The 115,343-nt window shown below is 71.8% G+C and carries 96 protein-coding genes and 1 pseudogene (2 of these 97 running past the window's edge); 42 read left to right on the top strand and 55 right to left on the bottom strand.

From position 1 onward, the window contains the following. The 3 genes in view from OHT52_RS24935 to OHT52_RS24925 are tightly spaced (each overlapping or abutting the next) and all read left to right on the top strand, a layout consistent with a single transcriptional unit that may run on beyond the window. Window positions 1-1,521, top strand: partial view of a putative cobaltochelatase gene (locus tag OHT52_RS24935; RefSeq protein WP_328722424.1) — the 3' portion only. Its footprint begins 564 nt before the window's first position; 1,521 of the gene's 2,085 nt are visible here — the last part of the coding sequence; its start codon lies off the left edge, out of view; the stop codon is at window positions 1,519-1,521. Continuing rightward, window positions 1,521-2,135, top strand: a complete 615-nt coding sequence (gene cobO / locus OHT52_RS24930) for a cob(I)yrinic acid a,c-diamide adenosyltransferase (RefSeq protein ID WP_328722423.1) — start codon at window positions 1,521-1,523, stop codon at window positions 2,133-2,135. The genes OHT52_RS24935 and cobO overlap by 1 nt, the downstream gene beginning before the upstream one ends. After that, on the top strand, window positions 2,132-3,511 hold the full coding sequence (locus tag OHT52_RS24925) for a cobyrinate a,c-diamide synthase (protein ID WP_328722422.1): 1,380 nt from the start codon (window positions 2,132-2,134) through the stop codon (window positions 3,509-3,511). Before cobO ends, OHT52_RS24925 begins: the two co-directional genes overlap by 4 nt. A gap of 101 nt (window positions 3,512-3,612) precedes the next feature. On the opposite strand, the gene OHT52_RS24920 is transcribed toward OHT52_RS24925, so the two are convergent. After that, on the bottom strand, window positions 3,613-4,335 hold the full coding sequence (locus OHT52_RS24920; RefSeq protein WP_328722421.1) for a ZIP family metal transporter: 723 nt from the start codon (window positions 4,333-4,335) through the stop codon (window positions 3,613-3,615). A 111-nt stretch (window positions 4,336-4,446) separates the two neighbouring features. Between OHT52_RS24920 and cobC the strand changes: the two genes are divergently transcribed. Further along, entirely contained in the window at window positions 4,447-6,033 is a 1,587-nt protein-coding gene (gene cobC / locus OHT52_RS24915) for an Rv2231c family pyridoxal phosphate-dependent protein CobC (RefSeq protein ID WP_328722420.1), read from the top strand. A gap of 189 nt (window positions 6,034-6,222) precedes the next feature. Here cobC and OHT52_RS24910 read toward each other — a convergent pair whose 3' ends face one another. Beyond that, window positions 6,223-7,458, bottom strand: coding sequence for an SCO1860 family LAETG-anchored protein (locus tag OHT52_RS24910; RefSeq protein ID WP_328722419.1), 1,236 nt, complete (start codon window positions 7,456-7,458; stop codon window positions 6,223-6,225). 414 nt (window positions 7,459-7,872) lie between these two features. Here OHT52_RS24910 and OHT52_RS24905 point away from each other — a divergent pair, with 414 nt between their 5' ends. Together OHT52_RS24905 and OHT52_RS24900 are read left to right on the top strand one after the other, a co-directional pair. Then, window positions 7,873-9,162, top strand: coding sequence for a PH domain-containing protein (locus OHT52_RS24905; protein ID WP_328722417.1), 1,290 nt, complete (start codon window positions 7,873-7,875; stop codon window positions 9,160-9,162). 114 nt (window positions 9,163-9,276) lie between these two features. Then, window positions 9,277-10,737: a PH domain-containing protein gene (locus OHT52_RS24900; RefSeq protein WP_328722415.1), complete on the top strand. Its 1,461-nt coding sequence runs from the start codon at window positions 9,277-9,279 to the stop codon at window positions 10,735-10,737. A gap of 31 nt (window positions 10,738-10,768) precedes the next feature. On the opposite strand, the gene OHT52_RS24895 is transcribed toward OHT52_RS24900, so the two are convergent. After that, complete coding sequence (locus OHT52_RS24895; protein WP_328722413.1) at window positions 10,769-11,896, bottom strand: amidohydrolase family protein; 1,128 nt, start codon at window positions 11,894-11,896, stop codon at window positions 10,769-10,771. Window positions 11,897-11,991: 95 nt separating this feature from the next. Here OHT52_RS24895 and OHT52_RS24890 point away from each other — a divergent pair, with 95 nt between their 5' ends. The 6 genes from OHT52_RS24890 to OHT52_RS24865 all read left to right on the top strand — a co-directional run bounded on the left by OHT52_RS24890 (window position 11,992) and on the right by OHT52_RS24865 (window position 18,316). Next, window positions 11,992-13,098, top strand: a complete 1,107-nt coding sequence (locus OHT52_RS24890; RefSeq protein WP_328723888.1) for a pyridoxal-phosphate-dependent aminotransferase family protein — start codon at window positions 11,992-11,994, stop codon at window positions 13,096-13,098. 450 nt (window positions 13,099-13,548) lie between these two features. Further along, a complete protein-coding gene (gene ectA / locus OHT52_RS24885; RefSeq protein ID WP_328723887.1) occupies window positions 13,549-14,013 on the top strand; it encodes a diaminobutyrate acetyltransferase in 465 nt (154 codons plus the stop codon). A 76-nt stretch (window positions 14,014-14,089) separates the two neighbouring features. Further along, window positions 14,090-15,355: a diaminobutyrate--2-oxoglutarate transaminase gene (ectB, locus tag OHT52_RS24880; protein WP_328722412.1), complete on the top strand. Its 1,266-nt coding sequence runs from the start codon at window positions 14,090-14,092 to the stop codon at window positions 15,353-15,355. Between the two features lie 93 nt (window positions 15,356-15,448). Then, a complete protein-coding gene (locus tag OHT52_RS24875; RefSeq protein WP_328722411.1) occupies window positions 15,449-15,847 on the top strand; it encodes an ectoine synthase in 399 nt (132 codons plus the stop codon). Window positions 15,848-15,850: 3 nt separating this feature from the next. Then, the gene (thpD, locus tag OHT52_RS24870; protein ID WP_328722409.1) at window positions 15,851-16,765 is read left to right on the top strand and encodes an ectoine hydroxylase; all 915 of its coding nucleotides are present in this window, start codon (window positions 15,851-15,853) and stop codon (window positions 16,763-16,765) included. Between the two features lie 312 nt (window positions 16,766-17,077). Beyond that, window positions 17,078-18,316, top strand: coding sequence for an IS4 family transposase (locus OHT52_RS24865; RefSeq protein WP_328722407.1), 1,239 nt, complete (start codon window positions 17,078-17,080; stop codon window positions 18,314-18,316). A 214-nt stretch (window positions 18,317-18,530) separates the two neighbouring features. Here OHT52_RS24865 and OHT52_RS24860 read toward each other — a convergent pair whose 3' ends face one another. The 6 genes from OHT52_RS24860 to OHT52_RS24835 all read right to left on the bottom strand — a co-directional run bounded on the left by OHT52_RS24860 (window position 18,531) and on the right by OHT52_RS24835 (window position 25,446). Beyond that, window positions 18,531-19,385, bottom strand: a complete 855-nt coding sequence (locus OHT52_RS24860) for a sulfurtransferase (protein WP_328722404.1) — start codon at window positions 19,383-19,385, stop codon at window positions 18,531-18,533. 91 nt (window positions 19,386-19,476) lie between these two features. After that, a complete protein-coding gene (locus OHT52_RS24855) occupies window positions 19,477-19,662 on the bottom strand; it encodes a hypothetical protein (protein WP_328722402.1) in 186 nt (61 codons plus the stop codon). A gap of 56 nt (window positions 19,663-19,718) precedes the next feature. After that, the gene (locus tag OHT52_RS24850; protein ID WP_328722400.1) at window positions 19,719-20,933 is read right to left on the bottom strand and encodes an MFS transporter; all 1,215 of its coding nucleotides are present in this window, start codon (window positions 20,931-20,933) and stop codon (window positions 19,719-19,721) included. A 46-nt stretch (window positions 20,934-20,979) separates the two neighbouring features. Beyond that, window positions 20,980-21,459, bottom strand: a complete 480-nt coding sequence (locus tag OHT52_RS24845; protein ID WP_328722398.1) for an RrF2 family transcriptional regulator — start codon at window positions 21,457-21,459, stop codon at window positions 20,980-20,982. A 251-nt stretch (window positions 21,460-21,710) separates the two neighbouring features. Continuing rightward, window positions 21,711-23,207, bottom strand: a complete 1,497-nt coding sequence (locus OHT52_RS24840; RefSeq protein ID WP_328723886.1) for a glycoside hydrolase family 53 protein — start codon at window positions 23,205-23,207, stop codon at window positions 21,711-21,713. A 205-nt stretch (window positions 23,208-23,412) separates the two neighbouring features. Beyond that, entirely contained in the window at window positions 23,413-25,446 is a 2,034-nt protein-coding gene (locus OHT52_RS24835) for a beta-galactosidase (protein WP_328722397.1), read from the bottom strand. Window positions 25,447-25,769: 323 nt separating this feature from the next. Here OHT52_RS24835 and OHT52_RS24830 point away from each other — a divergent pair, with 323 nt between their 5' ends. The 4 genes from OHT52_RS24830 (at window position 25,770) to OHT52_RS24815 (ending at window position 30,022) form a co-directional block, all read left to right on the top strand. After that, complete coding sequence (locus OHT52_RS24830) at window positions 25,770-27,089, top strand: extracellular solute-binding protein (protein ID WP_328722396.1); 1,320 nt, start codon at window positions 25,770-25,772, stop codon at window positions 27,087-27,089. Continuing rightward, a complete protein-coding gene (locus tag OHT52_RS24825) occupies window positions 27,086-28,012 on the top strand; it encodes a carbohydrate ABC transporter permease (RefSeq protein ID WP_328722394.1) in 927 nt (308 codons plus the stop codon). Before OHT52_RS24830 ends, OHT52_RS24825 begins: the two co-directional genes overlap by 4 nt. Beyond that, window positions 28,009-28,902: a carbohydrate ABC transporter permease gene (locus OHT52_RS24820; RefSeq protein ID WP_328722392.1), complete on the top strand. Its 894-nt coding sequence runs from the start codon at window positions 28,009-28,011 to the stop codon at window positions 28,900-28,902. Before OHT52_RS24825 ends, OHT52_RS24820 begins: the two co-directional genes overlap by 4 nt. Before the next feature lie 67 nt (window positions 28,903-28,969). Continuing rightward, window positions 28,970-30,022, top strand: a complete 1,053-nt coding sequence (locus OHT52_RS24815) for a LacI family DNA-binding transcriptional regulator (protein WP_328722390.1) — start codon at window positions 28,970-28,972, stop codon at window positions 30,020-30,022. A gap of 29 nt (window positions 30,023-30,051) precedes the next feature. On the opposite strand, the gene OHT52_RS24810 is transcribed toward OHT52_RS24815, so the two are convergent. From OHT52_RS24810 to OHT52_RS24800, 3 genes are all read right to left on the bottom strand, one after another. Then, the gene (locus OHT52_RS24810; RefSeq protein WP_328722389.1) at window positions 30,052-31,146 is read right to left on the bottom strand and encodes an aminotransferase class V-fold PLP-dependent enzyme; all 1,095 of its coding nucleotides are present in this window, start codon (window positions 31,144-31,146) and stop codon (window positions 30,052-30,054) included. A gap of 137 nt (window positions 31,147-31,283) precedes the next feature. Then, window positions 31,284-31,442, bottom strand: coding sequence for a hypothetical protein (locus OHT52_RS24805; RefSeq protein WP_328722388.1), 159 nt, complete (start codon window positions 31,440-31,442; stop codon window positions 31,284-31,286). A gap of 140 nt (window positions 31,443-31,582) precedes the next feature. After that, window positions 31,583-32,314 (bottom strand): DsbA family oxidoreductase, encoded by a 732-nt coding sequence (locus tag OHT52_RS24800; protein WP_328722387.1) that lies wholly within the window; start codon window positions 32,312-32,314, stop codon window positions 31,583-31,585. Window positions 32,315-32,542: 228 nt separating this feature from the next. Between OHT52_RS24800 and OHT52_RS24795 the strand changes: the two genes are divergently transcribed. Then, complete coding sequence (locus OHT52_RS24795) at window positions 32,543-33,244, top strand: 2-phosphosulfolactate phosphatase (protein WP_328722386.1); 702 nt, start codon at window positions 32,543-32,545, stop codon at window positions 33,242-33,244. A gap of 89 nt (window positions 33,245-33,333) precedes the next feature. On the opposite strand, the gene OHT52_RS24790 is transcribed toward OHT52_RS24795, so the two are convergent. Continuing rightward, entirely contained in the window at window positions 33,334-33,810 is a 477-nt protein-coding gene (locus OHT52_RS24790) for a GNAT family N-acetyltransferase (RefSeq protein WP_328722385.1), read from the bottom strand. A gap of 124 nt (window positions 33,811-33,934) precedes the next feature. Here OHT52_RS24790 and OHT52_RS24785 point away from each other — a divergent pair, with 124 nt between their 5' ends. Next, window positions 33,935-34,471, top strand: coding sequence for a kinase (locus OHT52_RS24785; protein ID WP_328722384.1), 537 nt, complete (start codon window positions 33,935-33,937; stop codon window positions 34,469-34,471). 72 nt (window positions 34,472-34,543) lie between these two features. Here OHT52_RS24785 and OHT52_RS24780 read toward each other — a convergent pair whose 3' ends face one another. Then, the gene (locus OHT52_RS24780; protein ID WP_328722383.1) at window positions 34,544-35,104 is read right to left on the bottom strand and encodes a DinB family protein; all 561 of its coding nucleotides are present in this window, start codon (window positions 35,102-35,104) and stop codon (window positions 34,544-34,546) included. A gap of 650 nt (window positions 35,105-35,754) precedes the next feature. On the opposite strand from OHT52_RS24780, the gene OHT52_RS31545 reads away from it, so the two are divergent. Continuing rightward, window positions 35,755-36,669, top strand: a complete 915-nt coding sequence (locus tag OHT52_RS31545) for an eCIS core domain-containing protein (protein ID WP_443046660.1) — start codon at window positions 35,755-35,757, stop codon at window positions 36,667-36,669. Between the two features lie 59 nt (window positions 36,670-36,728). Here the strand turns inward: OHT52_RS31545 and OHT52_RS31540 are convergent. From OHT52_RS31540 to OHT52_RS24765, 3 genes and pseudogenes are all read right to left on the bottom strand, one after another. Further along, window positions 36,729-37,014, bottom strand: a pseudogene (locus tag OHT52_RS31540) (hypothetical protein); the annotation flags it as partial. Window positions 37,015-37,189: 175 nt separating this feature from the next. After that, a complete protein-coding gene (locus tag OHT52_RS24770; protein ID WP_328722382.1) occupies window positions 37,190-37,801 on the bottom strand; it encodes a DUF1349 domain-containing protein in 612 nt (203 codons plus the stop codon). Between the two features lie 5 nt (window positions 37,802-37,806). After that, window positions 37,807-39,318, bottom strand: a complete 1,512-nt coding sequence (locus OHT52_RS24765) for an aldehyde dehydrogenase (NADP(+)) (protein ID WP_328722380.1) — start codon at window positions 39,316-39,318, stop codon at window positions 37,807-37,809. A 180-nt stretch (window positions 39,319-39,498) separates the two neighbouring features. Between OHT52_RS24765 and OHT52_RS24760 the strand changes: the two genes are divergently transcribed. Together OHT52_RS24760 and OHT52_RS24755 are read left to right on the top strand one after the other, a co-directional pair. Next, window positions 39,499-40,269, top strand: coding sequence for an IclR family transcriptional regulator (locus tag OHT52_RS24760; protein WP_328722378.1), 771 nt, complete (start codon window positions 39,499-39,501; stop codon window positions 40,267-40,269). Between the two features lie 105 nt (window positions 40,270-40,374). Then, the gene (locus OHT52_RS24755; RefSeq protein WP_328722376.1) at window positions 40,375-41,826 is read left to right on the top strand and encodes a peptidoglycan D,D-transpeptidase FtsI family protein; all 1,452 of its coding nucleotides are present in this window, start codon (window positions 40,375-40,377) and stop codon (window positions 41,824-41,826) included. Window positions 41,827-41,897: 71 nt separating this feature from the next. Here OHT52_RS24755 and OHT52_RS24750 read toward each other — a convergent pair whose 3' ends face one another. Next, the gene (locus tag OHT52_RS24750; RefSeq protein WP_328722374.1) at window positions 41,898-42,728 is read right to left on the bottom strand and encodes a glycoside hydrolase domain-containing protein; all 831 of its coding nucleotides are present in this window, start codon (window positions 42,726-42,728) and stop codon (window positions 41,898-41,900) included. Window positions 42,729-42,939: 211 nt separating this feature from the next. Next, the gene (locus OHT52_RS24745; protein ID WP_328722372.1) at window positions 42,940-44,439 is read right to left on the bottom strand and encodes an NCS2 family permease; all 1,500 of its coding nucleotides are present in this window, start codon (window positions 44,437-44,439) and stop codon (window positions 42,940-42,942) included. 234 nt (window positions 44,440-44,673) lie between these two features. Here OHT52_RS24745 and OHT52_RS24740 point away from each other — a divergent pair, with 234 nt between their 5' ends. Together OHT52_RS24740 and OHT52_RS24735 are read left to right on the top strand one after the other, a co-directional pair. Then, window positions 44,674-45,249 (top strand): SigE family RNA polymerase sigma factor, encoded by a 576-nt coding sequence (locus OHT52_RS24740; protein ID WP_328722370.1) that lies wholly within the window; start codon window positions 44,674-44,676, stop codon window positions 45,247-45,249. Next, the gene (locus tag OHT52_RS24735; RefSeq protein ID WP_328722369.1) at window positions 45,249-45,956 is read left to right on the top strand and encodes a hypothetical protein; all 708 of its coding nucleotides are present in this window, start codon (window positions 45,249-45,251) and stop codon (window positions 45,954-45,956) included. The genes OHT52_RS24740 and OHT52_RS24735 overlap by 1 nt, the downstream gene beginning before the upstream one ends. A 154-nt stretch (window positions 45,957-46,110) precedes the next feature. On the opposite strand, the gene OHT52_RS24730 is transcribed toward OHT52_RS24735, so the two are convergent. The 14 genes from OHT52_RS24730 to OHT52_RS24665 form a co-directional block, all read right to left on the bottom strand. Continuing rightward, window positions 46,111-47,436 carry a pectate lyase family protein gene (locus OHT52_RS24730; protein WP_328722368.1) on the bottom strand — a complete coding sequence of 442 codons (1,326 nt, stop codon included), beginning with the start codon at window positions 47,434-47,436 and terminating at the stop codon, window positions 46,111-46,113. 174 nt (window positions 47,437-47,610) lie between these two features. Then, the gene (locus OHT52_RS24725; protein WP_328722366.1) at window positions 47,611-48,441 is read right to left on the bottom strand and encodes a rhamnogalacturonan acetylesterase; all 831 of its coding nucleotides are present in this window, start codon (window positions 48,439-48,441) and stop codon (window positions 47,611-47,613) included. 126 nt (window positions 48,442-48,567) lie between these two features. Further along, complete coding sequence (locus tag OHT52_RS24720; protein ID WP_328722365.1) at window positions 48,568-49,902, bottom strand: ABC transporter substrate-binding protein; 1,335 nt, start codon at window positions 49,900-49,902, stop codon at window positions 48,568-48,570. A 62-nt stretch (window positions 49,903-49,964) separates the two neighbouring features. Next, a complete protein-coding gene (locus OHT52_RS24715; RefSeq protein WP_328722364.1) occupies window positions 49,965-51,974 on the bottom strand; it encodes a pectinesterase family protein in 2,010 nt (669 codons plus the stop codon). Between the two features lie 311 nt (window positions 51,975-52,285). After that, window positions 52,286-53,833, bottom strand: a complete 1,548-nt coding sequence (locus OHT52_RS24710) for a glycoside hydrolase family 43 protein (protein ID WP_328722363.1) — start codon at window positions 53,831-53,833, stop codon at window positions 52,286-52,288. After that, window positions 53,830-54,657: a PmoA family protein gene (locus tag OHT52_RS24705; protein WP_328722362.1), complete on the bottom strand. Its 828-nt coding sequence runs from the start codon at window positions 54,655-54,657 to the stop codon at window positions 53,830-53,832. The genes OHT52_RS24710 and OHT52_RS24705 overlap by 4 nt, the downstream gene beginning before the upstream one ends. Continuing rightward, complete coding sequence (locus OHT52_RS24700; RefSeq protein WP_328722361.1) at window positions 54,654-55,814, bottom strand: Gfo/Idh/MocA family protein; 1,161 nt, start codon at window positions 55,812-55,814, stop codon at window positions 54,654-54,656. The genes OHT52_RS24705 and OHT52_RS24700 overlap by 4 nt, the downstream gene beginning before the upstream one ends. A gap of 6 nt (window positions 55,815-55,820) precedes the next feature. Further along, window positions 55,821-56,729 (bottom strand): carbohydrate ABC transporter permease, encoded by a 909-nt coding sequence (locus tag OHT52_RS24695; RefSeq protein WP_328722360.1) that lies wholly within the window; start codon window positions 56,727-56,729, stop codon window positions 55,821-55,823. Further along, window positions 56,726-57,655, bottom strand: a complete 930-nt coding sequence (locus OHT52_RS24690; RefSeq protein WP_328722359.1) for a carbohydrate ABC transporter permease — start codon at window positions 57,653-57,655, stop codon at window positions 56,726-56,728. The genes OHT52_RS24695 and OHT52_RS24690 overlap by 4 nt, the downstream gene beginning before the upstream one ends. 125 nt (window positions 57,656-57,780) lie before the next feature. Further along, window positions 57,781-59,508, bottom strand: a complete 1,728-nt coding sequence (gene araD, locus OHT52_RS24685) for an L-arabinonate dehydratase (RefSeq protein WP_328722358.1) — start codon at window positions 59,506-59,508, stop codon at window positions 57,781-57,783. Then, window positions 59,505-60,407, bottom strand: coding sequence for a dihydrodipicolinate synthase family protein (locus OHT52_RS24680; protein WP_328722357.1), 903 nt, complete (start codon window positions 60,405-60,407; stop codon window positions 59,505-59,507). Before OHT52_RS24680 ends, araD begins: the two co-directional genes overlap by 4 nt. 26 nt (window positions 60,408-60,433) lie before the next feature. Further along, window positions 60,434-61,117 carry a GntR family transcriptional regulator gene (locus OHT52_RS24675; RefSeq protein ID WP_328722356.1) on the bottom strand — a complete coding sequence of 228 codons (684 nt, stop codon included), beginning with the start codon at window positions 61,115-61,117 and terminating at the stop codon, window positions 60,434-60,436. A gap of 437 nt (window positions 61,118-61,554) precedes the next feature. Beyond that, window positions 61,555-62,751 (bottom strand): hypothetical protein, encoded by a 1,197-nt coding sequence (locus OHT52_RS24670; RefSeq protein ID WP_328722355.1) that lies wholly within the window; start codon window positions 62,749-62,751, stop codon window positions 61,555-61,557. Next, window positions 62,748-63,707, bottom strand: coding sequence for a 5-dehydro-4-deoxyglucarate dehydratase (locus OHT52_RS24665; protein WP_328722354.1), 960 nt, complete (start codon window positions 63,705-63,707; stop codon window positions 62,748-62,750). Before OHT52_RS24665 ends, OHT52_RS24670 begins: the two co-directional genes overlap by 4 nt. 254 nt (window positions 63,708-63,961) lie before the next feature. On the opposite strand from OHT52_RS24665, the gene OHT52_RS24660 reads away from it, so the two are divergent. Both OHT52_RS24660 and OHT52_RS24655 read left to right on the top strand, forming a co-directional pair. Continuing rightward, window positions 63,962-64,771 (top strand): NAD-dependent epimerase/dehydratase family protein, encoded by an 810-nt coding sequence (locus OHT52_RS24660; RefSeq protein WP_328723885.1) that lies wholly within the window; start codon window positions 63,962-63,964, stop codon window positions 64,769-64,771. Window positions 64,772-64,946: 175 nt separating this feature from the next. Next, window positions 64,947-66,167, top strand: a complete 1,221-nt coding sequence (locus tag OHT52_RS24655; RefSeq protein WP_328722353.1) for a TerD family protein — start codon at window positions 64,947-64,949, stop codon at window positions 66,165-66,167. Window positions 66,168-66,329: 162 nt separating this feature from the next. Here the strand turns inward: OHT52_RS24655 and OHT52_RS24650 are convergent, their stop codons facing one another. Further along, the gene (locus OHT52_RS24650) at window positions 66,330-66,560 is read right to left on the bottom strand and encodes a hypothetical protein (protein ID WP_266703095.1); all 231 of its coding nucleotides are present in this window, start codon (window positions 66,558-66,560) and stop codon (window positions 66,330-66,332) included. A 472-nt stretch (window positions 66,561-67,032) separates the two neighbouring features. Here OHT52_RS24650 and OHT52_RS24645 point away from each other — a divergent pair, with 472 nt between their 5' ends. The 3 genes from OHT52_RS24645 to OHT52_RS24635 all read left to right on the top strand — a co-directional run bounded on the left by OHT52_RS24645 (window position 67,033) and on the right by OHT52_RS24635 (window position 76,005). Further along, on the top strand, window positions 67,033-69,624 hold the full coding sequence (locus OHT52_RS24645) for a S8 family serine peptidase (RefSeq protein WP_328722352.1): 2,592 nt from the start codon (window positions 67,033-67,035) through the stop codon (window positions 69,622-69,624). Then, the gene (locus OHT52_RS24640; RefSeq protein ID WP_328722350.1) at window positions 69,624-72,578 is read left to right on the top strand and encodes an FG-GAP repeat domain-containing protein; all 2,955 of its coding nucleotides are present in this window, start codon (window positions 69,624-69,626) and stop codon (window positions 72,576-72,578) included. Before OHT52_RS24645 ends, OHT52_RS24640 begins: the two co-directional genes overlap by 1 nt. Before the next feature lie 85 nt (window positions 72,579-72,663). Continuing rightward, complete coding sequence (locus tag OHT52_RS24635; RefSeq protein WP_328722349.1) at window positions 72,664-76,005, top strand: ATP-binding protein; 3,342 nt, start codon at window positions 72,664-72,666, stop codon at window positions 76,003-76,005. A gap of 67 nt (window positions 76,006-76,072) precedes the next feature. Here the strand turns inward: OHT52_RS24635 and OHT52_RS24630 are convergent, their stop codons facing one another. The 3 genes from OHT52_RS24630 to OHT52_RS24620 form a co-directional block, all read right to left on the bottom strand. Further along, window positions 76,073-77,548 carry an alkaline phosphatase PhoX gene (locus OHT52_RS24630; RefSeq protein ID WP_328722348.1) on the bottom strand — a complete coding sequence of 492 codons (1,476 nt, stop codon included), beginning with the start codon at window positions 77,546-77,548 and terminating at the stop codon, window positions 76,073-76,075. Between the two features lie 259 nt (window positions 77,549-77,807). Further along, the gene (locus tag OHT52_RS24625; RefSeq protein WP_328722347.1) at window positions 77,808-79,319 is read right to left on the bottom strand and encodes a hypothetical protein; all 1,512 of its coding nucleotides are present in this window, start codon (window positions 79,317-79,319) and stop codon (window positions 77,808-77,810) included. Window positions 79,320-79,686: 367 nt separating this feature from the next. Further along, window positions 79,687-80,364, bottom strand: a complete 678-nt coding sequence (locus OHT52_RS24620) for a DUF4232 domain-containing protein (protein ID WP_328722346.1) — start codon at window positions 80,362-80,364, stop codon at window positions 79,687-79,689. A 229-nt stretch (window positions 80,365-80,593) separates the two neighbouring features. Here OHT52_RS24620 and dapA point away from each other — a divergent pair, with 229 nt between their 5' ends. The 3 genes from dapA (at window position 80,594) to OHT52_RS24605 (ending at window position 85,105) form a co-directional block, all read left to right on the top strand. Then, window positions 80,594-81,481, top strand: a complete 888-nt coding sequence (gene dapA / locus OHT52_RS24615) for a 4-hydroxy-tetrahydrodipicolinate synthase (protein ID WP_328722345.1) — start codon at window positions 80,594-80,596, stop codon at window positions 81,479-81,481. Window positions 81,482-81,684: 203 nt separating this feature from the next. Beyond that, window positions 81,685-83,628, top strand: coding sequence for a S53 family peptidase (locus OHT52_RS24610; RefSeq protein ID WP_328722344.1), 1,944 nt, complete (start codon window positions 81,685-81,687; stop codon window positions 83,626-83,628). 286 nt (window positions 83,629-83,914) lie between these two features. Next, the gene (locus OHT52_RS24605) at window positions 83,915-85,105 is read left to right on the top strand and encodes a PP2C family protein-serine/threonine phosphatase (protein WP_328722343.1); all 1,191 of its coding nucleotides are present in this window, start codon (window positions 83,915-83,917) and stop codon (window positions 85,103-85,105) included. Window positions 85,106-85,144: 39 nt separating this feature from the next. Here the strand turns inward: OHT52_RS24605 and OHT52_RS24600 are convergent, their stop codons facing one another. Then, window positions 85,145-86,329: a zinc-dependent alcohol dehydrogenase gene (locus OHT52_RS24600; protein ID WP_328722342.1), complete on the bottom strand. Its 1,185-nt coding sequence runs from the start codon at window positions 86,327-86,329 to the stop codon at window positions 85,145-85,147. Window positions 86,330-86,464: 135 nt separating this feature from the next. Next, window positions 86,465-87,463, bottom strand: coding sequence for a 2,3,4,5-tetrahydropyridine-2,6-dicarboxylate N-succinyltransferase (gene dapD / locus OHT52_RS24595; protein WP_328722341.1), 999 nt, complete (start codon window positions 87,461-87,463; stop codon window positions 86,465-86,467). A 256-nt stretch (window positions 87,464-87,719) separates the two neighbouring features. Here dapD and OHT52_RS24590 point away from each other — a divergent pair, with 256 nt between their 5' ends. Next, window positions 87,720-88,907, top strand: a complete 1,188-nt coding sequence (locus OHT52_RS24590) for a DUF7847 domain-containing protein (protein ID WP_328722340.1) — start codon at window positions 87,720-87,722, stop codon at window positions 88,905-88,907. 197 nt (window positions 88,908-89,104) lie between these two features. Here OHT52_RS24590 and OHT52_RS24585 read toward each other — a convergent pair whose 3' ends face one another. The 11 genes from OHT52_RS24585 to OHT52_RS24535 form a co-directional block, all read right to left on the bottom strand. Further along, the gene (locus tag OHT52_RS24585) at window positions 89,105-89,470 is read right to left on the bottom strand and encodes a VOC family protein (protein ID WP_328722339.1); all 366 of its coding nucleotides are present in this window, start codon (window positions 89,468-89,470) and stop codon (window positions 89,105-89,107) included. Between the two features lie 70 nt (window positions 89,471-89,540). Then, entirely contained in the window at window positions 89,541-91,574 is a 2,034-nt protein-coding gene (locus OHT52_RS24580; RefSeq protein WP_328722338.1) for a phosphocholine-specific phospholipase C, read from the bottom strand. 204 nt (window positions 91,575-91,778) lie between these two features. Continuing rightward, entirely contained in the window at window positions 91,779-93,173 is a 1,395-nt protein-coding gene (locus OHT52_RS24575) for a hypothetical protein (RefSeq protein WP_328722337.1), read from the bottom strand. 152 nt (window positions 93,174-93,325) lie between these two features. After that, entirely contained in the window at window positions 93,326-93,664 is a 339-nt protein-coding gene (locus OHT52_RS24570) for a metal-sulfur cluster assembly factor (RefSeq protein ID WP_266703120.1), read from the bottom strand. Further along, the gene (gene sufU / locus OHT52_RS24565) at window positions 93,661-94,119 is read right to left on the bottom strand and encodes a Fe-S cluster assembly sulfur transfer protein SufU (protein ID WP_328722336.1); all 459 of its coding nucleotides are present in this window, start codon (window positions 94,117-94,119) and stop codon (window positions 93,661-93,663) included. The genes OHT52_RS24570 and sufU overlap by 4 nt, the downstream gene beginning before the upstream one ends. A 41-nt stretch (window positions 94,120-94,160) precedes the next feature. Beyond that, complete coding sequence (locus tag OHT52_RS24560; RefSeq protein ID WP_328722335.1) at window positions 94,161-95,429, bottom strand: cysteine desulfurase; 1,269 nt, start codon at window positions 95,427-95,429, stop codon at window positions 94,161-94,163. Beyond that, on the bottom strand, window positions 95,426-96,190 hold the full coding sequence (gene sufC, locus OHT52_RS24555; RefSeq protein ID WP_266703126.1) for a Fe-S cluster assembly ATPase SufC: 765 nt from the start codon (window positions 96,188-96,190) through the stop codon (window positions 95,426-95,428). Before sufC ends, OHT52_RS24560 begins: the two co-directional genes overlap by 4 nt. Window positions 96,191-96,197: 7 nt before the next feature. Then, window positions 96,198-96,515: a bifunctional 3-phenylpropionate/cinnamic acid dioxygenase ferredoxin subunit gene (locus OHT52_RS24550; protein ID WP_328722334.1), complete on the bottom strand. Its 318-nt coding sequence runs from the start codon at window positions 96,513-96,515 to the stop codon at window positions 96,198-96,200. After that, window positions 96,515-97,696: a Fe-S cluster assembly protein SufD gene (sufD, locus tag OHT52_RS24545; RefSeq protein ID WP_328722333.1), complete on the bottom strand. Its 1,182-nt coding sequence runs from the start codon at window positions 97,694-97,696 to the stop codon at window positions 96,515-96,517. The genes OHT52_RS24550 and sufD overlap by 1 nt, the downstream gene beginning before the upstream one ends. 70 nt (window positions 97,697-97,766) lie before the next feature. Next, the gene (sufB, locus tag OHT52_RS24540; protein WP_328722332.1) at window positions 97,767-99,188 is read right to left on the bottom strand and encodes a Fe-S cluster assembly protein SufB; all 1,422 of its coding nucleotides are present in this window, start codon (window positions 99,186-99,188) and stop codon (window positions 97,767-97,769) included. Beyond that, the gene (locus OHT52_RS24535) at window positions 99,185-99,949 is read right to left on the bottom strand and encodes a helix-turn-helix transcriptional regulator (protein ID WP_328722331.1); all 765 of its coding nucleotides are present in this window, start codon (window positions 99,947-99,949) and stop codon (window positions 99,185-99,187) included. Before OHT52_RS24535 ends, sufB begins: the two co-directional genes overlap by 4 nt. Window positions 99,950-100,111: 162 nt before the next feature. Here OHT52_RS24535 and OHT52_RS24530 point away from each other — a divergent pair, with 162 nt between their 5' ends. The 4 genes from OHT52_RS24530 (at window position 100,112) to OHT52_RS24515 (ending at window position 103,844) form a co-directional block, all read left to right on the top strand. Beyond that, entirely contained in the window at window positions 100,112-101,038 is a 927-nt protein-coding gene (locus tag OHT52_RS24530; protein ID WP_328722330.1) for an ABC transporter ATP-binding protein, read from the top strand. Next, window positions 101,035-101,802: an ABC transporter permease gene (locus tag OHT52_RS24525; RefSeq protein ID WP_328722329.1), complete on the top strand. Its 768-nt coding sequence runs from the start codon at window positions 101,035-101,037 to the stop codon at window positions 101,800-101,802. The genes OHT52_RS24530 and OHT52_RS24525 overlap by 4 nt, the downstream gene beginning before the upstream one ends. A gap of 84 nt (window positions 101,803-101,886) precedes the next feature. Continuing rightward, a complete protein-coding gene (locus tag OHT52_RS24520) occupies window positions 101,887-102,894 on the top strand; it encodes a COX15/CtaA family protein (RefSeq protein ID WP_328722328.1) in 1,008 nt (335 codons plus the stop codon). A gap of 203 nt (window positions 102,895-103,097) precedes the next feature. After that, window positions 103,098-103,844, top strand: coding sequence for an SAM-dependent methyltransferase (locus OHT52_RS24515; protein WP_328722327.1), 747 nt, complete (start codon window positions 103,098-103,100; stop codon window positions 103,842-103,844). Between the two features lie 69 nt (window positions 103,845-103,913). Here OHT52_RS24515 and OHT52_RS24510 read toward each other — a convergent pair whose 3' ends face one another. Both OHT52_RS24510 and OHT52_RS24505 read right to left on the bottom strand, forming a co-directional pair. Beyond that, window positions 103,914-104,288, bottom strand: a complete 375-nt coding sequence (locus tag OHT52_RS24510) for a hypothetical protein (RefSeq protein ID WP_328722326.1) — start codon at window positions 104,286-104,288, stop codon at window positions 103,914-103,916. A gap of 101 nt (window positions 104,289-104,389) precedes the next feature. Further along, the gene (locus OHT52_RS24505; protein WP_328722325.1) at window positions 104,390-105,343 is read right to left on the bottom strand and encodes a heme o synthase; all 954 of its coding nucleotides are present in this window, start codon (window positions 105,341-105,343) and stop codon (window positions 104,390-104,392) included. Between the two features lie 403 nt (window positions 105,344-105,746). On the opposite strand from OHT52_RS24505, the gene tkt reads away from it, so the two are divergent. The 5 genes from tkt to pgl are packed head-to-tail and all read left to right on the top strand — an operon-like array spanning window position 105,747 to window position 112,359. Beyond that, the gene (gene tkt / locus OHT52_RS24500) at window positions 105,747-107,834 is read left to right on the top strand and encodes a transketolase (RefSeq protein ID WP_328722324.1); all 2,088 of its coding nucleotides are present in this window, start codon (window positions 105,747-105,749) and stop codon (window positions 107,832-107,834) included. Window positions 107,835-107,868: 34 nt separating this feature from the next. Beyond that, on the top strand, window positions 107,869-108,987 hold the full coding sequence (gene tal, locus OHT52_RS24495; protein WP_328722323.1) for a transaldolase: 1,119 nt from the start codon (window positions 107,869-107,871) through the stop codon (window positions 108,985-108,987). 5 nt (window positions 108,988-108,992) lie between these two features. Next, window positions 108,993-110,525, top strand: coding sequence for a glucose-6-phosphate dehydrogenase (gene zwf, locus OHT52_RS24490; protein ID WP_328722322.1), 1,533 nt, complete (start codon window positions 108,993-108,995; stop codon window positions 110,523-110,525). Continuing rightward, the gene (opcA, locus tag OHT52_RS24485) at window positions 110,522-111,580 is read left to right on the top strand and encodes a glucose-6-phosphate dehydrogenase assembly protein OpcA (RefSeq protein WP_328722321.1); all 1,059 of its coding nucleotides are present in this window, start codon (window positions 110,522-110,524) and stop codon (window positions 111,578-111,580) included. The genes zwf and opcA overlap by 4 nt, the downstream gene beginning before the upstream one ends. Continuing rightward, window positions 111,577-112,359, top strand: a complete 783-nt coding sequence (gene pgl / locus OHT52_RS24480) for a 6-phosphogluconolactonase (RefSeq protein WP_328722320.1) — start codon at window positions 111,577-111,579, stop codon at window positions 112,357-112,359. The genes opcA and pgl overlap by 4 nt, the downstream gene beginning before the upstream one ends. 196 nt (window positions 112,360-112,555) lie before the next feature. On the opposite strand, the gene OHT52_RS24475 is transcribed toward pgl, so the two are convergent. Beyond that, on the bottom strand, window positions 112,556-112,879 hold the full coding sequence (locus OHT52_RS24475) for a hypothetical protein (protein WP_328722319.1): 324 nt from the start codon (window positions 112,877-112,879) through the stop codon (window positions 112,556-112,558). Between the two features lie 23 nt (window positions 112,880-112,902). Here OHT52_RS24475 and OHT52_RS24470 point away from each other — a divergent pair, with 23 nt between their 5' ends. After that, the gene (locus OHT52_RS24470) at window positions 112,903-113,274 is read left to right on the top strand and encodes a VOC family protein (RefSeq protein WP_328722318.1); all 372 of its coding nucleotides are present in this window, start codon (window positions 112,903-112,905) and stop codon (window positions 113,272-113,274) included. A gap of 30 nt (window positions 113,275-113,304) precedes the next feature. Here the strand turns inward: OHT52_RS24470 and OHT52_RS24465 are convergent, their stop codons facing one another. Continuing rightward, window positions 113,305-113,637: a hypothetical protein gene (locus tag OHT52_RS24465; protein ID WP_328722317.1), complete on the bottom strand. Its 333-nt coding sequence runs from the start codon at window positions 113,635-113,637 to the stop codon at window positions 113,305-113,307. A gap of 159 nt (window positions 113,638-113,796) precedes the next feature. Further along, window positions 113,797-115,343, bottom strand: the 3' portion of a protein-coding gene (locus OHT52_RS24460; RefSeq protein ID WP_328722316.1) for a PH domain-containing protein. The gene runs 61 nt beyond the window's last position; only the last 1,547 of its 1,608 coding nucleotides appear in the window; its start codon lies beyond the right edge, outside the window; its stop codon occupies window positions 113,797-113,799.

Here is a 115,343-nt window from a genome sequence, read left to right as displayed (position 1 = left end):
CCGCAGTTGCTGGACCGGTTCGGGCTGACCGTGGAGGTGGCCGCGTCCCGGGACACCGATCTGCGGGTGGAGGTCGTGCGGCGGCGCCTCGCGTACGACGACGATCCGGCGGCCTTCGCGGCGGCGTGGGCCGACGAGGAGAACGCGCTGCGCGGGCGGATCGCCGCGGCGCGCGCCCTGCTCCCCCGGGTCGTGCTCGGGGACGGGGCGCTGCGGCGGATCGCCGCGACCTGCGCGGCGTTCGAGGTCGACGGGATGCGCGCGGACATCGTGATGGCCCGGACGGCGACCGCGCTGGCCGCTTGGGCGGGCCGCGACGAGGTGACGGCCGACGACGTGCGGCAGGCCGCCCTGCTGGCGCTGCCGCACCGCCGGCGGCGCAATCCCTTCGACGCCCCGGGGATCGACGAGGAGAAGCTCGACGACACCCTCCGGGAGGCCGCCGAGGAGGAAAGCCGGCGGGACGAGCGGGACAACACCCCCGACGGTGACCCCGACCCCGATCACGACCCCGATCCGGACGGGCCGGGCGGCGGGGGCGGCCCCGGCGGCGGGGTGCCTCCGCAGGGGGGCGGCCCCGAGGAAGCGCCTTCGGGCGCGGACGCCCCGGCGGGCGGGCAGGGTGAACCGGGTGAATCTGGCGGGCCGGGTGAACCGGGCGGGCAGGGCTCTCCGGCGGGCGGCGAGCAGCGGCCGGTCGCGGCGGCCGAGCCGTTCCGTACGAAGACGCTGAGCGTCCCGGGCCTCGGCGAGGGCGCGGCGGGACGCCGGTCACGGGCCCGCACCGAGCACGGCCGGACGACCGGCGCGCGGCGGCCGGAGGGTGCGCTGACCAAGCTGCACCTGGCCGCGACCGTCCAGGCGGCCGCCCCGCACCAGCGGGCGCGCGGCCGGTCGGGGCGGGGGCTCGTGGTGCGCCGGGACGATCTGCGGCAGGCGACGCGGGAGGGGCGTGAGGGGAACCTCGTGCTCTTCGTGGTGGACGCCTCCGGGTCGATGGCGGCCCGCCGGAGGATGAGCGCGGTGAAGGGCGCGGTGCTCTCGCTGCTGCTCGACGCGTACCAGCGGCGGGACAAGGTGGGCCTGGTGACGTTCCGTGGGCGGGACGCCGAGCTGGTGCTGCCGCCGACCTCGTCGGTGGACGCGGCGGCGGTCCGGCTGGAGACCCTGCCGACCGGCGGGCGTACCCCGCTCGCGGCGGGTCTGCTGAAGGCGCACGACGTGCTGCGGGTGGAGCGGATGCGCGACCCCTCGCGGCGTCCGCTGCTCGTGGTGGTGACGGACGGTCGGGCGACCGGCGGTCCGGAGCCGTTGGCGCTGGCCGCGCGGGCGGGGCGGCTGCACGCCGCCGAGGGCACCGCGTCCGTGGTGGTGGACTGCGAGTCGGGGTTCGTACGCCTCGGGCTCGCCGCACGGCTCGCCCGCGATCTGGGAGGCACCGCCGTCACGCTCGACGAGCTGCGCGCCGACTCGATCGCCGGGCTGGTCAAGGATGTTCGAGCAGCCGGGAGGGCCGCGTAATGCCGCAGGGACAGCCGACTTCGGTACCGGACGACGGGCTCACCACCCGTCAGCGCCGCAACCGTCCGCTCCTCCTGGTCCACACCGGGATCGGCAAGGGGAAGTCGACCGCCGCCTTCGGGCTGGCGCTCCGCGCCTGGAACCAGGGGTGGCCGATCGGGGTGTTCCAGTTCGTCAAGTCGGCGAAGTGGAAGGTCGGCGAGGAGAACGCGCTGAAGGTCCTCGGGGCCAGCGGCGAGGGCGGCACGGTCGCCTGGCACAAGATGGGCGAGGGCTGGTCGTGGGTCCAGCGCGGGCCCTCGGGCGAGAACGACAACACGGCGAACGAGGAGAAGGCCCGCGAGGGCTGGGCGCAGGTCAAGCGCGACCTCGCCGCCGAGACGTACAAGCTGTACGTGCTGGACGAGTTCGCGTATCCGCTGCACTGGGGGTGGATCGACACCGAGGACGTGGTCGAGACGCTGGCGAACCGTCCGGGCACCCAGCACGTGGTGATCACCGGCCGCAACGCCCCGCAGGCGCTGCTGGACGCAGCGGACCTGGTGACCGACATGTCGAAGGTGAAGCACCCGATGGACGCGGGTCAAAAGGGCCAGCGAGGCATCGAGTGGTGAGTGTCTCCAGCGGCTCTTCCGGCGGCGTCCCCCGTCTGGTGATCGCCGCCCCGGCCTCCGGCAGCGGCAAGACCACCGTCGCCACCGGGCTGATGGCCGCCTTCGCCGCGCGCGGGCTCGGCGTCTCCCCGCACAAGGTGGGCCCCGACTACATCGACCCCGGCTACCACGCGCTGGCGACCGGGCGGCCGGGCCGCAATCTCGACGCCTACATGTGCGGGACCGGTCTGATCGGGCCGCTCTTCGCGCACGGGGCGGCGGGGTGCGACCTGGCGGTCGTCGAGGGCGTGATGGGGCTCTTCGACGGGGCCTCGGGGCAGGGCGAGCTGGCGTCGACGGCGCAGGTGGCGAAGTTGCTGCGGGCGCCGGTGGTGCTGGTGGTCGACGCCTCCTCGCAGTCGCGTTCGGTGGCGGCCCTGGTACACGGCTTCGCGGCCTGGGACCCCGGGGTGCGGATCGGCGGGGTGATCCTCAACAAGGTGGCCTCCGACCGTCACGAGGCGCTGCTGCGCGACGCCCTGGAGGAGTCCGGGCTGCCCGTCCTCGGGGTGCTGCGGCGGGCCCCGCAGGTGGAGACCCCGTCCCGCCATCTGGGGCTGGTGCCCGTGGCCGAGCGGCGCACGGACGCCGTGGACGCGGTGGCGGCGATGGGCGAACGCGTCCGGGCCGGCTGCGACCTGGAAGCGCTGCTGGCGCTGGCCCGTACCGCTCCCCCGCTGGCCGTGAACGCCTGGGAGCCGGAGCGGTACGAGCTCTCCGGGAAGCGGCCGGTGGTCGCCGTGGCGGGCGGCGCGGCGTTCACGTTCGCGTACGCCGAACACGCCGAACTGCTCACGGCGGCGGGCGCGGAGGTCGTCCCCTTCGACCCGCTGCACGACGAGAGGCTCCCCGACGGCACGGCCGGACTGGTCATAGGGGGCGGCTTCCCGGAGGTGTACGCCCCCGAACTGTCGGCCAACGAACCGCTGCGCCGCGCGGTCACCGCGCTCGCGGAGAGCGGGGCGCCGGTGGCGGCGGAGTGCGCGGGGCTGCTCTACCTGGCGCGCGAGCTGGACGGCAGGCCGATGTGCGGAGTGCTCGACGCGAGCGCCCGGATGTCGGGGCGCCTGACGCTCGGTTACCGGGAGGCGGTGGCGGTCGCGGACAGCTCGCTCGCGGCGGCCGGGACCCGGGTGCGCGGTCACGAGTTCCACCGCACGGTGCTGGAGCCGGGCTCCGGACCCGTGCCGGCCTGGGGGATGCACCTGCCGGAACGCCGGGTGGAGGGCTTCGTCGCGGGCGGGGTGCACGCGAGCTATCTGCACACCCACTGGGCGGCGGCGCCGCGGATGGCCCGGCGGTTCGTGGAGCGGTGCGGCGGGGTCACGGACGGCTGAGGGCACGGACGGCTGAACGTCACGGACGGCTGAACGTCACGGGCGGCTGAACGTCACGGACGGTTGAGCTTCACGGGCGGGGGCGTACGGGTGGGGGCGGCTCAGTCCGCGATGCCGACGACCAGCCAGATGAAGCCGACCCCGCCGATCGTGCAGAGCACGGTGGAACGCGCCGGGTGGTCGTGGTGGGCCTCGGGCAGGATCTCGGCGGCGGCGAGGTAGAGCAGCGCGCCGCTGAAGAATCCGAGATATCCCCCGAGCAGTTCCTCCGGAAGAGTGAACACCAGGGTGGTCGCCGCGCCCACGATCGGGGCGATCGCGTCCGCGAAGAGCATGAAGAACGCCTTGCGGCGATTGTTCCCGTAGAGACTGGTAAGGGTGTAGGTGTTGAATCCGTCGGCGAAGTCGTGGGTGATGACGGCCAGCGCGACGGCGGCCCCCATGCCGGCGCCGACTTGGAAGGCGGCACCGAGCGCCACCCCGTCCATCAGGCTGTGGCCCACCATCGCGGCCGCCGCCGTCAGCCCCACCTGGGGAACCCGTTCCTCGCCCGCGCCGTGTGCCGCCTGGCGTACCGCGAGCAGACGCTCCACCAGATGGGCCACCAGAAAACCCCCCACGAACAACAGCAGGGCGGCGGGCACCCCCGCCACGGGCCGCCCCGCCGCATCGATCGCCTCCGGCAGGAGATCGAGACCGACCACGCCGAGCATCAGCCCCCCGGCGAAGCCGAGCACCAGGTGGCGGCGGTCCGTGACGCGTTGCGCGACCCAGCCGCCGGCCAGAGTCATCAGGAACGCGCCGAGCGCGACGAACACCGCCATGGGCCCTTGCTAGCCGATCGCCCCCCTTGCCCGCATCTCCGCAAGAAGGCCGTACGCCCCGCCGTCGTCCCCAGGGACCCGGCGCGGGCGGCCCGTACGAAAGGACTTCCCGTGACCGTTGGCGCAGGGTCCGCAGACCACTCCCCCGTACCCGCCGCGGGGACCGCACTCGTCGTCGGCGTCGGCGCCCGCCGGGGCGTCCCGGAGGAAGAGGTGTCCGCGCTGATCGATCAGGTGCTGCGGACGGCGGGGCTGGCCGTCTCCGACGTGGTCGAACTGGCCACCGTCGAGGCGAAGACCGCGGAGCCGGGCATCGTGGCGGCGGCGGCCCGTCTGGGGGTTCCGCTGCGCGGCCGGTCGGCGGCGGAGCTGACCCGGGTGCCGGTGCCCGGGGCGTCCGAGGAGGTCGGCGCGCTGGTCGGTACGCCTTCGGTCGCGGAGGCCGCGGCGCTCTGTGATGCGGCCGAACTGGTGGTGCCGAAGACGAAGTCGGCGCGGGCGACCTGTGCGGTGGCCCGCCGCGGCGGACCGCGCGCGGTTCCCCCGGAAGCGGAATCTTCCGTCGCCCCGGTGACGGAAGGCGCCGCGCCCCTCACCATGGCTGCCATGACTCCCCCCACGCGGTACATCGAGAGCGGCGGCCCCGACCTGCGTCACCACGGCGACGCGGAGGTACGCGGCCGGCAGCTGACCGATCTCGCCGTGAACGTCCGGACGAACACCCCGCCGCACTGGCTGCGGGAACGCATAGCGGCCTCCCTCGGCGGACTCGCCGCCTACCCCGACGGCCGGGCGGCGCGGGCCGCCGTCGCCGCCCGGCACGGGCTCCCGGTGAACCGGGTGCTGCTCACCGCCGGGGCGGCCGAGGCGTTCGTCCTGATCGCCCGGGCGCTGCCTGCCAGGCGGCCGGTGGTGGTGCACCCGCAGTTCACGGAGCCGGAGGCGGCGCTGCGCGCGGCCGGGCACGAGGTGGGGCGGGTGATCCTGCGGGCGGAGGACGGTTTCCGGCTGGACCCGGCAGCGGTGCCGGAGGACGCCGATCTGGTGGTCGTCGGCAATCCGACCAACCCGACGTCGGTGCTGCACCCCGCCGGTGTGCTGGAGGCGCTGGCGAGACCGGGCCGGACCCTGGTGGTCGACGAGGCGTTCATGGACGCGGTGCCCGGGGAGCGCGAGGCGCTCTGCGGGCGCACGGACATCCCCGGCCTCGTGGTGCTGCGCAGCCTGACCAAGACGTGGGGGCTGGCCGGGCTGCGGATCGGCTACGTGCTGGCCGAACCGGCGGTGATCGCCCTGCTGGAGGAGGCGCAGCCGCTCTGGCCGGTGTCGTCACCGGCGTTGGCGGCGGCCGAGGCGTGCATGGAGCCCCGGGCCCTGGCGGAGGCGGCCGGCGCGGCGGACCGGATCACGGTGGACCGGGCCCATCTGCTGGCGGGTATCGCGGAGTTCGGCGAGATCGAGGTGGTGGAGCCGGCCCGGGGGCCGTTCGTGCTGATCCGTCTGGAGGGTGCGGCCGAGCTGCGGGAGGGGCTGCGTTCGCTGGGGTTCGCGGCCCGGCGCGGGGACACCTTCCCGGGGCTGGGACCGGACTGGCTGCGGCTCGCGGTCCGGGACCGGGTGACGACGAACCGCTTTCTCCAGGCGCTGGACCTGGCGCTCCAGGCGCTGCCGGTGGGGGCCGGGAGACCGGCGGGGTGACGCGACGGGCGGGCCTGCGGGGAATCGGGGGCTCCCCGCGGAACCGGGGCGTACGCGGATCGGGGGCGTACGGCCGGACCCGTCACGGTCCTCGCACGCCCCCGGCGCCCGGGTACCGCGGCCGGGCCGCGCGCCCGCCTGAGTGCGCGGTCCGGCCGGTGCCCGCCTGCTGCCCGGTGGCGGGCCGGGTCAGTCCTGGGCGCGCCTGCGGGCGAGGACGGTCGCTCCGGCGCCGAGCGCCAGCAGCAGGGCCGCGCCGCCGGCGATGAGCGGGGTGCTGGAGCTGCTGCCGGTCTCCGCGAGGTCGTCCCCGGAGACGGTGGCCGGGGTGTCGTCGGAGCCGGTCTGCGTCGTCACGTCGCCGCCGGAGCCGCCTGAGCTGCCGCTGCCGCCCGAGCTGTCGCTGCTGCCGTCCGTCGAGCCGGTGTCGCCCGAGGTGTCGCCGGTGGTGCCGGTGTCGCCCGTGGCGCCCTCGTCGGTCGTGCCGCCGTCCGTGGAACCGGTGTCGCCGGAGCCGCCCGAGGTGTCCCCCGCGCCGCCGTCGCCGGTCGTACCGCTGTCCGTGGCGCCGCCGTCGTCGGAGCCGCCGTCACCGTAGCCTCCGTCGTCCGAACCACCGTCGTCCGAACCGCCGTCGTTCGAACCGCCGTTGCCCGAACCACCGTGCCCGGAGCCTCCGTTGCCCGAACCACCGTGCCCCGAGCCTCCGTGGCCGGAGCCCGGCGTGCTGCACTTGGCCTCCGCGAGGGTGAGCTCGCCCTTCACCTCGGCGACGTTGAGCGCGGCCGGGTTGAGGGAGATCCGCAGCTGAAGGGCCGCCGCGGCCGCGGTCTTCGAGGTGGTGCTGGTCTTCGACAGGTCCAGGGTCACGTTGCCGACGCCGGGCACGTCCACCTCCGTGCGGCCACCCGCCGTGAGCGTGATCCGCTTGCCGAGGACCGTCACACGGCCGAGGACGTTCGAGGACGCGACCGGCTTCCTGCCGGCCTCACAGACGGCCTTGGAGGTGACTTCCTCGACCTCGACGAGCGAGAGGAGCGGCAGACCGGGAACCTGCACCCGGGCCTTGACCAGATTGCTGTGCCCTTCCGCACGGCGCTCGTCGACCGTGGCACCCGAGGTCGCGACGTCGGCCCGCAGCACCTGGACCGGGCCCCTGTCCACGCCGTCCAGCCGCACGGAGAGCGCGGTCTTCTCGGCGCTCCTGGGGGCCTGGACCTCGTTGAGCGTGGCCTTGAGCGGCACGTCGACGGTCTTGTTCAGGAGCGAGACGTCGAGCGCCGTCCGGAGCACGACCGCGCTCGCACTGCCCTCGCCCGCGCCCGTCGTCGCCGGGGCTGCGGCCTGCGCGGGGAACGCGGCGAACAGGGCGACGGGAGCGGCGGCGACCGCCAGGGCAGCGAGACGGAAGGTGTTGCTGTTCAAGATGGTGGAACCCCCACAAGAGACATGGAGCCAACGGCGCCGTCCAATGGGGGACATCGCGTGCGCCGGTGGCCTCGACTCCGTGAATCTTTACGCACAGAGGGTGAACTGGCGGACACCTGAAGCCAGTTCACCCCAAAGGGTGGTTTTGGTGTACGTATTCGAATCTCGCGGCACGTACGTTCCTCGGACTCACCCGTTTCACCGAACAGCGGTTGCCGACAGTGGCCTTGAGGGGCGGCATGGAGCAACTCCAACGAGCGGACGGCCGGATCGTCACCGCCTGTCAACACAGCGCTTCCGGCACGTTCCCGGGGACCGCACGCGGCGCGGGGGATGTCGGCAGGCGAGCCGGTCCGAACATCGCCGCAATCCTGACTAGCGCGCGGGCCCTGCCACCGACAGGCTTCGGCCATGATCGAGGCCCCAGCCGTGACCTACCGCCCCGCCCACCACCGCGCCCTGCTCCTCGGCGGTCTGACCGCCATCGCGCTCGCCACCCTCGCGATCGCGGGAGTGGGGGCCGGGGCGGCCCACGGGACCGGGTGGCGGATGTCCGGCCCCGCGGCCGGGGCGGCAACCGTCACGGCGGCCCTGCTCGCGGTGGCGGGTCTCCTGGCCCTGTGCGCCGCGGCACCGGCGGTGCGCGCCGATGCCCACGGGCTGTGCCACCGGCAGCTGTTGAGGAACCGGAGTGTGCCGTGGCCGGAGGTCGCGGTACTGCGCGTCCACCGGCCGTACCCGCACTCCCGGCACCCGGGACACAGCCGCCTGAGCGTGGTGCTCCGCGACGGGGGAGAACACTTCCTGCCCCTCCCTCCGCCGTCGTGGCGCGGGGTGACGCCCGCGAACGATCCGTCCGGAGAGGGGGAATTCGAGGCGCGGGTGGGCGCGTTGCGGGCGCTGCACCGCCGGTACGGCTCCCCCGACCCGGACCTCCCGTCCCTCGTCGTCCCGGAGACGGTGCCGTACAGCACGGTGCCCTTCTTCTCCGCTCTGGTCGGCTGCCTGCTGCTCGTTCTCGGCCTGGGGACGGCCGTACTCGGGATTCCGCAGGCCCTGGCGTACGAGCGTGCGTGGAATCCACCCGTCCTCTGCGCCGCGGGGACGCCCGTCGAGAACCGGCTCGACTGCCGGCCGTACCCGCTCGGCTCCCCGACGACGGTCGCCTGGGCGATTGCGGGGACGGTGGTGACCACGGGGCTCCTCGTCCTGGCCTTCCGCGCCACTCGCCCCGTGCCGCCCACCGGCACCGCGGAGCGGCACCGGGCCGATGCCGATGCCGGGGCCGACGCAGGGGACGGGAACGGCGTTGCCGTCGAGGACGGCCGGGAGGACGTCTTCCTGCCCGCCTACTTCGTGGATTCCGTCGATTTCGACCCGTACCACTCCACCACCCACCTCGTCCTCGGCCCGGACGGCTCGCTCGCGGTCTCGCCGCACCCCGGCCCGGGAAGGTTCGGGGTGCGGCGGATTCCCACGGAGCGGCTCACCGTCCTGCGGGTACGCCGTGTCCAGGCCGGCGAGGCCAAGCGAGGGTTCCCCATCAGCTGGCAGGTCGCCGACCTCGATTACCAGGGTGAGCTGGTGCGCCTCAGAGCGTCGAGGACCACCCTGGACCGCGTGCTGCGGCCCCTGCGCCACACCTCCGCGACCTTCGCGGCGGCCCCCGGTGCCCCTGCCCGTACGCCACCCCCGTCCTGACCACCGGACGGCCGGGCGCCAAGGTGCCCGCGGGCGATGTCGGCAAGGTCGCGCCCCCGGACTCTGCCGTACCCGCGACACGAGCGCCCGCCTGGCCGGTGACATGCTGTGTGCATGACCCCCGAACCTCGGCTGATCTTCCGTCCCGCGCTCGCGGGGGTACTGTCGCGCGTCGGGCTCGGGAGCGTCGTCGCCGAGGTGCACGCCGATGCCGACGGGGTGCGTTACCGGTCTCCGCGGCGGCGGGGGGACATCCCGTGGCATGACGTCAGGGCGCTGCGCGTCCATGTGAGGCCCATGAGGAGCGAGGAACGCAGACGCGTCAGCCTGCTGCTGCGTGACGGGCGCGTCCGCTTCCTGCCCCAGCCTCGGAGCTACCTGACGACGGACCCGGAGTTCGACGCCGGGGTGGAGGCGCTGCGGGCGCTGCACCGCCGTCACGGAACGCCCGACGAGCCGGACCACCTCCACGTCATCGACCCGCGCACGGGAGGGCACGGCCTCTTCAAGCCGCTCGCGCTGTGCGCGCTGCTGCTCGTGGTGGGCGCGGTGGTGGCGGCAGTCGCCGTGCCGAACACGCTCTCCTACCAACGTGCCTGGCGGTCCGCCGTCCCCTGTGCGGCGGGGACACCCGCCTACGATCGGGCCGAGTGCCTGACCACCGTCCCGGGGGTGATCTCCCGCACCGTCGCCGACCACCAGGGCAAGACCGACGACAGCCGGCTGTACTTCTCCGGGAGCCGGCCACGCGAACGGATCCAGGTGCCCTACGACACGGCCGTCGCGTTCGCGCCGGGCGACCGGGTCGAGGTGACCTTCTGGCGCGGAACCCCGAGAGCGGTCGTCGGCGCCCACGCGGCGTGGCAGGACCGCCCGGTCCCCGCCGGTCAGGTCCTGGCCTTCGCGGTGGGGTTGGTGCTCGCCGCCGGCTACCCCGCGGCCCTCGTCGTGGTGCGCGTGCGCGGACGCCGGCGTCCCGACGACGAGGTCCTGCCCTCGGCCCTCCCCTTCCTCGCCGTGCTGGTCGTGACGGCCCTGTGGCTGTTGCCGCTCTGCGTCCTGCACCCTGTGGACCTGGTCGGGTCGCCCCTGACGATCGGGTGGGCGGGGGCGGGTACGGCGGTGTCGCTGGTGCTCCTCGTACCGGCCTTCCGCGCCACCCGCGTACGGACTCCCGAGGACGTCGTACCGGCCGGCGCCGCGGATGGCACGGACGGCGCCGACGGGGAGGAGGTGTTCCTGTCCGGCCGCTTCCTGGAGGCCACCGACTACAACCCGTACCACTTCGGCACCCACCTCGTACTGGGCGGCGGCGACGCGCTCGCGGTCTCGCCGCACTCCGGTCCCGGCCGGTTCGCGGTGAAGCGGGTGCCGGTGGAGCGGATCGCCGTCCTGCGGGTGCGGCGGGTCCGGGGCGAGGACGGCGACGACGTCCCCGGTGACTGGCACGTGGCCGAGCTGGACGACGCGGGCACCCCCGTCCGCCTCGGGGCGGCGCCGGGGGACCTGGCCCGAGTCCTGCGCGCCCTGGGGCACGTGCCGTCCGCACCGGCCTCCGGAGTCCCGGTGCGCTGAGGGTGGGCGCGTTCAGGATGGGCGCGCGAGGTCAGCCGGCCACCACCCGGCCGTTCAGCACCACGTGCCGGGGGGCCGCAAGCACGGTCACGTCCGCGCGCGGGTCCTCGGCGAGGACGACCAGGTCGGCCGGGGCGCCCTCCTCCAGGGCGGGGCGGCCCAGCCAGCGCCTCGCGCCCCAGGTGGTGGCGGAGAGCGCGTCCAGGGGCGGGATACCGGCCCGGACCAGTTCGGCGACCTCGGCGGCGACCAGGCCGTGGGGCAGCGAGCCCCCCGCGTCCGTACCGACGAAGACCGGGATGCCGGCGTCGTACGCCGCGCGCACGGTGTCGTACCTGCGCGCGTGCAGTCGGCGCAGATGCGCCGACCAGCGCGGGAACTTGGCCTCGCCGCCGTCCGCCAGGTGCGGGAAGGTCGCGATGTTGACGAGGGTCGGCACGATCGCCACCCCGCGTTCGGCGAAGAGCGGAACGGTGTCCTCGGTGAGGCCCGTGGCGTGCTCGACGCAGTCGATGCCGGCCTCCACCAGATCGCGCAGCGAGTCCTCGGCGAAGCAGTGCGCGGTGACCCGGGCGCCGAGCCGGTGGGCCTCGGCGATCGCTGCCTCCACCTCGCCGCGCGGCCAGCAGGGGGTGAGGTCGCCCACCTCGCGGTCGATCCAGTCTCCGACCAGCTTCACCCAGCCGTCGCCCCTGCGGGCCTCGCGGGCGACGTACGCGACGAGGTCGCCGGGCTCGATCTCGTGGGCGTAGTTGCGGATGTAGCGACGGGTCCTGGCGATGTGGCGGCCGGCCCTGATGATCTTCGGGAGGTCCTCCCGGTCGTCGGTCCACCGGGTGTCCGAGGGCGATCCGGCGTCGCGGAGCAGCAGGGCGCCCGCCTCCCGGTCGGTGAGTGCCTGCTTCTCGCTGGTGGCGGCGTCGACCGGGCCGTGGCGGTCGAGACCGACGTGGCAGTGCGCGTCCACCAGTCCGGGCAGTACCCAGCCCTCGACGGTGTCCGCCCGGTCCGCGCCCGGGGGGCGCTCGTAGGTGATCCGGCCGTCCACGGACCAGAGTTCGTCGCGCACCTCGTCCGGGCCGACGAGCACCCGTCCCCTCACCCGCAGCACGCGCCGGTCCCGGTCGCGGTGTCCGCGCTGGTCGCTGTGATCGCTCATGTGCGGCACTGTACGAGGCGGTCGGTACTCTCGGACCGGGCGCTGTTCGCACACAGGCCCGCAGAATGACTGACCGAACCGGAGAGAGCACCACCGTGACGCATCCCTTCCTCGACCTCGCCCCGCTCACCCCCGCGCACTTCGCGGCCATCGAGAAGCGGGTGGCCGGTCTCCTCGCCACCGAGCAGGACGTGGTGATCATGCAGGGCGAGGCGCTGCTGCCCCTGGAGGGCTGCATCCGGGGCGCCGCCCGGCCCGGGACGACCGCGCTCAACGTCGTCACCGGTCCGTACGGCCAGACCTTCGGGAACTGGTTGCGCGACTGCGGGGCGAAGGTCGTGGACCTGGCGGTGCCGTTCCACACCGCCGTCACCGCCGAGCAGGTCGCCGAGGCCCTGGCCGAGCACCCGGAGATCGACTTCGTCTCCCTGGTGCACGCCGAGGCGGCGACCGGGAACACCAACCCGGTCGCGGAGATCGGTGAGGTCGTCCGGGCGCACGGTGCCCTCTTCATGCTGGACGCGGTGGCCTCGGTGGGTGCCGAGCCGCTGCTGCCGGACGCCTGGGGCGTGGACCTGTGCGTGATCGGCGCGCAGAAGGCGATGGGCGGCCCGGCGGGCGTCTCGGCCGTCTCGGTGAGCGCACGCGCCTGGGAGCGGATCGCCGCCAACCCGCAGGCGCCGCGCCACTCCTACCTCTCCCTGCTGGACTGGAAGCAGCGCTGGATCGACGGTGGCCGCAAGGCGCTGCTGCACGCCCCGGCACAGCTGGAGATGCTGGCGCTGGAGGCGTGTGCCGAGCGGATCGAGGCGGAGGGCCTGGAGGCCCTCATGGCCCGTCACTCCGCCGCCGCCGCTGCCACCCGGGCAGGTGCGCTCGCGCTCGGCGGTGGGCTGACTCCGTACGTCCACGAGGCGCGGGACGCCGCTCCGGTCGCCACGACGCTGCGCGTGCCGGACGGGGTGGACGCCTCCGAGCTGGTGGCGCGGGCGCTTCTCGCGGAGCCCTCGCTGCCGCTGATCGCGGGCGGCGGGGCGCTCTCCAAGGAGATGGTCCGGGTCAATCACTACGGGGTGGACGCCACGCGTGGAGCGGTCCTCGCCTCTCTCGCGGCACTGGGTTCGGCGCTGGCCGACGCGGGCCTGCGGGTCGATCTGGAAGCTGCCCGCAAGGCGGTCCGGGAAACCTGGCCGAGCGAATGAGACGCCGGGCACGGATCATTTCCGTCGCCCGATGACGGAGTAATTCAAAGAATGCGGGGAGCTGCTTATGGATAAGCAGCTCCCCGCATTCTTGTGCCCTGGCTCCTCATGGGTAAACGCGCGAATCCGAAGGGCGTGCGGATGAGTGGCACGAGGGCGGGCCTCGGGGGTTCGAGGGTCTGTGACGGACCCCACACGCGGGCGCTTTGCCGGATATATCCATCATGAATCACCACGAAACGCACGCCCGACCGGTCGGGCTCGCACTCGCGTGATAACACGCGTGCTCCCGCCACCCAAGCCTTTTCGCTGGTGCAATTCTGAAATTTGCTGGGTAAATTCCCTGGCATGAGCGCCGCACCAGCAGACCTTGCCCGTGCCCGAATCGATTCCCCCCGCTCCGACGCACCGCAGGCGCCGAGCGCATTCCTCACCGTGGACGCGCCACGCGTGGAGGACGGGGCCTCGCTGTGGCGCATCGCCCGCGACTCCGAGGTCCTCGACCTCAACTCCTCGTACAGCTACCTGCTCTGGTGCCGTGACTTCGCGGCGACCTCCGCGGTCGCCCGGGACGAGCACGGCGAGCCGGTCGCCTTCGTGACCGGCTACGTCCGGCCGGACCGTCCGCAGACGCTCGTCGTCTGGCAAGTGGCGGTGGACGACGCCTACCGGGGCCGGGGACTGGCTGCGGACCTGTTGGACGCGCTGACCGAACGGGTCTCCGCGGAAGGGGGGTTGATCGCGGTCGAGACGACCGTCACGCCCGACAACACCGCGTCGAACCGGCTCTTCACGTCGTACGCCGAACGCCACGACGTGGGACTGGAGCGCGAGGTCCTCTTCGGCGGGGAGATGTTCCCCGAGGGCGCGCATCAGCCCGAAGTCCTGTACCGCATAGGGCCGTTCGGAAGCTGACGGCAGCAGTCGCGGCCCGCCCGGCCGAATCCGCCGCGCCACCGCCCGCACACCCACAACCCCTCAGGAGACCGACGTGACCATCACCCCGCCCGCCCTGAGCGTCTTCGAGACCCTGGAGTCCGAGGTCCGGAGCTACTGCCGGAGCTGGCCCGCCGTGTTCGACCACGCGCGGGGCGCCCGGCTGACCGACGAGGACGGCCACACTTACCTCGACTTCTTCGCCGGTGCGGGATCGCTCAACTACGGCCACAACAACCCCGTACTGAAACGGGCGTTGCTCGACTACATCGAGCGTGACGGCATCACCCACGGGCTGGACATGGCGACGACGGCGAAGCGCGCCTTCCTGGAGACGTTCCAGAACGTGATCCTGCGCCCGCGCGATCTGCCGTACAAGGTGATGTTCCCGGGCCCGACCGGCACCAACGCGGTCGAGGCCGCATTGAAGTTGGCGCGCAAGGTGAAGGGGCGTGAGTCCGTGGTCTCCTTCACCAACGCCTTCCACGGAATGTCGCTCGGCTCACTCGCCGTGACCGGCAACGCGTTCAAGCGGGCCGGTGCGGGCATCCCGCTGGTGCACGGCACGCCGATGCCGTTCGACAACTACTTCGACGGCCAGGTCCCCGACTTCCTCTGGTTCGAGCGGCTGTTGGAGGACCAGGGCTCCGGGCTGAACAAGCCGGCCGCCGTGATCGTGGAGACCGTCCAGGGCGAGGGCGGCATCAACGTCGCCCGCGCCGAGTGGCTGCGCGCGCTCCAGGAGCTGTGCCACCGGCAGGACATGCTGCTGATCGTCGACGACATCCAGATGGGCTGCGGGCGTACCGGTGGTTTCTTCTCCTTCGAGGAGGCGGGCATCGTCCCGGACATCGTCACCCTGTCGAAGTCCATCAGCGGCTACGGACTGCCCATGTCGCTGTGCCTGTTCACCCCGGAGCTGGACGTCTGGGAGCCGGGCGAGCACAACGGCACCTTCCGCGGCAACAACCCCGCCTTCGTCACGGCCGCCGCCGCGCTCGACGCCTACTGGGCGGACGGCCACATGGAGCAGCAGACGAAGGACCGCGGCGAACAGGTGGAGCAGGCCCTGCTCTCCATCTGCGCCGAGGACACCACCGCTTCCTTCCGGGGCCGGGGCCTCGTGTGGGGAATCGAGTTCGCCGACCCGGCACGCGCCTCGGCGGTCACCTCGCGCGCCTTCGAGCTCGGGCTGCTGCTGGAGACCTCGGGTCCGCGGAGCGAGGTCGTCAAGCTGCTGCCGCCGCTGACCGTCACCCCCGAAGAGCTGGACGAGGGGCTGCGCACGCTGGCCCGGTCCGTCCACGAAACAGCCGCCTGAGCGGCGCGTTTCCCCTGAACTCCGTCCGCCCCGGCAGCTTTCGGGGCAGACGGGAGCCGACAGTCACCGCAGAGAGAAAGGCACCACACCACCGTGATCGTCCGTTCGTTCCGCGACATCGAGAACACCGACCGGCACGTGAAGTCCGCCTCCGGCACCTGGGAGAGCAAGCGCATCGTGCTCGCCAAGGAGAAGGTCGGCTTCTCGCTCCACGAGACCATCCTGTACGCGGGCACGGAGACGTCGATGTGGTACGCGAACCACATCGAGGCCGTCCTGTGCACCCAGGGGGAGGCCGAACTCACCAACGACGACACCGGTGAGAAGCACTGGATCACCCCCGGCACCATGTACCTGCTCAACGGCCACGAGCACCACACGCTCCGCCCGAAGACCGACTTCCACTGCGTCTGCGTCTTCAACCCGCCCGTCACCGGACGGGAGGACCACGACGAGAACGGCGTCTACCCGCTGCTGACCGAGGAGGCCTGAGCCATGACCACGTACGCGCGCACCGAACCGCACCCTCCGCGCACCGACCTCTATCCCTCGCGCGGCGCCGCCGAGACGATCACTCCCCGCCGGGACCCGGTCGTCTGGTCCGCTCCGGGCGCCCCGGGGCCCGTACCCGTGCAGAGCCTCCTGACATTCGAGCGAGACGGTTTCCTCGCCGTCGACCAGCTGCTCACCCCGGACGAAGTGGGTTCCTACCAGGCCGAGATGGAACGGCTGATCGCCGATCCGGCCGTCCGCGCGGACGAACGGTCCATCGTGGAGCCGCAGTCGGGGAAGGTGCGTTCCGTCTTCGAGGTGCACCGGATCAGCGAGGTGTTCGCCCGACTGGTCTCCGACGAGCGGCTGGTGGGCGCGGCCCGGCAGATCCTCGGCTCGGACGTGTACGTGCACCAGTCCCGGATCAACGTGAAGCCGGGCTTCGGGGCTTCGGGCTTCTACTGGCACTCGGACTTCGAGACCTGGCACGCGGAGGACGGACTGCCGACCATGCGGACCGTCTCCGTATCGGTCGCGCTGACCGAGAACCACGACACCAACGGCGGGCTGATGATCATGCCCGGTTCGCACCGGTCGTTCCTCGGCTGCGCGGGCGAGACGCCGAAGGACAACTACAAGAAGTCGCTCCAGATGCAGGACGCGGGCATCCCGTCCGACGAGGCGCTGACGGAGCTGGCCGGTGAGCACGGCATCAAGCTCTTCACCGGCAGGGCGGGTTCGGCGACCTGGTTCGACTGCAACGCCATGCACGGTTCGGGTGACAACATCACCCCGTTCCCGCGCAGCAACGTCTTCATCGTCTTCAACAGCGTGGAGAACGCGGCCGAGGAGCCCTTCGCGGCTCCGGTGCGGCGCCCGGAGTTCATCGGGGCCCGCGACTTCACACCGGTGCGGTAGGCGCGGAGCGCACACGGACGGGGGCGGGGCGGGACGGTCGCGGCCGTCCCGCCCCGCCCCCCTCGCGTGCGGTGGGACGGTTCTGGCCGCCCCGCGCTCCTAGGCCGTGTCTGACAATTCCCGCCGGGCGGGCGGTGTCCGGCACGGCACCTCGCGGCGTTGTCGGACCGCCCGAGTACATCCAGTACACGGGCGATCCTCCGCCTTGCGATGCACCGCACCGGACACCGCCCGCCGAACCGACGCGAATTATCAGACACGGCCTAGGTGCAATACCGGTGACTTTGGTGGTTTCTGGTCGTTGGGTGGGTTGTGCCAAGGCCGGGTCAGGTGAAGTCGTCAGGTGTTGATCGGTTTTCGGACCGGATCGCGTTGGGGGTGCTGACGCGGGCGTTTCCGCCGGAGCTGGTCGATGAGGTGGTCGCCGAGTGCGGCAGGGTGGAGCAGCGGACGCGTCTGCTGCCGGCGCGGGTGGTGGTCTATTTCGTTCTGGCGATGTGTCTGTTCTTCGGGCAGGGCTATGAAGAGGTGGCTCGGCTTCTGGTTCAGGGGCTGGAGCGGGAGGGCCGGTGGGCGGCGGTCTGGCGGGTGCCCACGACGGCGGCGATCGGTCGGGCCCGGTTGCGGCTGGGGCCGGAGCCGTTGCGGGTCCTGTTCGCCCGGGTGTGCCGGCCGGTGGCGGTCGCGCGGACGCAGGGTGCCTGGTACCGGCAGTGGCGGCTGGTCGCGGTGGACGGCACCGTTTTCGATGTTCCGGACACCGCGGCGAACGCCCAGTTCTTCGGGCGTCCCGGTACCAGTCGCGGGCAGGGCCGCAGTGCGTATCCGCAGGCGAGGGTGGCGGCGCTGGCCGAGTGCGGGACCCATGCCGTGTTCGCGGCCGAGGTCGGACCGCTCACGGTCCACGAGACAGGGATGGCCCGGCAGTTGTTCCCCGCGCTGACGAAGGGGATGCTCCTGCTCGCCGACCGGGGCTTTTGCGGCCTCGACCTGTGGCGGGCTGCGAAGGCGGGCGGTGCGGACCTGCTGTGGCGGGTCCGCAGCGTCGTGGTGCTGCCGGTCCTGGAAACCCTCGCCGACGGCTCCTACGTGTCGGAGATCGTCGCCGCGCGGGACAATTATCGGCGCGCGGACCCCGAGCGGGTGCGGGTGATCGAGTACGTCCTCGGCCCACGCGACGGCGGCACCGTCTACCGGCTGATCACCACCCTCCTCGACCCCGACCAGGCACCGGCCGAGGAACTCGCCGCCGTCTATGCCCAGCGGTGGGAGATCGAGAACACCCTGGACGAGATCAAGAACCACCAAGGCGTCCCAGGGCTGGTGCTGCGTTCCCGCTACCCACGCGGCGTCGAACAGGAGATCTTCGCGTTCCTGCTGGTCCACCACGCGCTGCGGGACCTGATGCACCAGGCCGCCCTCAAAACCGGCCATGATCCCGACCGGATCTCCTTCACCCGCACCCTGCGCGTCGTCCGCCGCCACGTCACCGGGCAGGCGGCGCTTTCCCCCCTCACGACTGACCCGGTCCCTCACCCAGAGCCTGCGTGAGATCACCGAACGACCGCTGCCCGCACGGCGGTTACGCTCCAACCCCCGCGTGATCAAACGCAAGATGTCCAACTGGGCCCTCAAACGAACCGAGCACCACAGCCCACCACTGCCAGACATCCCGACGGTCCGGCTGGTCAGGCCAACCAGAGCCACCCCAACCAGCCGGAAACCAACCTAAATCACCGGTATTGGGCCTAGGTGCGCCGGTACGTCAGCGGGCGGGGCCGGTCTCCACCGGACGGGCCTCGTCGCGGCCGTACGCGGACCAGCCGCCGACGTAGAGCCTGCCGCTGCCCAGCCCGGCGTGCTCCAGGGTCAGGAGGTTGTGGCAGGCGGTCACGCCCGAGCCGCAGTAGGAGGCCACCTTCGACACGTTGCCCGGCACCACTCCCCCGGCGGCGAAGTTGTCCCGGATCGCCTGGAGGGGCAGCAGCCGCCCGAGCCCGTCCAGGTTCTCCCGGCAGGGGACGTTGGCCGCACCGGGTACGTGGCCCGGGCGGGGGTCCACGGGGTCCTGGGCTCCGGCGAAGCGGTCCCGGTTGCGGGCGTCGACCGGGAGGACGTCCGGCTCCGCGAGGTCGTCCGCCTCGACCAGGGCATCGGCCGGCCAGGGGCGCACGGAGAAGTCGCCTTCGCGGGCGGGCAGGGGTTCGTCCGCCGTCAGGGAGCCGGGGTGCGCCTCGGTCCAGGCGTCCAGCCCGCCGTCGAGTACGGCCGCGCGGCGCCCGGTGACCCGGAGCATCCACACCAGCCGTGCCGCGATCACACCGCCCTGGTCGTCGTAGGCGACCACGATGTCGTCGTCGTCGATCCCCAGGGTCCGCATGCCTTCGGCGAACAGTTCGGGGGCCGGCAGCGGGTTCCGGCCGCCGGTCGGCGTCGGGGGGCCGGTCAGCCAGCGGTCGAGGTCCGCGAACACCGCGCCGGGCAGGTGTCCCCCCTCGTACGCGGCACGCCCGGACCGCCCGTCCAGATACCACCGCACGTCGGCCGGGACCACGGGGCCCGGCAGTGCTTCCAGCTCCTCGACCCGCACGAACGCCGGGACTTGTACGCATCGCTCCATGGTCCGGACGCTAGCCAACTGTCCACCATTCGAGCAAAATCGTTTCGTATGCCAAGACGGCATCGGCTCCAGGACTGCCGGCGGCCCTCCCTCACCGAAGGGCTGGTGCGGGGTCCGGCAGCTCGCGGAGGTCGGCCATCAGGTCCGGCGACGGCGAGCCGTCCGCCCCGGCGAAGGAGCCGAAGGGCCAAAAGCCGTTCTTCTCGTAGTACCGGACGGCGCGGGCGTTGTCCGCGAGGACGCCCGCGCCACTGGCTGTACTCGGGCGGTCCGACAACGCCGCGAGGTGCCGTGCCGGGCGCCGCCCGCCCGGCGGGAACGGTCGGACACGGCCTAACGGGACGCCGCGCGTGCGGTGACGCGGAGGAACAGCAGGGCCGCGAGTGCCAGTACCGCCCCGAGACCGTAGACGGCCGTCGCTCCGTGCGGGAGGGCGATGCCGCCGAGCACGGTGCCCAGACCGATGCCCAGGTAGATGCCGGAGGAGTTCAGGGAGACCACCAGCGGGGCCTCCTGCGGGGCGACTTCGATGAGGCGGTGCTGTTGCGCGGGGGTCTGGCACCAGCTGCTCGCGCCCCAGAGGAGGACCAGTACGCCGACCACGGGCATCAGCGGGACGCCGGTGGCCGCGATCCGGGCCAGCAGGGCGAGTGCGAGCACCATCCCGGTGTACCCCGTGGTCAGGACCCGGACGGAGCCCCAGCGGTCGGTGGCGTAACCGGATGCGAGGTTGCCGAGTACGGCACCCAGCCCGTACAGGAAGAGCATCCACAGGTCCGTGCCGTCGGGGACCCGTACCGCCCGCAAGACCGGAACGCTGTAGGCGTACGCGGTGTAGGCGGCACCCATGCCGAGGACCGTGAGCGGCAGCACGGCCAGGACGGCCGGTCTGCGCAGCACGGCGAGCCGGGTGCGCAGTGGCACGCGCGGGTTGCCCGGCAGGGGCGGCATGATCAGGCGCACTCCGGCGGCGATGACGACGCAGAGCCCGGCCACGACGGCCAAGGCGCTGCGCCAGCCCAGCCAGTGGCCGGCGAGGGTGCCGAGCGGCACCCCCAGCGCGGTCGCGACGGTCAGGCCGCCGATCACCACGGCCAGTGCCCGCGCCCGGAATTCGGGGCGCACGAGCGCGGCGCTCACCGCGCCGGCGCTCGGTGTGTAAGCCGCCGCGCCCGCCGCCGCGATCACGCGGCTGATGATCAGCACGGCCAGGTTCGGCGCCAGTGCCGAGCACAGGTTGGCCAGACCGAGGGTGATCAGGGCGCCGACCAGCAGTGCCCGGCGCGGCAGTCGCGCGGTCGCCGTGGCGAGTACGGGCGAGAGTAAGGCGTAGGCGGCCGCGAACACCGTGACGGACTGGCCGGCGGCCGCCGCCGAGACGTGCAGGTCCTCGGCCATGGAGGGCAGGAACCCCGCCACGACGAAGGCGTCCGTGCCGACGGCGAAGGTGCCCAGGGCCAACACCAGGGTCGACGACAGGCCGCCCTGCCCGGGCAGGGCCTGGCCGTCGGCCTTTGGCCGGTCGGACGTTATCGAGACATTGGACATCCAGGTTCTCCTCGCTCGTCCGCACTCGTCCACGAGTGCGGTGCGGTCAGCGGCCGATGCGCTCGTAGTGGCGCCGTGCCCGCTCCGCGGCGGAGGGCGGCGCGGAGGCCATGAGATCCGCCAGCGTCTGCGCGGCGAGTTCCCTGCGCCACGCCAGCTCGGCCCTGCGCATCGCGCCGGCGATGCCGCAGGGCTGCTGGAACTCGTGGGCCGGTGCGCCGGCCCCCGCTCCCCGCTGTCTGATCTCGGTGCACTGGAAGACCTCGTCCGGACCGTCGACGGCGGCGACGACGTCCATCAGCGTGACCTGTTCGGGCCTCCTGGCCAGCCTGAAGCCGCCCCTGGCTCCCGGGGTGGACGTCAGGATGCCCGCCCGGTCCAACGCTTGCAGCTGCTTGTTCAGGTAGGCGGGCGGCAGGTCGAACCAGGCCGCGAGCCTGGCCGACGACACCGCCTCCGCGTCCCCGAGCCACGCCAGCGTCAGGCAGCAGTGCAGCCCCCACTCGACTCCCGCACTCATTCGCATGACCTGGACACTACACATCCAGGTTCCACTTCGCGACGGTTCTGCGGAACGGGCCGCACGCTCACCGGATCGGCGGGGCACGGATGTTGACGGTGCGCCACCCCGCCCCGGGGAAGGTGTGTGCCCCGCCCGGCAGTGCGCGGCCCCCACGACGAGCCCCGCACCGCCCGGCGGTGCGCGGCCCCCACGACGAGCCCCGCCGCCCCTCCGGGACCGGAGGGACGGCGGGGCTTCGCCGGGTGCGGGACGGCCTACCGGTGCGAGAACCAGCTCGCCGCGGGAAGCAGCCTGTCGTTGTAGTCGAAGAGCGCCTGGTTCTCCCAGGCGTTGCCCGAGGACGCGTCGGCCGGGTCCCATCCGCTGCCGGTGACGGCGGTCCAGCCGGGCTCCCAGTAGACGGCGCCGAGGCCGCGGCCGTTCGGGACCGCTTCGACGACGTTCAGCACGTCGCGGAAGTTGGCGGCCTGGCCCGCGGGGGTCGCGGGGTAGCCGGCGACGAGCTGGGAGGCGGTGGCGATGTTGTTCTCCAGGCCGTCGTCGTCGGCGAGGGTGTCCGCGTAGGCGGTCTCGGCGATCAGGACGGGCTTGCCGTAGCGGGAGGCGGCGTCGTCGAGGTTGGTCTGGAGGTCCGAGAGGGGGCCGTGCCAGTAGCCGTAGTACGAGAGGGCGATGACGTCGAACGGCACGCCGTGGGCGACGGCGTTGTCGAACCACCAGCGGGTGCCCGCGTTGTCGCCGCCCTTGGCGAGGTGCAGGGCGACCTTCGTGGAGGAGGAGACGGCCTTGGCGGCGTTGGCGCCGGAGGTGAGGAGTCCGGCGAGCTGGGACCAGTTGTCGGTGGAGCCCTCGGGCCAGAGCATTCCGGCGTTGATCTCGTTGCCGATCTGGACCATGTCGGCGGTGGTGCCCTGCGCCTTGAGGGCGCCCAGCACGTCGTAGGTGTGGTTGTAGACGTCGGTCTTCAGCTGGGTGTAGCTGTGACCGGCCCAGGCGGCGGGCTTGTTCTGCTTGCCGGGGTCGGCCCAGGCGTCGGAGTAGTGGAAGTCGACCAGGACCTTCATGCCGAGTGCCTTCGCGCGCTTGGCCATCGCGAGGACGTGGGCCTTGTCGTTGTAGCCGTCGGCGGGGTTCACCCACACCTTGAGGCGTACGTAGTTCATTCCGGCGGAGTTCAGCAGGGCGAGGGCGTCGCCCGCGGTGCCGCTCGCGTTGCGGTAGACGGCGCCGTGGGCCTCGTTCTTCGGGAGGGTGGAGAGGTCGCCGCCCTTGACGCTGAGGCCGGTGGTGCCGGAGGCGAAGGTGATGTCGTCGAAGTTGGCCCACTCCCCCGCGTGCGCGTCGGAGTTGAGACTGATGGTGCAGGCGCCCCCGGTGACCTTGACGGAGGTCACCAGGCGTATCCAGGCGCCGTTGGCGGTGGGCGGCAGGTCGGTGCGCTGTTCGGCGGAACCGCAGTTGCGCAGGGCGATGTAGGCGGAGTTCTGGCCGCCGCCGGAGCGGACCCAGGCGCTGAGGGTGTACGTGCCGTCGGTCAGCCCGGAGAGGTACTGGTACGTCTCCACCTTGTAGGCGGAGGCCGACCAGTGGCTGAGCCGGGTGGAGCCCGCGTGGCCGCCGGCCTCGGTGAAGGAGGCGGCACTCTGGCCGCCGGCGGAGTACGTGGTCCAGCCGGTGGCGCCCGATTCGAAGCCGGCGTTGGTGACGGTGGTCGCCGCGTGGGCCGCCTGGGCGGGGAGCCCGGCGAGCATCAGCCCGCCGAGCGCGGTCAGTGCGGCGGCGGCCCGGCGTGCGCCGCGCGGGGTGCGGCGGGCCGCTCCTGGTAGCGCTCTGGTGCCGTACAGCGCTCTGGCGAGCAGCTTCTTTCCGTACATCGTCGATGTCCCTTCGACCGTTGCGCGGGATACGGGGGTGGTTCCTGGTGCTGGTGAGACGGGTGGTGAGGGTGGTGCTTCCTCAGGCGTCGAGCCGTACGACGCGGACCGCGCCCGCCGGGACGGCGAGGTGTCCGGCGGCGGGCTCGCCGGTGAGGAGTTCGGTGCCGGGGGTCTCCAGCGGAACCTTGGTGTCGCCCTCGGTGTGGTTGATGACGAAGAGGTGGCTGCCGGTCTCCCCGGTGCGGCGGACCACCTCCACGTCGTGCGGGAGCGCGGTGCGCGGGGCGATCCGGGCGTCCTCGCAGGCGCGGTCCAGCACGGCGTCGAGGTCGGGTCCGGAGAGCCGGGTGGAGACGTACCAGGCGGTGCCGTCGCCGAGGCGGTTGCGGGTGACGGCGGGGCGTCCGGCGGCGACCCCGTCGGTGTAGGACCACACGGTCTCGGCACCGCACGGAATGACCACGTCCGACCAGAGGTCGCCGGTGAGCGCGGGGCCCTCGGGGGCACCCTCCGGGGTGACGAGGCGGACGGTGTCGCCCTCGCCGAGCGGGGAGAACTCCTCGACGGTCAGGCCGAGGACGTCCCGCAGTACACCGGGGTAGGCACCGGGGTGGACGTTGTCGTCGGCGTCCACGATGCCGGAGAAGTACGAGACGACGAGGGTGCCGCCGCCTTCGACGTAGCGGCGCAGGTTCTCGCCCGCCTGTTCGGTGGCGAGGTAGAGGGCGGGTACGACGACCAGCGGGTAGGCCGAGAGGTCGGCCTCGGGGTGGGCGAAGTCCACGGTGAGGTGGCGGTCGTAGAGCGAGAGGTAGTACGCGTCGGCGCGCTCGCGGGCGTCGTGGTCCTGGCTCGGACGCCACTCCAGGGACTGGGCCCACCAGGACTGCCAGTCCCAGACCATCGCGGCGTCGGCGACCGTGCGGCTGCCCCGGATTCCGTCGAGGAGGCCGAGGTCGGCACCGAGGCGGCTGACCTCGCGCCAGATCCGGGTGTCGGTGCCGCCGTGCGGCAGCATCGCGGAGTGGAACTTCTCGGCACCGCCGCGGGACTGCCGCCACTGGAAGAACATCGCGCCGTCCGAGCCGCGGGCCACGTGCGCGAGACTGTTGCGGGCCATCTCGCCGGGGCTCTTCGCGGGGTTGCGGGGCTGCCAGTTGACGCCGCTGGTGGAGTGTTCGAGGAGGAGCCAGGGGGCGCCGCCCGCGACGGAGCGGGTGAGGTCGGCGGCCATCGCGAGGTTGACGTGGGTGCGGCGGCCGTCGGTGATCAGGTAGTGGTCGTTGGTGACGAGGTCGACCTCGCGGCCCCAGGCCCAGTAGTCGATGGAGTCGCACTGGCTGAGCGCGGTCATGAAGTTGGTGGTGACGGGGATGCCCGGGGCGAGCCGGTGCAGGATGTCGCGTTCGGCGGTGAAGTTCTCCCGCAGGGTGGCGTCGGCGAAGCGGCGGTAGTCCAGCTGCTGGGAGGGGTTGCCGACGGTGGGGGTGGTGCGCGGCGGGTCGATCTCGTCGAGGGTGCGGTAGCGCTGCCCCCAGAAGGCGGTGCCCCAGGCCTTGTTGACGGCGTCGACCGATCCGTGGCGGGCGGTGAGCCAACGCCGGAAGTGGGCGGCGCAGTTGTCGCAGTAGCAGGCCGAGACGGGGACGCCGTACTCGTTGTGGACGTGCCAGAGGGCGAGGGCGGGGTGGCCGGCGTAACGGCGGCCGAGCTCCTCGGTGATACGGGCGGCGGCGGCGCGGTAGTCGGGGTTGCTGTGGCAGATGGCGCCGCGTGAGCCGAAGGCGTACCTGACCCCGTCGCGGTTCACCGGGAGCGCCTCGGGGTGGGCGCGGTAGAACCAGGCGGGCGGGGCGACGGTCGGAGTGCCGAGGTCGACGCGGACGCCGCCCTCGTGGAGCAGGTCGATCACGCGGTCGAGCCAGCCGAAGTCGTAGACGCCGGGCTCGGGTTCGAGCAGCGCCCAGGAGAAGATCCCGATGCTGACCATGGTCACGCCGGCCTCACGCATGAGCCGCACGTCCTCGGGCCAGATCTCCTCGGGCCACTGCTCCGGGTTGTAGTCGCCGCCGAAGGCGAGCCGGTCCAGACCTCGGGGAGTGGTGTGGGGCATGGGGGTCTCCTGGCGTTCTCGGCGGTGACGACGGTCGCCCGTCGCCGGGGCACGGCGGCGGCCCGTCACCGGGCGGTACGGATACACCTCGACCGGACGGTCTTGCAGGGCGTGTTCCGCGCTGGGCGCCGCCGCCCTGCGACGACGCCCTTCTGGGCCCTTCTGTGCACGACTCTGGGAACGTGCACACAACCGGTCTGTGGTGTGGAGCCAAGATAACCGCACAGTTACAACCATTGACAAGTGTCGGTTCCGTTTCTCTACTGTGAACGCTCACAGCGCAGTTCCCGCGCTGCACCCTCGGTTCTCGTCAGGGGAAATCCATGAAGCACCGCAACGTCGCGTTGTCCACGGCCGTCGTCCTCGCCGCCTCCGCCCTCCTCTCCGGCTGCGGCTCGTCGGACGACGGGAAGGGGGACGCGCCCGCCGCCGCGGGTCCCGCCCAGCTCACGTACTGGTCCTGGGCGCCCGGCCTCGACAAGGTCGCGGACATCTGGAACAAGGGCGAGGGCAAGAAGGAGGGCATCACGGTCACGGTGAAGAAGCAGGCGTCGGGCGACGACCTGGTCACCAAGATCATCACCGCGGCCAAGGCGCACAAGGCCCCCGACCTGGTGCAGGCGGAGTACCAGGCACTGCCCACGCTGGTCTCCAACGACGTCCTCGCGGACATCTCGAAGGAGGCGGGCGACGCCGAGAGCGCGTTCGCGGACGGGATATGGCAGCAGGCGACGCTGGGGACGGACGCCCTGTACGCGCTGCCGCAGGACTCCGGCCCGCTGATGTTCTACTACCGCGAGGACCTGTTCAAGAAGTACGGGCTGACGGTCCCGACCACCTGGGACGAGTTCGCCGAGACGGCCCGCGCGCTGAAGAAGAAGTCGCCGGACACCGACCTGACGACGTTCTCCTCGAACGACTCCGGGCTCTTCGCGGGCCTCGCCCAGCAGGCGGGCGCCCAGTGGTGGACCACCGGTGACGACACCTGGAAGGTCGCCATCGACGACCCGGCCACGCAGAAGGTCGCCGACTTCTGGGGCGGCCTGGTGAAGGAGGGGGCGATCGACAACCAGCCGATGTACACCCCCGCCTGGAACAAGGCGCTCGACACCGGCAAGCAGATCGCCTGGGTCAGCGCGGTCTGGGCCCCGGGCACCCTGACCACGGCGGCCCCCGACACGGCGGGCAAGTGGGCCATGGCCCCGCTCCCCCAGTGGACCGCCGGCGAGAACGTCACCGGCAGCTGGGGCGGTTCCTCCACCGCCGTCACCAACGACTCGAAGAACAAGGGCGCGGCGGCGAAGTTCGCCAAGTGGCTCAACACCGACCCCACCGCGCTCGCCGCGCTGGTGAAGGAGTCCGGCATCTACCCCGCCGCGACCGCCGCGCAGACCGGGGGCGCGCTCGCCGAGGCCCCGGCGTACTTCTCCAACCAGCCGGACTTCTACACCACGGCGGCCGAGATCGCGAAGGGCACCGCGCCCGCCGCCTGGGGCCCCAACGTCAACGTCGCGTACACCGCCTTCAAGGACGGTTTCGCCAAGGCCGCCAAGGACAAGTCCGACTTCGGCGCGGCGCTGACCGCGATGCAGGACGCCACGGTCGCCGACCTGAAGAAGCAGGGCTTCGGAGTCTCCGAGTGACACGCGCACGCAGCGGGGGGTCGTACAGGGTCAAGAGCGCCCCGTACGGCTTCCTGGTCCCCGCCTCCCTGCTCTTCCTCCTCTTCTTCGCCCTGCCCATCGGCTACGCGCTCTACCTCAGCTTCCGCCGGACCGAGGTCAAGGGTCTCGGCCTCGGCAAGGGCGCCCGCGACGAGGTCTGGGCCGGCCTCGCCAACTACACCGACGCCCTCTCCGACTCCGAGCTGCTGCACGGCGCGCTGCGCATCCTGGGCTACGGCCTGATCGTGGTGCCCGTGATGCTCGGCCTCGCGCTGCTGTTCGCGCTGCTGCTGGACACCGAGCGGGTCCGGCTGCGCGGCTTCACCCGGCTGGCGATCTTCCTGCCGTACGCCATCCCGGGTGTGGTGGCCGCGATGATGTGGGGGTTCCTCTACCTGCCCGACGTCAGCCCGTTCTTCTGGGTGCTGGACCGGCTCGGGCTGCCGCAGCCGGACCTGATGGACGGGGGGCCGCTCTACGGCGCCCTCGCCAACATCGCGGTCTGGGGCGGCACCGGCTTCAACATGATCGTCATCTACACCTCGCTCCGGGCGATCCCCGCCGAGGTCTTCGAGGCGGCCCGGCTGGACGGCTGCTCGCAGTGGCAGACCGCCCTGCGGATCAAGATCCCGATGGTGGCGCCCTCGCTGGTGCTGACGTTCTTCTTCTCCATCATCGCCACGCTCCAGGTGTTCAGCGAGCCCAGCACCCTCAAGCCGCTCACCAACTCGCTCTCCACCACGTGGAGTCCGCTGATGAAGGTCTATCAGGACGCCTTCGTCAACAACGACATCTACGCGGCGGCGGCCCAGGCGGTCATCATCGCCGTCGTCACTCTCGCCCTGTCCTTCGGCTTTCTCAGGATGGCCCACTCCCGTAGCAAGCAGGGTGATGCCCGATGAGCACGCAGACCCTCCCGGTCTCCGCCCCGACGTCCCGGGCTTCCCGGGCCGCCCGTGCACCGCGGCGCTTCGCCGCGGTCCCGACCGCGGCGCTGGTGCTGGGCGCCGTCTACTGCCTGCTGCCGGTGCTCTGGGTGGTCGTGGCGTCGACCAAGTCCGGCAGCGAGCTCTTCTCCACCTTCACCTTCCTGCCCGGTTCCGGGTTCAGCGACAACGTCGCCGACCTCTCGGCGTACCGCGACGGCGTCTACTGGAAGTGGATGGGCAACTCGGCCCTGTACGCCGGGGTGGGCGCCCTGCTCTCCACGTCGGTGTCGGCCGTCTCGGGGTACGCCCTGGCGGTGTACCGCTTCCGGGGCCGGGAGACGATCTTCAACATCCTGCTGGCGGGGGTGCTGATGCCGCCGGTGATCCTGGCGGTCCCGCAGTACCTGCTGCTCGCGAAGGCCGACCTCACGGACTCGTACCTGTCGGTACTGCTGCCCGTGATCCTCTCGCCGTACGGCGTCTACCTCGCCCGGATCTACGCGACGGCCGCCGTGCCGCCGGACGTGATCGAGGCGGGGCGGATGGACGGCGGTGGCGAATGGCGGATCTTCCGCACGATCGCGCTGCCGATGATGCTGCCGGGACTGGTGACGGTGTTCCTGTTCCAGTTCGTCGCGATCTGGAACAACTTCCTGCTCCCGTACATCATGCTCAGCGACGACGAGAAGTTCCCGGTCACCCTCGGGCTCTTCACGCTGCTCCAGCAGGGAGCGAACGCTCCGGCCCTCTATACGCTGGTGATCACCGGTGCGCTGCTGGCGATCATCCCGCTGATCGCGCTCTTCCTGGTCGTCCAGCGGTTCTGGAGTCTCGACCTCCTCTCCGGCGCCGTAAAGTCCTGACCATGCCCTCCGGGGCCACCGGACCCGCCCCTTCGCCCGGGGCCCCGAAAACGAAAGAACACGCGCCATGAGCCGCACTGAACCTCCCCCGCTCTCCGGGCAGCCCGGAAGGGGACGCCGCCGGCCGCCGACGATCCACGACGTGGCCCGCGAGGCGGGGGTGTCGCGCGGGACCGTCTCCCGGGTGCTGAACGGCGGCCACAACGTCAGCCCGTCCGCCCTCGAAGCGGTCAACTCGGCCATTCGCAAGACCGGTTACACGGTCAACCGGCACGCCCGGTCGCTGATCACCGGCCGCTCCGACTCGGTGGCGTTCCTGCTGACGGAGCCCCAGGAACGCTTCTTCGAGGACCCCAACTTCAACGTCCTGCTGCGGGGGTGCACCAGTGCGCTGGCCGCGCACGACGTCCCGCTGCTGCTGATGATCGCGGGTACGGAGGCCGAGCGGCGCCGGAACATGCGCTACATCGCCGGCCACGTGGACGGCGTCCTGCTGGTCTCCAGCCACTCCGGCGACCCGGTGGTCGCCCAGCTCCACGAGGCCGGGGTGCCCGTGGTGACCTGCGGAAAGCCGCTCGGACAGGGCTCGAAGGTCAGCTATGTGGCCGCCGACGACCGGGACGGCGCCCGCGACATGGTGCGCTACCTGTACGAGTCGGGGCGCCGCAGGATCGGTACGGTCAGCGGCCCGCTCGACACCCCGGGCGGTGTGGAGCGGCTGGCCGGGTACCGCGAGATGCTGGCCGAGTGCGGGCTGCCGGTCGACGACGACCTGGTCGTCCCGGGCGACTACAGCCGGGCCGGCGGCGAGGCCGCGGGGACACTGCTGCTGGAGCGCGCCCCGGACCTCGACGCGGTCTTCGTCGCCTCCGACCTGATGGCGCAGGGCGTACTGACCTCGCTGGAGCGGGCCGGGCGGCGGGTGCCGGAGGACATCGCGGTGGGCGGTTTCGACGACTCCCCGGCCGCCCTCGACTCCCGCCCGGCGCTGACCACGATCCGGCAGCCCTGGGACCGCATCAGCGCCGAGATGGTCCGGGTGCTGCTGGCCCAGATCGGCGGCGAGGACCCGGCGGCGGTGATCCTCCCCACCGAACTGGTGCGGCGGGACTCTGCGTAGGGTCCCGCCGCGCACCCTCGTCGTGGGACTCAGCCGAGCACGTCGAGCGCCCGGTCCACGTCGGCCTCGGTGTTGTAGAGGTGGAAGGCGGCCCGCAGATTGCCCGCACGGTCGGACACGATGATGCCGGCCGCGCTCAACTCCGCCTGGCGCTTGCCGAGTCCGGGGGCGGCGACGATCGCCGACTCCGCCGGTACGACCTGGTGGCCCAGGCGCGCCAGCCCTTCGCGGAAGCGGGCGGCGAGCCCGGTGGCGTGCGCGTACAGGGCGTCGGTGCCGATCTCCGCCAGCAGGGCGAGCGAGCGTTCCGCCCCGTAGTAGGAGAGGAAGGCCGGCGCCGAGTCGAACCGCCGCGCGGTGAGCGCGAGTCGGTCGATCGGGCCGTAGGTGCTGTTCTCCGTGTCCTCGGCCGCGACCCATCCCACGTAGATCGGCTTCAGGGACTCCTGCGCCTGTTCGGTCACCGTGAGGAACGAGGCGCCGCGCGGGCAGAGCAGGAACTTGAACCCGCCGGTCACCGTGTAGTCGAAGTCCCCGGCGTCCACCGCGAGCCAGCCCGCCGACTGCGTCGTGTCGAGCAGCACCCGGGCCCCGTGCGCGGTGGCGGCGGCCCGGACTGCGGCAAGATCGGCGACCCGCCCGTCCGAGGACTGCACGGCGGAGAGGGCCACCAGCGCGGTGGTGGGCCGTACCGCCTCGGCCAGCTCCGCGAGCGGGGCGTACGACACCCGCAGGTCCCTCCGGTGTGCGAAGGGGGCGACCACCGAGCTGAACTCACCCTCCGGACAGAGCACTTCGGCGTAGGCGGGCAGTGAGGCCGCGATCAGCCCGACGTGCACCGCGACCGAGGTCCCGACGGCGACCCGGTCGGTCCCGACACCGGCCAGCCGGGCGAACCGGGCGCGTGCGGCGTCCACCACCTCGAAGTCCCCGGTGCCGACGGGCCCGCCCTCGGCGTTGGCCCGGGCCAGCCCGGCGACCGCCTCGACGGTCCGGCGGGGCAGCAGACCCGCGAAGGCGGTGTTGAGGTAGGTGGTGGCCGGCGCGAACTCCTCGGCGGCGGCACGGCTCAGCGGGGTGGTCTCGACCGGCTCGGTCGTCCGGCTCAGCGGGGTGGTCTCCATGCGCTCCAGCCTGAGCCGACTTCCACGTACCGTCAATGAGGCGGGGGCACGGCTCGCCGGGGTCGACGGGCCGTGCGCGCGACGGACGGGGCGTGACCAACCGCGCGCGGCGGAGGGCCGGAGGGCGGAAGGTCAGGTCATGCCGTGCAGTCGTACTGTTCGGTGAGGCTTCCCACGCCCTCCATGACGATGGTGCGGCTCTTGGCGACGAGGACCGCCGCGTCCCGGTCCTCCCTGGCCACGACGCCCGGATCGACCTTGAGGGTCACCTTGACGTGGGGAGCGGCCGTGCGCATCGGACCGGCGCGGGAATCGGGGAGCTGGACTTCGCTCTGGCGCGGCCCGATCCAGCCGGAGAGACCGCCCCCCCGACCGGGACGGCGTCCTCGGCGGGACCGGCCGGACCGGTGGGGGTGTCACCCTTGCCGGGCCGCGCTCAGGCGGTGGCGGCGCCCGGCTGCGGGACCTCGCAGGCGCCCTCGGCGTCGCAGGCCGCCGCGTCGTCGCCGAGCGGGGTGAGGGCGGTCACCTCGCGGTCCTTCCACGCCTGCTCCAAGGCCTGGGCGAAGACCTCGGAGGGCTGGCCGCCTGAGATGCCGTACCGCCGGTCGAGGACGAAGAACGGGACGGCGTTGGCGCCGAGTTCGGACGCCTCACGCTCGTCGGCGCGTACGTCGTCGGCGTACGCGCTCGGGTCCGCGAGCACCGCGCGGGCCTCGGTCTCGTCGAGGCCCGCCTCGACGGCGAGGTCGACCAGCACCGCGTCGTCGTAGACGGAGCGCTCCTCGGCGAAGTTGGCCCGGTAGGCGAGGGTCAGCAGCTCGTCCTGGAGCCCGCGCGCCTTGGCGAGGTGGAGCAGCCGGTGGATGTCGAAGGTGCTGCCGTGGTCGCGGCCCTCGCTGCGATACCCGAGCCCTTCGGCCTGCGCGTTCGCGGCGACGGTGCCCTCCATCGCGACGACCTCCTCGCGGGAGCGGCCGTACTTCTGCGCGAGCATGTCGACGACCAGGGCGATGTCAGCCTTGGCGCGTCCCGGGTCCAGCTCGAAGGAGCGGTGCACCACCTCGACCTGGTCACGGTGGGCGAAGCCCGCCAGCCCCTTCTCGAAGCGGGCCTTCCCGATGTAGCACCAGGGGCAGGCGATGTCCGACCAGATCTCGACGCGCATGTCGTTCTTCTCTCCAGCTCTTCCCGCGACGGGGGCTCTTCCCGTGACGGGCTCGGTGACGCGCGCGGAGAGCCCTCCGCACGAGGGGGAGAACACGGAAACACCTGTGCGGATTCCCGTCGAGCGTCGTCCCCGGGCCTGCCGGCGGACCGGCGCTCCGCGCGGCCTGCGTGTGATCCGGGCCACTCGCAGGGGGTTCTCGCCCCGGCATCCACGATCATGACCGGCATGGACGCCTCTTTCCTCGGTATCGATGATCTGGCCAAGACCCCTTCGGTGGCCGTCGTGGTCGACGTGATGCGCGCCTTCACGGTGGCTGCCTGGGCCTTCGCCCAGGGGGCGGAGAAGATCGTGCTCTCCGGGTCGCTGGACGAGTCGCTGGCCCTCAAGGCACGGAACCCGGAGTGGGTGACTCTGAAGGACGGCCCGCCCGCACCCGGGTTCGACGCCGTCAACTCGCCCGCTCTGCTGCGCTCCGTGGACCTCCGCGGGCGGACCGTGGTGCAGAAGACCACGGCGGGCACGGTCGGCGCCCTCGCGGTGAAGGACGCGCCGCTGGTGCTGTGCGCGAGCTTCGTCGTGGCGGAGGCGACGGCCGAGGTCCTGAGGGCCGACGGGAGCGACAGTGTGACGTTCGTGGTCACCGGCGAGGACGGAAAGGCCGAGGAGGATCTGGCGTGCGCGCAGTACATCGCGCGGCGCGCCACCGGAGCCGGGGCGGACGCCGCCGGATTCCTCCGCCGGGCGGCCGAGTCGCGGGCCGCCTTTGAACTGGCGGAGGGGGTGCGCCAGGGTGCCCACCCCGAGGATGTCGCCCTCTGCCTGGAACTCGACCGGTTCGCCTTCGCCATGGTGGCGACGCCGGAGGACTCTCTCATGGTCCTGCGTCCTCACACCGCCCCCTCGTCGGCCGGGCACGGCCCGGCCTGACCCGCGTACACGTGTCCGCCGCGCCTCCGCGGCCCCCGCGCCCGCCCTCAGGCCCTCAGCCCTCACCGTCAGCCGTCAGCCGTCAGCCGTCAGAGGACGAGGCGCAGCACCAGGTGGGTGCCGTGGCGCGGGGTGTCCGGGTCGGCGGTCCAGCCGTGGTGGGCGTAGAAGGACCGGGCGCGGGTGTTGGGGGCGAACACCTCCAGCCGCGCGGTACGGGCGCCGGTCCGTCGCCAGGCATCGGTGCAGGCGGTGTGCAGTGCGGTGCCCACGCCGGTGCGCCACCGCGCGGGAGCGACGTGCAACTGCGTGAGGGTGGTCGCGCCGTGCTCCGCGCGGAAGGCGGCGACGCCCACCAGGACGCCGTCGCGCTCCGCGCAGAGGACGGTCGCGTGCTCGGCGGCCACGGCCCGGGTCCAGCCCGTGGCGGACCGGCCGACCTCTTCGGGGCCCGCGTAGGCGTCGGGGGCGAGGTGCCCGCGGTAGTAGGTGGCGCGCGCCTCGGTGTGCAGGCGGACTATCGCGTCCAGGTCGGCGGGCGTGGCGGTGCGGATCGTGAGCGACATGGGGAGGGGGACGCGGGGGCGCGCAGGGCCGGTTCCGCGCGGGCGCGCACCGGCGTGGGCCACGGCGTGCGGGACACCGTGTACCACCGTGTGTCCGGGGTCCGCCGCGCGTAGAGTCCGGTGGATGCGCACCGGTACCACCCAGACCCGTCTCGTCGTGCTGCGCGGCAATTCCGCCTCCGGGAAGTCGGCCGTCGCGGCCGGGGTACGGGAGCGGTTCGGCCGGGGGGTGGCCCTGGTGGGGCAGGACAACCTGCGGCGGACCGTGCTGCGGGAGCGTGACCGGCCCGGGGCGGCGAACATCGGTCTGATCGGCACCGTCGCCCGGTACGCACTCGACGCCGGGTTCCACGTCGTCCTCGAAGGCATCCTGTACGCGGATCACTACGGCGACATGCTGGCCCGGCTGCGCGCGGACCACCGCGGTCCGACGCACGGCTTCTACCTGGACGTGCCGTTCGAGGAGACGCTGCTGCGGCACGCCACCAAGCCGATCGCCGAGGTGGTCGGGGCGGACGACCTGCGCTCCTGGTACCGCCCTCTCGACCTGCTGCCCGGGGGCGCGGAGACCGTGATCGGCGCTTCGAGCGCCCTCGCGGACACGGTCGGGCGGGTGCTCCGGGAGACGGGCCTGGACCGGCTGCCGGCCGTGGACCGCTGAGCCGGAAGGCGTCGTACGGCTCCGAGGCGCGTCCGGCGACGTGGCGGGCGGCGGGTCAGGTACCGCCCGGGATCACTGGCCCACCCGCCCGTCGACGCACTCGCGCAGCAGGTCGGCGTGGCCGCAGTGGCGGGCGTACTCCTCGATCCGGTGGACCAGCAGTTCCCGGACCGCGATGCCGTCCTCGCCGAGGCGCTCCCCGAGGTCGGGGTGGGCGTACAACGCGGCGTCGGTGGCGGCCTGTTCGCGGGCGAGGTCCGCGTACGCGCCGTCCACCAGCGACTGTTCGGCCACGGCTCCGTCGAAGTCGCCGTCGCGCGCTCCGTACAGCTTCGGCAGCGGGTCTGCGTCGGTGATCCAGTTGCGCCAGTCACGCTCCACCTCGGCGAGGTGCCGCACCAGGCCGAGCAGGGACATCGTGGACGGCGGGACACTGCGGCGGGCCAGCTGCTCGGGGCTGAGCCCTTCGCACTTCATCAGAAGGGTCAGGCGGTAGTCCTTGAGGTAGTCCTGAAGAGTGGGCAGCTCCCCTTCGGGGCTGTCTTCTCCTTTGTCCCGGGGATCGTCGCCCGGATCGGCCCACATGTCGGGGTATACGGTGGCCTGGGTCCATCGTTCGGGCTGCTCGCTCATGAGCGGCATGATCGCCCATCCGGGCCGGACCGGCCATCGCTTTTCGCCGGGCGGGTGCACGCGCCCGGGACGTGCTGACGGCCCGTCGAGAGGGCGTGCGGCAGCACACGCCGGCTCGCGGTGGCAGCCGGGAACCCGGGCGCTCGCCCCTTCAAGATCATGGACTCCTTCGTGTGCGGTGAGCCGCCCGATCCCGTGCGGTCGACTTTGCACGATCGGCCGGAGTTCGTTGCCCGGTCGTCGGCCAAAGGTGCCCCGGAGCACCTGGATTCGCGGCGGCGGGCGACGTAGAACGGGCAGATTGCTCCATTTCCCGGGTCAATTCCCTGGCCACTTCCTGATCGCTTCCTGATCACTTCCCTGAGGAGAAGAACTTGGCTTCCGCCGTGGACAGAGAGAAGGGACGCGAAGCGGGAGGCACGGCCGCTCCCAAGCGTCGCCCCGATGTTCTTGCGAGCCCGTCCGCCCCAGGTCTTCTCGGGCTGCAGACGGCGGTGGGGAACGCCGCGGTCGTTCAGCTGCTCCGACGGAGCGGACACGCGTGGGCCCAGGAAGGTCATGAACACGGGGCCGGCTGCGGTGACGGTGCCGAACAGCACGCGGTGCAGCGCTCCTCCGTGCACCGCGTGCTGCAAGGGTCGGGGCAGCCGTTGGAATCCGGACTGCGCACCGAGATGGAGGCGCGGCTCGGCGCGGACTTCTCCAACGTCCGCATCCATGCGGACTCCGCCGCCCAGCAGTCCGCGGCGGAACTGGGCGCCCGCGCCTACACCTCGGGCAGCCATGTGGTCGTCGGCCGAGGCGGCGGCGACAAGCACACCCTCGCCCACGAGTTGACGCACGTCATCCAGCAGCGCCAGGGCCAGGTCTCCGGAGCGGACAACGGCAACGGCCTGCGGGTGAGCGACCCCTCCGACCGCTTCGAGCGCGAGGCCGAAGCCAACGCGCACCGGGTGATGGGCGGCGCGCCTCCCACCTGGGCCCGGGAAACCGGTGGCGCCCCCGCCGCTGCGGACGACGCGGCCCCGACGGTCTCCAGGGCGATTCAGCGCGCGTACGGGGGCCGTCACCAGGTGCGGTACGGCAACACCGTCAACGACGTGGGCACCTACATGCAGGCCGAGCTGCACCCCAACTCCATCACCAAGGGCAAGCGGCCGAGCGTCAAGCCCTCGTGGTGGCCCTCGTCGAGCACCCCCACCGGAGCCTGGTTCGCGCTGAACATGGTGCAGGGCCACCTGCTGAACGACAACCTGGGCGGCCCCGGCAACACTCTGACCAACCTCACGCCGCTGACCAAGACGGGCAACTCCAACCACCTGCACTACGCGGAGGCGAACGTGAAGGAGGAGATCAAGGCCGGCAACGTGGTGGAGTACGAAGTCGTCGCCCACTTCGACGGGGTGACGGGAGCGAGCCTGGGCGCGAGCGGTGCGGTGGCGGCCGACATCGACACGAACTACGCGCACGCCATTCCCTCGCACCTCGAATGCAACGTACAGGTGTACGACAGTACGGGGCAGAACCTGTACGGCGAGAGCTGGTACGTGCGCAACACCAAGTGACGCACGCGCGCCGGGTGACGCACGCGCCATGAGGTGACCGGGGGCCGGAGCCCTCGGCGCCCCGGTGGCCGCGGCGGTCATCACGGCGGCGCGCGGGGCGACTTCCTCCGGCGCCGCCCACAGCGCGACCAGGTCCACGTCCGCGCCCTGCTCTTCGACCAGCGCCGACTCCTCGACCAGCGCCTTCGCCGCCCGTGCGAGCGTCCGCGACGTCTTCTCCAGCTGCGGCAGCGTCGACAGCCGTTCCTTCGCCGTCTTCCGTTTCGTCGTGTTCGACAGACGCGAGGCCATCAGGCCCTGGAACAGGTCCGGGGCTTCGTCGATCGCCTCCGCCTCCGGGTGCCGCCTTGGGCGGCCACGATCACCGACTTGGCGTCAGCCGCTGTACCGATGTTGCCCGAGGTCGGCCAACTGCCGCCTCAGCGGCACCGGTTCATGTGGCAGTGGTACGGGTCCGGCCCCTGCCCGCCGGACGGAGGCGGCGGGCAGGGGCCGGGGTACGAGCGGCGGGCGAGCGCGCTCAGCTGCCGTCGCGCAGGTCGGCGACACCCTCCTGGCGGAAGGAGATCCGGTCGAAGGTGGACTCGGAGCCGTCGCCCACGGGCGCCTGGACGAGGAAGCCGACCGAGGCAAAGGCCGTGGCCTGCGGGTCGCCGAGGGCGAAGAGGCGGACGAAGGTCCAGGTGACGCCGTCCGGCGAGGCGTGGAAGGCGAAGGCGCCGCCGTTGCGGCTGAGCCGCAGCCAGAAGGTGTCGCCGTCCACGGTGAAGGAGTTGACGTCGTCGGAGACGCCCCGGGTGACCACCGTGCAGATGGTGGGCACGGCGGGCGAGAGCTCCAGGCAGATCTTCGCCCAGTCGCGCTCCCCGACGTGGAGGTAGAGGACTCCGGCGTCGTAGGCGCCCGCGAACGAGGTCTTCACCCGGGCGACGAGTTGGAAGTCGCCGGGCGGCGGGGTGCCGAGCAGACGCGGCGCGTCGCTCGTCGGTTCGAGGGAGTCGCCGCCGGGCGGGACGAAGCGGTCCTGCTGGGCGCCCGCGGTGCCGGTCAGCGCACCGTCCTCGTAGGTCCACTTGCCCTCGGGTCCGAACGGCTCCAGCTCGAAGGGGAGTTCGGGAATGCGCACGGTCATGGTCGTCATCCGTTCACCCGGCGGGGCAGGCCCAGCGGGTTGTCGTCGTGGAGCTCGGGCGGGAGGAGGCCTTCGGGGGTCGACTGGTACGTCACCGGGCGCAGCCACCGCTCGATGGCGGTCGCGCCGACCGAGGTCGAGGTGGACGTGGTCGACGGGTAGGGGCCGCCGTGGTGCTGGGCGGGTGCGACGGCGACGCCGGTGGGCCAGCCGTTGACGAGTACCCGCCCGGCGAGCGGGGTGAGGGCGGCGAGGAGCGGGGCGGCGCCGCCCGCCTCCTCCTCGCCGGAGATGTGCAGGGTGGCGGTGAGGTTGCCGGGGAGACGGCCGAGTACGGCGGCGATCTCGTCCTCGGAGCCGTACCGGGCGACGACGGTGACCGGGCCGAAGCACTCCTCCAGGAGCGCCTCGTGCGGGCCGTCCTCGGCGAGGCGGGAGGCCGGGACGGTGAGGAAGCCGGAGGCGACCGCGTGTGCGCCGCCGTCGCCCGGGGTGACGGGTGCTTCCACGTCGGGGAGGGCGGCCCGTTCGCGCACTCCGGCGATGAAGGCGTCCCGCATCCGGTGGTCGAGCATGACGGCGGGGGCGGTGTCGCCGACGGTCGCGGTGAGGGTCTTCACCAGCGCGTCACCGTTCTCGCCCGCCGGGACCAGGACCAGTCCGGGCTTGGTGCAGAACTGTCCGGCGCCCATCGTCATGGAGCCGCCGAGACCGGCGCCGATCTGCTCGCCGCGCTCGGCCGCGGCGGCTTCGGTGACGACGACGGGGTTGAGGGAGCCGAGTTCGCCGTGGAAGGGGATGGGGGCGGGACGGGCCGCCGCCGCGTCGAAGAGGGCGCGTCCGCCGCGGATCGAGCCGGTGAAGCCTGCGGCGGAGATCAGCGGGTGGCGGACCAGTTCGACGCCGGCCTCGAAGCCGTGCACCAGCCCGACGATCTCCTCGGGCAGCCCGTGCGTGGCGGCGGCGCGGCGGAGCAGGGAGGCGGTCAGCTCGGAGGTGGCCGGGTGGTCGGGGTGCGACTTGACGACGACCGGGCAGCCCGCGGCCAGCGCGCTCGCGGTGTCGCCGCCGGGGACGGAGAAGGCGAGCGGGAAGTTGCTGGCCGCGTAGACGGCGACGACACCGAGCGGGATCTTCCAGCGGCGCAGGTCGGGCCAGGGCGGGGTGCGGCCGGCGTCTTCGTGGTCGATGTGGATGTCGAGGAAGGCACCCTCCTCGACGACCTCGGCGAAGGCCCGCAACTGGGCTGCCGTGCGGGCGAGTTCGCCGGTCAGCCGGGTCGCGCCGAGCGCGGTCTCGGCGTCGGCGGTCGCCACGACGGCCTCCTTGGCCCCGGCGAGCAGGTCGGCCGCGGTGCGCAGGAAGGCGGCGCGGACGGTGCGGTCGGCGAGGGCGTCGCGGACGGCGTGCGCCGCCCGCACCACGCGGTCGACCTCCTCCGCTGTAGCCTCCACCGCAACCTGCTCGCGCGGGTTCCCGGTGCGGGGGTCGACGCTCCAGACTGGTGCTGCTGCCACCGTTTTCCCTTCCGTACTCTCTGCCACACGCCAGGAAGTTGTTCGGTATTCTGAACAGCGTTCCTCATCGTGAATGTCCTGGAACTCTATTTCCGGGCGTTCCGCGTTGGCAAGAAGTCACAGGCAAGAAGTCACGGCGTAGTCACGGGATTTCGAAGAAGTTGGGAAGGGGCGAGGGCGATGTCGACTGCCGAGTCTGGTGGGGCGCAGGTCAAGTCCGCGGTACGGACGGTGGAGCTCCTCGAATACTTCGCGGGGCGCCCCGGGATGCACTCCCTCGCCGCCGTGCAGGAGGCGGTGGGCTATCCCAAGTCCAGCCTCTACATGCTGCTGCGCACCCTGGTCGAGCTCGGCTGGGTGGAGACCGACGCCACCGGCACCCGGTACGGCATCGGGGTGCGGGCCCTGCTGGTCGGCACCTCGTACATCGACGGCGACGAGGTGGTGGCCGCCGCCCGCCCCACGCTCGACCGGCTCTCCGACGACACCACGGAGACCATCCACCTGGCCCGGCTCGACGGCACCAACGTGGTCTACCTCGCGACCCGCCAGTCCCAGCACTACCTCCGCCCGTTCACCCGCGTCGGACGCCGGCTGCCCGCGCACTCCACCTCGCTGGGCAAGGCGCTGCTGGCCACCTACAGCGACGAGCAGGTGCGCAAGATGCTGCCCGAGACGCTCCCGGCGCTGACCGAGCACACCCTGACCGACCGCGAGCGGCTCATCGAGGAGCTGCACACCATCCGCGAGCAGGGGTACTCGGTGGACCGCGAGGAGAACACGCTGGGGCTGCGGTGCTTCGGTGTGGCGATCCCGTACCGGACGCCCTCGCGCGACGCCATCAGCTGCTCGGTACCGGTCGCCCGGCTCACCCCCGCCCACGAGCAGACGGTGAAGGACGCCCTCTTCGACGCCCGCGACCGCCTGACGCTGGCGACCCGCCGCCTCTGAGCCCCGCGCGGCGAGGTCCCGCGCGGCGGACGGGGCGCCTGAGAAATCGGTGAGAAGCGGCACGAGCGGGAACATCCGCCGCTCCCCCGTTCGTCCCCCGGGGGGATGAACAAGACGATCAGGCGAACCTCGGTCTTCTGCCTGCTCCTGGTCCTCGCGCTGCTGGTGCGGGCGAGCTGGGTGCAGGTGTACGACGCGAAGGCGCTCGCGGACAACGACAACAACCGGCGGAACACCATCGCGCAGTACGCGCGGCCGCTCGGTGACATCATCGTGGCCGGCTCCCCGGTCACCGGATCGCAGAGGACGGAGAGCGGAGATCTCGCGTACAAGCGCACCTACACGGACGGAGAGCTGTACGCCGCCGTCACCGGTTACGGCTCGCAGGCGTACGGCTCCACCCAGCTGGAGGGCATCTACGGCCCGGTGCTCGACGGCACGGACGACCGGCTGAAGAACGCCTCCGACGTGATCACCGGTGAGGCGGCCGCCCCCGGCGACGTGCTGACGACGATCGATCCGGACGTGCAGAAGGCCGCGTACGGGGCGCTCGGCGACGACAAGGGCGCGGCGGTCGCGATGGACCCGAAGACCGGCCGCATCCTCGGCATGGTCTCCACCCCCTCGTACGACCCGTCGACGATCAGCGGGACCACGGACCAGGACGCCTGGCAGAAGCTGCTGGCCGACCCCGACAAGTCGCTGGTCAACCGCGCCCTGCGGCAGCCGCTGGCGCCCGGGTCGACGTTCAAGCTGGTGGTGGCGTCGGCCGCGCTGGAGAACGGCCTGTACGACTCGGTGGACCAGGCCACCGACAGCCCCGACCCCTACACCCTGCCCGGCACCACGACCGTGCTGAGCAACGAGAGCGCCTCCGCCCCCTGCGAGAACGCCACCCTGCGCACGGCGCTCCAGTACTCCTGCAACAACGTCTTCGCCAAGGTGGCGGCCGACCTCGGACAGGAGAAGCTGCGGGCGATGGCGGAGAAGTTCGGGTTCGACACCGAGAAGCTCGACGTGCCGGTGCGCGCCTCGGCGAGCGTGTACCCGAAGGAGATGGACAGCGCGCAGACCGCGCTCACCGGCATCGGCCAGTTCGAGGTGACGGCCACACCGATGCAGATGGCGATGGTCTCCGCGGCACTCGCCGACGGCGGTGAGCTGGCGGCCCCGCACATGGTCTCCTCGGTGACGGACGCCAAGGGGGCGACGCTCCAGGAGTACCCGGACGGCGACACCGAGCGGGTGGTGTCGGAGTCGACCGCCGCACAGTTGCGCAGCGCGATGGTGACGGTGGTCGAGGACGGTACGGGCACCAACGCGCGGATCGACGGCGCCGAGGTGGGCGGCAAGACGGGTACGGCCCAGAACGGCGTGGGCAACGAGAACACCCCGTACGCCTGGTTCACCTCGTACGCCAAGGACGACGCCTCCGGCAAGGAGGTGGCGGTCGCCGTGGTCGTGGAGGACTCGGGGGCCGCCCGTTCCGAGGTCAGCGGCAACGGCCTGGCGGCGCCGGTCGCCCGGAAGATGATGGAGGCGGCGCTCGCGGGGTGATCCCGCCGGAGCGGGCCGGCCCCCGGAGAGGGCGGGCCGGCCCGTTCACCGGGCCACCCGGGCCACGTGGGTCAGCCGACGAGGGCGACCGGGGCGTCCCAGGCGTCGCGGTCCACGGTGAGGGTGTAACCGCCGCGCTTCTCCTTGCTGTTGACCAGGTACTGATGGCCGCGGCTGTGGTCGGTGTACAGCGTCTTGGCCCACGGCCAGTCGGTCGTGGTGGTGGACTTGCCGTCCCAGAGCGCGTACCAGAGGTTGCCCGGCAGGTCGGTCCTGTTCGGCGCCGTGGCGATGGCCTTGGCGCTGGAGCTGCTGAAGCCGTAGAACCCGGCCCGGTAGGTCTTGGCGCGCAGCGTCCTGGTGAACGAGCGTACGTAGCTCAGCACCGCGTCGTTGCAGGCCTTGTCCGTGATCGTGTACGGCTCGATGTCGAGGTACACCGGGCTGCCGGCCTTCATGCCGAGCGCCGCGGCCTTGGCGACCGCGTCGTTGCCGTCCTTGACGCCGAGGGAGACCGCCGTGGCGGCGGTCAGCTTCTCCGGGTTCGCGCTCTTCTGGCAGGGCGGCTGGGCGCCCACGTAGAGCGGGATGAGCTTCCAGCCGGTGGAGCTGACCGACTTCACCCAGGACGAGGTCAGGTTGGGCTGGGCGCAGCCCCGGTTCTTGCCGCCGATGTAGACGGCGGCGGCGCCGTAGAACTTGTCGGCCTTCCACGCCTTCATCGCGGCGAGCGACGGCGCGGTGCAGGTGTCGAAGGCCTGGCCCGTGTAGGTCTTCTGGGCGGGCCAGGCGGTGGCCGCCATCGAGGTCTGGGCCACGATCCCGGACCCCACGACGGCCACGGCCGCCGCCGTCCCCCAGGCGATGTAGCGGCTCTTCCTGGACAACCGGTGTTTGGACAATCCCCCACCCCATTCGGATTCGTGCCTCCGGCCGCGGCCCGCGCCGGGCGCGGTCGGAACGCGGCAGCACGGAAGGCGGCGCCCGTGGACGGGCGTTCGGAGCGGGTACCCTATCCGATTTCACCGGCCCGACCGGGGGCGGGGCGGGTGTCCGGGGCCGGGGGCGCGCCCCGGACACCCGCCCCGGTTCAGGCGGTCGTGCGCCCGGGGCTCACTTGACGCCGAGCAGCTGCTCGATCGGGTCGATCGCGAAGTACACCAGGAACAGGGCCGAGGTGGCCCAGAGCAGCCAGTGCACCTCCCGCGCCTTGCCGAGGGCGGCCTTGATCACGACGTAGGCGAGGAAGCCCGCGCCGATACCGTTGGTGATCGAGTACGTGAACGGCATGACGGCGATCGTCAGGAACGCCGGGACGGCGATCTCGTAGCTCTCCCACTCGATGTGGCGGACCTGGGCCATCAGCAGGAAGCCGACCGCGATGAGCGCGGGCGCGGCGGCCTGGGCCGGGACGACGGTGGCCAGCGGGGTGAGGAAGAGCGCGACGGCGAAGAGGGCGCCGGTGACCAGGGAGGCGAAGCCGGTACGGGCGCCCTCGCCGACGCCCGCCGCGGACTCGATGTAGGCGGTGTTGGAGGAGGCGGAGGCGGCTCCGCCCACGGCTGCGGCGGCCCCGTCGATCAGGAGGACGCGGCCGATGTTCGGGACGTCGCCCTTCTCGTCGAGCAGTCCGGCCTCCTGGGAGACGCCGACGACCGTGCCCATGGTGTCGAAGAAGTCGCTGAGGATCAGGGTGAAGATCAGCAGGACGATGGTCACCACGCCGACCTGCTGGAAGGCGCCGAAGAGGCTGAAGGAGCCGACGAGCCCGAAGTCGGGGGCGGCGACGAGGTCGTCGGGGACCGTGGGGACGGTCAGGCCCCAGGCGGCCGGCGCGATGTCGGCGATCTCGTTGACCACGATCGCCAGCACGGTGCTGACCACGATGCTGATGAGGATCGCGCCCTTCACCTTGCGGACCATCAGGGCGACGGTGAGCAGCACGCCGACGCAGAAGACCAGCACCGGCCAGCCGGTGAGGTGCCCGGCCGAGCCGAGCTGCACGGGGGTCGAGCCGGTCTCGCCGGGGATGCGGGTGACGAAGCCGGCGTCGACGAAGCCGATGAACGCGATGAAGAGCCCGATGCCGACGCTGATGGCCTGCTTGAGGGCGGGCGGGATCGCGCGCATCACGGCCTCGCGCAGCCCGGTGACGACCAGGACGCAGATGATGAGCCCTTCGAGGACGACCAGGCCCATCGCGTCGGGCCAGCTCATCAGCGGGGCGATCTGGAACGCGACGACCGCGTTGAGGCCGAGGCCGGCGGCGATGGCGAGCGGGAGGTTGCCGCCGAGTCCCATGATCGCGGTCATCACGGCGGCCACCAGTGCGGTGACGGTGACGAGTTGGGGCGTGGAGAGGTGGGCGCCGAACTTGTCCTCGGCCGATCCGAGGATGATCGGGTTGAGGACCAGGATGTACGCCATGGTGAAGAAGGTCGCGAAGCCGCCGCGTATCTCGCGGCCGAGGCTCGATCCGCGCGCGGTGATCGCGAACCAGCGGTCCAGCGCGTTCCCGGGAGCGGCGGGCGCCCCCGCGGGTACCGGGTCCGGTGCGGCTTTCGCCGTCCGGGGTGTCTCCGGGACTTCCTGCGCCTGTGGCGTGTCCGGCATGGCTCTCCTTCATGAGATGGCGGGGCTGCGGGGCGAGTGACTGAATGTTCCCTCGCGGAAAGGGGGTTCAGGTTTTCGCCGTGTTACGCCTTACTTGGAGCGACACCCGGTTCGCAGCGCGTCCGAGGCGCGCTGGTACGCTCTCGCACCGCTCGCACCCCTGGGTGCCGCTGAGGGAACGTACACAGCCACCGCGGTTCGCGTACAGGGATTCGAGAGCAGGGAGAGGTACCCGTGGGCACTGTGGTCGACGCTGCCGCTGCCGCCGAGTTCCATCAGTTCTTCGAGGCGCACTACGCTGAACTGGCTCGTCTCGCCCACCTGTTGACGGGCGAGGCGGATGCGGCCGATGATCTGGCCGCTGACGCCCTGATGGCCCTCTGGCATCGCTGGGACCGGATGAGGGAGGCCGAACACCCCGTCGCGTACGCGCGCGGGGTCGTCGCCAACCTGGCGCGCACCCGCATCCGCAGCGCGGTGCGCGAGCGCCGCAGGATCGCCTTGTTCTGGGCGCCGCGTTCCGGTGGCGGCGACGGGTTCACCGTCGACGACCCCGACGTGGCCACCGTGGTGGACGTCCAGGAGGCGCTGCGTAGGCTGCCGTTCAGGAAACGCGCCTGCGTCGTGCTGCGGCACGCGTTCGACCTGTCCGAACGGGACACGTCGTTGGTCCTCGGGATATCGGTCGGTACGGTCAAGAGCCAGACGTCCCGGGGCTTGGCGGAGTTGCAGCGGCTGCTGGGCCCCGGGGCGGGCCCGGCTCCGGCACGGGTGGCCGTGGCGGGGCAGCCCGGCGGAGGAGGGCATTGATGGACGAGGAGCTGCGGGAACGCCTGCGCGGTGCGGCGCTGGAACACCGCCCGGACCGCGAGCGGATGTGGGCGCGGGTCGAGCGCGGGATGGCGCAGGACCCGCCCGGACGGGTGGCACGCCCGCCTCGCGCGCCGATGCCCAGGCTGCGGATCGCGGCGGCGACGGTGGCGGTCTGCGGGGTGCTCGTGGCGGTCTCGCTCGCCGTCGCGTGGACGGGCCGCGACGGCAGGTCCGCGCAGCCCGTTGCGGCCGCACCGGACCGTACGGAGACCACGCCCGAGCCCTCCGGGGAACGCGGCGGCCAACTCCCCCCGGCCAACGGCCCGGTGTCCACGCACGGCACGGTGAACGCCGGAAGCAACGCGTACTGGGCGCAGAGCGACGTCGTGGTGACCGCGGCGCGGCCGCTCACCTCCCTCACGGTCGAGCTGCGCGTCGCGCTGACCGACGGGGTGACCACGACGGGTTCGTGGACGTCCGGCCACACGGACGACTACACGACCTCCGTGGGCGAGGAGGGCGGCTTCCTCGTGTTCCGCTGGACCCTGCGGCCGGGCAGGACCACCCCGGCGGCCACCCTCACCTTCGCGGGGCAGTACAACCACGCGGAGGGCGAACGGGACCCGAGCAAAGACGATTTCACCGTGCGCAGCGCCTTCGACACGGGCGTTACCGCGAGCGGCGGGGTCTTCTCCGCCGGCTGAACGGGCACGCACCGGGGCGCGGCCGGACGGAGGCGCGGCCGGGCGGGGGCTGAATACGGGGGCGGGAGAGGGCGCGGACCCGCACAGTCCGCACGCTCTCCCGCCGGTGGAGGTCCGCCCGGGGCAGGCCGGGGCAGGCCCGGGGCGGACGGGGTCAGCAGTGGCCGCCGGCTCCGGCCTCGCGGTCCACGAGCGCCGGGACGGCGCGCGGCGAGTCGACCTTGGTCCGCAGGACCGGGGTCCAGCCGGCGCCCGAGGCGAGCTGCTCCGCGGGGACGCCCGCGTTGTGGACGGCGATCAGGTCGGTCTTCTTCCCGTTGACGTAGTTGTCGCCGGCCGTCAGCGGGGACTCCTTCCACTTCTTCAGGATGAGCGCCGGGTCGTGGTCCGCGGAGAGCGTGAACGCGTTGTGCTCGGCGACGAGCTGGGACTCGATGCCGATGCCGTAGGAGTAGCCGTACGCGTGCCCGGTCTGGGCCACGAAGTGGTTGTTGTACGAGTCGACCTGGCCGAAGCGGACGCGCGGGGCGCGCTCCTTCAGGTTCTGGAACAGGTTGTGGTGCAGGGTCACCCGGAGCTTGCCCCGGTCGGTCGCGCCCGCGCTGTCGCTGTTACCGATGAGCATCGTCTTGTCGTGGTCCTTGAGGACGTTCCACGAGACGGTGACCAGGTCGGCGCCGCGCACGATGTCGAAGAGGCCGTCGTGCTGCTGGTAGACCGTGCCGAAGTAGTACGGCTGGGCCGAGTCGGGGCGGTCGCCGTCGCTGAAGGTGTTGTGGTCGACCCAGACGTGGGTGGAGTTGGTGACGACCAGGTTGTCGTACTCCGAGTTCCAGGCCCCGGTCTCGGTGTCGGTCGGGTCCCACTGCGGGAAGCAGTCGTAGGTGTCCTCGAAGCTCAGGTTGCGGACGATGACGTTGGAGACGTCCTTGATCTGGAGGCTGGCCCCGATGACGGTGGCGTCGTCGCCGACGCCGATCAGGGTGGTGTTCGAGGGGACGGGCACGTTGACGGCCGCCGCCTGGAGCGCGGCGGAGGCGGCGCGGGCGTCCTCCAGCGGGCCGCTGGGAACGGCGTCGGTGCCCCAGACCGCCGGGTCGTAGGCGGCGAGGTACTTCTCCAGGGTGTAGCCGCCGGTGTAGTAGTCCTCGCAGCCGATGGGGGTGCCGTTCACGTCGGAGTTGCCGTGGACGGTCCCGGCGATCTTGACGATCTTGGGGGCGTCGCCGGCGTCCTCGAACGCGGCGATCAGCTCGGCGCGGTTGGTGACCGTGTACACGTGGTCGCGGGTGGCCGCCGACCCGCCGGTGGTCGAGCCGTCCGCGGAGGCCCAGCCGTCGTGGGCGGGCAGCACGGCGCGCTCCACCGGCTTCGAGTGCGGCCGGGAGGCGGCCTGGGCCGGCAGCGACACGGCGAGGGCGAGGGAGGCGCAGCCCATCACCACGGTGATGGCACGGAGGTGGCGCATGCGTGCGGGCATCGGATTCCTTCGGTTCGTGGGAGAGGTTCGTCGGGGGGATTCGTGGGCTGGGTTCGTCGGAGGGGTTCGTCGGAGGGGTTCGTCGGAGAGGGAAGGGAGGCGGGACGACGGAGCGCCGGAGGGGGCGGGCCTTCCTTCGAGTGGTGCGACGGTGCTGTTCCGGTGGGGCGGAAGTCAGGGTTGCGGCGGCGGCCAGGTGATCCACCGGGCCGGGACGGGGGCTCCGAGCCGGCGCACGTCGCCGGGGCCGAGCACCCGGGCGTCCAGCAGGGCGCGGGCGGTGGTCCGGGCCACGTCGACGGCGCCGCGCGGCTGGAGATGCGTGTTGTCCTGCACGCCGTCCGGATAGTTCGGCGACACGCCGGGCGCCAGCCAGTTGAAGTAGTCCTGGGTGGCCTCGGGCCCCAGCTCCTGCCAACGGGCGAGGGTGAGCGCCTGGGTGTCGATCAGCGGGACCCGCTCTTCGGCGGCCAGGGCGCGCATCGCCGCCGGGTACTCCCCGTGGCTGGGCTTGGCGGTGCCGTCCTCGGCGAAGCGGCGACGCTCCACCGGGGTGAGCAGGACGGGCCGGGCGTGCCGGGCGCGGGCCTCCGCGACGTAGAGGCGCAGGTGGTCCTGGTAGGTCGTCCAGGGGTCGGTGCCGCGGAGCGGGTCGGTGGTCTTCTCGTCGTTGTGCCCGAACTGGACGAACAGGAAGTCACCGGGGCGCACGTCGGGCAGCAGCGCGGCGAGCAGGCCCTCGTCGACGAAACTCTTGGAACTGCGGCCGTTCATCGCATGGTTGGCGACGCGCAGTCCCTGGCCGAGGAAGAAGGGCAAGGCCATGCCCCAGCCGGTCTCGGGCGCGGCGTCGGAGTACTTCTGCGCGGCCGTCGAGTCGCCGGCGATGTGCACGGTACGGGGACGGGGACGTGGTTCCCGGCCCCGCGCCTCGGCCGGCAAGGCGGCGAGGGCGAGGGGCAGGGCCGCTAGTGCGGCCGCCGTCCGTCTGCGGGTGAGTGACACGCGGTTCCTGCCTCTCGGGGCGTGCGGAGGTGGAGGGGGGCCGGCGGCGGGTGCGTTCCGGGCCGCCGCCGGCTCCCGTTCATCGGGATGGGTCGTGGTGCGTGCGGAGGGCGGGTGTCCGGCCGGTCAGCCGTTGCCCAGTTCCTTCCACTCCTTCTGGGCCGCGTTCAGCTCGCCGGCGATCTTGTCCAGGAAGTCCTTCGCGGAGATCTTGCCGAGCAGCAGCTTCTGGAACTCGGGCTCGTTGTCGGCCTTGGAGATGTTGTTCCAGTCGGGCAGGTAGTACGGCAGGTTCACGATCTTGGTGCTGCCGTCGGTGAGTGCCCCGGCCGCGAGCGCGGTCGGCTCGGAGGCGGTGATCCAGGAGTCCTGGGCAGCCTCGGTGTTGGCGGGGATGGCGCCGGCCGACTCGTTCCACTTGCTGTTGGAGGCGTGCGAGGCGGCGAACTCGATGAACTTCCAGGCCGCGGTCTTGTTCTTGCTGCTGCGGAAGAGTCCGAGTCCGTCGACGGGGTTGGAGACCTGGACGCGGGTGCCGCCGTCACCGATCGGGTTCGGGATACCGGCGAACTTGTCGTCGCCGAGCGCCTTCACGTGGTCCTGGTAGGAGCCGAGGTTGTGGCTCAGCATCCCGATGGTGCCGGTGTCCCACTGCGCGACCATCTTGGTGAAGTCGTTGTTGACGTCGGCGGACGGCGTCGCCTTCTTGAAGAGGCCGACGTACTTCTCCAGCGCCGCGACGTTCTTGGGGTCGTTGACGGTGGTGGTGTCGCCGTTCCAGAAGTCCGTGATGCCGGACTGGCCGTAGGAGGCGTCCAGAGCCTGGGCGATGGAGCCCGCCCCGCCTCTGATGGTGTAGCCGAACTTGTTGTTCTTGGTGTCGGTCAGCTTGTCGGCCGCCTCGTAGAACTTCGCCCAGGTGGAGGGCGCGTCCAGACCGGCCGCCTGGAAGAGGTCGGTCCGGTACCAGAGGGTTCCGTTGTTCGCGGAGGTCGGCACGGAGTACATGTCGTCGCCCCGGCCGCCCGCGTCCTTGACGCTCGCGACCATGCCCTCGACGAGCTTGCCCTTCAGCGAGGACTTCTCGATCCGGTCCTGGACCGGCTCCAGCGCCTCCTGCGAGACGATGTTGGCGAGATAGGCCGTACCGACACCGCCGACGTCCGGCAGGCCGCCGCCCGCGATGGCGGTGTCGTACTTGGACTGCACGTCGGCGATCGGGATCGGGACGTACTTGACCTTGATGTCCGGGTTCTCCTTCTCGAAATCCTTGATGATCTCGGTCCAGATCTCGGTGCGCGGGCCACCGTTGTTGTCCCAGAAGGTGATCTCGCCCTTGCCGCTGCCCTCGGTGCCGGAGCTGCTGCCGTCGTCACCGCACGCGGTGGCCGTCAGGGCGAGCATCGCGGTCAGCGAGACCGCTGCCGCGGCGCGCCCCCGGGACTTCTTGGAAATGGTCATGGTTCGGCTCTTCTCTGTGGGTGGGTACGGGTGTGCCGTGTACGCCGTGCAGGTGGGGGGCGTCAGCGCCGGCGGTGCGGTGCCCAGCCGTCCTCGCCCGCGAGGTAGTCGCCCACCTCGTGGAGCGCGGCGTCGGCCGGGGACATCTGGGGGCGGTCCGGGGTGGCGGCGGCGCCGGGACCGTAGGTCCGGTACTCGCTGAACCGGGCTTCCCGCCAGGGGAAGCCGCTCATGTCGGACCAGGGGGTCGCCTTGACGGCGGCGGGCAGCGACGTCTCGCGGATCAGCACCTGGCCGATCGCGTCCGGGTTGCCGCTCGGGTGCCAGGGGCGGCCGAGGTGGAAGGAGTCCGCGGGAGCGTCGCTGATGACCCGGCTGCGGGTGATCAGGATGCCGTACGGGTTCTCCTTCCAGGTCGAAGCGGCCGTGATGTAGCCGTTGTTCGTGTCCGAGCCACGGCTGAGCGCCTTGATCACGGACTTCTCGACGACGGTGGTGGCACGGCCGTAGAGGAAGTCGACGTCGCCTTCGACGTACGAGCCGGTGATGTAGACGCGGGCCTTCTGGGTGAGAGCCGGGGTATCGGTCATCAGGGTGTCCTGGTTGCCGAGGAACCCGGTGTTCTCGAAGGTCAGCCGGTCGCCGGTGGTCTTCACCGCGAGCGCCTGCTCGCCGCTGATCTCCACGGCGGCCTCGTCGAAGTCGTTGGAGAAGGTGAGGTTCTCGGCCGTGAAGTCGTGGCCCTCCACCAGGACGGTGGCGCTGCCGGTGGACCCCTGGGTGGTGCCGTCCGGCTTGAGTTCGCCCTGCGGGGTGTCGAAGACGATCAACGTGTCCGAGCGCCGCTCGCCGGTGCCGACGAGGGAGACGTACGGCTGGTTCTTGCCGATCCGGACGTGCTCCCGGTACGTGCCGGGCGCCAGGCGCACGGTGATCCGGCCGTCGTTGCCCTGCGGCACGGCGTCGACCGCCGCCTGCACGGTGGGGTAGTCGGCCGGCACGCGCAGCACGGTGTCGGTACCGATGTCCTTCTGCGGGCCGGAGTCGCGGGTGACGATTCCCGGCACGTCGGCGGCGCGGTCGAGCCGGTACGGGTAGAAGGCGTGCGGGTCGAAGGCCGCGCCCCGGGTGTCGGTGCGGCCCGTGGTGTTCTTCAGGATCGAGCCGCGCTGGACGAGTTGGGCGGTGGCGTCCGCCTGGTAGGGGTGCTGGACGTCCCGGTAGTAGCTGTTCTCGATGACCATCTTGGTGGCGCCGCGTGCCCAGTTGCCGTACGTCCACACCGGGTCGCCGTCCGCGACCTGCGCGGAGACGTAGTTGTTGTAGAGGTGGGCGTAGGCGCAGTTGTCGGCGGAGGGGTTGCGCTGCTTGGTTCCGGTGAACCAGTTGTGGTCGATGGTGATCTCGGTGCTCACGTTCGTCGTCCAGCCGATACCGAACGCCTTGTTGTGCTGGGTGAACTGGTTGTACGAGACGGTGATGTACCGGCTGTCCTTACGGATGTCGAGCAGGCCGTCGCCCATGTGCGTGAAGCGGTTGTGGTCGATCCAGACGTGGTCGGCGGTGTCCATCTGGATGGCGTCGAAGTCCGTGGTCTTCCCGTCCCAGTCGCCCTCGACGTAGCTGTCGCGGATGGTCAGGTTGCGGATGATCACGTTGTGGGTGCCGGGGCCGAGGTGGAGTTCGCCGTGCACGATCTCGGCGGTGTCCCCGACGCCGGTGATGGTCTTGTCGGAGGTGACGTCGACGTCGTGGCCGAAGGGCTCCACGGCCAGCGAGCCCGCGACCCGGATGACGTAGCGCCCTTCGGCGCCCGCGTACCTCGCCAGCTCGGCCTGGGTGGTGACGGTGACGACCGGTCCGCCCGCGCCTCCGGTCGTTCCGCCGGCCAGCGAGGCGAAGCCGTGCGGGGTGTCGGACCAGGAGCCGCGGGCACCGGACGGTCCCGCGGTGTCCTGCGCGGGGGCCGACGCCAGGGCGGCCGGGCTCGCGGGCAGGAGGAAGGCTCCGGCGAGGGCGAGCGCCGCTGCGAGCGTGCTTGCCCTGGTGCGCGTGGTACGGAGGTGCGTCATTGCGGCTCCCATACGTGCGGTACAGATGTGTCCGTGCTGCGGTGCGACGTGCCGTGCTGCGGTGCGAAGTGCCGTGCTGCGGTGCGAAGTGCCGTGCTGCGGTGCGAAGTGCCGTGCTGCGGTGCGAAGTGCCGTGCGGGCGGTACGGGTGGGACCGTGCGGGCGGTGCGAGGTGCCGGTGCGAAGGTGCGTGACGTGCGGTGGTGCGGGGCGACCGGTGTGCGGTGGTCCCCGTACGGGCGGCGGTGCGCGTACGGGCGGTGGTACGGGTCCTGCGGGGTGGGACGGGGCGGTGGTGCGGGGTGGGACGGCTACCGTGGCCCGGCCGGGTCGGCCGGGTTGCCGAAGGCGGTGAACTCGGCGGTCCCCGCGGGCCCGGTCCCGGTGGGCGCGGTGGCGAAGAGGCCCAGCAGCGCGCCGACCCAGCGCCAGGGTTCGGCGGCGAAGACCTGGCCGGAGGGGCGGAAGCCGTCCCCGGTGTCGGCGTGGAAGCGGCAGCGCGCGCCGGCACTCACCTCGACGCGGAGCCGTACCCGCCCTTCGGGCGCCGGCCGGGCCGGTGCGGCGTCCCTTTCGTGTTCGGCGACGCTCTCCGCGTACCGGTGGACGAGCGACACCGAGCCGTCCTCGCCCCGTTCGAGGCCGATCCAGCTGAACGCGTCACCGAGCACGGCGAAGCCCGCCTTGGCGCCGGGCACGTCGCTGCCGAGGGCGAGCGACACCTCCGCGGTGAACTCCTCGGCGGGCAGCCGCTGGACGAGGACGTTCGCCAGGGTCCGCAGGTCGTGCGCGTGCGGGGTGCGCACGCAGGCGAGCCGCAGCCCGTCCCCGGCGTGCTCGACGGTCCAGCCGGCCCGCGGGTTGGCGGTCCACTGCCACTGCCGTCCGTGCCGTCCACCGGGGAAGCCGTCCGCGAACGCCGGTGCCTCCACCGGCTGCTGGGGCGCGATGGGCTTGGCGTGCACGAGGAAGGGTTCGCCGTCGTCGCCGAGGACCGGCCACCCCGTCTCGTCCCAGCGCATCGGCTGGAGGTGGACGACCCGTCCGTACGCGCCCCGCTCCTGGAAGTGCAGGAACCAGTCCTCGCCGGCCGGGGTGCGGACCCAGCCGCCCTGGTGGGGGCCGTTGACCTCGGTCCGCCCCTGGGCCAGGACGACGCGCTCCTCGTACGGCCCGAAGAAGTCCTTCGACCGGAACGCGCCCTGCCAGCCCGTGGTCACCCCGCCCGCCGGGGCGAAGATCCAGAACTCGCCGTCGTGCCGGTAGACCTTGGGCCCTTCGAGGGTGAACCAGCCGGGGATCAGGTCCCCGTCGATCAACGTCGCTCCCTCGTCGAGCAGTTCGCGGCCGTCGGCGCTCATCCGGTGGCCGGTCAGCCGGTTCTTGATCCCGGAGCGCGACTTGGCCCAGGCGTGCACGAGGTAGGCCTCGCCGGTCTCCTCGTCCCAGAGCGGACAGGCGTCGATCAGCCCCTTGCCCGCCTTCACCAGATGCGGCTCGCTCCAGGGCCCGCGCACGTCCTCGGCGTTGATCTGCCGGATGCCGTGGTCGGGATCGCCCCAGAAGATCCAGAACCGGCCCGCGTGGTGGCGGATCGAGGGTGCCCAGACGCCCCGGTCGTGGCGTGGAGCTGCGAAGTCGGCGGCCGGTTCGAGGGTGTCGAGGGCGTGTCCGATCAGGGACCAGTTGACCAGGTCCCGGGAGTGCAGCAGCGGCAGTCCGGGGGCGCGGCCGAAGCTGGACGCGGTGAGGTAGTAGTCGTCGCCGACCCGCACGACGTCCGGGTCGGACCAGTCGGCGTTGAGCACCGGGTTGCGGTAGGTGCCGTCGCCGCGGTCCGCGGTCCAGGGTCTGCTCACGCCGTCACCACCTTGCGGACGAGGGCAGCCGCCTCGTCGCGGCCGAGCCGTCCGTCCGCCACGACGGTGACGACCCGCCGCACGACGGTCTCGCCGGGCTCCACCGGCAGCCGGTCCTCGGCCGCGAGGGAGGAGCCGACGCCCGGGTACTCCGCGGTGCGGACGAACCACGGGTCGTGCCGGGTGTCCCCGGTCGCCCCGGCGAAGACGAGGGTCCACCCGTCGCCGGCCAGCGCGAGCCAGTCGGCCCGGCGGCCGTGCACCGCCTCCTCACCGTCGTCGGTGGCGCTGAACACCTCGGGTGCCCGGTCCTCCTTGGGCGCCCGCCAGAAGAACCCGCCGTAACCGGCGCCGGGGCGGCCGTTGGTGGCGGGGCTGCCGATGGAGAGGGCGGCCCGGCCGCGGTTGGTGAGCGAGAAGGAGAAGTCCAGCGCCCAGGCGGTGCCGGTCAGCGGGACGACGGCCACCGTGCGGTGCTCGCGGAGCAGTTCGGTGCCGTCGGCCACCCAGCCGAGCTCCTCGACGAAGCCGTCCGGATCGCGGAGTTTCCAGCCCAGGTGGCGCTGGACGCCGTGGTTGTCGAGCGCGGTGGGTCCCTGGTCGCGGACGAAGGTGCGCCCGCCCCAGAAGTTGTACCCGGCGACGTCGGGCACGGCGACGGAGGCGCCCAGGTGGTGCCGGTGGTCGGCGGGGCGTTCCTCGGTGACGGGGATGCCCGCGAGGGTGGTGACGGGGTGCAGGTAGGGGCGTCCGTCGTGGTCCCCGGGGAGGTAGCTGTAGCGGCCCACGGGGCGGCCCGCGCAGCTGAGGCGGAGGGTGTTCACGAGGCGCTCACCTCGCGGGAGCGGGCCCAGGGGGCGCCGAGTTCGGAGAACAGGGCGAGGGAGTCGGCGCCCGCGTCGACCACGGCGTCGATGCCCTTGACCACGCGCCGGGGCCCCTGGGTGGCGGGCTCGCTGTACCAGGCGTCGGCGGGCAGGGCGGCGGGCTCGGCTCCGGTGCGTACCGCCTCGACCACGCGCATGAAGGCGCCGGTGCGGTGCGGGGGCACCAGGAGGGGGGTGTCGTCCGCGAGGTGGGCGGCGAGGTTCTCCAGCAGGTCGGTGCGGCCGTGCACGGTCTCCTCCGGGCCGTGTCCGGCGCGCTGGAGGAGGACCCGGTCCTGTTTGTACCAGAAGGTGATCCGGCCCCGGTCGCCGTGGACGACGACGTACGGCTCGGCGGCGCGTTCGGCGCAGAGTGTGACGCAGACCGTGACGGCCAGGCCGTCGGTGGTGGTCACGCGGAGGCTGCTGGTGTCGTCCGCCTCGATGTCGTGGGCCCGGAAGAGCTCGGTCTCGATGTCGGCGACGTCCTCGGCGGCGCCCTTCCCCGCGAGTTCGAGGGAGGTGGCGACGGCGTGGGCGAGCGGGTTGGTGAGGACCCCGTCGACCACGTCGGTGGAGCCGAGCCGACGGCGCCCGGCCCAGGGCGCGCGCCGGAAGTAGGCCTCCTCGCGCACCCAGGCGCCGGCCGCGCCGATGCCCCGGAGGGACCCGATCGCACCGTCGGCGACGAGCTCGCGGATGACGGGCACCGCGTGCGAGCCGAAGGACTGGAAGCCGATCTGGCAGGCGGTTCCCGCTTCCCGTACGCCGTCGCTCATCCGGGTGAAGTCGGCGAAGGTGGCCGCCGGGGGCTTCTCCAGGAGGAGGTGGACGCCGCGCCGGGCGGCGGTCAGCGCGAGGTCCGTGTGGGTCGGGATCGGCGTGCAGACGACGGCCGCACGGGCGCCGGTGGCGTCGAGCAGTGCGCCGAAGTCGGAGGACTGCCGGGGGGGTTCGGCGGTGAACACTCCGAGTTCGGCCTCGGTCAGGGGGGTCAGCTCGCAGATTCCGGCGAGCCGGACGACGCCCTGGCGCTGGAGGCGCTCGATGTTGGCGAGGTGCCAGCGGCCGTGGCCCCTGGCGCCGGCCAGGACGATCGGGAGGGGGGTGGTCATCGCGGGTCAGCCCTTCACCGCACCGGCGCTGAAGCCGGTGATCAGCCACTTCTGGATGAAGGCGAAGATGATCACCACGGGGACCGCGGCGATGACTCCGCCCGCGGCCAGCGCGCCCAGATCGACGCTGTCCGCGCCGATGAGGGTGTTCAGGCCGACCGGGATCGTCTGCTTGTCCTGCTCACTGAGGAACATCAGGGCGAACAGGAAGTGGTTCCAGCTGTGCACGAAGGCGAAGGAGCCGACGGCGATCAACCCGGGCCGCAGCAGCGGGAGTACGACGGCGCAGAAGGCGCGGAAGCGTGAACATCCGTCCACCCAGGCGGCCTCCTCCAGCGTGACGGGCACGTTCTTGATGAACCCGCTGATGAGGATGATCGACAGGGGGAGCTGGAAGACCGTCTCCGCGATGACCACGCTGCCCAGCGAGTTGATCATCTGGAGGTTCTTGAAGATCTCGAAGAGCGGTACGAGCATCAGCGCGCCCGGGATGAACTGCGAGCAGAGCAGCGCCAGCATGAAGGCGCCCTTGATCTTGAAGTCGAAGCGGGCCAGGGCGTATCCGCCCGCCAGCGCGACCAGGGTGGTGGCGATCAGGGTGGCTATCCCGACGATCATGCTGTTCTGGAAGAAGACGGCGAAGCTGCGTTCCGTCCAGACCTTCTCGAAGTGCTCGCCGGTCATCGGCCAGGGCGCCAGTGAGGTGGAGCCGGCCGGGCGGACGGCGAAGAGGAACATCCAGTAGAACGGGATGAGCGTGAAGAGCAGGTAGACGCCGAGGGGGACGTAGATCTGCCAGCGCGGTACGTCGTCGTACGAACGCTCCCGTCCGCGGCGGCGGTTGCCGGCCGGTGGGGTCACCTCGGCGGCCGGAGGCGGGGTGGCGGGGGTCTTCTCGGCGAGTGCGGCAGTCACTTGTGGTCGCCTCCGAACTTGCTCAGGCGCAGATAGACGATCGAGCAGAAGAGCAGGATCACGAAGGCGACGGTGGTGAGCGCGGACGCGTAGCCGAAGTCGTGTCCTTCGATACCGGTGTTGGCCACGTAGAGCGGGAGTGTGGTGGTCACGCCCGCGGGCCCGCCGCCCGTGAGGGTGTACAGCAGGTCCACGTTGTTGAACTCCCAGACCGCGCGCAGCAGTGTCGAGAGGATGATCGCGTCCCGCAGGTGGGGCAGGGTGATGTGGACGAACTGCCTGATCCGGCCCGCGCCGTCCACCGAGGCCGCCTCGTAGAGCTCCTTGGAGACGGACTGGAGGTCGGCGAGGATGAGGATGGCGAAGAAGGGGACACCGCGCCAGAGTTCGGAGACGGTGGCGGCCCAGAACACGGTTCCGGTGTCGGAGAGGACCGAGGTGCCGTAGTCGCCGATCCCGGCGTCCGCGAGGTAACGGCTGAACCCTGTCGAGGAGTTGTAGAGCAGGATCCAGATGGTGCTGGTCAGCACGCCGGAGACGGCCCAGGGCGAGAAGACCATCGCGCGGGAGATGCCGCGGCCGACGAAGGACTGGTTGACGATCAGCGCCAGGGCGAGACCCAGCACGAGCTGGAGGCTGACCTGGGTGACGACCCACTGGGCGCTGAAGCCGAGGGTGGACCAGAACTGGTCGTCGTCGGTGAAGATCTTGGTGTAGTTGTCGAAGCCGGCGAACCCGTTCCGCCAGGGCTTGGTGACGTTGTAGTTCTGCAGGCTGTAGTAGAAGACGCTGAGGACCGGATAAGCGATGAACCCCACCATCAGCAGACCGGCGGGCGCGATCAGGAGATAGGGCAGCTTGCGGGGGTTCGCCGAACGGCGCCTGGGCACCTTGGGCGGTTTGGCCACGGCGGCGGCTTGTGCCATGACACCTCTCCGTTCTCTCGTGTTTCCGGTCGTGTTGCGGTCCTGCAAGCGCTTTCTCCTTGCCGTGCGAGGCCCCGGAGGGTTTCTCGGACGGCGGGGTGCGCCGGAGTGCTGCGGCGGCGGTGTCAGCCGGCGTACGGATCGGGTACGTCGCCCTCGCGGGCCAGGAAGGCGAAGTCGCATCCGGTGTCGGCCTGGGTGATCTGGTCCTGGTAGAGCGCGCCGTAGCCGCGGCCGTACCGGGCGGGGGGCGGGGTCCAGGCGGCCCGGCGCCGTTCCAGTTCCTCTTCGTCGATGTCGAGGCTGAGGCGGCGGGCCGCCACGTCCAGGGTGATGGGGTCACCGGTGCGGACCAGGGCGAGCGGGCCGCCGACGAACGACTCGGGCGCGATGTGCAGCACGCACGCCCCGTAACTGGTGCCGCTCATACGGGCGTCGGAGATCCGCACCATGTCGCGTACGCCCTGCTTCAGCAGGTAGTCCGGGATCGGCAGCATGCCGTACTCGGGCATCCCCGGGCCGCCCTTGGGGCCGGCGTTGCGGAGCACCAGCACGTGGTCCGGGGTGATGGCGAGGGCCGGGTCGTTGATGGTCCGCTGCATCTCCCGGTAGTCGTCGAAGACCACCGCGGGGCCGGTGTGGCGCAGCAGTTCCGGTTCGGCCGCGATGTGCTTGATGACCGCTCCGTCGGGGCAGAGGTTGCCGCGCAGCACCGCGACGCCGCCCTCGTCGGCGAGCGGCTCCTCCCGCTTGCGGATGACGTCGTCGTTGTGGACGAGGGCCCCGTCGAGCTGTTCGCGCAGGGTGTCGTGGGTGACGGTGGGCCGGTCCAGGTGGAGGACGTCGGTGAGCCGGGAGAGGAAGCCGGGGAGTCCGCCCGCGAAGTGGAAGTCCTCCATGAGGTACTTGCCGCCGGGGCGGAGGTTGGCGAGCACCGGCACGGTGCGGGCGATCCGGTCGAAGTCGTCGAGGGTGAGCTTGATGCCGGAGCGGCCGGCCATCGCGATGAGGTGGATGACGGCGTTGGTGGAGCCGCCGAGCGCGAGGACCGTGGCGACGGCGTCCTCGAACGCGTCCGGGGTGAGGATCTGCGACAACGTTCGCTGCTGCCACACCAGTTCGACGATACGGAGGCCGGACTGCGCGGCCATCCGGTCGTGACCGGAGTCGACGGCCGGGATCGAGGAGGCGCCCGGGACGGTGACGCCCAGCGCCTCGGCGGCGGCCGTCAGGGTGGATGCGGTGCCCATCGTCATGCAGTGGCCCGGGGAGCGGGCGAGCCCGTTCTCCAGTTCGGCCATCTCGCAGTCGCCGATGAGTCCGGCCCTCTTGTCGTCCCAGTACTTCCACATGTCGGTTCCGGAGCCCAGGACCTCGTTGCGCCAGTGGCCCGGCAGCATCGGTCCGGCGGGCACGAAGACGGCCGGCAGATCGACGGAGGCGGCACCCATCAGCAGCGCGGGCGTCGACTTGTCGCAGCCGCCCATCAGCACGGCTCCGTCGACCGGGTAGGAGCGCAGCAGCTCCTCGGTCTCCATGGCGAGCATGTTGCGGTAGAGCATCGGGGTCGGCTTCTGGAACGTCTCCGACAGGGTGGAGACGGGGAATTCGAGCGGGAAGCCGCCGGCCTGCCACACCCCGCGCTTGACGGCCTGCGCCCGGTCGCGGAGGTGGACGTGGCAGGGGTTGATGTCGGACCAGGTGTTGAGGATCGCGATCACCGGCTTGCCGAGGTGCTCCTCGGGGAGGTAACCCAGCTGCCGGGTACGCGCCTTGTGGCTGAACGAGCGGAGTCCGTCGGTTCCGTACCACTGGTGGCTGCGGAGCTCCTCGGGGGCGATGCGGGTGCTCACACCGACCACCCGGCTATCTCGTCGGCGACCTCGGCGCGCTGCGCCTCGGGCAGGACCCGGCTGGGGGCGCGGACGTCGCGGCGGCAGAGGCCGAGGACCGCGAGCGCCTCCTTGACCACGGTGACGTTGTTGGCGGACTGCCGGTCCGCGCGCAGTTCCTCGAAGCGGCGGATGCGCTCCCAGACCTTCATCGCGGCGATGTAGTCCCCGGCCCGCAGCGCCTCCAGCATGCCGAGCGACACGGCGGGGGCGACGTTGACGAGGCCGGAGGTGAACCCGGTGGCTCCGGTGGCGAAGTACGAGGGCGCGTACAGCTCGGCGAGGCCGGCGATCCACACGAACCGGTCCAGTCCCGCGTCCCGGGCGAAGGCGCCGAAGCGGGCGGCGTCCGGGACGGCGTACTTGACGCCGATCACGTTGGGACAGTGGTCGGCGAGTTCGGTGAGCTTCTCACCGGCGAGCAGCGGGTTGCGGATGTACGGGACGACGCCCAGCTCCGGTACGGCCTCGGCGATGGCCCGGTGGTAGTCGACCCAGCCGTCCTGGGAGACGTACGGGTGGACCGGCTGGTGCACCATCACCAGTTCGGCGCCGGAGTCCCGGGCGTGCTCGGCGGCGGCGACGGCGGTCGGCATGTCGTGCCCGACCCCCACCAGGACGGTGGCCCGGCCTCTCACCTCGTCGACGGTCAGCTCGGTGACGGCGCGCCGCTCCTTCGGGGTGAGCGCGTAGAACTCCCCGGTGTTGCCGTTGGGGGTGACGATGCGGACGCCGCCGTCCAGGAGCCGCCGCAGCAGCGCCCGGTGGGTGTCCTCGTCGATCGTCCCGTCCTCGGCGAACGGGGTCACGGGGATCGCCACGACGTCGGCGAGGGCCGCCTTGAGCGGGATGAGGTCCATGCCAACTGGCCTTTCGTCGATGTGGTTCACGCCTGGCCGCCCTCGGTGGCGTCGGCGGTGCCGGCTGAGCCGTCGAGGCCGTCGGGGAACGCGCGGCGCACGAACGACGCGATGTGCTCGTGGAGAGCCGCCGCCGCACCCGCCGCGTCCGCACCGAGCGCGAGCCGCAGGATCTCCCGGTGTTCGGCCGCCTCGCGCTCCCACGACGGATCCGCCGCCCAGGCGACGGTGGAGACCAGCGCGGCCTGGTCGCGGACCTCGTCGAGCATCCGGCCCAGCAGCGGGTTGCCGCACGGCAGGTAGAGGGCCCGGTGGAAGTCCCGGTTGGCGAGCGACCGGTCGGCCTTGTCGGGTGCCGAGTCGGCCCGCTCCAGGGCCTCCTGGGCCGCGTCCAGCGACGCCCCGCAGGTGATCGTGCGGCGCAGCGCCTCCGGTTCGAGGAGCAGGCGCACGTCGTAGACCTCGCGGGCCATCTCCGCGTCGACGAGCCTGACGGTGGCGCCCTTGTACTGGCTCATGACCACCAGACCGGTCCCGGCGAGCGTCTTCAGGGCCTCGCGCACCGGTGTCTTCGACACCCCGAACCGCGCGGCGAGTTCGGTCTCCACGAGTGCCTGCCCCGGCTGCAACTGGGCCGTCAGGATCGCGTGCTTGATCGCCTCCAGCACGAACTGCGTCCTGGACGGGATCGGGGTGGGAGCAAAAGTCATGAAGGGCTCTCGCATCTCGCGTATCGCGTCTCATATATGACGTACGAAGTACGACGCGATGAAGCTAGAGCGGGCGCGAATGTTTCGTCAACGCTTCGGACAGAAGAAGTTCGGCCGACTTTCCCGGTGTCATGCCGTGTGCCGACGCGGGAGGTCGGCCGCGAGCCGGTCCTGCGGCCGCTGCGGCGCAGGTCGCGGCGGTGGTCCGACGGCGGGTCCTCGGCCGCCGGGGTACGGGCGCGGGGCGCGGGAATCGTCCGGGCGGCGGGCGGAGCACGATCGCGGCCGGACGCGGCACCGGGCGGCCCTCCCGGGGGCATGGCGACGACCGGCGGGAGGTCAGGGCTCCCGCCGGTCGTCGTGGACCGGCCGCCGTCGCCGGTGTCGCCCGTACCGGATTCCGGTACGGGCCGTCTCATGCGTTGATACGTCTGCGGCTACGCCTCGCCCCGTCCGGCGATACGGCCCAGCGCGCCGGAGACGGCCGCGAGGTCGGCGTCGGAGGCGAGTCCCGCGTGGTAGAGCCGGAGTTCGGTGGCGCCCAGGGACGCGGCGTGGGCGGCGTCCCGTTCCAGCGTGGCGGGGCTGCCGCCCATGCCGGAGACCACGCCGAAGTTGGCGGCGAGGACGCCCCGGTGGTCCGCGAACGGCCCGAGGACCGCCTCACGGGCGGCGTCGCCTCCGGTGCACGGCAGCACCACGCCGTCGGCGACGGAGAGGATGTGGCCGGGATCGACCCCGACGTTGGCGCCGGTGCGGTGGAACGCCGGGTCCGCGTGCAGCAGGACCTGGAAGCCCGCCCCGGACGCGGCCGCCGCTTCCCGCACGGCGGAGACAGCGGCTTCCTGAAGGCCGTGAGCGGCCTCGCGACGCCATCCGAGGGTGGCCGCCGCCCGTTCGGCACCGAGCAGCTCCTCCACGCCCGCCCAGCCCGGGGCGGGTTCGGCACCCGTCCACACGGGCTCCAGCGCGCGGCGCACCGCGATGCCCAGTCCGTCCGGGTCGAGCCCGTGCCGGGCGTATCCGGCGGCGCACTCCGAGCAGAAGCAGAGCGACATCAGGTACTGGGCGGCCTCACCGAGCGCCACTCCCTGGACCTTGTCGTGCCCGTGCAGGTGCGCGAAGCCGTACCAGCCGCACGACTCCAGTTCGGTGCCGCGCGCGCCGGGCCGGGTGGCCGCCTCGGCTGCCAGGTCCACGAGATGGGCGCGGACCTCGGGCCGGGCGACGCAGGGGGCCCACGGGTAGCGGTCGCCGTAGGCGTTGACCACGGACCTCCCGGGGAACTCCTCGCCGAGGCGGGAGTCGTGCGCGAGCACGACCCAACTGTGCACCTCCAGACCGGCGTCCACCAGGGCTTCGGCGGCGGCGGCCCAAGGGTCCTCGCCCGGGGTCCAGTTCTGCCGTCGGGGCGCGGGCTCCCGCCCGGCCCAGCGCTTCTCGTCCGGCGGGTAGAGCACCGCGGCGTACGGAGCGGTGACGATCCGGGTCGTGGGATGGCGGGGGGTGAGGGCCCGGGTGGAGTGGTACGCCGAGGCGAGGGTCACCTGCTGGACACCGAGTCCCGCGATGCGGGCGGCGGCGTCCGGGTCACCGACGACGTCCCAGGGGTAGAGGAAGGCCGAGGTCTTCACGCCCCGCCCTCCACGGCGCGCTCCGCCAGCAGGGCCCTGCCGTCGTCGATGATCTGCGCGAGTTCCTTGACGTGCGCGGCGGGCGGTTCGGTGAGCGGGGTGCGCACCTCGCCGACGTCGAGCCCTTGGAGCCGTACGGCGGCCTTGACCAGGGAGACGGCGTAGCCGCGCCCTTTGGCGCGCAGTTCGACCAGCGGCCGGTAGAAGCGGTCCAGCAGGGCGTCGGCCAGCTCGTCGTCGCCCGACGCGAGCGCGCGGTAGAAGGCGAGCGCGATGTCGGGGGCGAAGGCGAAGACAGCGGAGGAGTAGAGCGTGACGCCGATGCCCCGGTAGGCGAGCCCGGTGAGTTCGGCGGTGGGCAGCCCGTTGAAGTACAGGAAGTCGCCGCCGGGCAGCGCGGTGCGCACGGCGCTGACGATGCGCTGCATCAGGTCCAGGTCGCCGACCCCGTCCTTGAGGCCGATGATGCCGGGCGTGCGGGCCAGGGCGACGACGGTCTCGGGGGTGAAGACGGCGTTGTCGCGCTGGTAGACGATCGTCTCCAGGCGGGTGGCCGCGGCGAGCGCGGTGTAGTGCGCGAGCAGTCCCGCCTGGTCGGCGACGACGAGGTACGGGGGCATGGCGAGGAGCCCGTCCGCGCCGGCCTCCTCGGCGAGCTCGGCGTACTGCACCGCCAGCGCGGTGCCGTAACCCGCGCCGGCGACGACGGGCACCTGTCCGGCTGTCTCCTCGACCGCCGCGGCGACGACCCGGCCGAACTCGGCGGGCGTCAGCGCGTGGAATTCACCGGTGCCGCAGCAGGCGAAGACGGCCGCCGCACCGGCGTCGACACCGGCTCGCACGTGACGGCGGAACGCGACGAGGTCCACGTCCCCGTCCGGGCCGTACGCGGTGACGGGGAAGAAGAGCGGCCCGGCGACTTCGGTGAGCCGGGCGGCGAGGGGGGCTGAGGTCACGGGCGCTCCCTGAGCGAGTTCCGGGCGTACACAACTCTGATTTGCGTCCATATTCATGAACGACGTCACGCTAAAGCAGCGTCCGGGGGCCGGTCAAGGTGGAAACCGTGACACCCGAGGCGAGTTCGGCGCGGCCGCGAACTCTTGACGCAGGCGGCCGCCCGTCCCTACGTTGTCCACGCATGTGAATGTCATCCATGGATCTGGCGCGTTGCGGCTCAGTCTCGCCGCGCCGAGGAGGCCCAGTGCCCGGTTTGCCCGCTCCCCGCACGATCCTGCTCACCGGAGCCGCAGGCGGTCTCGGCACGCTGATGCGCGGACTGCTCCCCGCGTACGGCTACGAGCTGCGCCTCTTCGACCTCGTGCCGATCGAGGGCGAGCCGGGCGCGATCACCGCCGACCTGGCCGACCGGGAGGCGCTGCGCGAGGCCGTACGCGGCGTCGACGCGATCATCCACCTCGCCGGCATCTCGCTGGAAGCCTCCTTCGACAAGATCCTGCGCGCCAACATCGAGGGCACGTACAACCTGTACGAGGCGGCCCGCGAGGAGGGCGTGCGCCGGATCGTGTTCGCCTCCTCCAACCACGCGATCGGCTGGACCCCCGCGCCGGCGGCCGGTGAGCCGCTGATCCCGGTGGACACCCCCCGGCGCCCCGACACCTTCTACGGCCTCTCCAAGTCCTTCGGCGAGGACTTGGCCCAGCTCTACCAGGACCAGCACGGCATCGAGACCGTGTCCGTCCGGATCGGCTCCTGCTTCCGCGAGCCGACCTCGGTGCGGATGCTGTCGGTCTGGCTCAGCCCCGAGGACGGCGCCCGCCTCTTCCACGCGGCGCTCACCGCCCCGGACGTCGCCCACACCGTGGTCTACGGCTCGTCCGCCAACACCCGCCTGTGGTGGGACCTGTCAACCGCCCGGGCACTCGGGTACGAGCCGCAGGACGACTCGGAGCGGTTCGCGCAGAAGCTGGTCGCCGAGTTCGGCGAGCTGGACCCGGACGATCCGGCCCAGACCCACGTCGGCGGGCCCTTCGTCACCGATCCGCCGATCTGGCCGTACTGAGCCGGGGCCGGGCGGCCACGCGCGGGCCGCAGAGGTACGAGCCGCAGAGGTACGAGCCAAAAGGCGACGGGCGGGCCGGAGGGGCGCGCGGGACTTCCGGCGTGCTCCCCCCGGACGGGTGAACCGTCACGGAAGGTAAGGGAACGGCAAAGCCGGGTCGTTCGTTACCCCGGTCATGACCGCAATGACCCCCGGCTCGAACATCCCTCTCTCCGCCGCCCGCGTGGCGGTGGACGTGACCGCCCCGGTGCGGCTCGACGTCTCGGGCCTGCTGCTCTCCGCCGACGGCAAGGTCCGCTCCGACGACGACTTCATCTTCTACAACCAGCCCTCGGGCCCCGGCGTGACCTACCGCTCCGGCGGTGGCACGGCGCCGGACTCGATCGTGGTGGACACCGCCGCGGTGCCGCCCGGCATCGAGAAGATCGTCGTCACCGCGAGCCCCGACGCGGAGGGCCAGAGCTTCCAGGGCATCGAGCCCACCGCCACCGTGCGCGACGCCGACAACGGCGGCGTCCTCGCCTCCTTCACCCCGCCGCGCTTGGGCGCCGAGACGGCACTCGTGGTCATCGAGATCTACCGCCGCCAGGGCGCCTGGAAGGCCCGCGCCGTAGGCCAGGGGTACGCCAACGGCCTGGCGGGCATCGCCACGGACTTCGGCGTGACCGTGGAGGAGGAGCCCGCCGCCCAGGCCGCTCCCCCGGCCCCGGCAGCCCAGGCGTACCCGCAGGCAGCGCCCGCGGACCCGAGGATCGCACCGCCGATGCCACCGATGCCGCCCGCACCCCCCGCCGCTCCCCCGGCCCCCGCGTCCTCCGGGAAGATCAATCTCGACAAGGGCCGGGTCAGCCTCCAGAAGAACCAGACGGTCTCGCTGGTCAAGGGCGGCCGTCCGCTGCTCTCGCAGGTCAAGATGGGCCTCGGCTGGGAGCCCGCGTTCCGGGGCAAGGACATCGACCTGGACGCCTCGGTGATCGCCTACGGCCCCGACCGCAAGCACCTGGACAGCTGCTACTTCGGCAAGCTGTCCATCCTCAACGGCGCGATCAAGCACTCCGGCGACAACCTCACCGGCGAGGGCGCGGGGGACGACGAGGTGATCGTCGTGGACCTCGGCCGCATCCCCGCCGAGGCCACCGGCCTGGTCTTCACGGTGAACTCCTTCACCGGCCAGAAGTTCACCGAGGTGGCGAAGGCGTACTGCCGGCTGCTCGACGCGGCCACCGGCGAGGAGCTGGTCCGCTTCGACCTGAGCAGCACGGAGCCGCAGACCGGCGTGATGATGGCCAAGCTGATCAAGCAGTTCACCGGCGAGTGGGAGATGACCGCCATGGGCGAGTTCGTGAAGTCACGCACCGTGCGCGGCATGGTGAAGCCCGCCGCCTCGGCGCTCTAGCCGTACGGCCCTGGGACGTCCTGCGTCCCGTGGGCGACGGAAACGGCCCCGCAACGGCTTCCGGGGCACCTGGTGTCTCTCAGGTGCCCCGGTTGCGGGCGCTCTCCGGCTGACGGCAGCTCGTACCCGAGGGCACGTCCGTCCGGCACGCCGCTGGAGCTCTCAGAGCTTGGTCAGCTTGGAATACGGGCTCAGGATCCTCCCCTGACGCCCCGCGAAGTCGATGAGGACTGCGTCGTTGTCGCCCTCGACAGCGAGAACCCGCCCGAGGCCGAACTGGTCGTGCGACACCCGGTCGCCCACGTCGAAGCATTCGACCGGTGGGGCCGCCTGGGCCGGGCGGTTGAAGGGACTGGAAGGCAGGTGACGCCGGGATCCGGCTGACTGTTTCATTACCTTGAGTATGCGCCACCGGGACGCCCGGCGCTATGCCCGTTCCCGCCCTCGGCCCAGTAGTGCCGCATTCGTGATGCGCCCGCGACCAGGGCCGGTCGCCGCCACGGCGCGCTCGCGGCGGCGTCGACGCGCAGGGCACCCGGCCCGAAAGACCCCCGAAGGGGTGGCGGTTCGCACAGACCCGGGAGTGTCCGGCGGATCGGGAACGGCCGGTGGATCGACGACGGGCGGGCGCCGCGTCCGGAGCCCGCCGGCGCGAAGCGGCCGGAAAATCCGGGGCGGGGCCGACCGGTCTGCCGCCCCTCGCGCCGCCCTCTCGCGGCGCCGACGGACGGCGCTCACCCGACGGTGTGCGGCGCCCCGCCCCGCACACGGGCCGCCGGACGCCCACCGCGAGCTGTAATGCCCGAGTAACGGTGCCTCCCTAACGTCCGGGCTCCCCCTTCCCGTCCCTGGAGGAGCACCCCCGATGCACCTGCCCCGATCGTCCCGGCGCAGATCCGCCGCGCTGGTGGCCGCCGCGCTCACCACCGCCGGTCTGCTGATCGGCCCGCCGGCCGCGGCTGCCGCCGACGCCGCGCCGTCCCCGAAGGTCGACTCCGCCCTGCGAGACGCCGTCGACGGCGGTGGCGAGGCGACCTTCTTCGTCACGCTGAAGGACCAGGCGGACCTGTCCTCCGCCAAGAAGCAGAAGTCCCACGCGGCCCGTGCGAAGGCCGCCTACGGCGAGCTGCGCGCCCACGCCAAGTCCAGCCAGAAGTCGCTCAACTCTTTCCTCGACAAGGAAAAGGTGAGCCACGAAGGTTACTGGATCGCGAACACCGTCAAGGTGACCGGTGACCAGGACCTGATCAATCAGCTCGCGAAGCGCTCGGACGTCGCGAGCATCGTCAAGGAGCGGCACTACCAGCTCGACGACAGCGAGACCTCCGACGCGAAGATCACCACGTCGCGCACGAACCCCTCCGCCGCGGGCTCGTCGGCCAAGAGCGCCACGGACTCCTCCGCGAACGGTGACACCACCCCCGAGTGGGGCGTCGCCGACATCAACGCCGACGACGTGTGGAACCAGTACGACGACCGCGGCGAGGGCATCGTCATCGCCAGCGTCGACTCGGGCGTGCAGTACGACCACCCCGACCTGGTGGCCCAGTACCGGGGCAACAACGGCGACGGCACCTTCACGCACGACTACAACTTCTACGACCCGTCCGGGACGTGCCCCGCCGACGGCACCCCGTGCGACAACAACGGTCACGGCACCCACACCATGGGCACCATGGTCGGCAAGAACGGCATCGGCGTCGCGCCGAACGCCAAGTGGATCGCCGCCAAGGGCTGCGAGTCGAGCCAGTGTTCGGACGAGTACCTGCTCGCCGCCGGCCAGTGGATCCTCGCCCCGACCGACCACAACGGGCAGAACCCTCGCCCGGACCTGGCGCCGAACATCGTCAACAACTCCTGGGGCGGCGACGACACGACGTTCTACCAGGACATCGTCGAGGCCTGGAACTCCGCGGGCATCTTCGAGGCGTTCGCGGCCGGCAACGACGGTGACGGCACCACCTGCTCCACCGCGCACGCCCCCGGTTCCCAGGTGACTTCCTACGGCGTCGGCGCGTACGACGCGAACGGCAAGATCGCTTCCTTCTCCGGTTTCGGCCCGTCGCTGGTCGACGGTTCGGCGAAGCCGAACATCTCGGCGCCGGGCGTGAACGTCGAGTCGACGTGGCCGGGTTCTTCGTACAACACGGAGAACGGCACCTCGATGGCCACCCCGCACGTCGCGGCCGCGGCCGCGCTGCTGTGGTCGGCGGCCCCCTCGCTGATCGGTGACATCGAGGGCACGCGCGACCTGCTCAACCAGGGCGCCCGTGACGTGGACGACACCCACTGCGGTGGCACCGCCGGCATGAACAACGTCTGGGGCGAGGGCAAGCTCGACATCCTCGCGTCCGTCGACAAGGCCCCGCACACCGCCGGCACCGTCAGCGGCAAGGTCACCGACAAGGCCACCGGCACCGCCCTCTCCGGCGTCGTCGTCAAGGCCACCAACGCCACCTACGGCACCCGCACGGTCACCACCGGCACCGACGGCACCTACCGCCTGTCGCTCAACCCGGGCACCTACGACTTCGCGCTCAGCGGCTACGGCTACGCGACCGCCCAGGTCGCCGGGGTCGAGATCACCGAGAACCAGGCCCTGACGCAGGACCTCGCGCTCTCCACCGTCGCCTCGCACAAGGTCACCGGCACCGTCCTGGACGTCACCGGCAAGGCCCTGCCCGGCGCGACCGTCGAGCTGACCGGTTCCCCGGTCCCCTCGGTCGTCACCAACGCCAAGGGCAAGTACACGCTGCCGAAGGTCGCCGAGGGTGCCTACACCCTGACCGTGAAGCCGACCGTGCCGGTCCTGTGCAACGGCGTCTTCACCGGTTCCACCACCGTCGCCGCCGCCGACCTGACCAAGGACGTCCAGGTCCCGGCCCGCACCGACGCCACCGGCAACAGCTGCGCCCCGGCCGCCTACTCCTGGATCGCCGGTTCGAAGAAGGTCGCCCTGACCGGTGACGAGGACGCCACGACGATCTCGCTGCCCTTCTCGGTGAAGCTGTACGGGGTCTCGTACTCCACGACCTCCGTCACCACCGACGGCATGCTGAACTTCCTGGCGCCGCGCGTCGGTGACTACGCGAACACCACGCTGCCGACCGCGTACAACCCCAACGGCTTCATCGCCCCGCTCTGGGACGACCTGACGCTCGACAAGAAGTCGTCCGTCCAGACCGCCACCACCGGCACCAAGGGCAGCCGCACGTTCGCCGTCGTCTGGAACGACGCGGCCTACGCGAACGGCACCACCGGGCGCGCCACCTTCGAGGCCGTCTTCGACGAGGCGACCGGCGCGGTGACCCTCCAGTACAAGTCGGTCGCGGACCTGGGCGCGGGTGCCACCGTCGGCATCCAGAACCAGGCCGGTACCGACGCCCTCCAGTACGCCTACAACCAGTCGGTCATCACCGCCGGTTCGGCGATCCGCTTCACGCAGGGAGCCAAGTGATGAGAAACCTCCACTCGCGGCGGGGCCTCCAGCTCGCCTCCGCCCTGGTCGCCGCCGGGCTCTGCCTGAGCATCGCGCCGCAGGCCCTGGCCGCCGACGACGGTGACGGCGTCCTGAAGCTGACGGCCGCCCAGGCGCAGCAGCTGACCGCGAACGTGGCCCTGGACCCGTACGGTGACGCGGCCGAGAACCAGGTCAGCCCTCAGGCGGAGGACGCGCCCACGTCCGGCGACAGCACGGACACGAAGCCCTCCGGCTCCGGTTCCTCGCTGGACGGCGCGTCCACCGACGCCACCACCGACGCCGCCGCCCCGGTCACCTTCACCGGCACCTCCTCCCTGGAGGGCGTGCGGGGCATGGGCGCGACCGTGCCCGTCGGCAAGGACGGCGACTACTTCACCGTCCACAGCCGGGGCAACGTGCAGCTGCACTCCGCCGACGGTGAGTCCGTGTGGGAGCGCACCAACACCTCGTACTACGCGGACTGGCAGGTCAAGCCGCTGCGCCCGTGGCAGACCGAGCCGTACCCGGTGCGGATCATGATGGGCTACAACGCGGTCTCGCCGTTCACCCCGTCCTCCGACTCCGGCTACTCCACGGGCGACCTGACCGGTGACGGCGTCGACGACATCGTCTTCTCTGCGAGCGTCGGCATCGCGTCCTACCGTCCGTTCACCTCGCCCGGATCGTCGCTGCCCAACGGCACCTTCGTGACCATCCTCGACGGCAAGACCGGCAAGACGGTGTGGTCGAAGCTGTACGACTACGCCACCATGGTCAAGATCGTCGACGGCACGCTGCTCGTCGCCGACGCGCCCCGGATGAACATGAACTCGCCGGCCTCCGACACGGCGAAGCTGTACGGCATCCGCTTCTCCTCGGCGGACGGCAAGCTGACCCCGTCGTCCACGTGGACGTACGACACCGGTGAGGCGGGCGACGCCGCCTGGGGCGACATCCAGGACCTCGGCAAGGGCAAGGTCGCCGTCTCCTGGGACCGCGCGATGACCAGCACGGTGGAGGGCCGGGGTCACACCCTCGCCCTGAACGTGGCGGACGGCTCGGTCACCTGGAAGACCGACAGCCTGCTCTACAGCCGTCAGCTGCGCGTCGACGCCGGCCGCAAGCGGCTCGTCGCCGTCGAGCAGTCCGACGTCAACGACGCGGTGACGTACGAGGTCGCCGCGTACGACCTGAAGACCGGCAACCGCACGACGCTGGACAGCCGGGTCAACGTGCTGCCCACCGCCCTGACGGTCGGTGACCTCACCGCCAAGGCGGGCGACGAGTACGCGGTCGCCGAGTCCTCCCTGGACAACTACCTCCAGGTGAACGCCAACACGGTGCGTGTGGTCAACGGCGACGCACCCGGCAAACTGCTCTGGTCGCAGACGACCAAGCGCGACGCCGAGAACAACCAGAACGGGCCGAGCGTCTGGCGTCTCCAGGTCGCCGACGGCAAGCTCGTCGTCGCGGGCGACGACGACCGCATGATCTCCGGATCGCAGAACCCGGGTGGCGCGAGCTTCGCCGCGACGACCGTGTACTCGGGCAAGGGTGCCCTCGTCTGGCAGAACAAGGGTCTCGCCGGCGCGCCGATGTACCAGGACGTCTTCAGCGACGCCGAGGGCACCCATGTCCGTGTCATCGACCAGAGCCAGAACATCCGTACGTTCAAGCTCGGCAACGGCAAGCAGCAGAGCATCACGCCGCTCCAGGCGGACATCTCCTACGCGCAGACCGCCGACGTGAACAAGGACGGCAAGTCCGACGTGGTGATGGCCGGTTCGTCGGACGGCGTGTGGGCCTACTCCGGTCCCTCGCTCGTCTCCGGCAAGCCCGAGAAGCTGTGGCGCGCCACGGTTCCCGGCGCGGTGCACGACATGGAGAAGGGTGACGTCAACGGGGACGGCAAGGACGAGATCGTCGTCGCCGCCGACTCCGCCGTGGTCGTCCTCAACGCCAAGACCGGCAAGACGCTGGCCACCATCGACAGCGGCGGCCAGTTCGTCCACTCCGTCGAGCTCGCCGACCTCGACGGCGACGGCGAGCAGGACATCGTCGTCCCGACGAACACCCTGAACGCCTACTACGGCGACGGACACAAGATCTGGTCCCACGCGGCGCCCGCGGCCGCCGGCGACGTGATCTTCTCCGACGCTTCGGTCCAGGACGGCAAGGTCTACGCCTCGTACTCCAAGGTCGACTCGCTCGACCTGGCCGACCCGGGGGCGACCGCGGTCGCGCTCAACGCCAAGACCGGCAAGACGAAGTGGAGCCTCGTGCCCGAGGCCCCGGCCGTGTCGACGGACGGGATCATCCACGCCGCGCTCACGTACAAGGGAACCTTCGCCTCTCCGGAGATCCCGTACGCGGACGGCCACGCGGTCGTCTACACGTGGGAGATCACCTCGCAGGCCGGCGTCGGCTCCACCGACGCCACCGGTCCGCACACCTACATGGAGATCCGCGACGGCCGCACCGGCAAGGTCGTGCACTCGGCGACCATGGGCGGTCTGTGGACGCACGGCGGCTTCTTCACCGACGACGGCAGCCTCTACCAGGCCGGCACCTCGACCTTCCGGAGGTACTCCGGTGAGGGCACCGAGGACGCTCTGGCCTCGGTGATCGGCCAGACCTACAACGGCGCGTTCGCCACCGGACCCGGTGGCCGCAAGCTGCTCATCGCCGGCAGCGAGGGGGCCATCTCCGCCTACGCCGGGGACGCGGACTTCTTCGAGAGCGGCCAGTCCTTCCAGTCGACTCTCGGCGACGCCGACCTGATCGGCGCCCGGAACTTCCTGGCCGCCGACCTCGACGGCGACGGCACCGACGAGGTGCTCTCGCTCCAGGGCGACGACTACGCCCCGGACCGGCTCGCCGAGGACCTCGGCGGCCGTTACCTGGTCGACGACAACGGCATCCACCAGGTCGCCACGTACAAGCTCTCCTGACCCACGGGCTGACGCCCTGACATGAAACGGACCCCCCGGGCCTCGCCCGGGGGGTTCACAACGTGTTCGATTACAGTGCATCCTGATGAACGCGCAACGACCGGACAGCACGACTTCCGCCGCGCCGTTGCTGCGCCTGCACCTGCTCGGCGGATTCAGGGCCACCCGCGACGGCGGCCCCGAGCTCGCCGACCGGTGGCCGCGCCCCGGAGCCCGCGCGCTGGTGAAGCTGCTCGCCGTCGTGCCCGGCCACCGCCTCCACCGCGAGGAGGCCATCGCCGTCTGCTGGCCCGACGCCGATCCGAAGGCCGCCGCCGGCAGCCTGCGGGTCGCCCTGCACGCCGCCCGCCGCGCCCTGGAACCCGAACTCGCCCCACGCGCCAGCTCCTCGTACCTGGTCTCCGACGGGGCGCTCCTGCATCTCGATCCGGCCACCGTGTGGATCGACGCCGACGAGGCGGAGGCCTCGGCCCGCACCGCCCTCGCCGACGGCGGGGTCGACGAGCTGTCCGCCGCGATCGGCCGGTTCACGGGCGAGCTGTTGCCGGAGGACCGGTACGCGCGCTGGGCCGACGACCGCCGCGGCCGGCTCGTCCTGCTGCGCGAGCAACTGCTGCTCCGGCTCGCGGGGCAGCACCTGGAGCGGGGCGCACCGGCGGATGCGGCGGCCGTCGCCGGACAGGTCCTCGCGGGCAGCCCTGCCGAGGAGCTGGCCCACCGCATCCTCATCGAGGCCTGGCTGCGCCAGGGGCTGCGGCGCCGGGCCGTGCACCAGTACCACGTGTGCCGCGAGGCGCTCGACACCGAACTCGGGGTGCGTCCGGGCCCGGAGACGGAGCGGCTGCACCGCGCCGCGCTGGCCGCCGCGCCCGCGCCCGTACCCGCCACTCCCCTGCTCCCGGCCCCGCTGCGGGCGGCGGCCGCCCCGCCGCTGCGGGGCCGCGACGCGGTGCTGGGCCGTCTTCTGGCGGCGGACGGCCCGCCCCTCACCCTGCTCACCGGTGAGGCGGGGGTGGGGAAGACCCGCCTGGTCGGCGAGGTGGCGCGGCGGGCCACCGCGGCCGGTACGGCCGTGCTCTGGGGTGGCGGCCAGGACGCCGGGGGACACACGCCGTACGGGGCGTTCGCGGAGGCGCTCGACGGCTGGCTCGCCGAACACAGCGCGGCCGAGCGGGCCCGGGTCGGCGCCGAGTACCCCGAACTCGCCGCGTTCCTGCCGTCGCTCGGGCAGGTGGGGACGACCGGTGAGCGCAGCCCGGAGGAGGAGCGGGACCGGCTGTTCCGGGCCAGCACGGCGCTCCTCGGTGATCTGGCGGCGGTCCGCCCGGTGCTGGTGGTGCTCGACGATCTGCACAGCGCCGACTCCGGCTCGTACCAGCTCCTCGGCCATCTGGCCCGGCGGGCCGTGCAGCGGGGGACGGCACTGCGCTTCCTGGCGACCTACCGCGAGGAGGAGCTTCCCGACGGCGACGCGCGCCGCTCGGTCGTGGCCTCACTCATGCGTCAACGCCTCTGCGCGCGCGAGGAGTTGGAGCGACTCGACAAGGAGGCGTGCCTGGCGGTGGTACGGGACGCGGGTGGCGGGCCGCCCCACGGCGGCGGGGCCCACCGGGTGTGGGAACTCTCTCTCGGCAACCCGCTGTTCGCCCTCGAACTCGCCCGCGACCTGCCCCGCAGCGACATGGGCGACTACGCCCCCGAGGGCGTACGGGACCTGGTGGCCGACCGGCTCGAACGGCTCGACACGGACACGCGCCGCCTGGTCGAGGCGCTCTCGGTCGCCGGCGGCGACGCCGCGCTCTCCGAACTGCTCGACGTCGCCGAGCACGGGCTCAACCCGCCGGTGTCCGGCGCGGCGGCGGCCGACGCCCTGGAGCGCGCCATCGCCGCCTCGCTCGTCGAGGAGCGGCAGGTGGTGGTGGCCGGACGGCCCGAAGCCGGGGTCGCCTTCCGCCATCCGCTGGTCCGGCTGACCTGCTACGAGCAGCTGGCCGTGGTCCGCCGCAGGCAGTTGCACGCGGCGTTCGCGCAGGCCGTCCAGCGGCGGCGCCCCGACGCCGTCGACACCCTCGCCTCCCACTTCGCGCGCGCCGACGACCCGCGTGCCGCCGAGTACCTGCGCCGGGCCGCCGAACGGGCCGCCGCTCTGTACGCCAACGACGCCGCCGACCGCTACTACCGCGACCTGGTGGCCCGCCTCGACGTCGACGCGGCCCGCGCCCGGCTCGCGCACGCCCATGTCCTGCGCAGGATGGGCCACTTCGAGCAGGCCGCCGACGCGGTACGGCTCGCCCTGACCGAGTTCGAGCGGCGCGGCGACCACGACGACGCGGTCCTCGCGGCGGCGCTGCTCGCCGAGACGCTCGCCAAGACGAGCGGCCCGGACACCGCCCTGCGGACCCTGCGGGACCACCCGGTGACCGAGGACACCGCGCCGGAACCGGCCACCGGCCACTTCCTCGCCCTTTCCCTCATCCGCTGCGTCCAGGGCCGGTACATGGCCGGAGCCGAGGCCGCCCTCGACGCCCTGGCCGCCGCCCGGAACGTGCCGGGGACCCGTGGGCAGGGCCTGTCGGCCCGCGCGTTCGGTCTGCGGGCCGCCAACCTCGGTCTCGCCGGCCACCTCGACCAGGCGCGCGAAGCGGGCGACCAGGCCCTGGCCCCGGCCGAGGCGTACGGCGACCCGACGCTGCTCGGTACGGTCCTGTCGACGCTGCGGGAGAACGCGCGGCGGGCCGGCCGGCTGCGCGAGGCCGTCGAGATCGGCGCCCGCGCGCTCGGGCTGGCCAAGCAGTCCGGCGATCCGACGGCCGCCGCGTTCGAGCGCGGGAACCTCGCCGAACTCCGCCTGCTCCTGGAAGAACCCGAACCGGCCCGCGCGCTCGCCGAACAGGCCGTGGTGGGCGCGGAGGCGTACGAGGCCTGGTGCCTCCCCTACGCCCTGGCCACGATGGCCCGGGTACGGGCGTTCCTCGGCGACCCCGCGGAAGCCGCTTCCCTCCTGGACCGCGCCGGCGCCGCCGCCTCCGCCCTCGGCGACCGCCAGGCCGAGTACGAGGTGCGCACCGCCCGCGCCGAGTCCGCCCTGCGCGCACGCCGACCCGACGACGCGCTGCGCGCCCTGGACGGCCACACCGGCGACGCCCCGGTCCTGGTGGCCTGGGCGGAACTCCTGTCGGGACGCCCCGAGAGCGCGACGCGCCTGGCCCGCGCCGAGGTGACCCGGTCCGAGCGCACCGGGGAGCGCCTCGCCGAGGTGGAGGCCCGGATAGCCCTCGGCACCGCCCTCTCCCGGCTCGCCCAGGAGCGGGAGGGCGCCAGGGAGCTGGCCCGCGCCGAATCCCTGGCCAGGACCCTGCCGTACCCGGCGGGCGCCCGCAGGACCGAGCGGGCGCGGGCGTTGCTGCGCGAGGCGCCTCGCGGGTGACGCCGGACCCCACCTGGGCCGGGCCGCGCGCGAGGCGCCGGCCCGGCCCGCGGGTGGGGCGGAGCCGCTACTTCTTCGGCTGACGCTTCCAGGGCCCCGTGATGGCGAGCATGATGCCGGGGGTCTGGATGTTGGCGAAGAGAGTCTTGCCGTCGGGCGAGAAGGTGACGCCGGTGAACTCGCTGTACACGGGCGCCTCGGCCGTGCCCTCGTTCAGGTCGTTGCGCGCGATCGGGTAGGTGGCCCCGCTGTCGGTCGCCCCGAAGAGGTGCTGGACGCCCTCGCCGTCCTCGGCGATGACCAGGCCGCCGTACGGCGAGACGGTGATGTTGTCCGGGCCGTCGAAGGCGCCGTCCTTCGTCGGGTCGGGGTTGACGCCGAGGAGCACCTTGAGGGTCAGCGTGCGGCGCTTGGTGTCGTAGAACCAGACCTGGCCGTCGTGCTGGACGGGGCTCTCCGCGCGGGCGAACGAGGAGACGACGTAGACGCCGCCGTCGCTCCACCACATGCCTTCGAGCTTGCGGGCGCGGGTGACCTCCGTGTCGGTGAACTGCTTGCGCACGGAGACGGTCTTCGCGTCGCGGTCCGGCACGTCGACCCAGTCGACGCCGTACACGGTGCCGATCTTGGTGGCGCGGGACAGGTCGTCCACGAAGGCGCCGCTCTTGTCGAAGCACTTGAACGCCTGGAGGACACCCGCGTCGTCGGCGAGCGTGCGCAGCTTGCCGCGGCCGTGCTTGAAGCCCTGCGGCGGGACCCAGCGGTAGAACAGCCCGTTCGGGGTGGCCGCGTCCTCGGTGAGGTAGGCGTGGCCGCGCTGCGGGTCGATGACGACCGCCTCGTGGGCGTACCGGCCGAAGGCCTTGACCGGGCGCGGGTCGCGGTTGGCGCGCCGGTCGTAGGGGTCGACCTCGAAGACGTAGCCGTGGTCCTTGAGGAGGCCGTTCTTGCCCGCCTTGTCCTCGGTCTCCTCGCAGGTCAGCCAGGTGCCCCACGGGGTCGCGCCGCCCGCGCAGTTGGTGGAGGTACCGGCGATGCCGACCCACTCGGCGGTGTGGCCGCCCTGGCGGGTCTCCACGACGGTGCAGCCGCCCGCCGCGACCGGGTCGTAGACCAGGCCCTCGGCGAGCGGGACGGGGCGCGCCCAGCCGTCGCGGGTACCGCTCAGCTCGTGGTTGTTGACCAGGAGGGTGACGCCGCGCGGGCCCTCGAAGGCGGCGGTGCCGTCGTGGTTGGAGGGGGTGGTCTCGCCCGACTCCAGCTTGGTGACACCGCTGTGCGTGATGATCCGGTACGAGAAGCCGGCGGGCAGCGCCAGGATGCCCTTCGGGTCGGCGATCAGCGGGCCGTAGCCGGGAGCCTTGGAGTGGCCGTGCTCGTGACCGTGGTCGTCGTGGCCGTGCTCGTCGTGACCGCCGCGGCCGTCGTGCTCCGCGGCGAGGGCACCGGGCGCGGTGGCGAGGGTACCGACCGCCCCGGTGAGGGCGATGCCGGCGCCGGCGACGGCGGACTGCTTGGTGAATTCCCTGCGCGTGAACGACATGACGGGCTCCTGTGCGGTGTCCGGTACGTTGGCGCGCCCACGGTCCCGGCTCCGGGCGAACTCCATATGAACCGCGGGCGACTTCCAGGCACACCCTTGCAGTGCAACGGGCACCTCCGCACGCGGTGCGCGCCCGTCCGCGCAGCCGCTCCCCGGCGCCCCGCCGCGCAACCGCGGCGCAACCGCTTCCCGGCGCCCGTCCGCGCCACCTCCCGGCGCCGACTGCCGCCCGCACCGGCGAGCGGCAGTCGACGAACCGTCAGGACCCGGCGCGGGAGCGGGCCTTGAAGGCGGCCTTGCGCGCTTCCTTCGCCGTCTTCTTGTCGCCGTGCAGCCGCCCCATGGCGTCCAGCACCTCGGCGGTCGCCGGGTGTTCGACCCGCCAGACCTGGTCGAAGAAGTCGCCGTCCCGGCCGACGAGCTCCTCGACCAGCCCTTGCAGTTCCGCCATCTCGCCGTCGGCGTCCAGCTGTGCGGCGAGCGTGTCGACGGCCAGCCAGAAGACCATGGACTCCGGCGGCGGCGGGACGTCCGTCGCGCCGTGCTCCGCGAGCCAGACCCGGGCGAGCCCGCCCAGCTCGGGGTCGCCGAGCACCGCGCGCAGGGCGGGCTCGGCCCCGGGTCCGGTGAGGGCCAGCGCCTGCTGGCAGTGGAGCCGGCGCAGCGGGGCGCCCTCGTCGTCGCCCCGGCCTGCGGCGAGCAGGTCGGCGGCGGTCGCGACGGCGTCGCCGTCACCGCGCCCGGCGATCCACAGCCCGATCTCCGCCTGGGCGGCCGCCTCGGGGTAGTACGCGATACCGTCCAGGAGGGCCGTGGCGTCCTTCTCCGCGAGGTCACCGATCGCGGGCGCGTCCACCCCCGCCTCCAGCATCCGGGTCCTGATGCCGTAGAGCCCCAGCGGGGTCAGCCTCACCATGCCGTACCGGCTGACGTCGTCCTCGTCGCCCTCGGGCGCGGCCTGGGCCTCGCCCTCCTCGAACATCAGCGTCTCGTCGACGGGGTGGTACTCCACGATGCCGATCGGTTCCAGCACCCGGAACTGGTCGTCCAGACGCATCATCGCCTCCGACACCTGCTCCAGGACGTCGTCGGTGGGCTCGCCCATGTCGTCCGGGACGATCATGGACGCGGCGAGCGCGGGCAGCGGTACCGGGCCGTCGCCGGGGCCGCCCTCCGCGAGGGTGAGCACGTAGAGGTTGCCGAGCACGCCCTCGAGGAACTCGGCCTCGGCCTCCGGGTCCCAGTCCAGGGCGCCGAAGTCGACGGAGCCGTCCTCCCCGACCAGATCGGCGAAGTCGTCGAAGACCGGGGCGGTGGCGTCGGCGAAGGCGGCCTCCAGGCCGTCGAGCCAGACGGAGAGGACGTCCGCCGGCGAACCACCGGTCAGCAGGGCGAGGCTCTCTCCCTGGGTGGCCGTGCCCTCGGCCGGCTCCGCCGTTCCGCCGTCACCGGAGGGCGCGTCCGCCGCGCGACCCGCACCGGCGGTGTCTTCGGGATCGGTGACGTCCACCAGGCCGGTGTCCACGGCCAGGCGCCAGGCCTCGCTGGCGAGGGCGGCCCCGTCCTCGTCGGCGGGGAGACCCAGGTGCTCGGCGGCTTCGGGGAGCTGCGCCTCGACGAGCTCGCCGCCGGCGCCGACGCGGGTACCGGGCCCGGCCCAGCGGGCGAGGCGCACGGCACGCACCAGCAGCGGCGCGGCCAGGGCGTCCCTCGCCAGTTCGGCCTCGGCGGGGAGCCGCACCGGCGGCAGGGTGGGGCGCTCTGCGGACATCGGGGGTTCTCCTCGGTGCGTGCTCGGGTGCACGGGGTGCGTACACGGTTCAGGCAGCCCAAGCCTAGGGCCTTTCCGCCGTGCCCCTTCCCGGCCGCTCCACGGACGGGGGACCCCCTCGGGGCGGGTTGACGAGCGGGTCCGGCGGAGCTCGCTGACCGGGCCCCCCACGGCCCGCCGGCCCGAGCCCTCGGGTTCGGCCCGGCGTCTTCTCGCTCCGGCCCGTTCGGGTCCGGCCCGGCGTCTTCTCGCTCCGGCGCGTTCGGGTCCGGCCCGGCGTCTTCTCGCTCCGGCCCGTTCGGGTCCGGCCCGGCGTCTTCCGGGCCGTCACGTCAGGCCCGGCAGCTTCTCGCCCCGGGCCGCCGGGTCAGCCCGGCAGCTTCTCGCGCCAGGCGGTCGTGTTCAGCTCGTCCATCAGCCGCAGGTCGTGGCCGACCAGGGGGAAGTTCAGCGATCCGGCGTCCGGGGCCGCCGCGAGTTCCAGGGAGTCGCTCTCGATCAGATCGCCGCCCTCCTTGGTCGAGACCCAGGCGAGGATGGACTTCATGGTCCCGCCGGGCTTCAGCGCCACCGACTCGGGGCCGAGGTCGGGGCCGAACATCGAGCGGCCCGCGTTGACCGGGACCGGCAGCCGGTCACCGTTCTCGTCCAGGACCCGGACCGAGGGGTAGCCGTCGACCTGGTAGGGCTCGGTACCGCAGTTGACGAGGGTCAGCACGACGGCCCGCGCGAACATCGCCGTCTCCACCGGCCCCATGTCCACGCGGGCGCCGGAGGCGGGACAGTCACCGGTGGGGGCAGGCGTGGGCGCGGGAGCGGGCAGCGCGATGTCCCCGGAGGGGAAGGCCGAGGGGTCCAGGGTCTCCGCCGCCACGGGGCCGCCCGGGGACGCCGGCGCGCGCGTGACGGCGGGCGTCGCCGCGGGTTCCCCCTCCCCCGCCGGTACGAAGGCTCCCGCGCAGCCGGTCAGGACCAGCGCTCCCGCCCCCAGCAGCGCCGCGGCCCCGCTCCCCCGCCGTATCCGTCCGTCCGCACGTGTGCGCATCCGCTCCCCTTGGCGCTCTGCCCGTTCCTTCCGGATCAGGTGAGACGCCACCGGCCCCCGGACGGTTCGCCCGGCACCCGGCGGACGCGCGGCGACGCCGCCGGCCGGACGGCACCTTCCGGTTCGCGCCCGGTGTCCGCCGTGTCCGCCACCGTTCAGCTCCGCTACATCGTCGGGGCAAGCAGAACTTGCTGGACCCGGCCGCGTGGGCCCGTCGACACTGCCTCACATGACGACCGACCGCCCTCGCCCCCGCCCTTTCGGCCGCGCGCTCTGCGCGATGGTCACCCCGTTCACCGCTTCCGGGGCGCTCGATCCGGACGCCGCGGCCGCCCACGCCGCCGCCCTGGTGCGCGACGGCTGCGACGGCCTCGTCCTCAGCGGGACCACCGGGGAGTCCCCGACCACGACGGACGCCGAGAAGAAGGCGCTGGTACGCGCGGTGCGGGAGGCGGTGGGTGACGGGGTGCCGGTCCTGGCGGGCGTGGGCAGCGCGGACACCCGGCACACGGTGGAGCTGGCGCGCGAGGCGGAGAAGGCGGGCGCGGACGGGCTGCTGGTGGTGACCCCGTACTACAGCAGGCCGCCGCAGGAGGCCGTCGAGGCGCACTTCCTTCGCGTCGCGGAGGCGTCCGGGCTGCCGCTGATGCTGTACGACATCCCCGGCCGCACGGGCACCCGGATCGAGCCGGAGACCCTGCTGAGGCTCGCGGAGCACCCCCGCGTCGTGGCGGTGAAGGACTGCGCCTACGACATGCTCGGCACGACCGGGGTGCTGTCACGCACGGGGCTCGCCTACTACTCCGGCTGCGAGGAGCTCAACCTGCCTCTCTACGCGGTCGGCGGCGCGGGGTACGTGAGCACGGTGGCCAATGTCGCGCCCCGCCAGGTGCGGGCGCCGCTCGACGCCTTCGACGCGGGCCGTACCGGCGAGGCCGCACTCCTCAACGCCCGCAACACCCGGCTGACCGAGCTGATGATGGCGTCCGGGCTGCCCGGAACGGTCACCGCCAAGGCGCTGCTGGACCTCGGCCCCGTCCGCGAACCACTGCGCCCCGCGGGCCGCGAGGCGGCCGAGGAGCTGCGCAGGGCCCTCGGGGAACTTCTCGCCGGGTGACCGGACGGATGCGGGCATCCGGACCCGGCCCGCGCATTCCCGCCCCTTCCGGCCGTAACCCCCGTCCGCGTATGACCCCTTGACGGTTTCTTGGTAAATGCATGCCCCCTACATGAAGGGTTCCTCGCAAGAGTGGCGGATCACATGTGCAGATCACCCAGCACATGCTCCACACGCGAAACACCCATATCGCAGGGGGTTACATGAGAATCAGCCGCGCCGGAAAACGTGCCGGGCTGAGCATGGCGGCGACACTGCCACTGCTCGCCGGCGCACTCGCCCTCGGCATACCGTCCGCCAGTGCGGACTCCGCTCCGGGCGGGCGCGACGCGTTGCAGGGCACCAAGCCCGCCTGGGCGACCGCCCAGGCGGACCAGGGCGCCACTGCCGACAGCGGCAAGGTGAGCGTCCGGGTGCACCTCGCCGGACGGGACGCCGCGGGGCTCGCCGCGTACGCCGCCGCCGTGTCCGACCCGCGGTCCTCCTCGTACGGGAAGTACCTGAGCGCCGACCAGGCACAGGCCCGGTTCGGAGCGACCCAGCAGCAGATCGACGAGGTCAGCCAGTGGCTGACCTCGAACGGCCTGACCGTCACCGGCGCGAACCAGCACTACGTCTCCGCCACCGGTGACGTCGCCGCGGCCGAGAAGACCTTCTCCACCCAGTTGCACAACTACCGCAAGGGCAGTCGTACTTACCGCGCCCCTTCCGCCACGGCCTCCGTGCCGGCCGGGCTGGGCGAAGCCGTGCTCGCGGTGTCCGGTCTGGACAACGCGCCGCACAAGTCGAGCCAGGACGAGGTACTCCCGCCGCCGGACGCGGTGTTCCGCAACGCGGGCCCCTTCTCCACCTATTACGGCTCGAACACCGCCTCCTCGCTGCCCGGCGCGTACGGCTCCAAGGTGCCGTACGCGGTCAAGGGCTACACCGGCAAGCAGCTCCGCTCCGCGTACGGTGCGGGCAGCTGGACCGGCAAGGGCGTGACCGTCGCCATCACCGACGCGTACGCCTCGCCGACCATCGCCAAGGACGCGGCGGAGTACGCCAAGCGCAACGGCGACGCCCCGTACAAGAAGGGCCAGCTCAGCCAGGTGCTGCCGGCCGACTACACCGCGACCGAGGAGTGCGGGGCGTCCGGCTGGTACGGCGAGGAGACCCTCGACGTGGAGGCCGTGCACGCCGTCGCGCCCGCCGCGGACATCGTGTACGTGGGCGGCGCCTCCTGTTACGACGCCGACCTGCTGGACTCGCTCGACAAGGTCGTCGACCACCGGCTCGCCGACATCGTCTCCAACTCCTGGGGCGACGTCGAGGCCAACGAGACCCCGGACGTCGCGGCCGCCTACGACCAGGTGTTCAAGCTGGGCGCGGTCGAGGGCATCGGCTTCTACTTCTCCTCCGGCGACGCGGGCGACAACGTCGCGTCCACCGGCACCAAGCAGGTCGACGTCCCGTCCAACTCCGCGTGGGTGACGTCGGTCGGCGGCACCTCGCTGGCCGTCGGCAAGGGTGACGCGTACCAGTGGGAGACCGGCTGGGGCACGGTGAAGGCCGGCCTCTCCGACGACGGGAAGAGCTGGACCGACTTCCCCGGCGCCTACACCTCCGGCGCGGGCGGCGGCACCAGCTCGACCGTGAAGCAGCCGTCCTACCAGCGCGGTGTCGTGCCGGACTCGCTCGCCAAGGCGAACGGCAAGACCCGGATGCGTACCGAACCGGACATCGCGGCGGTCGCCGACCCGAACACCGGCTTCCTGGTCGGCCAGACCCAGACGCTGCCCGACGGCTCGCTCGGCTACGACGAGTACCGCATCGGCGGTACGTCGCTGGCGGCGCCGGTCATCGCGGGCGTCCAGGCCCTCGCGCAGCAGGCGCAGCACGGCCGGTCGATCGGCTTCGCCAACCCGGCGATCTACGCCCGCTACTCCTCGAAGGCGTACCACGACGTCACCGACCACCCGCTGGGTGCGGGCCGTGACCTCGCGGTGGCCCGGGTCGACTTCGCCAACAGCGTCGACGCGACGGACGGTCTGCTGACCTCGCTGCGGACCCTCGGCAAGGACGCCTCGCTCACGGCGGTCAAGGGGTACGACGACGTGACGGGCGTCGGTACCCCGGCGGCCGGGTACATCAGCTCCTTCCGCTGACGGTCACGTACCGGCTGAACGCCTGAGACTGCCCCGGGGCTCCGGCCCCGGGGCAGTCGCGCGTCCACCGGGCGGTGTCCGGCCGGCCGCCCACCGAACGGCGCCGAGGAGTGGCGTCACCCGGCCACCCCGGTTTGTCTGGACGGACGAACGGCGCGCTCCGTCCGGCACACCGATGACGGCGCGTACCGCTGTCCTTCCGGCCCCTGGAGTCCGCCATGTCCCGCGGCACAGCACACCGCACCGCCACCAGGTGGTGTCCGGCAAAGGCGGCGGAGGCGCGCCGATGAGGGAGTCCTCCGGCGACACCGTCGAACACGTCCTGCACGCCTTCCTGGCGGAGGTGCACTCGACGGCTCCGACGAACCTCTCCGTCCTCGTCAACCGGTACGCCGCACGCCTGGGCCTCGGTCACGTGGACGTCTACCTGGTGGACCTCCAGCAGAGGTGTCTGACCCTTCTTTCGGGCGAGGACCGGCTGCCGGTGGACGGGTCCCTGGCCGGCTGGGCCTACCGGGCGATGTCGCTGCGTGTGCAGAACACCGATTCCCGCACGCTGATCGTCTGGCTCCCGCTCGTCGACGGCGAAGAGCGGTTGGGGGTGGTCGGCTTCCATCTGGAGACGCTGGACGGCATCCTGCTGGAACGGTGCGGGTCGCTCGCGTCCGTCCTCGCCATGGCCATCACCTCCAAGCGCGCGTTCAGCGACCGCCTCGTCCAGCAGGCGCGCACCGGGACGATGACGCTGCCGGCGGAGATGCTGCGGGCCCTGCTTCCGCCCCGCTCCATCGGCGACGACCGGGCCGTCTCCACCGCGGTCCTCGAACCCGCCTACGAGCTGGGCGGGGACGCGTTCGACCACGCGATGACGGAGTCGACGCTGCACGCCGTGATCCTGGACGCGATGGGGCACAACCTCGCGTCCGGCCTGACCACCGCGATCGCGATGGCCGGCTGCCGGAGCGCCCGGCGTCGGGGCTCCGGGCTGGGCGAGATGGTGAGGACCGTCGACGAGGCGCTCGCGGAGTGGCTGCCGGACCAGTTCTGCACCGGGATCGTCCTGCAGCTCGACCTGGCCAGCGGCATTCTGAGCTGGGTCAACAGCGGGCACCCGCCGCCGCTCCTCATCCGCGACGAACAGGTCCTGGAGAGCGCCCTCGAATATCCGGGCGAACCCCCGATGGGCACGCCCGGAGTGCTCGGGGGTGGCTCCCGCACGGTGCGCGAAGTGGCGCTGGAGCCGGGAGACCGCGTGATCCTCTACACGGACGGGGTGACCGAGGCGCGTCTGGACGGTGGGTCGCAGTTCGGTCTCTCGGGCTTCACCACCTCCATCATCCGCGCCACCGCGGTCGGCGAACTCGCTCCGGAGGCCCTCCGCCAGCTCATCCACTCGATCCTGGAACACCAGAACGACGAACTGGCGGACGACGCCACCATCCTCATGATCGAGTGGCGGCAGCGGCACCGGGCGTGACGACGGACGGACCCGGCCACCGGGTGCGGCGCGCTCCTGTCAGGGGTTCAGCAGCGTCTTGATCATGCCGTCCGCCTTCTGCTGGAAGGCGGCGTACGCCCGGGGTCCCTGTTCCAGTGGCAGATGGTGGGTGGCGAAGCTGTCGACGCCGAGCGGGTCCGCGTCGGTGAGCAGCGGGAGGATGTCGTCGACCCAGCGCCACACGTTGGCCTGGCCCATCCGGAGCTGGATCTGCTTGTCGAACATCTTCAGCAGGGGCAGCGGGTCGACGGCGCCTCCGTAGACGCCGGAGAGCGAGATCGTGCCGCCCCGGCGCACCACGTCGACGGCGGCGTAGACCGCGGAGAGCCGGTCGATGCCCGCCGTCTCCATGAGGCGTTCGGCCACGGCGTCCGGCAGCAGCCCGACCGCCCAGTGGGCCGCCTTGGCCGTGGGGGCGCCGTGCGCCTCCATGCCGACGGCGTCGATGACGGAGTCCGTGCCGCGCCCCTGGGTGAGTTCCCGGATCGCGTCGCCGGGGCCTTGGTCGTAACGCCGCAGGTCCAGGCAGGTGGCGCCGTACGCGCTCGCGCGGGCCAGGCGCTCGGGCACCAGGTCCACACCGACGACGAGCCCGGCTCCCCGGTGGCGCGCGATGCGGGCCGCCATGGCGCCGATCGGGCCGAGGCCGAGGACGGTGACCGTGCCGCCGGGCGGGATCGCCGCGTACTCGACCGCCTGCCAGGCGGTGGGCAGCACGTCGGAGAGGTAGACGAACCGGTCGTCCGGCGGCCCGGCCGGTACCTTGACCGGCAGGCTGTTCCCGAACGGGACCCGCAGGAACTGCGCCTGCCCGCCGGGCACTTGGCCGTACAGCTTGGTGTATCCGAAGAGTGCGGCGCCCATGCCCCGGGAGCGCATCTGGGTCGTCTCGCACTGGGAGTGCAGGCCCTGCCGGCACATGAAGCAGTGGCCGCAGCAGATGTTGAAGGGGATGACGACCCGGTCCCCCTTCGCCACCGAGGTGACCTCGGGGCCGGTCTCCTCCACGATCCCCATCGGTTCGTGACCGAGGATGTCGCCCGGGTCGATGTAAGGGCCGAGGACCTCGTAGAGATGGAGGTCGGAGCCGCAGATGCCCGTCGAGGTGATGCGCACGATCACGTCGTCCGGCTTCTCGATCGGAGGGTCGGGGACCGTGTCGACCCTGACGTCCCGCTTTCCGTGATAGGTGAGCGCCCGCACGGTGGTTCCCCTTTCGAGCGGTAGGGCAGTTCCCCTTCCACTCTCCGCGCTCCGCTCCCCCTTGTCGCGTCGGCCCGGTGACGTCCCCGGACGCGGAAAAACGGCCCCCGGACACGGGGGCCGTTCTCCGTACGCTCAGTTGTGGGCGTGCAGGATGTCGTTCAGGCCGCCCCAGACCGCGTTGTTCGGACGGGCCTCGACGGCGCCCGTGACGGAGTTGCGGCGGAAGAGGATGTTCGAGGCGCCCGAGAGGTCGCGGGCCTTGACCACCTGGCCGTCCGGCATGGTGACCCGGGTGCCGGCGGTGACGTACAGACCGGCTTCGACCACGCACTCGTCGCCGAGCGCGATGCCGATGCCCGCCTCCGCGCCGATGAGGCAGCGCTCGCCGATCACGATGCGCTCCTTGCCGCCACCGGAGAGGGTGCCCATGGTGGAGGCGCCGCCGCCGATGTCCGAGCCGTCGCCGACGACGACGCCCGCGGAGATGCGTCCCTCGACCATCGACGTACCGAGTGTGCCGGCGTTGAAGTTGACGAAGCCCTCGTGCATGACGGTCGTGCCGGACGCCAGGTGCGCGCCGAGGCGGACCCGGTCCGCGTCGGCGATACGGACGCCCTTGGGCGCGACGTAGTCCGTCATCCTCGGGAACTTGTCGACCGAGGTGACCTGGAGGTGCAGGCCCTCAGCGCGGGCGTTCAGCCGGACCTTCTCCAGGTCGTCCACGGCGACCGGACCGAGCGAGGTCCAGGCGACGTTGGCGAGGAGGCCGAAGACACCGTCCAGGTTCTGGCCGTGCGGCTGGACGAGCCGGTGCGAGAGCAGGTGCAGGCGCAGGTAGGCGTCGTGCGCGTCCAGCGGCTTGTCGTCCAGCGAGGCGATGACCGTGGCGACGGCGACGACCTCGACTCCGCGGCGGGCGTCCACGCCGACGGCCTTGGCGGCACCTTCGCCGAGGAGGTTCACGGTCTCGTCCGCGGTGAGCCGCCGGGAGCCGGCCGGGCCGGGCTCGGCGGTGAGCTCCGGGGCGGGGAACCACGTGTCGAGGACGGTGCCGTTCCCGTCGATGGTGGCGAGGCCGGCGGCGACGGCGCCGGTGGTACGGGACGAGCCCTGGGAAGTCGTGTCGGTCATGACCAAAACCTAACCGTCCGGGTCCCGCCCGGGCCAACCGGTCTCAGGAACCGGCTGGTCGCGTCACGTCTTTACGCCCCCGCGCGCAGACCGTCAGCAGGTCCGGGCGCTACGGTGTGCCGCATCGACCTTACCGGTCGGACCATACGAACAACTCAATGGAGAAACAGTGACGCAGGACGCGGGGTGGGGCGGCGGAGCGCCGGGGGGCGCGCCGTACGGCGGGGGAGCTCACCAGGGGTGGGGCGGCTGGCGTATGCCACCGCCACCGGAGCCCGGGGTGATACCGCTGGCGCCCCTGCGGCTTTCGGACATCCTCAACGGCACCTTCTCCGCGATGGGCCGCTACTGGAAAGCCCTGTTCGGCTTCGCCGCCGCGGTCTACGGAACGGCCGCGGTCGCGTTCGCCGCGGCGCTCCTCATCGCCTTCTCCGCCGTCCGCGACCACGTCGACGGCATCAGGGCATCCGCCGACGACCCGGACGTCCCGTGGGACGACATCACCCCGATCCTGGTGGCTCTCGGGGTCGTGGCGCTGATCGGGGCGGTCGTGGCCTTCGTGGCCGTCGCCCTGGTGCAGGCAGCGGTGCCCACGGTGCTCCAGGGGGCCGTGTTGGGCCGCCCGGTGACCTTCCGCTCGGTCCGGCAGAGCGCTCTGTCCAGGCTGCGGGCCATGCTGGGCACCGCGCTCCTGACCGGGCTGATCGCGGTGATTCCCGTCGCCCTGGTGATGGTCGTCGAAGCGTCCCTGGTCGGGATCGCCCTGTCCGACGGGAACCCGGACGGCGCCGCCGTGTGGCTGGGGCTCGCCGTCCTGCTGCTGCTCCCGGCCGGACCGCTCGCGGTCTGGCTCTGGGTGAAGTTCTCGCTGGCGCCGACGGCGGTGGTGCTGGAGGGACAGGGGCCGGTCGCCGCGATGCGCCGCTCGTCCACGCTCGTTCGCGGCAGTTGGTGGCGGATATTCGGCATATCGCTGCTGGGCTACGCGATGGCCGGTGTGGCCTCGTACCTCATCCAGATGCCGTTCTCCATCGCCGGCACGTTCTCCTCCGTGGTGACCACCCAGGACATCGGCGACGACCCGAACCTCACCTCCATCCTGGTCGCGGTGGGCAGCGCCTCCGCGATCATGGTGGCCGGCCAGCTGATCGGCCAGGTCTTCGTGGGCACCTTCCCGCCGCTGCTGCTGGGGATGCTCTACGTCGACCGCCGCATCCGTACGGAGAACCTGGCGCAGGACCTGGCCGACGCGGCGGGCCTGCCGATGCCGCCCGCCTACGGGCCTCCGCCCTACGGCCACCAGCCGCCGCCTCCGCCGTACGGCCACCAGCCGCCGCCTCCGCCGTACGGCTACCCCGGCCCGCAGCCGGGTCCGCAGGCCGGTCCGCCGCCGGGTCCTCAGCCCGGGGCCGGGCCCGGCCAGGAAGGGGACTCCACCCCCTGACCCTCCCCCGCCGGGCGGCTTCCGCCCGGCGGGCCCCCGGACCGGACACCCGCATCCGGAGACCGCAGATGCCAGGCGGATCCCCTCCACCGCACCGGCCCGCAACCGGTCCTGCCGAGGACCGCTGCGGAGGGCGGCACATCAGCGGCATCCGCTCGATCCGGGTGGACGGCCACCGCGCCGCCTGAGGAAGCCCTTCAGTCCCGCAGCGTCTTCTTCGGCCGCAACACGCAGAACTCGTTGCCCTCCGGATCCGCCAGCACCACCCACGTGACGTCGCCGCCCTGTCCGACGTCCACCCGGGTCGCGCCGAGCGCGAGAATCCGCTCGACCTCGGCTGCCTGGTCATCGGGGCTGAGGTCGATGTGCAGACGGTTCTTGACCGCCTTGCGTTCGGGTACGCAGACGAAGCAAAGCCCCGGCAGGGCCTGGGCGTTCGCCCCGATGGTCACCTCGTCCCCGTCCTCGTGGACGACCTTCCAGTCCAGCACCGCGCACCAGAAGCGGGCGAGCGACGGCATGTCGTGGGCGTCCACGACGAGCGTGTACCAAGAAGAGGCCATGGCCGTCACTCTGCCAGACCGCCCCGCCCGTCGCCGGGCGACAGCGCCGCTCCCGGCAGGTCGGCCGGTGTCAGCCGCTGACCCCCGCCTGGCCGGTCTCCAGACGTCCGGTGAACCTGCGCGACCAGGAGGTGTCGGAGTCGACCGTGACGGTGAAGTCGTACCAGCCCTTCGTGAGGGCGACCGCGTTGAAGAAGTCCTCCGTGGCGGAACCGGCGGGCACGGTGTAGGTCCACGGCCCGTCGCCTCGGTAGTGGGTGGACGTGATGGTGAACGTCACCGCCGTGGAGCCCGAGTTGACCATCGCGAACCAGATCGCGAGCTTGCCCGTGCCGGCCTCCGTGGCGTACCGGGTGTGGACCTCCGCCGTCTTGCCCGCCTTGGTGGCGTCGCCCCGGAAGCGGCGCAGGAAGCGGTTGGGGCCGGTCATGGTGAGGTCGTACACGCCGCCGCCGTATCCGGAGCCGATGTTGAAGAAGTCCGAGGCGGCGCCTTGGGCGTCCACCGTGTACTGCCAGGGGGTGGTGTCGCGGTAGGCGTTGGGGTGGACGGAGAAGTGGGCCGCCCGGGTCGCCGGTGTGCCCTGGTTGGCCATGGTGAACCAGGCGAGGATCTTCCCGGAAGCGCCGAACTCCAGTCGCTCCAGGTACCCGTTGGGCTGGTAGGGCAGGGCCCGGGAGGGGCGGGTGCCGGGCTCCTGCGCGGGCAGGGCGTTGTCCGTCGGTACGGGGTTGGGCAGCGGGCCGCACGTCGAGAGCCCGATCACGCTGGTCGCGGGCAGCGCCACCGCGCCCTTGACCGGGTGAGCGAAGTCGAAGACGCCGGTCAGGTCCCCGCTGACCCTGCGCCGCCACTCGCTGATGTGGGGGCAGGCGGCGGGCGTGCCGAGTGCGGTCGTCCAGGTCTCCAGGAAGCGCAGCACGGAGGTGTGCTCGAAGACCTCCGAGGAGACCCAGCCGCCCCGGGTCCAGGGGGAGACGACAGTCATCGGCACGCGGAACCCGAAGCCGTACGGCACTCCGTTCAGGAACTCGCCCGGAGTCCCGGCGGGCGGTGCGGGCGGCGGTACGTGGTCGAAGAAGCCGTCGTTCTCGTCGTAGTTGAGGAAGAGGACGGTGGAGTCGAAGACGTCCTCGTCCGCCGCGAGGGCCCGGTAGACGAGGTCGACGAAGTGGGCGCCGTCGCCGGGTGGGGCGTAGGGGTGTTCGGAGAACGCCTGGTTCGGGACGACCCAGGAGACCTGCGGCAGGGTTCCGGCGAGGACGTCCGCCCTGATGGCGGCGGCTATGTCGTCCGGGGTGGAGCCCGTCACCTTCGGGACGGAGGACATGCCCCGGTCGTACAGCGGATCACCGGCCTTGGCGCCGGCGAACGCCTTGAAGTAGGCACAGCCGTTGTCCCCGTAGTTGTCCTGGGCGTTCTGGTAGACCTTCCAGCTCACTCCGGCCGCCTGGAGTGCCTGGGCGTAGTTCTGCCACGTCAGGCCCGACTCGTCGCCGCCGTCGTAGCTGGCGGCGTCGACCTTGCCGCTCCACAGGTAGGTGCGGTTCGGGCCGGTGGCGCTGAGGGTGGAGCAGAAATAGGCGTCGCAGACCGTGTAGGCGTCGGCGAGCGCGTAGTGGAAGGGGAGGTCCGAGCGGTCGAGGTAGCCGAGCGAGCGGACACTGCCGACTCCCGCCACCCAGTTGTCCAGGCGGCCCTTGTTCCACGCGGAGTGCTGGGAGGACCAGGAGTGCGGCAGGTCGCCGTTGCACTGGGCGAGGGTCTCGCCGTCCTGGCCGCCCGCGGCCGGCGTCGCGCTCAGCTTCCACGGGAACTGGCGGCCCGTGCCGTTGGGCTGGTCGAAGACCGGGCGGTTGCCGGCCAGAGTGAGCGTGCTGCGGTCGTCGAAGCCCCGCACGCCCTTCAACCGTCCGAAGTAGTGGTCGAAACTGCGGTTCTCCTGCATCAGGATCACCACGTGGCGCACGTCCTCGATGGTGCCCGTCGCGGTGGCGCCGGCCGCGCCCGTGGCCTCGGCCGGGCGCGTTCCGGCGCCCAGCGTCAGCCCGGCCGCCACGGAGGCTCCGAGTCCCACGAAGCCCCTACGACTGATCGGTGTCATTCGCCCGCCCTCGCCCTCGCGGGTGCCCCTGTGGCACACCGGGCGTAAGGATGCCCGCCCGGTGTGCGAACAACCGGGCGGGCGGATGATCCCCGGATGAACGGCCCCTACCGCCCAAGGTCCTGGCGTCCGGGGGCCGTTCACCGGAGGCCGGTCAGCGGGCTCCGCCGACGTGCCTCCGCCCGGGGCCGGTTGCCGCGACCGTCAGCCGCCGACCGTGAACCAGGTCGCCCGGGACTTCTTGAACTCGGCGTGGTCCAGGTCCTTCGCCTCCGTACCGTCCCCGTAGAGGTCGGCGGCGCCGGCGTCGGTGATCAGCTGCGCGCGGGTGCCCGCGACCGTCAGGTCCGGCACCGAGACGACGGCCTCCCAGCCGCCCGGGTCGGTGGTGGGCAGGTCGGTGCGCTTGACCGGGGCGTGTCCGGCGACGCCGTCCCAGCTGTAGAGGGCGTACGGGTCGGAGTTGTCGTCCGCCTCCCAGGAACCGGCCACGACGAGGTACTGGTTCGCCGCGTTCTTGCGGATGTCGCGGATCGCGAGGCCGCCGAGGTTCAGCTCGATCGGGGTGCCGAACACCGGCTTGGCGCCGCTTCCGGCGACCTTGTCGAAGTTGGTCACCGGCACGATGAGACCCTTGCCGCCCGACTTCGGCGGGACGAGGGGCGCACGGAAGCCGACGTACGCGGTGGTGGTGGAGCCGGGCGCGAACTCCAGGCCCTCCACGTTGAACCCGTCGATCTGCTTGGGGACTTCGCCGTCCTCGGTGCCGGCCGCGAAGCCGTACCGGTCGCCGTTCGCCTCGTCCCAGGCGACGAGGTCGTCCCGGAGCTTCTTGTACGAGGTGCCGACGGTGAGCGCGGTCGAGGCGCCGGAGCCGGAGACGGTCGTGGTGAAGACGGTGTTGCGGTCGGCCTTGTACTCGCCGTCCTTGTTGTTGCCGAGCGAGCCGGTCCAGTAGATGGTGTTGCCGACCCGGGCCGCGCCCTCGATGTCGATCTCCTTCGACACCCCGAGCTTGGACGCGACGTCCCAGGTCTTCACGGGCGCGCCGGACACCGCGAGGTTGTAGAGGCGCAGCACGTTCGACTCGTCGTCCGCGACCACGGCGTAGCCGTCGCCGACGTCGACGGCGGCCGAGGCGTCCGAGGAGCCGGTGAGGTAGCGGGTGTCGGTGGCGTTCTGCACGGCGGCCGACGCCGCGTAGTGCAGCGTCTTGGTGGCGGTCTTGCCGCCGAGGCCGGTGACCTTGATGGTGAGGTCGGTGTAGCCGCGGGCGTGGGCGGTGACGGCGAGCGGGCGGGTCGCCCCGGTGCCGGTCACGGTCACGTCGGTGGCCGCGGCCACCGAGGTCTTGGAGCTGGCGGAGGCGGCGACCGTGAGAGCCGTGACGTCGGCGCCGCTCTGCGCGACGGTGACGTTGACGACCGGGTCACCCGTCGCGCCCACCGCGCCGGACAGGTACGTCGCGGACAGGGCGATCGTCGGGGTCCCGTAGGACGCGGCGTGCGCGGGGGCGGTGAGCCCCAGGGCGGCCAGCGCGAGAATCCCCGCCGCCGCTGCCGCGGTCCGGCGGTGCTGGAGGGAAGGCTTGAGCGTCACTGCGTACCTCTCGTCGGCGTGGTGTCGCCGAGAAGGTTCCGGCTCCAGGGACAACGAGGGACACACGTCAGCGGTACGGCGGACGAACAACAAGAGGACGGCCCCCCGGCATGACCGGGGGGCCGTCCTCGAAACCGCGACGAGCGGGGTGCTCAGACGTTGAAGCCGAGCGCGCGCAGCTGCTCGCGTCCGTCGTCCGTGATCTTGTCCGGGCCCCACGGCGGCATCCAGACCCAGTTGATCCGCAGCTCGCTGACGATGCCGTCGGTCGCGGACTTCGCCTGGTCCTCGATGACGTCGGTCAACGGGCAGGCCGCGGACGTCAGCGTCATGTCGAGGGTGGCGATGTTGGCGTCGTCGATGTGGATGCCGTAGATCAGGCCCAGGTTGACGACGTCGATGCCCAGTTCCGGGTCGACGACGTCGTACAGCGCCTCGCGGACCTCCTCCTCGGAGGCCGGCTTCAGTGCCACAGTCTCGTTCTCGCTCATGAGGTCTTCCCTTCGGACAGCGCCTTCGCCGTCGCGTCCTTCCACGCCATCCAGCTCAGCAGCGCGCACTTGACGCGGGCCGGGTACTTGGAGACACCGGCGAACGCGACCGCGTCCTCCAGCACCTCCTCCATCGCGTCGTCGGGCTCCAGCTGGCCCTTGGACTGCATCAGCGCCAGGAACGCGTCCTGGATCTTCCGCGCCTGGTCCAGCTCCTTGCCGACCAGCAGTTCGTTCAGCACCGAGGCGCTGGCCTGGCTGATCGAGCAGCCCTGCCCCTCGTAGCTGACGTCGGCGAGGGTGTCGCCCTCGTACCGCACGCGGAGCGTGATCTCGTCGCCGCACGTCGGATTGACGTGGTGCACCTCGGCGTCGCCGTCCCGCAGGCCGCGCCCGTGGGGGTGCTTGTAGTGATCCAGGATGACTTCCTGGTACATCGAATCCAGCTGGTACATCGAATCCAGTTTCACCCGTCAGCCCTCAGCCACTTCGCCCATCAACCGAAAAAGTTCCGTACGTGTTCCAGGCCGTCCACCAGTGCGTCGACCTCGGCCGGCGTGGAGTACAGGTAGAACGACGCCCGCGTGGTCGCGGGAATTCCGTACCGCAGGCAGACCGGCCGCGCGCAGTGGTGGCCGACCCGGACCGCGATGCCCTGTTCGTCGAGCACCTGGCCCACGTCGTGCGGGTGGATGTCGCCGAGCGTGAAGGAGATCGTGGCGCCGCGGTTCTCGGCCGTGGTGGGGCCGATGATCCGCAGGTCCGGCACCTCCAGGAGGCGGGCCACCGCGTATGCGGTGATCGCCTGCTCGTGGCGGTGGATCTTCTCCATGCCGATGGCCGAGAGGTAGTCCACGGCCGCGCCGAGGCCGACGGCCTGCGCGATCGGGGGCGTACCCGCCTCGAACTTGTGCGGCGCCGGGGCGTAGGTGGACGAGTGCATCGACACGGTCTCGATCATCTCGCCGCCGCCCAGGAACGGCGGCAGGTCCTCCAGGAGCTCCTGTCGTCCCCACAGGACGCCGATGCCGGTCGGGCCGACCATCTTGTGGCCGGTGAAGGCCACGAAGTCGGCCTGCAGCGCCTGCACGTCCAGCACCATGTGCGGGGCGGCCTGCGAGGCGTCGATGCAGACCAGCGCGCCGACCTGCTGGGCGCGGCGGATGATCTGCTCGACCGGGTTGACCGTGCCCAGGATGTTCGAGACCAGCGTGAAGGTGACGATCTTCGTCTTCTCGGTGATGATCTCGTCGATGTTGGACAGGTCGAGCCGGCCGTCGTCCGTGATGCCGAACCACTTCAGCTTCGCTCCGGTGCGCTGCGCGAGCAGCTGCCACGGGACGATGTTGGAGTGGTGCTCCATCTCGGTGGTGACGATCTCGGTGTCGCGGTCGACCCGGTAGGGCTCGTCGGCCCAGCCGAGCATGTTCGCCACGAGGTTGAGCGACTCCGAGGCGTTCTTCGTGAAGATGACCTCGTCGCGGCTCGGCGCGTTGATGAAGGCGGCGACCTTGTCGCGGGCGCCTTCGTACAGCGCGGTGGCCTCCTCGGCGATGGTGTACACACCGCGGTGGACGTTGGCGTTGTGCCGCTCGTAGTACTCGCTGAGAGCGTCGAGGACCTGGCGCGGCTTCTGCGAGGTCGCCGCGCTGTCCAGGTACACGATCTTCTTGCCGTCGTGGACCGTGCGGCCCAGGATGGGGAAGTCCTTGCGGATCGCCTCGGTGTCGAGGAGGCCGGTCAGCCCCTGGCGGGCGTCAGTCACGCGGAAGCGCCACCCTTCACGTATGCCTCGTAGCCCTCGTTCTCCAGCTTGTCGGCCAGCTCGGCGCCGCCGGACTCGGCGATGCGGCCGTTGGCGAAGACGTGCACGAAGTCGGGCTTGATGTAGCGGAGGATCCGCGTGTAGTGGGTGATCAGCAGGGTGCCGACCTCACCGGTCTCGCGGACCCGGTTGACGCCTTCGGAGACGACACGCAGGGCGTCGACGTCGAGGCCGGAGTCGGTCTCGTCGAGGATGGCGACCTTGGGCTTGAGGAGCTCCAGCTGGAGGATCTCGTGGCGCTTCTTCTCACCGCCGGAGAAGCCCTCGTTGACGTTGCGCTCGGCGAACGCCGGGTCCATCTGGAGCCCGGCCATCGTCTCCTTGACCTCCTTGACCCACGTACGCAGCTTGGGGGCCTCGCCGCGGACGGCGGTGGCGGAGGTGCGCAGGAAGTTGGAGACCGAGACACCGGGGATCTCGACCGGGTACTGCATGGCGAGGAACAGGCCGGCGCGGGCCCGCTCGTCGACGGACATCTCCAGGACGTCCTCGCCGTCGAGGGTGACGGTGCCGCTCGTGATCGTGTACTTGGGGTGACCGGCGAGCGAGTACGCCAGGGTGGACTTGCCGGACCCGTTGGGGCCCATGATGGCGTGGGTCTCGCCCTGCTTCACGGTCAGGTCGACGCCCTTGAGGATCTCCTTCGTGGCGTTGTCGGCCTCGACGGTGACGTGCAGGTCGCGGATTTCAAGCGTTGCCATGGGTGACTCAGGACTCCTGGGTGACGGAGACGAGCACATCGTCCCCTTCGATCTTTACGGGGTAAACGGGGACGGGGCGCGTCGCGGGAAGGCCGGACGGCTTGCCGGTGCGCAGGTCGAAGGACGAGCCGTGCAGCCAGCACTCGATCATGCAGTCCTCCACCTCGCCCTCCGACAGCGACACATTGGCGTGCGAGCAGATGTCGTTGATGGCGAACACCTCGCCCTCGGTACGGACGACCGAGACCGGAGTGCCGTCGAGCTCCACCCGCTTGGGGGTGTCGTCCGCCAGCTCACTCAGCGCGCACACCTTGACGAACGCCATCAGACGGACGCCTTCAGCTCTGCCTCGATCTTGTCGAGCAGGCGCGCCTCGACGTCCGGCAGGCCGATCTGCTGGACCAGTTCGGCGAAGAAGCCGCGCACGACGAGCCGGCGGGCCTCCTCGGCGGGGATGCCGCGGGACTGGAGGTAGAACAGCTGCTCGTCGTCGAAGCGGCCGGTCGCCGAGGCGTGGCCGGCGCCGACGATCTCGCCGGTCTCGATCTCCAGGTTCGGGACCGAGTCGACGCGGGCACCGTCGGTCAGAACCAGGTTGCGGTTCATCTCGTAGGTGTCGGTGCCCTCGGCCTTCGCCTGGATGAGGACGTCCCCGATCCAGACGGCGTGGGCCCCGTCGCCCTGGAGGGCGCCCTTGTACACCGCGTTGGACTTGCAGTGCGGGGTGTTGTGGTCGACCAGGAGGCGGTGCTCCTGGTGCTGGCCCTTGTCCGTGAAGTACAGGCCGAACAGCTCGGCCTCGCCGCCGGTGCCGGCGTACGCGACCCGGGGGTGCAGCCGGACCAGGTCGCCGCCGAAGGTGACGACGACGGACTTGAACGAGGCGTCGCGGCCGATCAGCGCGTTGTGCTGGCCGACGTGGACCGCCGTGTCGTCCCAGTCCTGGACGGAGACGACGGTGAGCTTGGCGCCGTCACCGAGGACGTAGTCGACGTTGGCGGCGAGCACCGCGTCACCGGTGTGGTCGATGACCACGACCGCCTCGGCAAAGGCGCCGACCTCGACGAGCAGGTGGCCGTACGCCGTACCGCCCTCGCCGTGCACCGCGACGCGGACCGGCTCGGTGAGCACGGCTTCCTTGGCGACCGTGACGACCGACGCCTGCGCGAACGCGGAGTACGCCTGGGCGGCGACCCGGTCCACCGGGACACCGGCCCGGCCGAGCCGGGCGTCGTCGCGGCCCACGGTCTCCACCGTGACGCCGTCGGGGGCCTCCACGGCGACCTTCACGCCGCCGCCGTCCGCCACCGCGGTGCCGTCGTGCAGCCCGCGCAGGCGCTCCAGCGGCGTGAAGCGCCACTCCTCCTCGCGGCCGTGGGGGACCGGGAAGTCCGCCACGTCGAAGGAGGGCGGGGCGCTCATGCGCGTCGCGACGGTCGACTCGGCGGCAACCGCGATGGAACCGGCGGTGGTGGAGCCCACCGGGGAATTCTGAGCCTCAGCCATGGCTGTCGTAGTGCTCGCTTTCTTAAGTCTGGAACGGGGGGTTCGGTCGGGGCGGACGGCGGGGGCCGTACTAGCCGACCGAGCCCTCCATCTGCAGCTCGATCAGCCGGTTCAGCTCCAGGGCGTACTCCATCGGGAGCTCCTTGGCGATCGGCTCGACGAAGCCGCGCACGATCATCGCCATGGCCTCGAACTCGGTGAGACCGCGGCTCATCAGGTAGAAGAGCTGGTCCTCGGAGACCTTGGAGACGGTCGCCTCGTGGCCCATCGACACGTCGTCCTCGCGGACGTCGACGTACGGGTAGGTGTCGGAGCGCGAGATGGTGTCGACGAGCAGCGCGTCGCAGAGCACGTTGGACTTCGCGCCCGGCGCACCCTCGCCGATCTCGATGAGGCCGCGGTAGGAGGTGCGGCCGCCGCCTCGTGCCACCGACTTGGAGACGATGTTGGACGAGGTGTTCGGAGCCATGTGGACCATCTTGGCGCCGGCGTCCTGGTGCTGGCCCTCGCCCGCGAAGGCGATGGAGAGCGTCTCGCCCTTGGCGTGCTCGCCCATGAGGTAGACGGCCGGGTACTTCATGGTGACCTTGGAGCCGATGTTGCCGTCGACCCACTCCATGGTCGCGCCCTCGTACGCCACGGCGCGCTTGGTGACCAGGTTGTAGACGTTGTTCGACCAGTTCTGGATGGTCGTGTAGCGGCAGCGGCCGCCCTTCTTCACGATGATCTCGACCACGGCGCTGTGCAGCGAGTCCGAGGAGTAGATCGGCGCGGTGCAGCCCTCGACGTAGTGGACGTAGGCGTCCTCGTCGACGATGATCAGCGTCCGCTCGAACTGGCCCATGTTCTCCGTGTTGATACGGAAGTAGGCCTGGAGCGGGATGGTGACGTGGACGCCCTTGGGGACGTAGATGAACGAGCCACCGGACCACACGGCCGAGTTCAGCGAGGCGAACTTGTTGTCCCCGACCGGGATGATGGTGCCGAAGTACTCCTTGAAGAGCTCCGGGTGCTCCTTCAGCGCGGTGTCGGTGTCCATGAAGATGACACCCTGCGCCTCCAGCTCCTCGTTGATCTGGTGGTAGACGACCTCGGACTCGTACTGCGCGGCGACACCGGCGACGAGACGCTGCTTCTCCGCCTCCGGGATGCCGAGCTTGTCGTACGTGTTCTTGATGTCCTCGGGCAGGTCCTCCCAGGACTCCGCCTGCTTCTCGGTGGACCGCACGAAGTACTTGATGTTGTCGAAGTCGATGCCCGACAGGTCCGAGCCCCAGTTCGGCATGGGCTTCTTACCGAAGAGCTTGAGGCCCTTGAGGCGGAGCTTGAGCATCCACTCGGGCTCGTTCTTCTTCGCCGAGATGTCCCGGACGACCTCTTCCGAGAGGCCGCGCTTGGCCGCCGCGCCTGCCGCGTCGGAGTCGGCCCAGCCGAATTCGTACGTACCCAGGCCCTCGAGTTCGGGGTGGGCAGTCTCCGTAGGGAGCGTCATGCGGGGTTCCTCCCGGCAGTGCTGGCTGATACTGAGGTGGTGGTCTGTGGGGGCGCGCCGGCGTCGGTGGTACCGCCGCCCGGACCGCCCTTGGGTACGTACGTCGTGCACACGCCGTCGCCGTGGGCGAGGGTGGCCAGACGCTGTACATGGGTCCCGAGCAGTTCGGAGAAGAATTCCGTCTCCGCCTCGCACAGCTGCGGGAACTGCTCGGCGACGTGTGCGACCGGGCAGTGGTGCTGGCAGAGCTGCTCGGCCTGCTGGGGGCCCGGCGCGCTGCGCGCCGTAGCAGCGTACCCGTCCACGGACAAGGCCCTGGCCAGGGCCGCTGTCCGGTCCTCGGGGGCGGCGGCTTCGACCGCCGCGCGGTACTTGTCCGCCTGGGCCGCCATCCGGGAGCGGGCGAACGCGACGACCGCCTCGTCGCCCGCGGTCTCGGCGATCCAGCGCAGCGCCTCGGCCGCGAGCTTGTCGTACGACTGGTCGAAGGCGTCCCGGCCGCTGTCCGTCAACGCGAACACCTTGGCGGGCCGCCCGCGGGTGCGGGTGCCGTAGACCCGCTGCTCACGGGCTTCGACGACTCGGTCGCAGGCGAGGGCGTCCAGGTGGCGCCGGACGGCGGCCTGGGTGAGGCCGAGCCGCTTCGCGAGGTCGGCGGCGGTGGACGGGCCGTGGTCCAGGATGGAGCGCGCGATCCGGTTGCGCGTCGGGCGCTCACCGGTCGCGAGTTCCTCCTGCGGAGCCTCGCCAACGTATTTCACAACGCCATTGTTGCGTAATTCGGAGCGGCATGACAACCACGGTCCGGAACGATCAACGGTGTGGTTCGTCACTTAGGGTCACCTAATCTGGCCATGGATCCCCGCTCCCGCAAGGGCCCCGGCGGGTCCCCCGAAATCGCCCGGGACTTAGACTTACCGGCCATGAGCAACGAGCCTGTCGTACGGGTCGAAGGCCTGGTGAAGCGGTACGGCGCCAAGACAGCCGTCGACGGACTCGATCTGAGCGTCGCGGCGGGCACGGTGACCGCGGTCCTGGGCCCCAACGGCGCCGGCAAGACCACCACGATCGAGACGTGCGAGGGCTACCGCCGCCCCGACGCCGGCACCGTCCGCGTGCTCGGCCTCGACCCCGTCACCGACGCGGCCCTGCTGCGCCCGAGGGTCGGCGTCATGCTCCAGTCCGGCGGCGTCTACTCCGGCGCGCGCGCCGAGGAGATGCTCCGCCACATGGCGAAGCTGCACGCGCACCCGCTCGACGTCGACGCCCTGATCGAACGCCTCGGGCTCGGCGGCTGCGGGCGCACCACCTACCGGCGCCTCTCCGGCGGCCAGCAGCAGCGCCTCGCGCTCGCCATGGCCGTCGTCGGCCGCCCCGAGCTGGTGTTCCTGGACGAGCCCACCGCCGGGCTCGACCCGCAAGCCCGCCGTGCCACCTGGGACCTCGTGCGCGAGCTGCGCGCCGACGGCGTGTCCGCCGTGCTCACCACCCACTTCATGGACGAGGCAGAGGAGCTCGCCGACGACGTCGCCATCGTCGACGCCGGGCGTGTCGTCGCCCAGGGCAGCCCCGAGGAGCTGTGCCGGGGCGGCGCCGAGAACACCCTGCGCTTCTCCGGGCGCCCCGGGCTCGACCTCGGCTCGCTCATCAAGGCGCTGCCGGACGGTTCCGGGGCGGCCGAGCCCGTCCCCGGCTCCTACCGCATCTCCGGGACGATCGACCCGCAGCTGCTCGCCACCGTCACCTCCTGGTGCGCCCAGCACGGGGTCATGCCGGACGGCATCGCCGTCGAGCGGCACACCCTGGAGGACGTCTTCCTGGAACTCACCGGCAAGGAGCTGCGCGCATGAGCGCCGGTACGTACGCCCCCCGCCCGGGCGCCGCCCCGCTGACCCGGATGATCGCCGCGCAGACCGCGCTGGAGACCCGGATGCTGCTGCGCAACGGCGAACAGCTGCTGCTGACGGTGATCATCCCGGCGCTGCTGCTGGTGCTCTTCGGCTCGGTCGACATCGTGGACACCGGCGCCGGCGACCCGGTCGACTTCCTGACGCCCGGCATCCTCGCGCTGGCCGTGATGTCCACCGCCTTCACCGGCCAGGCCATCGCCACCGGCTTCGAGCGCCGTTACGGCGTCCTGAAGCGGCTCGGCGCCTCCCCGCTGCCGAGGTGGGCGCTGATGGCCTCCAAGACACTGTCGGTCCTGGTGACCGAGGTCCTCCAGGTGGTCCTGCTGACGGTGATCGCCTTCGCGCTGGGCTGGTCACCGCACGGCAACCCCCTCTCCGTGCTGCTCCTGCTGGTGCTGGGCACCGCCGCCTTCTCCGGGCTCGGGCTGCTGATGGCCGGGACGCTGAAGGCGGAGGCGACCCTCGCGGCGGCGAACCTGGTCTTCCTGCTGCTGCTGGTCGGCGGCGGGGTGATCGTGCCGATGGAGAAGTTCCCTGACGCGGTGGCCTCGGCGCTCGGCCTGCTGCCGATCGCGGCCCTCTCGGACGGCCTGCGGGACGTCCTCCAGCACGGTGCGGGCGTCCCCTGGGGCGATCTGGGCATCCTGGCCGTCTGGTCGGTGCTGGGGCTCGGCGCGGCGGCGAAGTTCTTCCGCTGGGAGTAGGAGGGGGTCGGCCGACGGTGACTCCGGTCACGGTTCGCGGTGACTCGTCCCCCTCGTGAAAGCTTGCACAAGCTTCCGCCTACCATGGTGCGCGTGCCCAAGCTGACCCGAGCCGAAGTCGCTCAAGCCGCGCGGAACCCGCTCCAGTACATCGCCGAACGGTGGACTCCGGACCCCCGGACCGTCCGCCGGGCCGCGATGTCCGCCGTCGTGATGGCGGTGATCATCGTCGCCACCGGTGGCGCGGTGCGGCTGACCGGTTCCGGTCTCGGCTGCCCCACCTGGCCCAAGTGCACCGAGGACAGCCTCACCACGACGAGCGCCATGGGCTTCCACGGCGTCATCGAGTTCGGCAACCGGATGCTGACGTACGTGCTCTGCGCGGCCGTCGGCTGGGCGATCGTCGCGGCGCGGGCGCTCAAGCCCCGGCGACGTGCCCTCACCCGGCTCGGCTGGGCCCAGTTCTGGGTGGTCATGGGCAACGCCGTGCTCGGCGGCTTCGTGGTGCTGGTCGGCCTCAACCCGTACAGCGTCGCCGCGCACTTCCTGCTCTCCGCCGCCCTGATCACCGTCGCCGTGGTGCTGTACCAGCGGGTCGGCGAAGGCGACGAGGCCCCGAAGCCGCTGGTCGGCAAGGCCGTCTCACAGCTGACCTGGATCCTCGTGGTGGCCGCGGGACTGCTGGTCGCCGTCGGCACCGTGGTGACCGGCGCGGGCCGGCACGCGGGCGACTCCAGTGACGTGCACCGCATCCCGCTCGACTGGAAGCTGATCAGCCAGCTCCACGCGGACCTGGCCTGGGTCGTGGTGGCGCTGACGCTGGCGCTCTGGTTCGTGCTGAAGGCCGTGGACGCCCCGCCCGGACCGCGCCGCCGCGCCGCCGAGCTGTTCCTCGTCCTGATGGGCCAGGGCGTCATCGGGTACGTCCAGTACTTCCTGGACACCCCGGAGATCCTGGTGGGCCTGCACATGGTGGGCGCCTGCCTGGTGTGGATCTGGGTCCTGCGGGTCCTGCTCTCCCAGCGCGAGCGCCCGGCGGCCGTCGCCGACGCTCCTCTCCCCCGGTCCGGCGAGGCGCTGACGCACGCCTGAGCCACGTACGTGGCTCGGACGGGTCGGCAGGGCGGCGGAAATCCGGTGGCGGCGCCGCCGGGGAGGGATCTAGCGTGTCCGGGTCGATGATCCGTACCCACGCGATGAGGTGTGCCTGATGACGGTGCGAGCAGCGACGGCGGACTCCGGTCGGCCGTTCTCCCCCGATGCCCCGAACCCGTCGGACACGAAGGACACATCCCGTGGATCTGCCACGCGTCTTCACCATCAGCGAGAGTAGCCACCGCATCCACAACCCCTTCACCCCGGGCAAGCTCGCCGCCCTGGGCGAGGCCCTGCACCTGCCCCCCGGGGCCACGGTGCTCGACCTGGCCAGCGGGTCGGGAGAGATGCTCTGCACCTGGGCCCGGGACCACGGCGTCACCGGCACCGGGGTGGACATCAGCACGGTCTTCACCGGGCGGGCGCGTGCGCGCGCCGCCGAACTGGGCGTCGCCGACCGGGTGCGCTTCGTCCACGGCGACGCCTGCGGCCACGTCTGCGACGAACCGGTCGACGTCGCGGCGTGTGTCGGCGCCACCTGGATCGGCGGCGGCGTGGCCGGCACCGCGGAACTGCTGGAACGCAGCCTGCGGCCGGGCGGCCTGATGCTGATCGGCGAGCCGTACTGGCTGAGGGAGGTCCCGGACGAGGAGACCGCCCGAGCCTGCCGCGCCGGCGGCAAGGACGACTTCCTTCCGCTGCCGGAGCTGGTCGAGCGGTTCGGCGGTCTCGGCTACGACGTGGTCGAGATGGTCCTGGCCTCCCAGGACAGCTGGGACCGCTACCAGGCGGCCCAGTGGCTCAACCTCCGCCGCTGGCTCGACGCCGATCCCGGCGACGAGCTGGCCCCCGAGATGCGGGAGGAGCTGACCACCGGCCCCGCCCGCTACACGCGGTACCAGCGCGAGTACCTCGGCTGGGGCGTCTTCGCGCTGATGCGCCGCTGACGCCCTGAGGAGCGCGGGTCCGGACCTCGGACCCGCGCTCCGTCGCGTGCGGGGCCTCGCTGGCCTCGCTCAGTCGCGGTTGGCCGGGCCACCCACCTGGATGCCCGCCATCCGGGTCCATTCGTACCGGCCGGTGCGTACCTTCGCGGCGAACTCGCCGTCGAAGCTCTCGTGCAAGGTGAGGCCGGACTTCTCCGCGGCGCTCTCGGCGACCGCGTGCGAGGGGGCCACGAGATCCCCCCAGCCTCCGTCCTCGCCCACCAGGACGATCCGGGTGCCCGCCTGGCCGAGGTACGCCAGCTGCCCCTCGGCGCCGCCGTGCGCCTTGACGAAGGCACCGATCTCCTTGGCCAGCCGGGCCGCCCGGCGTCCGTCGCGGGCCTCCCGCTTGCCGTCCGCCCGCTGGTTCTCATCCGTCTGCGCCATGTCCGCCTTCTCTGCCATGGCACAGGATGCTACCGATGGGTAGCCCAACGGGCGACGGGCGGGTGACGTGGCCTGGACCACGTCACCCGCCCGTCGGCGAGAACAGAACGTCTGGAGCGTCAGCGGAGGAAGGGGTCCACCGCGACGGCGACGAAGAGGAGCGATACGTAGGTGATGGACCAGTGGAACAGCCGCATCTCCTTCAGCTTCGCACCGGAGATCCCGGCCTTGGCCCGGTTCTGCAGGCCGTGCGCCTCCCAGAGCCAGAAGCCGCCGGAGAGCAGCGCCACCACGGTGTAGAACCAGCCCGTGTAACCGAGCGGGGTCAGGAGCAGCGAGACCGCGACCATCACCCAGCTGTAGATGACGATCTGGCGGGCGACCACCCGGTTCGTGGCAACCACCGGCAGCATCGGGACGCCGACGCGGGCGTAGTCGTCCTTCACCTTCATGGAGAGCGGCCAGTAGTGCGGGGGCGTCCAGAAGAAGATGACCGCGAAGAGGATGACCGCGGCCCAGGAGACCGAGTTCGTCACCGACGACCAGCCGATGAGGACCGGCATGCAGCCGGCGATACCGCCCCAGACGATGTTCTGGGCGGTGCGCCGCTTCAGCAGCATCGTGTAGACGACGACGTAGAAGAGGAGCGCGCCGAGGCTGAGCGCCGCCGAGAGCCAGTTGACCAGCAGCCCGAACCAGACGGTCGAGACGACCCCGAGGGTGATGCCGAAGGCCAGGCACTCGCGCGGGCTCACCATTCCGGTGACCAGCGGGCGCTGGGACGTGCGGTCCATCAACGCGTCGATGTCGCGGTCGATGTACATGTTGAGCGCATTGGCACCGCCCGCGGAGATGTATCCGCCGACGGTGGTAGCGAGAACGAGCCACAGGTCGGGCACACCCTGAGCGGCCAGGAACATCACCGGAACGGTGGTGATGAGCAACAGCTCGATGATCCGCGGCTTCGTCAGCGCCACGAATGCCTTGATGCGGGCCCCGAACGGGCGATGGCCCCCTGGGCTCGGAGTCAAGGCGACCCCTGCGGGTCGGGACTCGACGGCCGTCACGCACACCCCTGACAGAGAAATCCCAGCAAGCACCGGGCGTGAGGACCCGGTAAAGACTTGCGCGAACCAGACCACTGTAGACGTTGGGGACAGGCCGCCCTTCGCGGGGGTGGACTCGTGTTGGGGTGGCACGTACGAGCGGCCCCCCGGCCTTTTCGAGCGGCCCGGTGGAGAAAGCTCGGACGAGAGGTCCGCCGCTCGGCCGTGAAGCACAGAAGTACCAGGTCACGCTCATCGGAGGAGCCCAATGGTGAGCCGTCCCGCTCATACGGAAGGCGAACTCCGCAGATGCCGCGCACCCTGGAATGCAACCGGAAATCCCTTGTTCCTACGGGGGTAGGCTCAACAATGTCCGGTGCGGTCACCAGCCCCCGGTTTCCCGAACAGTGGAGAGGAGCCCTGACTCAGGGTGAGCACCAAGCCGACCACCACAGACCTTCAGTGGACCGAATTGGACCAGCGGGCCGTGGACACTGCCCGCGTCCTCGCGGCGGATGCCGTACAGAAGGTCGGAAACGGCCACCCGGGCACGGCGATGAGCCTGGCTCCGGCCGCGTACACGCTCTTCCAGAAGGTGATGCGGCACGACCCCGCCGACGCCGACTGGACGGGCCGCGACCGTTTCGTGCTGTCCGCGGGCCACTCCAGCCTGACCCTGTACATCCAGCTCTACCTGGCCGGTTACGGCCTGGAGCTGGATGACCTGAAGTCCTTCCGCACCTGGGGCTCGAAGACCCCGGGCCACCCGGAGTACGGGCACACCACCGGTGTCGAGACCACCACCGGCCCGCTGGGCCAGGGTGTCGCCAACGCCGTCGGCATGGCCATGGCCGCCCGCTACGAGCGCGGCCTGTTCGACCCGGACGCCGCCCCGGGCACCTCGCCCTTCGACCACGACATCTGGGTCATCGCCGGTGACGGCTGCCTCCAGGAGGGCATCTCCGCCGAGGCGTCCTCGATGGCCGGCCACCAGAAGCTCGGCAACCTGACGCTGCTCTGGGACGACAACCACATCTCGATCGAGGGCGACACGGAGACCGCGGTCTCCGAGGACACCCTGAAGCGGTACGAGGCGTACGGCTGGCACGTCCAGCGCGTCGAGCAGCAGCCCAACGGCGACCTGGACCCGGCGGGCCTGTACAAGGCGCTGCTGGCCGCCAAGGCCGAGACGGAGCGCCCGTCGTTCATCGCGGCCCGCTCGATCATCGCCTGGCCCGCCCCGCACGCCCAGAACACCGAGGCCGCGCACGGCTCGGCGCTCGGCGCCGACGAGGTCGCCGCGACCAAGAAGGTCCTCGGCTTCGACCCGGAGAAGAGCTTCGAGGTCCCCGACGAGGTCATCGCCCACACCCGTGAGGCGCTGGACCGCGGCCGTGACGCCAAGGCCGTGTGGGAGAAGTCCTTCGCCGCCTGGCGCACCGCCAACCCGGAGCGCGCCGCCGAGTTCGACCGCATCGACGCGGGCGAGCTGCCCGAGGGCTGGGAGGAGAAGCTCCCCGTCTTCGAGACCGGCACCTCCGTCGCCACCCGTGCCGCGTCCGGCAAGGTGCTCCAGGCCCTCGGTGAGGTCATCCCCGAGCTGTGGGGCGGTTCCGCCGACCTCGCCGGCTCGAACAACACCACGATCGACAAGACGTCGTCGTTCCTCCCGGCCGGCAACCCGCTGCCCGAGGCGAACCCGTACGGCCGCACGATCCACTTCGGCATCCGCGAGCACTCCATGGCCGCGGAGATGAACGGCATCGCGCTGCACGGCAACACCCGCGTCTACGGCGGCACCTTCCTGGTGTTCTCCGACTACATGCGCAACGCCGTCCGGCTGTCCGCGCTGATGCACGTACCGGTGACGTACGTCTGGACCCACGACTCCATCGGTCTGGGCGAGGACGGCCCGACGCACCAGCCGGTCGAGCACATCGCCTCGCTGCGCGCCATCCCGGGCCTGAACGTCGTGCGCCCGGCCGACGCCAACGAGACCGCCATCGCCTGGCGCGAGATCCAGCGCCGCTGGACCAAGGTCTTCGGCAAGGGCGCCCCGCACGGTCTGGCGCTGACCCGCCAGGGCGTGCCGGTGTACGAGGCGAACGACGACGCGGCCAAGGGCGGCTACGTGCTGTTCGAGGCCGACGGCGGCGAGCCCCAGGTCGTCCTCATCGGCACCGGTTCCGAGGTCCACCTCGCCGTCGAGGCGCGCGAGCAGCTCCAGGCGGCCGGCGTGCCGACCCGGGTCGTCTCGATGCCGTGCGTCGAGTGGTTCGAGGAGCAGACCCCGGAGTACCGCGAGAGCGTACTGCCGAAGGCCGTCAAGGCCCGGGTCGCCGTCGAGGCGGGCATCGGCCTGACCTGGTACCGGTACGTGGGTGACGCGGGCCGCATCGTGTCGCTGGAGCACTTCGGTGCCTCGGCCGACGCGAAGGTGCTGTTCCGCGAGTTCGGATTCACCCCCGAGCACGTGGTCGCCGCCGCCCGGGAATCTCTCGACGCCGCCGCGCGCTGACGCAGACATACGATCCAGTAGGAGATGTAATTCCATGACAGACGCACTGAAGCGCCTTTCCGACGAAGGCGTCGCGATCTGGCTCGACGACCTGTCCCGCAAGCGCATCACGTCCGGCAACCTCGCCGAGCTGATCGACCAGAGCCACGTCGTCGGTGTCACCACCAACCCGTCGATCTTCCAGAAGGCGATCTCCTCGGGCGACGGTTACGAGCAGCAGCTCACCGACCTCGCGTCCCGCAAGGTCACCGTCGAGGAAGCCATCCGCATGATCACGACGGCGGACGTCCGTGACGCCGCCGACATCCTGCGTCCGGTGTTCGACGCCACCGACGGCCAGGACGGCCGGGTCTCCATCGAGGTCGACCCGCGTCTGGCCCACCACACCGTGCCGACCGTCGCCGAGGCCAAGCAGCTGGCCTGGCTGGTGGACCGGCCGAACACCCTCATCAAGATCCCGGCGACGAAGGCCGGTCTGCCGGCGATCACCGAGGTCATCGCGAAGGGCATCAGCGTCAACGTGACGCTGATCTTCTCACTGGAGCGCTACCGCGAGGTCGTGGACGCCTACATCACCGGTCTGGAGCAGGCGAAGGCCGCGGGCCTGGACCTGTCGAAGATCCACTCGGTCGCCTCCTTCTTCGTGTCCCGCGTGGACGCCGAGATCGACAAGCGTCTGGACGCCGTCGGCAGCGACGAGGCCAAGGCCGCCAAGGGCAAGTCCGCCCTGGCCAACGCCCGTCTGGCGTACGAGGCGTACGAGGAGATCTTCTCTTCCGACCGCTGGGCCGCCCTGGACAAGGCGCAGGCCAACAAGCAGCGCCCGCTGTGGGCCTCGACCGGCGTCAAGGACCCGTCCCTCAAGGACACCCTGTACGTCGACGACCTCGTCGCCCCGAACACGGTCAACACCATGCCGGAGGCGACCCTGGAGGCCGTGGCCGACCACGGTGAGATCACCGGCAACACGGTCGCCGGCGGTTACGACCAGGCGCGTGCCGACCTCGACGCCATCAAGAAGCTCGGCGTGAGCTACGACGAGGTCGTGGCGCTGCTGGAGTCCGAGGGTGTCGAGAAGTTCGAGGCCGCCTGGAACGACCTGCTCAAGTCGACCGAGGCGGAGCTCGCGCGCCTCGCTCCTTCGGAGGGCTGACCACTTTGTCTGGTGTTCCCGGAGCAAACCCGCTTCGTGACCCCCAGGACCGACGGCTCCCGCGCATCGCGGGGCCGTCGGGCCTGGTCATCTTCGGTGTCACGGGCGATTTGTCCAGAAAAAAGCTCATGCCCGCCGTTTACGACCTGGCCAACCGCGGCCTGCTGCCGCCGGGCTTCTCGCTCATCGGCTTCGCGCGCCGCGACTGGGAGGACGAGGACTTCGCCCAGGTCGTCCACGACGCCGTCAAGGAGCACTCCCGCACCCCCTTCCGCGAGGAGGTCTGGCAGCAGCTGAGCCAGGGCATGCGGTTCGTGCCCGGCAACTTCGACGACGACGAGGCGTTCGAGACTCTCAAGGAGACGATCGACGAACTCAACAAGGCGCAGGGCACCGGAGGCAACTTCGCCTTCTACCTGTCCGTGCCGCCGAAGTTCTTCCCCAAGGTCGTCGAGCAGCTCAAGAAGCACGGTCTCGCGGAGCAGACGGAGGGCGCCTGGCGCCGCGCCGTCATCGAGAAGCCGTTCGGGCACGACCTGGAGAGCGCGCAGGAGCTGAACCAGCTCGTGCACGACGTCTTCCCGCCCAACGAGGTCTTCCGCATCGACCACTACCTGGGCAAGGAGACCGTCCAGAACATCCTGGCACTGCGTTTCGCCAACACGATGTTCGAGCCGATCTGGAACCGGTCGTACGTCGACCACATCCAGATCACGATGGCCGAGGACATCGGCATCGGTGGCCGGGCCGGTTACTACGACGGCATCGGCGCTGCCCGTGACGTCATCCAGAACCACCTGCTCCAGCTGCTGGCCCTCACCGCGATGGAGGAGCCCGGCTCCTTCCACCCGAAGGCGCTGGTCGCGGAGAAGCTCAAGGTGCTCACCGCCGTCGAGCTGCCCGAGGACCTGGGCAAGCACACCGTGCGCGGCCAGTACAGCCACGCCTGGCAGGGCGGCGAGGAAGTCCTCGGCTACCTCGAAGAGGACGGCATCGACCCCAAGTCGACGACCGACACCTTCGCGGCGATCAAGCTGACGGTCAACAACCGCCGCTGGGCGGGCGTCCCGTTCTACCTCCGCACCGGTAAGCGCCTCGGCCGCCGCGTCACGGAGATCGCGGTCGTCTTCAAGCGCGCTCCGTACCTCCCCTTCGAGTCCGGCGCGACGGAGGAGCTGGGCGGCAACGCCCTGGTCATCCGCGTCCAGCCGGACGAGGGTGTCACCGTGCGGTTCGGCTCGAAGGTGCCGGGAACCTCCATGGAGGTCCGGGACGTCACGATGGACTTCGCCTACGGCGAGTCCTTCACCGAGTCCAGCCCGGAGGCGTACGAGCGGCTCATCCTCGATGTGCTGCTCGGTGACGCCAACCTCTTCCCCCGCCACCAGGAGGTCGAGCTCTCCTGGAACATCCTCGACCCGATCGAGGAGTACTGGGACAAGCACGGCAAGCCCGCGCAGTACCCGGCCGGCACCTGGGGTCCGGCCGAGGCGGACGAGATGCTCGCACGCGACGGACGGAGCTGGCGCCGGCCATGAAGATCGATCTCACGGAAACCACGTCCAGCAAGATCAACAACGCGCTGATCTCGGCTCGCCGTGCCATCGGCACCCCGGCCATCGGCATGGTGCTCACGCTGGTCGTCGTCACGGACGAGGAGAACGCCTACGACGCCCTCAAGGCGGCGAGCGACTCCTCCCGCGAGCACCCCTCGCGGATCATCGCGGTGATCAAGCGGGTCAGCCGCTCGCCGCGCAGCCGTCGCGACGCGCGTCTCGACGCCGAGATCCGGGTCGGTTCCGACTCGGGCACCGGTGAGACGGTCGTCCTGCGTCTCCACGGCGAACTCGCCAACCACGCCCAGTCGGTGGTCCTGCCGCTGCTGCTGCCGGACGCCCCGGTCGTGGTGTGGTGGGCCGAGGACGCCCCGGCCGACCCGGCGAAGGACCCGCTCGGCGCGCTCGCCCAGCGCCGCATCACGGACACCGGCTCCGCCGAGCACCCGCTCGACGGGCTGGCCGTCCGCGCGGCGACGTACGAGCCCGGCGACACGGACCTGGCGTGGACCCGCATCACGCCGTGGCGTTCGATGCTGGCCGCCGCCCTGGACCAGCAGCCCGCCGAGGTCGTCTCGGCGACCGTCGAGGGCGAGGCGGACAACCCGAGCTGCGAGCTGCTCGCGATGTGGCTGGCGGACCGGCTCGGCGTCCCGGTGGGGCGTACGCCCTCCCAGGGCCCCGGTCTGACCGCGGTCCGCATGGAGACGAAGAACGGCCCGATCGTTCTCGACCGTGCGGACGGCTCACTGGCCACCCTCTCGATGACCGGTCAGCCCGACCGCGGCGTGGCGCTCAAGCGGCGTGACACCGCCGAGCTGCTGGCGGAGGAGCTGCGGCGCCTCGACCCGGACAACACCTACGCGACGACGGTGAAGTTCGGTGTCGAGAACCTGAGCGGTGCCGGCGAGGTCGCGGCGGCCACCCCCGCCGCTCCCGCGGCGGATGCTGCCGGGAGCGAGGCTCCGGCGGCGGGGAAGCCGAAGGCCGCCCCCGCGAAGAAGGCCGCTCCGGCCAAGAAGGCGGAGTCCAAGTGAGTGCCCCTCAACTGGTCGTGCACCGCGACAAGGAGCTGATGGCGCAAGCCGCGGCGGCCCGGCTGATCACGAAGATCGTGGACGCCCAGGCCGCTCGCGGATACGCCTCGGTGGTGCTGACCGGCGGGCGCAACGGCAACGGCCTGCTGGCCGCGCTCGCCGCCGCGCCCGCCCGGGACGCGATCGACTGGTCGCGGCTCGACCTGTGGTGGGGCGACGAGCGGTTCGAGCCGGACGGCGACCCGGAGCGCAACGTCACGCAGGCCCGTGAGGCCCTGCTGGACGCGGTCGCCCTGGACCCGGCACGGGTGCACCCGATGCCGGCGTCGAACGGTCCGTTCGGGAACGACGTGGACGCGGCCGCCGCGGGTTACGCCGCCGAACTCGCCGCAGCCGCACGCCCGGAGGACCACGGGCCGGTCCCGACGTTCGACGTGCTGATGCTGGGCGTCGGACCGGACACCCATGTCGCCTCGCTCTTCCCGGAGCTGCCCGCGGTACGGGAGACCGAGCGCACCGTCGTCGGTGTGCACGGCGCCCCCAAGCCGCCGCCCACCCGGGTCACCCTCACGCTCCCGGCCATCCGGGCGGCGCGCGAGGTGTGGCTGCTCGCGGCGGGCGAGGACAAGGCGGAGGCCGCGGCCATCGCCCTGTCCGGCGCCGGGGAGATCCAGGCTCCGGCGGCGGGCGCGTACGGCCGTGCCCGGACGCTCTGGCTGCTCGACGCGGCGGCGGCCTCGCGGCTGCCCCGCGATCTCTACCCGCCGGCCTCTTCCTGAGAGGTCGTCACCGGCTGTACGGGGAGGCCCGGTTCCCGCTCGTCACGAGCGGGGGCCGGGCCTCCGGCCGTCGCTCGCCCACCCGGGAGAGGCGTGAGCGAGGGACGGACCCTCCCGGCCGTCTCACATGTGGTCGAAGTAGCGGTCGTGCCAACTCGACTTTCCCAAGTCCTCGTCCCCCTGCTCTTCTTCTGCCTCACCTGCGGCCACGAGCGTCGCGGCCAGCGCCGTCCCCGGCCGCCGACAGGACCGACGGGCCTTCGTACGGCTCACGGAGCAGGTCGACCGGGACGAAGATGCGGCCCGTCGCCTCGCAGACGCCGTCGAGCCACGTCGCGTGCTCCTCGGTCAGGCCCTCCTCGCCGGGGGAGCCATCGTCGTTCTCGACCCGCGCGGTGACGAAGTAGCCGCCGAAGTCGCTCATCACGGCGTGCAGGGACCGGCCGATGCCCGTCGCGTCCGCCGGGACGTCGATGACACCCCTCGAACACGGAGCAGGGTAAGGGGCCTTCTCCCCCACCTCGGCATGGCAGGCTTCTCCGCATGACGACGTCACGCATCGGCACCGTGGTGATGGGGGCGTCCGACGTAGGTCGGGCCGCGGCGTTCTGGAAGGCCGCGCTCGCCTACGTGGAGCGCGAGCCCGCCGAGGACGACTGGGTGGTCCTGGTCCCGGCCGAGGGCCACGGCGTCGGCCTCTCCCTCGGCCGGAGCGGCCCCGACAGCCCCGTCCAGGAGGTGCCGCGCGTCCACCTCGACGTCTACACCGAGGACCAGGAGGGCGAGGTGGCCCGCCTGCTCGGCCTCGGCGCCTCCCGGGTGGACTGGCCGCACTACCCGCCGGACCCGGATTTCGTGGTGCTCGCCGACACCGAGGGCAACCGCTTCTGCGTCATCGACACGACGCACGGCTGAGGCCACGCCGCCCCGGACGCACCCGGGACCTCACGGGCCCGGGACCGGCACCGCCCCGGGCCCGCCGCTCACCGTGTCCGGAAGGGCGTCGTCGTGCGTGTCGGCGACGACTTCGGCGAGGGTGAAGTGGGCCTGCTCGACCTTCCGGTTGTGCACGCGCACGAAGTAGCTCCGCTCGGATATGCGGCTGACCTGCCTGCGCTGACGTCGTCGGCCCGATTCGGTACGCGCCTTCGCGAAGTTGTCGACGACGTCCCTCAGGCCGGCCAGGGCTTCCTCCTCGGTCCCCTCGATCTCACGCTCGACCCCCTGCTGGAAGAGTGGCGTCTCGCCGCTGATCTCTACGACGAACCATCGGGGCATGGTGTTCTCCGCTCCGTACGCCGACACACCGTGTCCTCACGATGCCGTGGTCGGCCGAACCCTGGTGCCGGGCCCGGTGGCCTCGGCGGTCGCGAGGGTACCGGGCAGGGCGGCGAACCGGGTCCGGAACGGGTGATCCACCCGGCTCCGCCGGGCCCGTCAGCCAGCGGGGTCCGTGTGCTCCGACGGTCCGACCCGGTGGTCCGGACGGGGCACCGGCGCGGAGTCCCGGCCCGGGCGGTCGCCCTCGTCCCACTCCAGGAACGGCGCCAGCAGCCCCGGTACGGCCTCGGCGGCGAAGGCGAGCCCCTCGCCCGCGCCGGTGTCGTACACCGCGTAGGCGCCCGTTCCGGCGGCCGTGGTGGCCGTGATGTCCGCCAGGCCCGCCCGCCGCTGGAAGTACGACTGCCGAATCGTCCAGCCGATCACCCCGGACCGCTCCAGGGCGGCGGTCGAGCGCCGTACGGTGCCGGAGCGGGTGACCAGGTGGCGGCCGGTGAGGACGTGGCCGAGGCTCCGGTACGCGTCACGGGCGAGCGCCACCGCGACCGGTACGCCCACCGCCGCGCAGCCCAGCGCGGTCCACAGCAGGACCGGCGTGGTCACGGTCCCGAGCACCGCCAGGAGCGCCACCGGGGTCAGTGCCACCGCGAGGGCGCGCCGCAGCCGGCGGCCCAGGGCGGCGCGCGGGTGTCCGGTCAGCGGCGCGGCGGTCGGGGCGGACTCCTCGCGGAGCACGGCCGCCACGATCCGCTCCGCCTCCGGCCGGGGCACGGCGGGCAGCAGGGTGCTGTGGCTCGCCTCCTTGGCCTCCTCGTCGTCGGCCAGCCCGGTGGTGATCGCGTCCACCCGGGCGGCGCCGAACAGCCGGACGCCCAGGGGCTCCACCAGCTCGGCGCCGCGCAGCCGGGCCTCCTCGACGGTGGTGGAGCGCGAGGTCAGCAGGCCGCGGCGGACCCGCAGGGTGCCGCCGGGTTCGCGCTCCAGGCGGTAGTTCCACCACATCTCGGTCCAGAGCCCGAGGGCTCCGGCCGCCCCGGTGAGGAGGGCCGCCGCGACGAGAACGGCGAGTGTCCAGAACAACGGGAGGGCGCGGAAGAGTTCGACGGTCCAGTGGACGACGTCGCCCTGCGCGCCGGCCCACTCGCTCACCTGCATCACCCCGCCGGCCGCGGCGCCGCCGAGCATCGGGGCCACGAAGGAGACCGGGGCATAGCGGATCCAGCGGGGGTCGAGGACGGCCAGCTCTCCGTGGCGTTCACCGACGGCCCCGTCCGCGTCCCGCGCCAGCAGCAGCCGGCGCAGCCGTTCGCCCTCGGCCCGGGTGACGGGGTCGAGTCGCAGGGTCGATTCGCCGTCCCGGTGCTCGCCGGTGCCGATCCGTACGGTGACCAGGCCGAGGACCCGCAGCAATGGGCGGGCGGTGAGGTCGACGGTGCGGACGCGGTCGAGGGCGAGCGAGCGGCGTCGTACGAGCAGCAGCCCGGAGTGGAGGTCGACGTGTGCGACGCCGATCCGGTAGCGGGTGCGGCGCCAGCGGACGTGGTCCACGAGGACGGCGCAGCCGGTCAGCAGGACGGCCCCGGCGGCTGTCCAGAGCCCGGCCCGGGCGGCGCCGAAGTGGCCGAGGAACCCCATGGCCATCGGGACGGCGGTGCCCACCACCACCCCGGCCGTGAGTACCGCGGTGATCAGGGCGGTACGGG

Origin of the sequence: Streptomyces sp. NBC_00247 (genome assembly GCF_036188265.1) — a bacterium.
Classification (GTDB): Bacteria; Actinomycetota; Actinomycetes; order Streptomycetales; family Streptomycetaceae; genus Streptomyces.
This window is presented reverse-complemented; position numbering and strand designations above follow the sequence as displayed.

Bases quoted from the DNA above. Each gene is read 5' to 3' on its own strand.
- cobO (WP_328722423.1), top strand. From the start codon at position 1,521: ATGCCGCAGGGACAGCCGACTTCGGTACCGGACGACGGGCTCACCACC.
- OHT52_RS24920 (WP_328722421.1), bottom strand. From the start codon at position 4,335: ATGGCGGTGTTCGTCGCGCTCGGCGCGTTCCTGATGACTCTGGCCGGC.
- OHT52_RS24905 (WP_328722417.1), top strand. From the start codon at position 7,873: ATGATCGAGGCCCCAGCCGTGACCTACCGCCCCGCCCACCACCGCGCC.
- OHT52_RS24900 (WP_328722415.1), top strand. From the start codon at position 9,277: ATGACCCCCGAACCTCGGCTGATCTTCCGTCCCGCGCTCGCGGGGGTA.
- OHT52_RS24895 (WP_328722413.1), bottom strand. From the start codon at position 11,896: ATGAGCGATCACAGCGACCAGCGCGGACACCGCGACCGGGACCGGCGC.
- thpD (WP_328722409.1), top strand. From the start codon at position 15,851: ATGACCACGTACGCGCGCACCGAACCGCACCCTCCGCGCACCGACCTC.
- OHT52_RS24860 (WP_328722404.1), bottom strand. From the start codon at position 19,385: ATGGAGCGATGCGTACAAGTCCCGGCGTTCGTGCGGGTCGAGGAGCTG.
- OHT52_RS24850 (WP_328722400.1), bottom strand. From the start codon at position 20,933: ATGTCCAATGTCTCGATAACGTCCGACCGGCCAAAGGCCGACGGCCAG.
- OHT52_RS24845 (WP_328722398.1), bottom strand. From the start codon at position 21,459: ATGCGAATGAGTGCGGGAGTCGAGTGGGGGCTGCACTGCTGCCTGACG.
- OHT52_RS24840 (WP_328723886.1), bottom strand. From the start codon at position 23,207: ATGCTCGCCGGGCTCCCCGCCCAGGCGGCCCACGCGGCGACCACCGTC.
- OHT52_RS24835 (WP_328722397.1), bottom strand. From the start codon at position 25,446: ATGCCCCACACCACTCCCCGAGGTCTGGACCGGCTCGCCTTCGGCGGC.
- OHT52_RS24830 (WP_328722396.1), top strand. From the start codon at position 25,770: ATGAAGCACCGCAACGTCGCGTTGTCCACGGCCGTCGTCCTCGCCGCC.
- OHT52_RS24820 (WP_328722392.1), top strand. From the start codon at position 28,009: ATGAGCACGCAGACCCTCCCGGTCTCCGCCCCGACGTCCCGGGCTTCC.
- OHT52_RS24815 (WP_328722390.1), top strand. From the start codon at position 28,970: ATGAGCCGCACTGAACCTCCCCCGCTCTCCGGGCAGCCCGGAAGGGGA.
- OHT52_RS24810 (WP_328722389.1), bottom strand. From the start codon at position 31,146: ATGGAGACCACCCCGCTGAGCCGGACGACCGAGCCGGTCGAGACCACC.
- OHT52_RS24805 (WP_328722388.1), bottom strand. From the start codon at position 31,442: ATGCGCACGGCCGCTCCCCACGTCAAGGTGACCCTCAAGGTCGATCCG.
- OHT52_RS24800 (WP_328722387.1), bottom strand. From the start codon at position 32,314: ATGCGCGTCGAGATCTGGTCGGACATCGCCTGCCCCTGGTGCTACATC.
- OHT52_RS24795 (WP_328722386.1), top strand. From the start codon at position 32,543: ATGGACGCCTCTTTCCTCGGTATCGATGATCTGGCCAAGACCCCTTCG.
- OHT52_RS24790 (WP_328722385.1), bottom strand. From the start codon at position 33,810: ATGTCGCTCACGATCCGCACCGCCACGCCCGCCGACCTGGACGCGATA.
- OHT52_RS24785 (WP_328722384.1), top strand. From the start codon at position 33,935: ATGCGCACCGGTACCACCCAGACCCGTCTCGTCGTGCTGCGCGGCAAT.
- OHT52_RS24780 (WP_328722383.1), bottom strand. From the start codon at position 35,104: ATGAGCGAGCAGCCCGAACGATGGACCCAGGCCACCGTATACCCCGAC.
- OHT52_RS24770 (WP_328722382.1), bottom strand. From the start codon at position 37,801: ATGACCGTGCGCATTCCCGAACTCCCCTTCGAGCTGGAGCCGTTCGGA.
- OHT52_RS24760 (WP_328722378.1), top strand. From the start codon at position 39,499: ATGTCGACTGCCGAGTCTGGTGGGGCGCAGGTCAAGTCCGCGGTACGG.
- OHT52_RS24755 (WP_328722376.1), top strand. From the start codon at position 40,375: ATGAACAAGACGATCAGGCGAACCTCGGTCTTCTGCCTGCTCCTGGTC.
- OHT52_RS24745 (WP_328722372.1), bottom strand. From the start codon at position 44,439: ATGCCGGACACGCCACAGGCGCAGGAAGTCCCGGAGACACCCCGGACG.
- OHT52_RS24735 (WP_328722369.1), top strand. From the start codon at position 45,249: ATGGACGAGGAGCTGCGGGAACGCCTGCGCGGTGCGGCGCTGGAACAC.
- OHT52_RS24730 (WP_328722368.1), bottom strand. From the start codon at position 47,436: ATGCCCGCACGCATGCGCCACCTCCGTGCCATCACCGTGGTGATGGGC.
- OHT52_RS24720 (WP_328722365.1), bottom strand. From the start codon at position 49,902: ATGACCATTTCCAAGAAGTCCCGGGGGCGCGCCGCGGCAGCGGTCTCG.
- OHT52_RS24715 (WP_328722364.1), bottom strand. From the start codon at position 51,974: ATGACGCACCTCCGTACCACGCGCACCAGGGCAAGCACGCTCGCAGCG.
- OHT52_RS24700 (WP_328722361.1), bottom strand. From the start codon at position 55,814: ATGACCACCCCCCTCCCGATCGTCCTGGCCGGCGCCAGGGGCCACGGC.
- OHT52_RS24690 (WP_328722359.1), bottom strand. From the start codon at position 57,655: ATGGCACAAGCCGCCGCCGTGGCCAAACCGCCCAAGGTGCCCAGGCGC.
- OHT52_RS24680 (WP_328722357.1), bottom strand. From the start codon at position 60,407: ATGGACCTCATCCCGCTCAAGGCGGCCCTCGCCGACGTCGTGGCGATC.
- OHT52_RS24675 (WP_328722356.1), bottom strand. From the start codon at position 61,117: ATGACTTTTGCTCCCACCCCGATCCCGTCCAGGACGCAGTTCGTGCTG.
- OHT52_RS24655 (WP_328722353.1), top strand. From the start codon at position 64,947: ATGACCGCAATGACCCCCGGCTCGAACATCCCTCTCTCCGCCGCCCGC.
- OHT52_RS24650 (WP_266703095.1), bottom strand. From the start codon at position 66,560: ATGAAACAGTCAGCCGGATCCCGGCGTCACCTGCCTTCCAGTCCCTTC.
- OHT52_RS24645 (WP_328722352.1), top strand. From the start codon at position 67,033: ATGCACCTGCCCCGATCGTCCCGGCGCAGATCCGCCGCGCTGGTGGCC.
- OHT52_RS24640 (WP_328722350.1), top strand. From the start codon at position 69,624: ATGAGAAACCTCCACTCGCGGCGGGGCCTCCAGCTCGCCTCCGCCCTG.
- OHT52_RS24635 (WP_328722349.1), top strand. From the start codon at position 72,664: ATGAACGCGCAACGACCGGACAGCACGACTTCCGCCGCGCCGTTGCTG.
- OHT52_RS24630 (WP_328722348.1), bottom strand. From the start codon at position 77,548: ATGTCGTTCACGCGCAGGGAATTCACCAAGCAGTCCGCCGTCGCCGGC.
- OHT52_RS24625 (WP_328722347.1), bottom strand. From the start codon at position 79,319: ATGTCCGCAGAGCGCCCCACCCTGCCGCCGGTGCGGCTCCCCGCCGAG.
- OHT52_RS24620 (WP_328722346.1), bottom strand. From the start codon at position 80,364: ATGCGCACACGTGCGGACGGACGGATACGGCGGGGGAGCGGGGCCGCG.
- dapA (WP_328722345.1), top strand. From the start codon at position 80,594: ATGACGACCGACCGCCCTCGCCCCCGCCCTTTCGGCCGCGCGCTCTGC.
- OHT52_RS24610 (WP_328722344.1), top strand. From the start codon at position 81,685: ATGAGAATCAGCCGCGCCGGAAAACGTGCCGGGCTGAGCATGGCGGCG.
- OHT52_RS24605 (WP_328722343.1), top strand. From the start codon at position 83,915: ATGAGGGAGTCCTCCGGCGACACCGTCGAACACGTCCTGCACGCCTTC.
- dapD (WP_328722341.1), bottom strand. From the start codon at position 87,463: ATGACCGACACGACTTCCCAGGGCTCGTCCCGTACCACCGGCGCCGTC.
- OHT52_RS24590 (WP_328722340.1), top strand. From the start codon at position 87,720: ATGCCACCGCCACCGGAGCCCGGGGTGATACCGCTGGCGCCCCTGCGG.
- OHT52_RS24585 (WP_328722339.1), bottom strand. From the start codon at position 89,470: ATGGCCTCTTCTTGGTACACGCTCGTCGTGGACGCCCACGACATGCCG.
- OHT52_RS24580 (WP_328722338.1), bottom strand. From the start codon at position 91,574: ATGACACCGATCAGTCGTAGGGGCTTCGTGGGACTCGGAGCCTCCGTG.
- OHT52_RS24570 (WP_266703120.1), bottom strand. From the start codon at position 93,664: ATGAGCGAGAACGAGACTGTGGCACTGAAGCCGGCCTCCGAGGAGGAG.
- sufU (WP_328722336.1), bottom strand. From the start codon at position 94,119: ATGTACCAGCTGGATTCGATGTACCAGGAAGTCATCCTGGATCACTAC.
- sufC (WP_266703126.1), bottom strand. From the start codon at position 96,190: ATGGCAACGCTTGAAATCCGCGACCTGCACGTCACCGTCGAGGCCGAC.
- OHT52_RS24550 (WP_328722334.1), bottom strand. From the start codon at position 96,515: ATGGCGTTCGTCAAGGTGTGCGCGCTGAGTGAGCTGGCGGACGACACC.
- sufD (WP_328722333.1), bottom strand. From the start codon at position 97,696: ATGGCTGAGGCTCAGAATTCCCCGGTGGGCTCCACCACCGCCGGTTCC.
- sufB (WP_328722332.1), bottom strand. From the start codon at position 99,188: ATGACGCTCCCTACGGAGACTGCCCACCCCGAACTCGAGGGCCTGGGT.
- OHT52_RS24530 (WP_328722330.1), top strand. From the start codon at position 100,112: ATGAGCAACGAGCCTGTCGTACGGGTCGAAGGCCTGGTGAAGCGGTAC.
- OHT52_RS24525 (WP_328722329.1), top strand. From the start codon at position 101,035: ATGAGCGCCGGTACGTACGCCCCCCGCCCGGGCGCCGCCCCGCTGACC.
- OHT52_RS24520 (WP_328722328.1), top strand. From the start codon at position 101,887: ATGGTGCGCGTGCCCAAGCTGACCCGAGCCGAAGTCGCTCAAGCCGCG.
- OHT52_RS24510 (WP_328722326.1), bottom strand. From the start codon at position 104,288: ATGGCAGAGAAGGCGGACATGGCGCAGACGGATGAGAACCAGCGGGCG.
- tal (WP_328722323.1), top strand. From the start codon at position 107,869: ATGACAGACGCACTGAAGCGCCTTTCCGACGAAGGCGTCGCGATCTGG.
- opcA (WP_328722321.1), top strand. From the start codon at position 110,522: ATGAAGATCGATCTCACGGAAACCACGTCCAGCAAGATCAACAACGCG.
- OHT52_RS24470 (WP_328722318.1), top strand. From the start codon at position 112,903: ATGACGACGTCACGCATCGGCACCGTGGTGATGGGGGCGTCCGACGTA.
- OHT52_RS24465 (WP_328722317.1), bottom strand. From the start codon at position 113,637: ATGCCCCGATGGTTCGTCGTAGAGATCAGCGGCGAGACGCCACTCTTC.